This is a genomic window from Pedobacter planticolens, from assembly GCF_014172375.1.
GTDB classification, from domain to species: Bacteria; Bacteroidota; Bacteroidia; order Sphingobacteriales; family Sphingobacteriaceae; genus Pedobacter; species Pedobacter planticolens.
On record NZ_WNXD01000001.1, the window covers coordinates 1095758 to 1211100 of the forward strand.

The following is a 115343-nucleotide window of genomic DNA, read 5'->3' on the forward strand; positions in this document are numbered from 1 at the left end:
AGAATCTAAAATATCTCCAGTAATTGATGCTGTTGGTTTTGATGTCAAAGACGATGGTATCCAAGTTCATGTAAATACACATGATGATAGTAACAACAGCAAATATTTTCGTTGGGAATATAAAGACACTTGGCAATTTAATTCGGATTATTATTCTGTTTTGTCGTATAATGGGATAAAGGGTCCGGGTTTTCAAGATCGTTTGTATCCTGACGAAAACATAGCTACCTGTTGGACAACTAAATCATCAAATAATATATTATTAGGGTCAACCTTGAAATTGGAAAAGGATGTGATTAATAAGGCTCCATTAACTTTTATCGAATCGAGTTCAGAAAAAATATCAGTAAGGTATAGCATTTTGGTTAAACAGTATGTAATTACTAAAGAAGCATTTGAATTTTGGGAAAAACTAAAGAAAAACACAGAAAATTTAGGTTCTATCTTTGATACACAACCTTCTGAATTAAGAGGGAATGTATATAATGTTGCAGATAGGAATGAACCAGTCGTAGGATTTATTGGAGCAGGAGTAACTCAAACCAAACGCTTTTTTATTAATAAGAAAGAACTGCCAAACTGGGCACTCAAATACCCTTATAAATGTGCTGAACTTGATACCTTAAATAATTTCTTTGCAACTAAGGCAATGCAAACTGGGCTTAAAACTCCACTTGCATTTGTGCTTGTAGATGGCGTCACGTATATTTTATTGGTAGACAAAGAATGTGGAGACTGTACTATAAGAGGTGTAAATAGAAAACCAAGTTTTTGGTAAAATTAAATGAATAATATGTATAAGATTTACGTCAAATCACTTTTAATATTTCTTGTGTTGGCTTGTTCAACTCGTCTTAATGCGCAGGTATTACCCAAAGTACAACAGGCATTTACTACCTACAATGAAGATCGGTTTAAAGAAAAGATTTTTGTTCATACGGATAAGGATTCTTATTTGGCTGGAGAGCTGATTTGGTTTAAAGCCTATAGTTTAAATGCAAGCAATAATCAAACTGTAGCTTTTAGCAATGTGCTGTATGTAGATGTACTTGATCAGGCAAATAATTTTATACTGCAGGCAAAAATTGAGTTAAATAATGGTAGCGGAAATGGATCATTTTATATTCCAAAAACGGTAATAAGTGGGGCATATAAGTTGAGGGCTTATACTAATTGGCTGAAAAATTTTGGTACAGAAAGCTTCTTCGAAAAACAATTAAACTTTGTAAATCTTACAGAAAAATATGAAAATGTTAAGAATAAACCTGTAGCGTATGATATTCAATTTTTCCCTGAAGGAGGTGATTTAGTTGAAGGTCTTACAAGTAGAGTAGCCTTTAAGGTTACAGGGAAAGATGGAAAAGGTACAAATTTGAATGGCGTAATTGTTAATGAAAAAAATGATACTGTTGCTCGTTTCAGCACTTTAAAATTTGGAATGGGCAGCTTTACTTTTAAACCAATAATTAACCATAATTACAAAGTTGTAGCAACTTCTATTGAAAAAGAGATTTTAATAAAAGAATTGCCAAGAGCTAAGAAAAAAGGTTATAGCATGAATGTAAGTGTTGCTGACGATGATATAAGTGTAAAGGTAACTACCAATCTAGCAGTTAATGATGCTTATTTGTTTATTCATAATAATAAACAGGTAACACTAGCAGAAAAAATGGTAATCGGTAATGGAAAGGCAGAATTTAAGCTCAAGAAGAATAGTTTAAAAGACGGTGTTTCTAGTTTTACAATTTTTGATGGTAACGGTTTGCCCATTTGTGAGCGATTGTTCTTTAAAAAACCAACTCAAAAACTATTAATTGAAGCAGTAACTGATCAAAAAAGCTACACTTCTCGTAAAAATGTTAAAGTTAATTTATTAACTAAAAATGAAAAGGGCCAACTAGAAAGAGGTGATTTTTCGGTATCTGTTTACAAATTAGATTCGTTAAATAAAACTCCAAAGGCAGACATTGTTAATTACGTTTGGCTCGAATCTGAGTTAAAAGGTGACATAGAATCACCTGATTATTATTTTTCAACTGATAATGAGGGGGCTAATGAAGCACTAGATAATTTGATGCTTACACAAGGGTGGCGTCATTTTAAATGGGACGAAGTATTAACTCAACAAAAACCTTCATTTAAATTTTTACCAGAGCTAAATGGACATCTTATCAACGGCACAACAACATTAAATGGCAATTTAGTTAGTCAGAAAGTTATATACATGGGTATTCCCGGTAAAAATTATCAATTTTATGCAACAAAAAGTGATTCTACAGGTAATTTTCTTGTCAATACAAAAAAGTTGTTTGGAGCAAACGAACTAGTACTGCAGAATGGTAATGAACTTGATTCCAATGTTCAAATTAAAATTTTAAGCCCTTTTTTAGAACAGTTTTCAAAGAAGAAATATTCAACTGATGAAATTAATTCATCAATGATAAGGGCATTACAAGAAAATAGCCTTACAGTAGAGGTTCAAAATACTTTTATATCTAGTAAATTGAAACAGTACTTTAGCCCAAATGTAGATAGTGCCTTATTTTATGGTAGCGCTTATAAAACCTATAAATTAGATGATTATACACGTTTTCCAACAATGGATGAAGTTTTAAGGGAATATGTTGCAGAAGTTGGTGTTTTGAAGCGACAAAAAAGATCGCATATTAAAATGATTAGCGAATATGATTTTTTAAATGAAGATCCTTTAGTTTTATTAGATGGTGTACCATATGTGAATATGGATTTAGTGATGGCCTTTGATCCTCTTAAAATTGAAAAATTAGAAGTTGTTCGCAATAGATATTTCCTGGGAGGCATTCCTTTTGAAGGAATTCTTAATTTTACTACTGCTAAAGGAGATTTGGGTGGGCAAAGATTGGATCCACATTCAATAGTACTTGATTATGAAGGGATGGAGCTACAACGTGAATTTTATCAGCCTGTTTATGATACAAAACTACAAATGGAAAGCCGAATTCCTGATTTTAGGAGTGTTTTATATTGGTCGCCAGAAATTAAATTTGATGAAAAAAGTAAAGCACAGTTGAATTTTTATACATCAGATCAATTGGGGTCTTATATAGGGATAATTCAAGGTATTAGTAAAAATGGGGTGCCTGGTAGTAGATACTTTACTTTTGAAGTTACAAAATAATAAAGCAAATAAGAATAAATTAGTTTAGGGCATTTCTCTTTTTATTGAATGAATTAATTAATGAGAATTAAAGCTTTATATTCATTTACTTTGCAGGAAATCTTTATAGTTGAAAAGTGATCTTCTTTTAATTACACCTCCATTTACCCAACTGAATACTCCGTATCCGGCTACTGCGTATATAAAAGGTTTTCTGAATACTAAGAACATCTCTTCAACTCAAGCAGATTTAGGTATCGAAGTGATTTTGGAATTGTTTTCTAAAAAAGGGTTATCAGATTTGTTTTCTCAAGCTGAGCTAAATGAAGATGAATTATCTTTTAATATTCAACGTATCCTTGCTTTAAAGGAAGAATACTTAAAAACTATTGACGCTGTAATTGCTTTCTTACAAGGAAAAAACCCAACATTAGCTTTGCAGATTTGTCAGGAAGATTATTTGCCAGAAGCATCTCGTTTTGCGCAATTAGAAGAATTAGATTGGGCTTTTGGCGCCATGGGAACACAGGATAAAGCGAAACATTTAGCTACACTTTATTTAGAAGATATCTCTGATTTTATTGTAGAATGCGTAGATCCAAATTTTGGTTTTAGCAGATATGCAGAACGATTGGGGCGAAGTGCTAATTCATTTGATGAGTTGTATAGAGCTTTAAATCAAGAGCCTACCTACATAGATAAAATCCTGATCGATATTCTCAAAAACAGAATTGAAGAAGTTGAACCTAAATTATTTCTAATTTCTGTTCCATTTCCTGGAAATTTATATTCGGCTTTTCGTTGTGCGCAATATGTTAAAAAGCATTATACTGAAATTAAAATATCAATGGGAGGTGGTTTCCCAAATACAGAATTACGTTCATTATCTGATAAAAGAGTATTCGAGTTTTTCGATTACATTACCTTAGATGATGGAGAATTGCCAATCGAACTGTTGTGCAACGCAATTATAAAAGGTGGCGAATTCAATCTCTATAAAAGAACTTTTTTATTAGAAAATGATGAAGTTATTTATAGAAATGATGCTTTAAGAAGTGACTACAAACAAGCTGATGTTGGAACTCCAGATTATTCTGATTTACAGTTAGACAACTATATTTCTGTGATTGAAATTGTAAATCCAATGCATAGAATGTGGAGTGATGGACGTTGGAATAAACTCACAATGGCGCATGGTTGTTATTGGGGCAAATGTACATTTTGCGATATTTCTTTAGATTATATTAAAGTTTATGAACCTGTTGCAGCAAAACTGATTGTAGATAGAATTGAGGATTTGGCTCAGAAAACTGGTCAAAATGGTTTCCACTTTGTGGATGAAGCCGCACCGCCAGCTTTAATGCGTGAAGTAGCTTTGGAAATTTTACGCAGAAAGATTTCAGTTACATGGTGGACGAACATTCGTTTCGAGAAAAGCTTTACCCAGGATTTGTGTTTGTTGTTAAAAGCATCGGGTTGTATTGCTGTTTCTGGCGGCTTAGAAGTGGCATCTGATCGTTTATTAAAACTGATAGACAAAGGTGTAACAGTTGAGCAAGTGGCTAAAGTAACCAGAAATTTTACCGAAGCAGGAATTATGGTTCATGCTTATTTGATGTACGGTTATCCAACTCAAACTATTCAGGAAACGGTAGATAGTTTAGAAATGGTTCGTCAGTTATTTGAAGCTGGGGTTTTACAGTCGGGTTTTTGGCATCAATTTGCAATGACAGCCCATAGTCCAGTTGGTTTATATCCAGAGAAATTTGGTGTGGTAAAAGAAACTGAAGCAATTGGTACTTTCGCTAATAATGATATCAATTACACTGATAAAACTGGAATTGACCATAATAAATTTAGTTTCGGATTAAAGAAGTCACTTTTCAATTTTATGCATGGCATTTGTTTCGATTACAAGCTGCAAGATTGGTTCGATTTTAAAATCCCTAGAACTACAATTCCATCCAATTTTATTGATAGTGCCTTAAATAACGATGATAGTTTCAATATAAAACCTACAGCCAAAATAGTTTGGTTAGGAGGAAAGCCCAAAACTGAAACCTTTACTAAATCTAAAAAAGGAAGTTCATGGGAAATGATGACCCTGAATTTTCATAGTAAAAAGGAGAGTTTCAGTATTCAAACTAATCAAAAAGAAGGAGAGTGGTTAGTTTCTATTTTAGAAAGGATCTCTGTTTCAAATGAAAAAACGTACATTTTTCAAGATATAAAAACTGATTTCGAAAACACGATCGAACATTTTGAACTGTTTTGGTATTCAAAATCGATTAATAAATTAAGAGAATTTGGATTGTTGGTGCTTTAGTTAAACATTAAGAAATTAAGAAAATTAAGTTTTAGTATCCAAAAGTAATTTTGTCATTCAGAGCGTAGTGAAGAATCTCTTTTTAATTCATTAGAGATTCCTCGTTCCTCGGAATGACAAAAGCTATATTAATCGCAATTTGGTACTGTAAAAGTCCAAGTGTCAGATAATTTATAAGGAATTGTAAACGCAACACCTTTATCCAATTCAAACCACAATTTAGAACGAACTTTTTCTCTAGTTCCTGTTTCATTCATGGTTAAACTATCGTATAATCTTCCATTTACCATCACATATTTAACCTTTTCAGAATTTCTAATATCATCTAACGGATTTGAATCCATAACTACTAAATCGCCCAATTTCCCAACTTCTAAAGAACCGATTTCTTTATCCATACCCAAATAGCTTGCACCGTTTAGTGTAGCATTGCGAATAGCTTGTAATGGCGTTGCACCACCTTGCACAAACATCCATAATTCCCAATGTGCACCTAAACCTTGTATTTGCCCGTGAGCACCTAAATTGATTTTTGTACCACCATCTGCAATCTGTTTTACTGCTTTCGATACTTCAATGTGATTATAATCCCCATATTCTGAGGTAGTTCTTCTTCTAGAACGTGAATCAATAATCGCTCTTGGTGTAAAACTTAATAATCGCTCATTCTCCCAAACATTTGTTCTGTCGTACCAATAATTTTCACCCCACTGACCACCATAAGCAACAATTAAAGTAGGTGTATAAGCAACTGAGGTATTGTTCCAAAAGTTAACCACATCTTTATAAATTGGCGTTACAGGAATGCTATGTTCAATACCTGTATGTCCATCTGCAATCATATTCATATTTGTGAAAAATGTAGAACCGCCTTCTGGTACAACTTCCATTTTTAACTGTCTGGCGGCCTCTAATATTTGCTGACGCTGATCTCTGCGTGGCTGATTATACGACTTTACCGAAAACGCACCAACCGCTTTTAATCTCCTTAAATGAGATAAAGCGTCATCTAAACTATTAATCACTACTTTGAAATCACCATCGGCACCATATAAAATAGAACCAGTAGAATATACTCTTGGACCAATCATTCGTCCAGCTTTTAGCATTTCACTCTGACTAAAAACCATTTCTGTATTGCTACTTGGATCGTGAGATGTAGTTACGCCAAAAGCTAAATTAGCCAAGTACGACCAATCTTGTTGTGGGCTAATTCCATCTGGACTTGTGCGTAAATGCGCATGTACATCAATTATTCCTGGCATTATTGTTTTTCCAGTTACATCAACAACTTTTGCATTTGCTGGAATATTTACATCTTTTCCAACGGCAATAATTTTATTGTTCTCTAAAAGAATTGTTCCCTCTTCAATTACTTCATCACCTTTCATTGTAATAATTCGAGCACCTTTTAACGCTAAAAGACCTGTTGGTACATCTGTTTTAAGTTTTAAACCAATAGCAACACCAGCAGTATCTGGCTCTGGTAAAACTTGTGGTGCACCTTCAATAAAATTGAAAGTATTTTTAATTTCTCGGTTATAATATTGCTCTCCTAACGTCCAAAGTAGTTTTTTGCTGTCAGCACTCCAATGTAAAAACGTTCCAGCATCTTTTGTAACTCTTGCCAAAGGGATAGATTTGTTATTAGCTGATAAATCTAAAGCTACACCAGCCGTAACCATTGGGGTGATGTAAGCGTTGAATAATTCTGTAAACGCCATCCATTTTCCATCTGGACTTGGCACAAACTGAGTTGCATATTGAGAAGTGTAATGCGTTCTTTCATTGCCGCCGTTCAAATCCATACTTTTAAAAGCTTTTTTACCAGCTTCGTATCCTTGGAAATAAATTCGACTATCATCAGCATTAAAAATTGGTTTAATTCCGCTTTCGCTAATTAATGTTTTTGCTCCGCCATTTGCAGGCATAATGAAAATTCCAGTGTTTTTTCCATAGGTTAAGCCTAAAGTCTCATTTCCAACTCCTTTTCTGAAAACTATTTTATCACCTTTGTTTGAGTAAGATGGAGAATAATAATAACCTTTTTCGTCTGTTAATGAAATGGTTTTGCCAGTTTTAAGATCGGTTCTTTTTATCGCACCTTTAAATTCATCGCTCCATGTAGTATAAATTACAAATTTGCCATCGTTGCTAAATTCTGGTTCAAACTCAAAATCAATTCCATTAGTAACTCGCTCTGGCATCCCGTTAGGTAATTCTTTTTTGTATAAATAACCTGCAGCATTAAAGATTACTAATTTGCCATCGGGCGATGTAGTTAATTGTCTAATCATTTTAACCGTAAATTCAGGATTGAAAACCTCGTGTTCAAAATGTAAAGATTGTTGAACAGTTTGTGAGCTATTTACCTCGAAAGGAATATCGCTTACCAATAAATTATTTAAGTCAATTTGTTTGATTTTTCCTTTGGCATAAAATACGATACGTTTCGAGTCTGGTGTCCATGCAAAGTTTGGATAAACTCCAAAAACAGCCCAAGTTTCTTGTTGATCGTGAGATAAATCTTCATATAAAGGCCATTCTTCACTTGTTTTTAGATTTTGAATATATAAAGCCGATTTTAAACGTACTCTTTTTACATACGCCATAAATTTGCCATCAGGCGATATTTGCGGACGAGCAGAACCGCCTTGTTCAGCTATTAAATTGGTTAATTTTCCGGTCGTTAAATCTAATTGTCTAATCGCGTAAATTAGCCCATTCGGATCTTTGCTATATTCAAAATTCGGACCTGGAGAAACATCTTCACTAAAGTATAAGAATTTACCATCAGGCGATACATTTGGCTCTCCAGCATCTTGCTGATCATTTTTTCTTTTCGTTAATTGCACACCATCACCACCGTAAATGCTGTACATCCACATTTCACCTGCGCCTAAAGAACGTGAGCCTGTAAAGTGTTTTCTAGCCACTAAATATTCACTATTTGGCATCCAAGTTGCATTATTTAACAGACGAAAAGTTTCTTTGGTAATCTGTTTTTTATTGCCGCCTTCCATATCCATAATCCAAATATTATCGCCACCACTTTTATCGCTGGTGTACGAAATGTATTTCCCATTTGGACTAAAACGAGGTTGAACATCCCAAGCAATACCTCCACTTAATAACTTTGCAGGACCGCCAGTTATAGACATTTTATAAATATCACCCAATAAATCAAAAACAATTTCTTTTCCATCTGGACTAACATCTAAATTCATCCAAGTACCTTCATCGGTAGTAATGGTAAAGTTTTTAGTTTGTCCTTTGTATTTTTCTACATCCCACTTTTTGGCCTCTTTTTTCTCCTGCGCAGATGCAGAAATTAATAAGAATAAACAGCTAGCGAATAAGGAAATTTTTTTCATCTTAGTTAATTGTGATAATTTAAGTTGCGCAATTTAATAATATCAGTCCGTTTTTATTAGTTTTGAAAACATCTTTTTTATGACAGAAGCGGAGATTTTAAAGAAATATTGGGGTTTTGATAACTTTAGGCCTTTACAGGATGAAATTATCCAATCTGTTTTAAACGGAAATGATACATTAGCTTTATTGCCAACTGGCGGAGGGAAATCGCTATGTTTTCAAGTGCCAGCAATGGTTATGGATGGAATTTGCATTGTAGTTTCGCCATTAGTTGCCTTGATGAAAGATCAAGTCGAGAATTTAAAGGTAAAAGGAATTGAAGCTATTGCGATTTATGCTGGAATGGGCAAAAGAGAAATCGATATTCTTTTAGATAATTGTATTTACGGCAAAATTAAATTCCTTTATTTATCACCAGAAAGATTGCTATCCGAAATTGTTCGTGAACGAATTTCTTACATGAATGTGAATTTAATCGCAGTAGACGAAGCGCATTGTATTTCTCAATGGGGTTATGATTTTCGACCTCCTTATTTAAAACTAAAAGAACTTCGAGAAATTCATCCTGATAAGCCAATTTTAGCTTTAACTGCTACTGCAACAGCTTTCGTAAAGGAAGATATCTTGCAAAAACTAGAGTTAAAAAATCCTCAAATCTTTATAAAGAGTTTTGCTCGTACCAATTTAAGTTATGTTGTTTTCGATTTAGAAGACAAACATAAAAAACTGTTAGAAATTGCTAAAAACGTAAAAGGGTGCGGACTGGTTTATGTTCGAAATAGGAGAGAAACTGCTGAAGTTGCTCATTTTTTACAACGAAATGGAATTGCAGCAGATTTTTATCATGCAGGGATTGAAAAAGAATTGCGTTTCAAAAAACAAGAAGATTGGAAAAAGGATGTAATTAGAATTATGGTTGCCACCAATGCTTTTGGGATGGGAATTGATAAACCAAACGTTCGTTTTGTAATCCATTTAGATTTACCAGATAGTTTAGAAGCGTATTATCAGGAAGCTGGTAGGGCAGGGCGAGATGAAAAACGTGCTTTTGCGGTATTATTGGCTAATAAATCTGATCAATTGATATTAAATGCGAAATACGCAGATAGTTTTCCAACAGTTGAGGATATTAAAAAAACATATCATTATTTAGGCAGTTATTTTCAACTCGCTTTTGGTGCTGGCGAGGGTTTAAGTTTTGAATTTGATTTAGCCGATTTTTGTAAAAAGTTTAATCTTGGTGTAATTAAAACACTAGCATCGTTAAAGTTTTTAGAACACGATGGTTATCTCGCTTTATCGGAAAATGTATTTTTACAATCTCGACTAATGTTTATAGCTGGTCATGAAGATGTTTATCGCTTTCAAATCGAAAATTCTGGTTATGATGCATTAATTAAAACTATTCAGCGTAGTTACGGTGGTGCTTTTGATGGCTATGTAAAAATTAAAGAAGCAGATTTATCCAATAGATTGAAAATTTCTTTCAAGGAAGTTGTTGAACATTTAAATCGGTTACAGCAATTGGAGATTTTATCGTATTTACCACAAACCGATAAGCCACAATTACAATTTATATTGCCACGGGCAGATCAGTTACATCTAGATATTGATGTGAAATACATCAAATTACGACAACAAATACAAATCGATCAAGTTAAGGCAGTGTTAGCTTATGCATCAACACCGTTATGTAGGAGTAAACAATTGCTTCATTATTTTGGTGAAACCAATGCTGATAAATGTGGATTTTGCGATATCTGCCTTGCAGAAAGAAAAATAGAAGAACTAGCTCAATTAAAAGATAAAATAGATTTTGAGATTATTACCTTATTGCAAAGCGAACATTATAGTCTAGATGAATTGGTAACTAAACTAAATGCGGGTATGGAAAACGATAAAATCGAGAGAATTAGAGAGTTATTGGATGCCGGAAAAATAAAAACAGATGGGAAAAAGTATTATTTATAGCTAGTTAAATGAATTAGTTAATTTTTATTTACTTTTAGTTACGCTTAAAACTATGCAACAGAAAAACGATAAAAAAGTTATTCGCTCTTGGGCCTTTTTCGATTGGGCTAACTCTGCTTATAACTTGGTCATAACCTCAACAATATTTCCTGCTTATTATACAATTATCACTTCAGATAAGAATGATAACACCATAGATTATGTGACTTTTTTAGGAAGAAAGTTTGTTAATTCCGCATTATACAGCTATGCAATGGCTGTCGCTTTTTTAGTTATTGCATTAATATCTCCAATATTATCTTCAATTGCAGATACTAGAGGAAATAAAAAGATTTTCATGCAAATGTTCACTTATATAGGTTCTTTAGCTTGTTGTGGACTATTCTTTTTTAAAATTGAAACGTTAGAAATTAGCGTGATTTTATTTGTTTTAGCAGCTATTGGTTTTTGGGGAAGTTTAGTTTTTTATAATTCTTATTTGCCAGAAATCGCTACGGTAGATCAGCAAGATAAAGTAAGTGCAAAAGGTTTTACTTACGGATATATTGGAAGTATAATTCTGCAGTTAATTTGCTTTGTATTTGTTTTTAAACCCGATTGGTTTGGCATTACAGATAGTTCTATTCCAGCTAGATTATCGTTTTTTATGGTGGGTATTTGGTGGATGGTTTTTGCACAAATTCCATTCAAAAATCTTCCAAAAGGAAGCCCTAATTTTAAAAGTGAGAAACAAAATGTGATGACTAGCGGCTTTAAAGAACTAAAAAAAGTTTGGGGTCAGGTAAAACAAATGGCTTATTTAAAACGCTTTTTATATGCATTCTTTTTTTACTCGATGGGTGTACAAACTGTAATGTTAGTGGCTACCATTTTTGGTGAAAAAGAATTGCATCTCCCAACATCAAAATTAATTGCTACTATTTTATTATTGCAAATTGTTGCAATTCCTGGAGCAATGCTGATGTCGTATTTATCATCAAAAAAATACGGAAATGTAAATGTATTGATAGGAGTGGTGTTAATATGGATTGGCGCTTGCGTTGCAGCATATTTTATTCATACAGAATATCAATTTTATGCTTTAGCTGCTGTAATAGGTTTAATTATGGGTGGTATTCAATCCTTATCACGTTCTACTTATTCTAAATTTTTACCTCAAGAAAGTCCAGATCATACTTCCTTTTTTAGTTTTTACGATGTAACGGAGAAAGTCGCTTTAGTATTTGGGATGTTCAGTTTCGGTTATATTGAAGAATTAAGTGGCAGTATGCGAAATTCTGTTATCGCATTAGCCATCTTTTTTGTTTTAGGATTACTATTTTTGCTGTTCTTGAAAAAAGTACAACCTAAATCAGTTGCTGTTATTGAAAAATAGGAGCCTTATTTTTAATATTTCCCGATGAAGATAGAATTATTTGTTCCTTGTTTTGTAGATCAATTATACCCAGAAACTGCATTTAATACTATTAAAGTGTTAGAAAAAGCAGGCTGCGAAGTGAGTTACAATTCAAAACAAACGTGTTGCGGACAACCGGCTTATAACGCTGGTTATTGGGAACAAGCCAAAGAAATTGGTGGTAAATTTTTAAATGATTTTTCTGAAAGTAATTATATTGTAGCGCCATCTGCTTCATGTGTTGGTATGGTTAAAAATGGATTTAACGATTTGTTTACCAATACAATAGTGCATAATAAATGCCGAAGTATGCAAGCTAATATCTTCGAGTTATCTGATTTTTTAATCAATGTTTTAAAGAAAGATTATTTTGGAGCAGAGCTTGAGGGAAAAGCGGTATATCATGATTCATGTAGTGGTTTACGCGAATGTAAAATAAAAGAAGAACCTCGTCAGTTACTTTCTAAAGTTCATGGTTTAGAACTAGTAGAAATGAAAGATACAGATATGTGCTGTGGTTTTGGTGGTACTTTTGCAGTTAAATTCGATGCAATTTCATCTGCAATGGCAGAACAAAAAGTAAATAATGCATTAGAAATGGACGCAGAATATATCATTTCGACAGATTTATCGTGCTTAATGCATTTGGAAGGCTATATCAAAAAGAATAATATTCCATTAAAAACAATGCACATTGCAGATGTACTAGCGAATGGCTGGTTAGAAAGTACTGAGTATTAGTGTATAGTTGATAGTCTATGGTTGATAGTTTGGATTTATAATTAAGCAGCATGCCTAAACATTTAGGCTATCGTCTATGAACCATTAGCTAAATGTAAAAGAAACGCTATAAATCAATAAATTAACCTTTTTTAACACTTGAAGTCTAAAAACTACAATAAATTTGTAGTATCAAAACAATAAATATATCCATGAAAAAAATTCTTATTGCCTTTGTTGGTTTATTCACATTAACCTTAACGGCTCAGGCACAAAAAAAATCTGGAGCAATCCAGTTTGAAACTACAATAGATCCAGCTGCAATGGCTGCTGCAAATGGTATTAAACTATCTGATGAAATGATAGCTAGAATGCCTAAATCATCTAAATTAAACTTTGAATTATTGTACTCTGCAACTAATGCTAGCTACATGCCGGTTGAAGAAACTGAAGATAGTAATGGTGGAGGCGGCGGAGGCGGTATGGCCCGTATGATGATGCGTTTTGGTGGTGGTGGTGGTGCAAGAGAATATTTTTACTCTTTTGCTGATCAAAAATTGCTTGAAGTTTTCGATTTAAACGATACAACCTATGCAATGCCTAGTAAATTAACCGTTGCTTTACCTGCTCCTCCAGTTAATATGAATAGACAAGGTCAACAAGGAGCAGCTGCTACAACTGCAGCTCCAGCAGCAACTAGTGCGGTAGTTTTTTTACCAGGTCCTCCAACACTAGAAGTAGTTAAAAGTGATGAAACAAAAAAAATCCTTGGTTTCAACTGCAACAAAGTGATTGTAAAATCTATTCGTAAAGCGCAAGTTTTAGGTATGGATAAAGATGTTATTGATGAAACAGCAGTTTGGTATACCAATGATCTTGGTTTTAATTTTTCTCCAAATCCTAATTTATGGACTGAAGGAACTGTTTTAGCTATTGAAAATAAAGGAAGTAGTACTACTGCAAAGAGTATTGAATATAGAAATGTAAGTACAAAAGATGTAACTGCTCCGAAAAAAGCTTTACCAATTACAGCTGATGAATACAAAGCTAAAATGGAAGCGATGATGAAAAGATTTAGTGGCGGTAACAGAGGTGGTGCACCAGCTGGTAACGTTAGAAGTGTTATTATTAATTAATTTTCCTTCACTATAGTTTTAAGCCCTCGATTTTTATCGGGGGCTTTTTTATTTCCCGCTTTTAATGAGATACTTAAAATGTTTCCATCAATTTTTTTACAAGTAAAACTGATTATCTCATTAGTTTTTTTTGTGTGTAATTCTCAAATGGTTATTATTGGGCACACATATACAATGAAACACGAATGAATACTAATCAAAACAACGTCGATTTATTAAAAACAAAACAGCATTTCGAAATTTTAGATGGTTTAAGAGGAGTAGCAGCTATAATTGTTGTTATTTATCATTTTATGGAAATTGCTATTACCGATTACAATAAAAATTTCCTCTCTCACGGTTATTTAGCAGTCGATTTCTTTTTCTGTCTATCTGGCTTTGTAATTGCCTATGCGTACGATAATCGGATAGCGCAAATGAGCACTTGGCAATTTATTAAACTAAGACTTATTCGATTGCAACCTTTAGTAATTATTGGCTCTGTATTAGGCTTATTAACTTTTCTTTTTGATCCTTTTAGCAGTTTTTATACTGTATACGGATTTGGTAAAACTGCATTAATTTTCTTATGCTCTGTGTTCTTAATCCCATATCCTGCTATGGCAGAGCGATACACTAATCTTTTTAGCTTAAATGCACCCGCTTGGTCACTTTTTTGGGAATATATTGCAAATATTTTTTATGCTTTAGTACTTTTCAAAGCATCTAAAAAGATATTATTAGTGTTAACTTTTATAGGAGCAGCTATCCTTTGGTATGTAGCTATTCGTTCTACAAATGTAAGCGGCGGTTGGGGTGGACAAAACTTTTGGGATGGAGGAGCAAGAGTTCTTTTCTCTTTCGTAGCAGGTATGTTAGTGTATCGCTCCAACTGGATTATTAAAAATAAATTAGGTTTTTTAGGATTGAGTATACTTTTAATCATCGCCTTTATAACGCCGTATAGAGATCAATACAACTGGATTACTGAACCAATTATCGTTATATTTTATTTTCCATTATTGGTTTCTTTGGGTGCAGGATCAATTTTAAAATCATCACATACAAAAATCACAAAACTATCAGGAGAGATATCATATCCTTTGTATATGACACATTATCCATTTGTGTGGATATTTTTAACCTATGTTGCAGTCGTTAAACCCTCACTTTCGCTATTGACAATTGTAATTCCCGTTTCTGTGATATTATTAATCATTTTATCTTATTTGATTATGAAATTTATGGATATCCCAATTCGTGAATATTTGAAAAACAAGCTACGGAAAAGCTAGTTGAAAATTCAGAAATAAGCTTTTATACTTTGAAATCATCTGTAAAAATGGCATCTTTGCATTTCAAAAATCACTTTGTATGTGATTTTACTAAACAATTTTATTAACCTTTAAATCATAGTTGTAGATGATTAACATTACTTTACCTGATGGCTCTAGCCGTCAGTACGAAAAGGGCACAACTGCCCATCAAATTGCCTTATCTATTTCAGAAGGCTTAGCAAGAAACGTTTTAGCAGCAGAAGTTAATGGAGAAATCTGGGATTCTTCTCGTCCAATTGAATCTGATTCTACTGTTAAATTATTAACATGGAACGACACAGCTGGTAAAGCTACCTTTTGGCATTCATCAGCTCACTTAATGGCTGAAGCTTTGGAAGCTCTTTATCCAGGTACTAAATTTGGTATCGGTCCTGCTATTGAAACTGGTTTTTATTACGATGTAGATTTTGGCGATCGCGAATTTTCTTCGGATGATTTTAAAGCTATTGAAACCAAAATCTTAGAATTAGCTAAGCAAAAAGAGGTTTTTAGCAGAGAAAGTGTAAGCAAAGCTGATGCAATTAACTATTTCACTAAAAAAGGTGATGAGTATAAATTAGACCTTTTAGAAGGTTTAGAAGATGGAAAAATCACTTTCTATACTCAAGGTGCATTTACTGATTTATGTCGTGGACCACATATTCCAAACACTGGTTTTGTAAAAGCAGTAAAACTGATGAATGTGGCTGGCGCATATTGGCGTGGTGATGAAACCAAAAAACAATTAACTCGTATTTACGGTGTAACTTTTCCAAAAGCTAGCGAATTAACAGAGTATTTGCTAATGATCGAAGAGGCTAAAAAACGCGATCACCGTAAGCTTGGTAAAGAATTGGAACTGTTTATGTTCTCTGATAAAGTGGGAGCTGGCTTACCAATGTGGTTGCCAAAAGGAACTGCTTTACGTGAACGTTTGGTTCAATTTTTAACTAAAGCGCAAGTTAAATCTGGCTATGAGCAAGTAATTACACCCCATATTGGTCACAAAAATTTATATGTAACTTCTGGCCATTACGAAAAATACGGTAAAGATAGTTTTCAACCTATAAAAACACCACAAGAAGGAGAGGAGTTTTTCTTAAAACCGATGAACTGCCCTCACCATTGCGAAATGTACAAGTTCAAACCTCGTTCGTATAAAGATTTACCAGTTCGTTTTGCTGAATTTGGTACAGTTTATCGTTACGAGCAAAGTGGAGAATTGCATGGGTTAACTCGTGTACGTGGTTTTACTCAAGATGATGCACATTTATTCTGTCGCCCAGATCAAGTTAAAGAAGAATTTAAGAAAGTAATAGACCTTGTGTTATATGTTTTCAAATCATTAGGGTTTGATAATTACATTGCACAAATATCTTTACGTGATCCAGAAAATAAGGCTAAATATATTGGTTCTGATGAGAATTGGAGATTGGCCGAAACTGCGATTATTGAAGCTGCTGAAGAAATGGGTCTTCCAACAGTTGTTGAGCTTGGAGAAGCTGCTTTTTATGGTCCGAAACTAGATTTTATGGTGAAAGATGCATTGGGTAGAAAATGGCAATTAGGAACAATCCAAGTAGATTATAATTTACCAGAACGTTTCGAATTGGAATATACCGGTAGCGATAATTTAAAACATCGCCCTGTCATGATTCACCGTGCACCATTTGGTTCATTGGAGCGTTTTGTGGCGGTATTAATAGAGCATTGTGCTGGAAACTTCCCATTATGGCTTTCTCCGGAGCAATATATTATTCTTCCTATCTCAGAAAAGTATGAAGAATATGCAAAAAAAGTTTCAGATGAACTAAATAATTCCGATATTCGCGGGCTGATAGACTTTCGAGATGAGAAGATTGGAAGGAAAATCAGAGATGCTGAGGTTAAAAAATTGCCTTATATGCTCATAATCGGTGAAAAAGAAGCGGAGGAAGATAAAGTTTCTGTTCGCAAACACGGAGAAGGAGATTTAGGAAGTATGACTTTAGCAGAGTTTAGCGCATTAATTAGTAAAGAAATAACAGTTTAAATAAAATAACATTTGGCATTAGGAAGACCAGGATTTAATAGGGGACCACGTCCTCCTTTTAAGAAAAAAGAAGCAGAACATAATATTAATCAGTATATCAGAGCTCAAGAAGTTAGGTTAGCTGGCGATAATGTTGAGCCGGGGATTTACCCTTTGGCAAAAGCTTTGGCACTTGCTGATGAATTGGAGCTTGATTTAGTTGAGATTTCTCCAAACGCAGTGCCACCTGTTTGCCGTATTATCGATTATAGCAAATTTGTTTACGAACAAAAGAAAAAGCAAAAAGAGATAAAGGCAAATGCTAAACAAACTGTAATTAAAGAAATTCGTTTTGGACCTAACACGAACGATCACGATTTTCAATTTAAACTAAAACATGCGGTTAGCTTTTTAGAAAACGGCGAAAAAGTAAGAGCCTACGTACACTTTAAAGGTAGAGCAATTGTTTACAAAGAACAAGGCGAAATATTATTGTTAAAGTTTGCTCAAGCATTAGAAGATATAGGTAAAGTAGAATTACTACCTAAATTAGAAGGAAAACGCATGTTTTTAACATTAGCGCCTAAAGTAGCAAAGAAGTAATAAATTATATAAATTAAAACAGGGTTATGCCAAAAATGAAAACCAATTCCAGTGCTAAAAAGCGTTTTTCGCTTACTGGAACAGGGAAAATCTCAAGAAAGAACGCATACAAAAGTCACATTTTAACAAAAATGAGCACTAAACGTAAGCGTAATTTAGGCCAGACAAGTCTGGTAAGTAACGCTGATATGGGCAACGTTAAACGTATGCTTGCAATCGGTAAATAATTAATTTTTAACCAGATACTCGGTACCTAAGATTGCTAACGCAACACCGCTTATCAAAAACAACACATTATGCCACGTTCGGTAAACGCAGTAGCTGCTAGACGCAGAAGAAAAAAAGTCCTAAATATGGCCAAAGGCTATTGGGGATCAAGAAGCAAGGTATTTACCATTGCTAAAAACACGGTAGAAAAAGGTTTGCAATATGCTTACCGTGACCGTAAAGTTAAGAAAAGAGAATTCCGCGGATTGTGGATCCAACGTATTAACGCTGGAGCACGTGAGCACGGTGTATCTTACTCTCAATTAATTGGTAAATTGGCAGCTAAAAACATCGGTTTAAACCGTAAAGTATTAGCAGATTTAGCTATGAACCATAAAGATGCTTTCAAAGCAATCATTGATGCAGTAAAATAAGAAATACAGTTTCAAAGAAAAGGCGAGCTTAATGTTCGCCTTTTTTTATGGCCAATTTTTTGTCATTCAGAGTATCGCGAAGAATCTCATTATAAAAGTTTGAGTGACAATAAATAGTTTTAGAAAAGCAATTTCATCACATTAATTAAAGTAAGCCTGGCTTTCCGCTTATTTTTTTTTCGCTTCGACTTCGCTCAGGATGACAAAAAGGATGTCGCTTCAATCCAGTTTATAAAACGTAATTCTGTGCAAGAAACAAAAAGCTAGGGCAAACCGTTGCAAAATGAGTTTACGAAGCAATCTCCAAATAAACTTAAAGCGTTATATATTTTCCAGCTTCAATAACCATTTGCTTATTGATATTTTTTAACAAAGGAATTCTACCTAAACAAGAAATTTGTGTGTATTTTAAAATATAATCTTCAGTTTCTGAATTAGTTTCTCCATTAAAAATAATTCCTTTAATAATAATGTTATGCTGTTTTAAAGTATTAATAGTCAATAATGTATGATTTATGCTGCCCAAATAATTTTGTGAAACTACAATAACTTGAACATTCAAATGTTTAATTAAATCTAAAATTAACTCCGTATCATTTAGTGGTACTAGTAAACCTCCAGCGCCTTCAATTATAAGTGAATTATCAGTTTTTGGAAGATGAAATTGGTTTAATTCAATTTGTATTCCATCTAATCTTGCAGATAAATGTGGAGAAAGAGGGTTGTTTAAACGATACGTTTCTGGGTGAATTTTAGTTTTAGAATTGCTAATTAAGTTTTTTACAGTTAAACTATCACTTTGTGCTAAATCTCCAGATTGAATTGGTTTCCAATAATCTGCTTTTAATTTTTCAGTTAAAATTGCACTTATTAGTGTTTTTCCAATCCCAGTTCCAATTCCAGTTACAAAATATTTCTCAGCCATTATTGGAATGTTTTTAAATGGTTCACTAAATTGATAATTTCTTCGTCACTATTATACGTGTGTAAGCAAATACGCAAACGTTCTTTTCCTTCCGCTACAGTTGGACTTAAAATCGCTTTTACTTCAAAACCCTTATTTTGTAAACTAGCCGATGCTTTTCGAGCACTTTCATTACTATTAAATAAAACAGTTTGAATTGCACTTTGGCTCGGGATAATTGATAAATTCAGATCGTTAATTAACTGGTTATAAAGATTTATTTTTTTGGTGATTTGATTGGTTTCATCGCCTTTGGCTAATAATTGATACGCACAATTTACAGCCAAAATGTTATGTAGAGGCGCACCGGTGGTATAAATAAATGAACGAGCAAAATTAATTAAGTAATTGCGTAGGTTTTCACTTCCCAAAATTATGGCTCCATGTGTACCAATTGCTTTGCCGAAAGTTACAATACGAGCAAAAATATCATTTTCTAAGTTTAGCTCTACAACCAAACCTTTACCATGTTCTCCAAAAATACCAGTCGCATGTGCTTCATCTACAATTAGATGAGTATTATATAATTTACATAATTTGCTAATTTCTTGTAGCGGTGCTAAATCTCCATCCATAGAATATACGCTTTCTACCACAACATAAATTAGACCTTTTGCATTTTTCAGCTTCTGTTCAAGATCTACTAAATCATTATGTTTAAACTTAAATCGCTCTGCATTGCTAAGCCTAGCGCCATCAATTAAACTTGCATGTATCAATTCATCAGTTATAATTGTATCTCCACGCTGTGGGATGGAAGAAAGTAAACCAACATTCGCATCGTAACCAGAATTAAAAATCAACCCTGTTTCTGAATGATGAAAATTGGCAATAAACTGTTCTGTTTCTTCTGTATATGGATGATTTCCACTCAATAGACGCGAACCGCCAGAACCATTTTTTAAACCTTCAATTTCCTTACTTTGTTCTTCAATTAATGATTTTAATTCAAGTGAACGAGCGAATCCTAAATAATCATTGGAGCAGAAATCGAATGGGAGTGAAGCATTTGTTAATTTCCTCAACAATGCTTTTTCAATCCTGTCATTCAGCTTATTTTTAAGAAAATTTTCTGCTTGATTCATTCATCCAAAAATAAAGAAAGCCCCGAGATTATCGAGGCTTTCCAATTTTATATTTTTGTTTTTTAGCTAGCGCTTAAGGCTAAATAAGCCAAAGCAGCTAATGACGAACCTATTATTGGACCTAGAATTGGAATCCAAGCATAATCCCAACCGCTACTTCCTTTTCCTTTCATTGGGATAATAGCATGAATAATTCTTGGGCCTAAATCTCTGGCCGGATTAATTGCATAACCTGTGGTTCCACCTAAAGCTAAGCCAATAACCCAAACTAAAAAAGCAACTGGAACTGCGCCTAAAGATCCTAAGCCAATTGGAGTGAGTGCTTCTTTTGTTCCCATACTTGCGCCTGCTAAATAGAAAATAACGAATATTAATACAAATGTTCCAATAATTTCTGAAAACAAGTTGGATATATTATTTCGAATTGCAGGAGCTGTTGCAAATGGAGCAGCTTTTAAACCTTGATCTTCTGTTGCATCAAAATGGTCTTTATAAATTAACCAAACTAGTAGCGATCCCAACATGGCACCACCTATTTGTGCTGCAACATATCCTGGTACTAAAGCCCAATCGAATTTATGAGCAATTGCTAAACCTAAACTTACAATTGGGTTTAAGTGTGCACCGCTGATTGGTCCGGCGACTACAACACCAACAAATACAGCTAGTGCCCAAGCTGTGGTTATAACAATCCAGCCGCTGTTATTGCCCTTTGTTCCTTTTAATACAACATTTGCTACTACGCCATTGCCTAGTAAAATAAGCAAGGCTGTACCAATAAATTCTGCTAAATACGCATTCATATTTTTGTTTGTTTGGTTAAATTAATCTTCTGCATTAACTCTTGCCGCTTTTACAGCTCTATTCCAGCCTTTAATGCGTGTTGTATTATCTATATTATCACTTGCAACAAATGTTTTATTAATTTTCCATTGAGATCTAATTTGATCTACACTGTCCCAAAAACCAGTTGCCAAACCAGCTAAATAGGCAGCACCGATAGCGGTAACTTCTGTAACTTCTGGTCTAATTACTTTGCAGTTTAACAAATCTGCCTGAAATTGCATTAACAAATTGTTTGCAGTTGCGCCACCATCTACTCTTAATTCGGCTATGCCAACTCCCGCATCGGCTTCCATGGCTTTTAAAACATCCATAGTTTGGTAGGCAATACTTTCTAGAGCAGCTCTTGCAATATGCGATTTATTTGTTCCTCGTGTTAAACCAGTTATTGTTCCACGAGCATGTTGATCCCAATGTGGAGCGCCTAATCCAGCAAATGCTGGAACGATATAAACACCTTGTGTATCTTTTACTTTAGCCGCTAAGGTTTCTACATCAGCAGATTTAGAAATCATTCCCAACTCATCTCTCAACCATTGCACAACTGCACCACCTATAAAGATACTTCCTTCTAATGCATAAAAAACCTCATTGTTAATTTTCCAAGCGATGGTTGTTAATAAATTATTTGCTGAAATTTTTGGTGTTTTACCAATGTTCATTAGCATGAAACATCCAGTACCATATGTGTTTTTAACCATTCCAGGTTCAGTACACATTTGCCCAAATAAAGCCGATTGTTGATCGCCAGCTATACCTGCAATAGGTAATTTAGCGGCTAATATATTTCCTGCAGTTTCTCCGTATACTTCACTTGATGATTTAACTTCTGGCAGCATTGATGTTGGAATACCAAATAATTCCAATAATTCTTCATCCCATTTTAACGTATGGATATTGTACATCATGGTACGTGAAGCATTACTCACATCGGTAACATGAGTTGCACCATTGGTTAATTTCCAAATCAACCACGTATCAATTGTACCAAAAGCCAATTTTCCTGCATCAGCTTTTTCTTTTGCATCAGGTACATTTTCTAATATCCATTTGGCTTTGGTAGCTGAAAAATATGAATCAATAATTAACCCAGTTTTATCTTGAATTTTTTTAGCTAAACCTTGTTTTCTAATTTCATCGCAATAAGCGGAAGTACGTCTATCTTGCCAAACAATAGCATTATAAATAGGCTGTCCAGTTTCTCTATCCCAAACTACAGTGGTTTCTCTCTGATTAGTAATTCCGATTGAATTAATATCTTTTGCAGATAAACCAGCTTTTACAATCGCTTCTGCCGCAACAGATAATTGTGTAGACCATATTTCTAACGGATCGTGTTCTACCCAGCCAGGATGAGGATAGATTTGTGTGAATTCTTTTTGCGCAATAGCGACAATTTCACCGTCGTGATTAAAAATGATAGCTCTCGAACTAGTGGTTCCTTGATCGAGAGACAAGATATAATTGCTCATATTTTATTTTGGTTAGGGTTTTTTAGCTCGCTAGAGCCTCTTTTTCTCTAGGTTTTTCTGCGTGATAAATATATCCAGAAGCTAATTTATTAAATATTTCTATTTGATTTTCTTCCCACTCTTTATTTGCTCCTAATTCTGTTGCTAAAATTGATGCTACTCTAGCACTCATTTCAATTGCAGCTGTGGCATCAATAAAAAGAACTCTTAATCTTCTACTTAAAATATCTTCCACAGTTTCGGCCATTTCATTTCTAATAGACCAAACTACTTCGGCTTCTGTGTAAGGGAAATTCGGGTGTAGTTTTTTAGTTAATTCTGGATGCTGTTTACATAAATCCTCGATGTGTTTTCTATCCGAACCATAAATGTTCAAATATTGATCGTCATTTGTCAGTACAGACCCATGAATTTTCAAATTTTTAGTTACGCATTCTTTTGGTGCAAAGCCGCTATGTTTAATCGCTAAATCAATGGTTTCTTCTGCCATTCTTCGGTAAGTAGTCCATTTACCACCAGTAATGGTAATTAATCCTTTTGCAGAAACAATTAATTTATGATCGCGGCTGATTTCTTTTGTACTATTACTATTTGCATCAGTAGGGGCGGCAAGCGGTCTTAAACCAGAAAACACGCTTAAAATATCTTTTTCTGTTGGCTTATTTTTGAAATAAGAACTTGCAGTACTTAAAATAAAATCAGTTTCTTCTTTTAAAGCTCTAGGTTCTAAACTATGTTCGTCAAGAGGTGTATCGGTTGTGCCGACTAATAAATGCTCGTGCCAAGGAACTGCAAAAAGTACACGTCCATCTGCAGTTTTTGGAATCATTAATGCTGATTCACTCTTCAGAAATTCTTTTTTTAATACAATATGAACTCCCTGACTTGGGCGCACCATTTTTTTAGCATTCGGATTATTCATTTGCAAAATCTCATCAACAAAAACACCAGTTGCATTAATCACGACTTTAGCATTTAGTTTAAATTTTGCATTTGTTAATGTATCTTCAGTTTCAACTCCAACAACAACATCGCCTTGTTTAATCAATTTTACCACTTTCATGTAATTGATTAATGTAGCGCCTTGTTCAACTGCTGTTTGCGCAATATTGATAGCTAACCTTGCATCATCAAACTTGCCATCAAAATAACTAATAGCACCTTTAAGTCCTTTTTCTTTTATACCAGGCATTAAGTTTAACGTATCTTTTTTAGATAGATACTTCGATGCTCCAAAGCTAAATTTCCCAGCAAGCCAGTCGTAAAGTGTAAGTCCAGTTAAATATTTAATAACTGAAAACCAATCGTAACATGGAATAATGAATTTTTCTTTATGCACTAAATGAGCTGCATTTTGTGCTAATAATCCTCTTTCTCTTAGTGCATGTTTTACTAGTCCGATATCGCCTTGCGCTAAATATCTCACACCACCGTGCACCAATTTAGTACTTCTACTTGAAGTTCCTTTGGCAAAATCCGATTGTTCTACCAATAATGTTTTTAAGCCTCTACTTGCTGAATCGAGCGCTGTACCCAAACCAGTAGCGCCACCACCGATGATAATTACATCCCAATTTGAGTTATCTTCTATATTATAATTTTGTAGCCTTTTCATTAAAAAGAAATAAAACGAAACAATAAGCAATTATAAGTAATACTTATGGGAATAATATATAATGTGTGTTAAAAAATTATTATTTTTATATTTCTAAAACAAATTGACTGCTTATTTTTATTATTTTGCAGAAATTGATAATCTCATAATTATGATGAATTTAGCTGAAAGGCACCAGTTTATACTAAATCGTATTCAAAAGGACCAATATATTAATGTAGTAGAATTGTGCAAAGAGTTAAAAGTCTCGTCAGTAACAATAAGGAAAGATTTAAAGCTCTTAGAAGATAAAAACCTGCTTTTTAGAACGCACGGTGGTGCTACAGTTAATAATCCATATACAGTAGATCGACCTGTAAACGAAAAAGAGAAAATACAATCGGCCGAAAAAAATAAGATTGGAATTGCAGCAGTAGAACTTTTGAAAGAAAATGATTCTATTGTAATTGCATCAGGAACAACTTTACTTTATTTTGTTAAGAATATTCCTTCTGGTTTAAATTTAACAGTGGTTACGTCGGCCTTAAATATTGCGCTAGAATTAGTAAGCGAACCAGGCATAGAAGTTATACAATTAGGTGGCTTAATGCGTAAAAGTTCATCCTCTGTTATGGGTGCGTATGCAGAGCAGATTTTACAAGATTTCTATTTTAATACCTTGTTTTTAGGGGTTGATGGTATTGATTTAGATTATGGTTTAACTACCACTAATGCAATGGAAGCGCATTTAAACCGTAAAATGATTAATGTTTCTCAAAAAACTATTGTCTTAGCAGATTCTACAAAATTTGGAAAAAGAGGTTTTGGTAAAATTTGTGGATTAGAAGATATAGATCATATTATAACCGATAAAGGAATCTCTCAACAAATCGTAAATCATTTAGAAGGATTAGGGGTTACCGTTACCATTGTCTAGATTTTTTCGCATTCTCTTTTCTCTGTATTAGATAAATAGTATTTCACTTGAAATGCGTATCCGTTATTTTCGTTTTAGGCAAATTACCTAAATCCGATTGTGAAAATTCATAAATCAAATCTGCGTCTTGATATTTTATGTAAATGAAATGTTACAATGTGTTTTTTAGCGCATTGTGAAAACGTTGTTTGGTGCAGATATTTGAGGTTTTTTGAAAAGTTAACAGGTATTTAATATCGTATTCCTTGTAATTATTTCATACTTATTTGGCGTTTATATGCTCCTTAAAAGGGAATCTCCTTTACTAAATTAAAAAATAGTACCAGTTTCAATTTGTTTTTATATTTTTATATCGAAATGTTTAATAACATTAAATTAAACAAATCGTAATAAAATATAATCAGGTATTAACCATTAGTTAATATTAGATTAATGAAGACCACTTACTTTTGCGACTTCGGTAGCAAGATTAAATTGTTTGCATAAACTAACCGGATATATCAATAAATTATGAACAAAACATTTACTCAACATGTTGCTTTGCTTTGGCATCACTTGCGTAGTGAATCTAAAGACGCAGAAAAGCATTACACGAAACAAAGTAGTTTCAATTTAATTTACAGTGGTATATTTTGCTGTAAACTTATTTTGCTTAGCACGCTTATTTTGGCAATTTCTTCTGAAAAATCTTTTGCACAGCAAACTGCAGTACAAAATATTGCTGTAAAAGGTAAAGTTGTAGACGATGGTAATGGGCAGGCAATGCCTGGAATTACTATTATGGATAATGCTAGAAAAGTTCTTGGTGTTACAAATGAAAAGGGAGATTTTTCAGTTAGTATTCCAAAAGGTGCGAGTATAAGCTTTTCTATGATTGGTTATACTACAATTGTAAGAACTTTTAATGAAGGTCAAGGCAATTTGGTTATTCGTATTAAAGAATCTTCAAGCTTGCTGAATGAAGTGGTTGTTACCACGGCCTTAGGTATCAAACGTTCGGAAAGAGCTTTGGGTTATGCTACAACTACATTAGATAGTACGGCATTCACAAATGCTGTATCTAGTAACTGGACTGATGCATTATCTGGAAAAGTTGCCGGTTTGAACTTGGTTCGTAATAGTGGCCCTTCAGGATCTAATAAGATTATTCTGCGAGGTGAAAATAACTTAACAGGAGATAATGAAGCCTTAATTGTTATTGATGGTGTTGTAGCAAGCAGTAGTTCAAAACGTACTGGTGGAACAGGTGGTGGTGCTTATGGCACTTCAGGAGATATAATGCCTGCTGATTTTGGAAGCGCATTAAATGATTTAAACTCTGAGGATATTGAAAATGTAACAGTATTAAAGGGTCCAGCAGCATCCGCACTTTATGGACAAAGAGGAGCAAATGGCGCAATTATTATCACTACTAAATCGGCTAATAAAAATATCAGAAGACTTAACATAACGTTTACTTCAAATACTGCATTTGAGGAAATAGGACGAGGGCCAGATATACAACAAGAGTATGGTGCTGGAGTAGATGGGGCAAGTTATTACTCTTTTGGAGCAAATGCAGATGGTGCAACCACTAGGAGTACAAGTTCAACTTGGGGTCCGGCATTTGCAGGTGGGAGTAACTTCTTTCAATATGATCCAGCAACTCAAACAGGTTCAACAACACGTACGCCTTGGGTAGCTTATCCTAATCCACTTAATAGTTTTTTTAAGACTGGCGTGGAGACTAGCAATTCAGTGAGTTTAGATGGTACAGTAAAAAATGTTGGCTTACGTTTTTCTGCAAGCCATAGCAATAATGAATGGATTGTACCTAATACAAATTTAGAACGTACAACAGCCTCGTTATCTGCAAATACCAATCTGACCAAAAAATTAAATCTTGTGGTAAAAGCTACTTATAATAACAGAAATAGCGACAACTTACCTGCAACTGGTTACGGAAATCAATCATTAATGTATTGGTTTATGTTTGCACACCCAAATATTGATGTAAACTGGTATAAGAATTATTGGGTAGCTGGGCAAGAAGGACGTAAGTTTGTAGATATTACATCTTCTTTTCCTGAAGGTCCGTATGCAATTTCTGAACAATATTTAAATGGACAAAGACGAAATGGTGTTTTAGGAAGTATTCAGGCTAATTACAAATTTACCAAAGAATTGAGTTTGTTGGTACGTTCTTCAATCGATTATAATCATGATATTCGTGAAACTAGTCGTCCTTATGATGCTGCAGGTCTTAAGTTTACTCAAGGATCTTTCCGTGTACAAGATATCGATGCTTATGAAATTAATGCAGATTTTTTATTAAGATATGATAAGAATATCACAAATGATTTTAAACTTTCTGCATCAGCAGGAGGTAGTGAATTAAGAAATAGATACAATAAGTCAGAGCTTCGTGCTGATGGATTAACTATTCCAGGAACATATCGTTTGGATAACAATTTAAACCCGTTAATTTCAGTACCTGATACCGCTAGATATAATATTAATAGTCTTTATGGTACTGTATCATTATCTTATAGAAGTTATCTTTATTTGGATTTAACAGGACGTCAGGATTGGAACAGTACATTAGCATCACCACTTCGTACTGATAATGTTGGTTTCTTCTATCCATCTGCAAGTTTATCATTTATCGCTTCTGATTTTTGGAAACTGCCAAAGACAATCAGCTACTTTAAATTACGCGGATCAATAGCTCAAGTGGGTAGTGGTGGAACAACTCCTTATCGCACTGCTTATAATTATATTTTGGCAGCTAACGGAATATATCCAGGTTCTGCAATGACAAACCCAACTATACTTCCTAATTCAAACTTAAAGCCGCTTAAAACAACAACTATCGAAGTTGGAGCAGAGCTGAAGTTATTTAAAAATCGGTTGAATTTTGATATTGCAGCCTATATTGGAAATACAAAAAACCAAATTTTAAGTCGTTCAGTAGATCGTTCTACAGGATACTCAATAGCTATATTTAATGCCGGACGTGTGGATAATAAAGGTTTAGAAATGTCTGTAAATGCTACTCCTATACAAACTAAATCATTTAAATGGACAGTAAATGGAACTTTTACTGCTAATAGAAACACAATTAAAGAATTAGCAGATAGTTCGGTTGTACTACGCACAGGTCCATTAGGTGGTGCTCAGATTTTAGCAAATGTTGGCGGAAGCTTGGGCGATTTATATGGTTTTGCTTTAAGGCGTTCTCCAGATGGTCAAATCATTTTTGATTCACAAACAGGTCTGGCTAGTGCTGATCAGACTCAACTTAAATATTTGGGGAATACAATGCCCAAATTCAGGTTTAGTTTCGGATCAGGTGTTACGTACAAAAAAATTAGTTTAAATGTATTGTTTGATGCTCAGTTAGGTGCTGTTGGTCATTCCTTAACTTTCTCAAGAATGGCTTCTCTTGGTAAACTAAAAATTACTCTGCCAGGAAGATATAATGGAATCATTGGGGAAGGTGTAATCCAGAATATAGATGGAACTTACAGTCCAAATACTGCAGTAGCAACTGATATAGATGCATTTTATGATAAATTGTATGGGTCGGATCAAGCCGAAGGAAGTGTTTTTAGAACCGACTTTCTTAAATTTAGAGAAGCGAATTTAAATTATGCATTCTCACCAAAATTAGTTTCTAGATTAGGCTTGAGTAAACTGTCTGTAGGTGTTTATGGCCGTAATTTGTTCACTTGGTCGCCTTGGCCTGCATTCGATCCAGAGTTTGGAACTTTGGCAGGTGGTGATATCGTACAAGGATTTGAAACTGGACAATTACCATCAACCAGAACTTATGGGGTGCGTTTAGTAGTAGGTATTAATTAATATGAAAATGAAAAAGATTAAAAATATAACCAGTTATACACTTTTATTAGTGGTTGGGATTTCGTTTTTCTCTTGCAAGAAAGATTTCAATGAAATCAATACCGATCCAATAGGAGTAAGCTCTGTTACAGCAGATAAGTTATTAGCTCCTGCATTAACAAATATTTTAAGTGCTAATTTGATACGTAACAGAAGTATTAATAATGAGTTAATGCAAGTTACGGTTGATATAAGTGATGCAGAAGGTAAAGTTTTTAGATACGATGTAAGACGTGCACTTGCTGATGCTCCCTGGAATGCTTGGTATCTTGAATTAACTAATTTAAGAGACATCAATACTATTGCTAGTCAGGCTGGATCTGTAAACAAGTCATATCAAGGGATATCTCGTGTTGCTGAAGCTTGGGCTATGCAATTATTAACAGATACCTATGGTGATGTACCTTATACAGAAGCTGGTCAGGGTAAATTAGGCAACATAGAGCCTGTTTTCGACAAACAAAAGGATATTTATTTATCACTATTCAGCAAACTGGAAGAAGCTAATACGCTTTTAGCCGCAGGCGAAGCTATTGTACCAAATAGTGATCCTGTTTATGCAGGGGATATCGCTAAATGGCGCAGGTTTGGTAATTCATTATATTTGAGATTATTACTTCGTATTTCTAGAAAAACTGATGTAAGTGCACAAGTCATTGCGAAAATAAAAGAAATGATTGATACCAATCCAGCGAAATATCCAATCATGGAAAACAATACACATACAGCAAAAATTCTTTGGAATGGAACAAATAGCAGTACAACTGTATATTCATCGCCCTATATGATCAATGTTCGCGTTGCGGATTTTAGAGCGCCATCAATTACTGATTTTTTTCTAGGTACTTTATCTTCCTGGGCAGATCCTAGAATTAATCAGACATATGGTAAAAATAATGTGAATAGATGGGGTATCGCACCTGGCCCTGCTGGATATGTAGGCATACCAAGTGGTTATCCAATTGGTGGGGCTCCTATTAAACAGTCCTATTTCTATTCGGATGCACAAGTTGTTAATGGTATTACGCTACAAACAGACCCTTATACTGGCGTAATTATGAATGTGGCAGAGGTTGATTTTATCTTAGCAGAAGCTGCTGCAAGAGGCTGGATTAATGGTACAGGTGAAACTTATTACTATAAAGGCGTAGCAGATGCCATAAACTATTGGATTCCTAGTTTGTATGCAAATGGTAATGATGCAGCAGTAAGGAAATTTGCAACTGATGGTGATTTTGATTGGAGTGATTCGTTCCCTTTGGATAATCTAACAGCAGGGTCGCTAAGTAAATTACAGCTCATCCATTCGCAAAAATATTATGCTTTGTTCCTAGTAGATTTTGAGCAATGGTTTGAGTACAGAAGAACGGCTCACCCTTTTTTACCTAAAGGATCAGGATTGGCAAATGGCGGTAAAATGCCTGCTCGATTACAGTATCCAATACTTACTCAATCTACAAATCCGACAAATTATAAAAATGCAGTAGCTGCACAGGGACCAGATGATATTAACACATTAATTTGGTGGCAAAAACCTTAATAATTATTTGATTATGAAACAGACATTTAAATATTTTCTCGTACTGGCTGTAATTGCTAGTATTTACACTAGTTGTAAGCGAGATGACGACTATTTTGCCGCCAAAATAAGCGGATTCATTTCTAATTTTGACCTTAAAAGATTATATAAAGAAACTGACCTCTCACTTAATGCACAAGCACTCGGAGGAGCAACTATGATTAGAGGTATTGTTATCTCAGATTTTAGGTCTGGTAATTCTCCAACAGGATTGTTGGTATTACAAAATAGCCGAATATCTGGCACTGCCATTGATTCGCTGAGAGGAATGTCATTCAATATTGGAGCCGGTGCCTCAGATTTTGTTCCAGGCGATTCAGTACATATTAAAATAGATGGTGGTGTGTTAAAAAGGGTGAGTGGGATTTTGCAAATTACTGGCTTGTCTAGCTCAGCTGTTACTAAAGTTGCATCTGGTCGTCAAATTAAAATGCAATCTGTTAGTACTGGTGCAATTTTAACAAATCCAGATCGGTTTGAAAGTACATTGGTTACACTTACTAATGTAGTATTCGATCCAGAGCTTGCAGTAGGAACAACCTATTCTGGAGACAAAACTGTTAACGATGGTTTTGGAGTAGCTACCTTACATACTGAAACTGGTGCTTCCTTTGCAAATACAATCGCATTACCATCTGGGAATTTTAGTGGAATTCCGTTTGTTTCTGGGACGGGAGCCGCTAAAAAAATTCAATTCTGGATGCGTACTTTAAACGATTTTTTCTACGTAGAAATGCCTAAACTTTCTCCTGCAGTTATCGCAGGCTATATGGTAGATCCAAATGGTGGTGATGGAAATTATGAATACATCCAATTTTTAGCTTCGAAGGATATCGATTTTGCAGTTAACCCGATGTCTGTTTATACAACAAATAATGCTGGCGCTACTACTTTTCCAACTTTAGGATGGAATACAGGAGCTGCAAGAACATATAAAATTAATCTTACTTCAGGTACAGTTAAAAAAGGTCAGTTTTTCTATGTTGGCGGAACTGGTAAACGTATAAATGGATCTGCATCTACAAGTACTTCTACAGCAATTTGGATAGGAAGTAAAGATTATTCAACAACTGCAGGGGCAGATGGAGTTGGTACAGCTACTTCTAATTTATTAGCTAATAGTGGTAATGTAGCTGGTATCGCTATTTTTGATGGAGTAAATATCACGCCTAGCAGTGTGCCTTTAGATGTTATCTTCTTTGGTGGTGCAGGTGGGAATTTTTACTCTGCAGGTCCACCAGAAGTAGGTTACCGAATTACAATTACTGATTATTATGGTACAGTAAATCCAGCTACTCGTTTACGTCAAGATTTTTATGGTGCAGGAACTAATACTAGGCGTTTAGGTTTCCCATCTGCCGCTACAAGTTTCTCAAAACTTGGTGGTGTTTATAATTCATTAAAAGGAGGTTGGGTTACAGGGAGAATTTTAACAACTGTACCTTTAACCAATACTTCAGTGCTTACAGATATAGAGAGCGGAGCAACTTCACTTTCGAATTAAGAATTAGTATTAAAAAGGTCAGTTCTAATGTCTGACCTTTTTTAATACTATTAAGTCAAGAAATCATCGACAAAAAATATGAATAGAAGATCATTTATACAGAAATCAAGTTTATTAGCCACTACATTATTCGTTAGTTTAAAAGCACATTCTTTTTCTTTTCTTGATGTAGATAACAAAATTTCGGGACGTATAACCAGCAAAGGTAAAGGTGTTGCTAATGTTGTAGTTTCTGATGGATTTAATGTGGTTCAAACCGATTCACAAGGAAATTATACTATCGAAATAAATCCATTAGCCAAATTTGTTTGGTTAAGTACGCCATCCGGATACGAATTTAAAACAGAAAGCTATTTAGCTAAGCATTACGAAACATTAGCTGCAACTTCAAAGTTAAATTTCGAGTTAAAATCATTAGCACAAAGTGATGACAAACATAACTTCATCATTTGGGCAGACCCTCAGGTTAAAAATAAAAAAGATGTAGAGAAAATGATGACTACATCAGTTCCTGATACTAAAAGAGTAATCAAATTATTGGGTAAAGTTCCTGTTCATGGTATTTGTGTGGGTGATATCGTATGGGATAACCACGAATTATTTGTTGAATATAATAAAGCGGTAACCGAAATGGGTATTCCATTTTTCCAAGCTTTAGGAAACCATGATATGGATTATCGCATGGGCGGAGATGAAACATCAGACAAAACTTTTCAAGAACATTACGGACCAACTTATTATTCATTTAATAGAGGAAAAGCACATTATGTAGTTTTGGATGATGTGAGATATTTAGGTGTTGAACGTACCTATGATGGTTTTATCACCCAAGCACAATTAGATTGGTTAGCAAAAGATGTAAAATTTGTAGCTAAAAACACTCTGGTTATTATTTGTGCTCATATTCCAATCCATAATGCGGTTAAAAATAATGCAGATTTATATACAGTATTAGATGGTTTTACAAATGTTCATTTCATGTCTGGACATACGCATTACAACCGAAATACCATAAAAAATAACATTTACGAGCATAACCATGGTACTGTTTGCGGCGCTTGGTGGACCGGTCCAATTTGCGAGGATGGAACACCAAATGGGTACGGCGTTTACGAAGTAAATGGAACAGAATTAAAATGGTATTATCAGGGAACTGGATTAGATAGAAAAGAACAAGTTCATATTTATGTAGATGAATTAACTGGACAAAAACGTTTAATAGCAAACGTTTGGAACTGGGATCCGATGTGGAAAGTTGAATATTTTATAGATGGTAAAGCAATGGGGAATATGGAACAACAAAAAGGTTTCGATCCGTTATCTGTAACCTTGTTTAAAGGAGATAAATTACCAATGGGAAGAACTTTTGCCGAGCCTAAAATGACCGAGCATTTATTTATGGCACATTTTGAACCATCAGTTAAAAAAGTAAAAGTAGTAGCAACAGACCGTTTTGGAGAACAATTTATAGTAGAAGCATAATATGAATAAATCAACTATTTTTTTCAGTTTTTTGAGTGTAGCTTTAATAGCTGGATGTAGTCAATCAACCCGTCAACAAAAGAGTATGCAAAATGCAGATTTTCCTTCTTTTAGTGCAGAAGCTCATCGTGGTGGTAGGGGATTAATGCCCGAAAATACTATCATCGCCATGCAAAATGCAATGACTTTTGATGCGGTTACCACGTTAGAAATGGATACGCATATTACCAAAGATGGCAAAGTTGTCGTAACACACGATGATTATTTAAGTCCAGGTTTTATGCTTACTCCAGAGGGAAAAGAAATTCCTAAAACTGATGCGAAAAAGTATCCTATCTATCAAATGAACTACGATTTAATAAAGACTTTTGATATTGGAACTAAGATTAATACAGGTTTTCCTCAACAAAAAAAGATTAAAACTCACCTCTCTTTATTGGCAGATTTAATTGATGCAGTTCAAAATGATATCAAGCTAAAAAACAAAAAACAGATGTTCTACAACATCGAAACAAAATGCGATGTTAAAGGAGATAATGTTGTTAATCCAGAACCTGCAGTTTTTGTAAAGTTGTTGATGGATGTAATTGAAAAAAAGAAAATCACACCGTATGTGGTTATCCAATCATTTGATAAAAGAACAATCCAAATCATTCATAAAGAATATCCTGGCGTAAGAACATCTTTTTTAGTTGCTAATAAAAAAACTTACGAAGAAAACATGGCTGATTTAGGATTTAAGCCATTTATTTTAAGTCCAGTTAACACAATGGTAGATGATGATTTAATGAAAAAAGCACATGCTGATGGCGTTAAAGTTGTGCCATGGACAGTAAATACACTAGAAGAAATTAATCGTTTAAAAACTTTAAAAGTGGATGGTATCATTTCAGATTACCCAAATCTTTTTTAGAAACGCTTAAATTTTCTTTTTATACCCTTATCACTAACCTAACCAAATAGTATGAGTTTTAGACTTTTTCCTGCTCCTGCGGCGCATAAACCTTTGTTGTCTCCTGAGAAAATTAAATCAATATATAGTAAAGAACGAATTAAAGTTTTTATAGGCATTTTTTTAGGCTACGCAGCTTATTATTTTGTGCGAAAAAACTTCTCTTTTGCTATACCAGAACTTCAAAAACTAGGATTTAGTAAAGGCGAATTGGGTTTAGCGGCATCTGCACTTTCTATCGCCTATGGTTTTAGCAAATTTTTAATGGGAAACATATCCGATAGGAGTAATGCAAGGTATTTCTTATCAATAGGTTTAGTGCTATCGGCTTTTACCATGATTTTTATGGGATTAGTTCCTTTTGCTACTTCATCAATTGCCATTATGTTTGGTTTACTATTCATAAATGGATGGTTTCAAGGAATGGGTTGGCCACCTTGCGGTAGAGTTGTAGCGCACTGGTATTCGGTAAGAGAAAGGGGAACGGCAATGTCGGTTTGGAATTTAGCACATAATTTGGGTGGTTTTTTAGTTGGTCCATTAACGGTTCTTGGTTTTGAACTTTTTGCAGATTGGCATGGAAAACTGTATTTCCCAGGTATGGTGGCAATTTTATTTGCTTTAGTTGCTTTGTTATTGGTAAGAGATACGCCACAATCTGTAGGTTTACCACCAATTGAAGAATACAATAATGATTATCCAAAAAGTTACGATGCAAAAACACAAGAACAAGAGTTTTCGGCTAAAGAAATATTCTTAAAATATGTTTTTAATAACAGATTGCTTTGGTACATCGCTATTGCAAATGCTTTTGTGTATTTGGTTAGAAACGGGATTATTAACTGGGCACCAACTTTTTTACAAGAAGCAAAAAACTATACACAATCTGAAGCGGCTTGGGCATCAAGCGGTTATGAATTAGCTGCCATACCTGGTACTTTACTTTGTGGAATAATAAGTGATAAGGTTTTTAAAGGTAGAAGAGCACCAGTAACCATTATTTATATGGCAATGACTTTGATTGCGGTATTGGTGTATTGGAAAAGCCCTGAATCAAATCATTTGGTACAAAATACTTCTCTTTTGGCAATTGGCTTCTTTATTTACGGACCTGTAATGTTAATTGGTGTACAAGCAATTGATTTAGTGCCAAAAAAAGCGGCAGGAACAGCGGCTGGTTTAACAGGTTTATTCGGTTATTTTATTGGAGATTTATTGGCAAATGCGGCATTAGGTCGTTTAGTTGATAAACAAGGTTGGGATGCAAGTTTTATGGTAATTGCCATTTCTTGTCTTGTTGCCATTTTCTTCACTTCATTTACTTGGAATAGAGAAAAGAAAAATCTGGCTAATCTTACTCCATTATCTCATTAATTTTTATTTTAGCTCACATGAAATCAAATTTTAATAAGTTATTAGTTGCGCTGGGATTAATTTTCGTAATTTCTTTTAATCAAGCGAGCGCCCAAACTGTAAAATGGGATAGTACCTATCGACCAGGAAAATATGTAGAACAAGTTGCCAAATTTAAGGCTGATGCGAAATCTAAAAAAGATTATATCTTTTTAGGAAATAGCATCACTGCTGGCACAGATTGGGCAAAGCTTTTAAACTTGCCACAGGCGAAAAATAGAGGTATTTCTGGCGATGGTACTTTTGGAGTGTTAGAGCGTTTACAAGATGTAATTGATGGAAAACCTGCTAAAATATTTATTCTAATAGGAATAAATGATGTTTCTAGAAATATACCTGATAGTGTGATTTTAGGTAACTACAAAAAAATTGTAGAACGAATTAGAAAAGGTTCGAAAAAAACTCAGATTTATTTCAATACGTTGTTGCCTGTAAATGCATCTTTCGAGAAATTCAAAAACCATTATGGAAAGGATGACCATATTCTTTGGTTAAATAGCGAAATAAGGAAATTAGCTGCAAAAAAAGTAACCGTTATAGATTTGTACCCTCAGTTTTTAGATAAGGATAGTCATTTAAAGGCAGAACTTACTAAAGATGGTTTGCACCTTATTCCAGATGGATATAAAGTTTGGGCAGATTTTTTAAATGCTAGTGGTTATCTAAAATAGTGAATGAAAACAGTTGTATTTAATTTTTTATTTTTTCTCTGTTTTGCGTTAAATAGCAATGCACAAAGAACGGTTGCTAATTCTCCAGAAGTTGTAAAAAGTCTTATCAAAAGGATAATTCCTACACACGCCAGTTCTTTTGAGGTTAAATTTATTCCTCAAAAAGATAATAAAGATGCTTTTAGTATAGAAACTCATCAAAATAAAATACTATTGAGTGGTTCAAATGGTGTTTCTATTGCAAGTGCATTAAATTACTACCTTAAAAACTTTACAAATTGTGATATCAGTTGGAACGGATCCAATTTAAAATTACCTAAAGTCTTACCGTTTCCTAAACAAAAAATAACAAAACAAACGCCATATCAATACCGCTATAACTTAAATTATTGCACATTTAATTATAGCATGAGTTGGTGGAACTGGGAAAGATGGCAGTGGGAAATAGATTGGATGGCATTAAATGGTATTAATATGCCATTGGCGATTACTGGTCAAAATTCGATATGGAATAGAGTGTACAAAAGTTTAGGATTTACAGAGCAAGATTTAAGTACTTTCTTTAGTGGTCCAGCATATTTTAACTGGTTTTGGATGGGAAATTTAGATGGATGGGGCGGTCCACTTCCGCAATCTTTTATGCAATACCAGGAAAATTTACAGAAGAAAATTCTACAACGAGAACGAGAATTAGGAATGACGCCTATTTTGCCAGCCTTTACTGGGCATGTTCCTCCTTCATTTAAGGATAAATTTCCGACAGCAAAACTTAAAAAAACAAATTGGCAAGGTTTTAACGATGTGTATATTTTAGATCCTGATGATCCTATTTTCACTCAATTAGGCAAAAAATTTATTGAAGAAGAAATTAAAACCTTTGGAACAAATCATCTGTATTCTGCTGATACTTTTAACGAAAATACACCTCCAACAAACGATTCTCTTTACCTCAATAATGTGAGTAAAAAGGTATACGAATCAATGTCGGCAGTTGATAATAAAGCGGTTTGGATTATGCAAGGTTGGATGTTTTCTTATTCTGCGGCTTTTTGGCAACCTACTCAAATCAAAGCTTTATTAAATGCTGTTCCAAACGATAAAATGATTGTGCTCGATTTGTATAGTGAAAGTAAACCTGTTTGGAATAAAACAGATGCATATTACGGCAAACCTTGGATTTGGTGTATGCTCCATAATTTCGGTGGTAATGTGAGTATGTATGGACGAATGGATGAAGTTGCAAATAATCCATCTGCGGCGCTTCATGATAAAAACTCAGGAAAATTATCCGGTATTGGGCTTACACCAGAGGCGATAGAACAAAACCCAGTTATGTATGCTTTAATGCTCGAAAACGTTTGGCAAGATCACGCAGTTAATTTAGATACTTGGCTACCTAATTATATAAGCAGGCGTTATGGTGCTAAAAACGAAGATGCGAATGCTGCCTGGAACATTTTACGTAGAACAGTTTATAAAGGTGATATTAGATCTGGTGGGGCAGAATCGATTATAACGGGCAGACCTACTTTTGCCAAAACAAATAAATGGACGAATACTAAGAAATATTATAATCCAGCAGAGCTGATAAAAGCACTCGAATTATTTAATAAAGCTGCAGTAAAATTAAAAGAAAGCGATGGATTTAAATACGATTTTATTGATTTAACACGTCAGGTAATGGCAAATTATGCGGATACTTTACAAATTCAATTTGCAATTGCGTATAAGAATAAAAACAGCAATGAATTTAAACAACTAAGCACACGTTTTATAAATGTTATTGAAGATCTGGATTTACTTTTAGCGAGCAGAAAAGATTTTTTATTAGGTAAATGGATTAATGACGCTAGAAAACTAGGAAATACTCTAACAGAAAAAGATATTTACGAACAAAATGCCAGAAATCAAATCACATTATGGGGAGATAAAAATAGCCCATTACATGATTATGCCTGTAAACAATGGTCTGGCATGTTAAATGATTTTTATAAACCCCGTTGGCAACAATTTATAAATGATGTAAATGAGAGTTTTGAGACTAACAAAGCATTTAATCAAAAAGTTTTTGACGAAAAAATTTCAACTTGGGAATGGGAATGGGTAAAACAACGGAAATCTTTTACAGATAAGGCTGTTAATAATGAAATTGAGATAGCGACTAAACTATATAAAAAATATCTGCCTTTATTAAAGTCTATTTATAAAGAGTAAGAGCCTGTTTAAATTTTATTCAATTACATTAATCATCTAATTTGTCACGCTGAGCGTAATCGAGGCGCCTTTCTAAACTTTGAAAAATGGTCTTTTACTATGCTCAGACTGACATAATTCTTAAAAAAAAAGCCCTGACATTTGTTAGGGCTTTTTTTAGCTTTTAATTATTTGCAGGAGGTGCTGGTAGAGGTGGTGGAGTTTTATCACCACGACGCAGACCTTTTGGCCATTTTCTATCTTTCATTTTTCCCCTCATTTCATCACGAGAAGCAGCTAAATTTTTTTTCTGATCCGCAGTTAAAATAGCATCCATTTTTTCTTTGCTTGCTTTAAGAAAAGCTTTGCGCTCGTCCATTTTACCTTTCATAGCGTTTTCATCTTGTTTACGCCATTCATCGTTCTTTTTAACGCGATCTAATTCTACTTGGTAAACCTTTTGTTTCTGATCATCGGTTAAAGCCAATTTTTGCTGCATATTCTTGCTAGCCATTTCAGCTCTTTGCTCTGCAGTAAATTTAGCAGCTCTAGGCGCTTTTCTTACTCGAGTGCTGTCTTGTGCATGAGCAGCAGTAAATCCAATTACTACAATTGCTATGCTTAAAATTAATTTTCTCATAATGTGTTGCTTTTATTGGTGAGATGTAAAAAAGTGTAAACGGTTTAAAAGCAATACGTTAAAAAGTGTTAATTTTTATTTAATTGAGAAATTGATTTTTGCATTTGAGCCATCATACTCGATAAAGTTTCTATAGTTGGTTCTGGTGTTGGATCTGGTAAAGTGGTAGATATATATGCTTTTGCTCTCCAGATCTCTAGTATATCATCTGCATCAATAGAATATGGATCATATACTTTATTGTCTGAAATTAATTTCAATTCTTTATTTTCTTTAAAACGATTACCTGCTCTTTTATAAACTACGCCTTCATTTTTACTAATGATAACATACGTTTCTCCAGTTTTTACATCGCCCCAATTATCCATATACTCGCCAATAATTACACTTCCAGGTTGTATGGGCAACATAGAATCTCCCATAATTTCAAAAGCTCTAAATGTACCTTGTCGTAAAGCGGGTAGGGGAAGCTGAAATTTTGGTAAATCTTGAATGTATTGTGGATCGGAAAAACCATTCAAATATCCTGCACTAGCTTTTACAGGCACCAATTCTATATTCTCATTATCATTTTGATCAACAGAAATACTTAATACCCTTAAATTAGAGCCCTGACTTTTTGGTTTTGGTTTCCAACTATCATTTATGCTTTCGTTGATAAATTCATCAATCGTTAAATCAAAATATTCTGCTATTTTTTTTAGTAAGTCATATTTTGGTTCAGCTCTATCTTCTTCGTAGGCTCCAATTAATGAACGCTTAATTTCCATAGCATCAGCGAATTGCTGTTGTGTATGACCTTTTTTCTTTCTTAAGTACTTAAGGTTACCCGAAATGTTTGACATAAAAAATAATTTTAAAATAAATTTGTTTTTACTAAAATTGTTAGTATTATTGTGCTCATAAAGTTAGTAATATTTATTAAAAGTACAAACATTTATCTAATTAATTTAGTTTTTAATCTTTAAGCCGAGAAGTCATGAAAAAATTTGTTTACATCGTAACCGACAGAAATCGCACAAGTTTACACGTAGGAATGAGCGCAGACCTTATTAAAACACTTGATTTTTATAAGCAAATGCCAAACTTATTTTTTGATAGTGGACAGCAATTAACTCGCTTAGTTTATTTTGAAGAATTTAAAACTGAAGTTCAAGCGTTAAGCCGTTTTAAATTAGTTAGCCGTTTTACTAGGATGCAAAAAGAAAGAATTGTTCGTTCTTGTAATCCAGATTGGATTGATTTAACTATTGGTTTAGATTTTGAAAATATTCTTTCTCATCAGAAATTGAATACGCAAGTAGCTTTACCGTTGAGTATCTTATCATAAAAAAAGCGTCTCGATTTAATCGAGACGCTTTTTAAAACTATATTAATTGTTTGCTTACCAACCAGGAGCAAAGGTTAATCCAAATACACCAACTTTTACATCCGAACGTGTGAAAGGAATAGCATAATAAGGTTCAATTACAAAATAACCAAATACATTAACTCTTAAAGAAACTCCAGCACTTATAGCAGGTACACGTTCTGCAGGAGTTCCATCAGGTAATAAAACTCCATTTGGTTCGCCTTTAAACGAAACTTTAGAATCTTCTGTCCAAGCTAAACCTGCATCAAAAAATAGGTTCAAGTCTGTAAATAAAAACTTCGATGGAATTTGAGCTAACTTTTTAGGTCCAGTAAATGGTAATCTAACTTCGAAATTAAATACAGCTAGTTTACTGCCAGATAATTGATTGATATCAAAATTTCCAGTATTCGCTACTTTACTATTATAAAATGAATTTGCTTCGTATCCTCTTATTAGATAACCATATCCAGCATAAAGAGGATAAAGATTTTCTCCATCTCTACCTAAACGCATGTAATTATAGGCTCTTACTGCAAAAGTAACTGGTTTTACTCTGAAATATTTTCTTATATCTGCCGTAACAGCTGTGAAACTAAAATCTCCAAAATATTGTTCAACACCAACTCTATATCTAAAACCATCCAACGGAGCAGTAACTCCGAATATTGAATTATCTCCAATAAATGATGCATTTGTTTGGAAAATAGAAAATGGTTTCAATGGAATTCCTAATGTATTTGTTGCCTGAGCATTCGATACTTTTTCTTTGTCTGAACCTAAATAACCATAAGGATAGGAGCCAGATTGGTAATAATTATTAAATCTATCTAAGCGATAACTATAATAAGAGAAAGCGCCACCAGCTTCAAAACGGTGAACTTTATTAAAAGGATAAGAACCAAATACCTCAAGTTTATCTTCAAAGGTGCGTAAAACATTAGTACTTACCGTATCAACAGGGTTTGCGCCTGATGCAGGATTATAAACTCCAATACTTCTAAAGCCAGTAACATACGGAATATGAGAAAGGCCAACTCCCCAGTTAATTCTGTGTTCTTGATTTATATAGCCAACTAATCCTCCAAAATCATAAATTTCTCCATTTATAGAAAGGTTAGCAATAATTTGATTTCTACCCAATATATCACTAAACATACCAATAATACCACCTTGTACACCTGTTCCAAATCTGCTTGAAGATACACCTACGCCACTATTTGCCAAATAATCTAAACGAAATTTTGGTCTATATGGAACAACTTTCATCGAATCAGTAATTACTTTCTCAAAGCGATCAAAGTTGCCTAAATTAGAGTTTACAATATTTACCCCAACATTTTCCATTGGAGGTAATATTGCCGCATCAAAATTTACCTCTTGTGCGTTAACAGGTTTCGCTTTAAAATTACTTAATGGAGAATTATACAAAGTATAGCGCTGGTAACGATAATAACTATACACAATATCATCGTTTCTAGAAACCGTTATCGCAGGCGAGAACTCCGTAATACCACTTATGCCTGTAAAATAATCTGTTAATTGTTTTACCGTATTATCGCTTAAAGTGTATTCGTATAAGTTTCTAAAACCATCGCGATTTGATAAAAAGAAAATACGTTTGCTATCTCCAGAAAACTGTGCATTCAAGTTATTAGCTCCTGGAAAAACAGGAATATTTGTTAATGATTTAGTTGAAATATCATAAACTGTTAAATTGATAGGATTAACAGCATTGATATTTCCACTTGCAATTGCAGCTCTATCAGATGAGAAAACTATTTTTTTGCCATCTGGCGAGAAGTTTGGTGCATAATCAGAAAAATCATCATTTGTAAGCTGAGCAACTTCTTTAGTGTTCATATTATATGAGAAAATATCGCTCTGACCTTCTACCATTCCAGAAAAAGCAATTTCTTTTCCATCTGGCGACCAAGTTAAATTACCAAATTGTTCCACTTTGCCCATGTCGGTTTGAAATAGGGTAGTGCCATTCGTTACATCAATTACTAACATTTGATTTTTGCCCTTGCTAAAAATACTAAAGGCAAATTTCTTGCTATCTGGTGACCATGCTCCTGCAGATTCTATAAAATTATAATCATCAATATGTGAATTGGCAACCTGACTGCTTAATTTTCGAAGGATTTTCCCCGTCTTGGCGTCGGCCAGAAATAAATCTATACCGAACAAATCTTTCTCAGAAAGAAAAGCTAAATACTTGCCATCTGGACTTATAGCTGGCGCCACATTCATATTGCCAGCATTTTTGTTATCTATAATTTTAGTGCCTGATATTTTAATTTGAGAACTATCAGCTTTTAACAATGGTCTATAATGTTCTTCAATAGAGTTTTTCCATAAACCAGATAATGTTTTATCATCGTATCCAAACGTATATTTAATACCATTTTCATAGCCATATCTAGCTGTAGCCTTAAATAATGGAACAATAGTAGTATCACCATAAAGTGAGCCTACAAACGTCCAAAAAGCTTGACCATAACGATAAGGGAAGTATTTATTGGAATTTGTTAAATCTTTTAAGGATGGAATATCACGATTTAATAAGGCATCTCTCATCCACATGGAGGTAAAAGCATCCTTTTTCCCGACAGATAAATATTCCGCCATACCCTCTACCATCCATAAAGGAGTATTTCCAACGTTTTCTAAACTTATCGAGTCCTTTTCTAGTAAAAGATGGTATTGAAAAGCATGCACTAACTCGTGTCCTAAAACGTGCCTAGTTTGACTTTTTAAATCCATTACTGGCATTATCACCCTGTTTTTTAAAGCCTCAGTTACACCACCTGTACCTACACCAATTTCTCCATTTAATGCAGTTGTTTGCTGAAAATCTGGGTGATTATTATATAAAATAATAGGGTTTTTAGTTAAAAAAGTATCTCGAAAAACTTCCTGATGCATTTTATACCATGTTTCTGCATCTTGCGCAAAGTTTTTCAGTAATTTTTCATTCTTAATATAATAGTAAATATCAAAGTGAGGAGTTTGCAACACTTTAAAATCTTCATTTTTATATCTTACTTTATTTTGTCCAAAATATTGGGCTTGCACCGAAATGACGGACACCAAAATAAATAATAGAATCAACAAAGGCTTCCTTATAAAAGTAGAGTTTCTATTCATTGTTGTAAGTTTTTAAGAACAGTATGATGTATTAATTTACGAAAATTATGCTATTTAGTTTTGAATACAAATAACTAACCTCCGCCGGTTTTATTTTTTTCTTTTTCTTCTTGACGTTGTTTTCTACGTAATTCTCTTTCTTCTTTTTTAGTTAATGGAACAACAGGAGTAGCTGGAGCTTGTTTAGGTGCTGTTTCGCTACTTTTCTTTTCCTCCGTTTTCTGAACTTCAGTTTCTGGTTTGATAACTGGTATTTGTTCATCAGTGGTCGGAACACTCATGTCAAGTGAATCAACTTGAGTACTATCTACTTCAGTTGTATCAACTTGTTGACGAGGTGTTGGGCAATTAAATTCTATTGTAATGTCTACTTTAGCTTTTGGAAAAGGACCATAGGTATATCCACTATTTGGATCATGGTACACTTTTTCCATAAACTTAGCGAAAATAGGCAGCGCTGTATGAGAACCTTCGCCTTGGTCACCATTTTGAAAATGAGCCGTACGTTCATCACAACCAACCCAAACGCCAGTTACTAAATCTTTGGTAATACCCATATACCATGCATCTACATAATCTGATGATGTACCTGTTTTTCCACCAATTTGGTTATTCTTTTTAAATAAATCCCATTCCCATAATGCTTGCGAAGTTCCTCCAGGTTCTTCCATACCACCTCTAAACATATACAGCATTAACCATGCTATTTCTTCTGTTAATACACGTTTAGTTTTAGGTACAAATTCTTCAATTGTATTGTCATTTTGATCGGTAATTCGCTCTACTAAAATAGGATCAGTTTTTACACCTTCATTTAAAAAAGTTCCGTACGCTTTTACCATTTCATATACCGAAACATCATTTGGACCTAAACTTACCGAAGGAACTGAGGCTAAATGACTTTCTATACCACACTCATGTGCCCATTTCACCACATTATCCCATCCAACTTTTTCGGTTACTTGAGCCGTTATTGTATTTACTGATCTCGCCATAGCTAAGCGTAAAGACATATCTTGGTAGGTGTTTCCCCAATTGGCATTTTTTGGTTCCCAATATTCAGTTTTTCCTCCATTTTGATAAGGGATTTTAACAGGTTTGTCTGTAAATTTATCGCAAGGAGTCATGCCACTTTCTAAAGCAGCTAAATAAGCAAAAGGTTTAAAAGTAGAACCAGCTTGTCTTTTAGACTGATTAACATGATCATATTTAAAGAACTTATGATCGATACCGCCAACCCAAACTTTAATTTTTCCACTTTTAGGTTCCATAGTCATCATACCGGTATTTAAAATTTTACCGTAATAACGAATAGAATCCATAGTCGAAAACAACGTATCTCTATCGCCTTTGTACGAAAAGATTTTCATCTTTTTCTTTCTATTAAAATATGCATCAATAGAATCAGTATTGTTGTTGTATTTCTTCTTTAATAAAGCGTAAATAGGTAAATTCTTTTTTGCCCTATCGGGATAATCTACTTTTTTACGCTCCGAATCTTCCCATGGATCTTCATTACCCCAAACGTTATAAAATCTCCGCTGTAAAATCCTCATCTGATCTTTTACAGCTTCTTCAGCGTAACCTTGCAATTTAGAATCGATGGTAGTGTAAATCTTCAAGCCATCTTCATATAAATCAATGTTGTTGTCTTCGCACCATTTCTCCAGATATTTATCTACAGCCGCTCTTAAATAAGAATCGCCATCGCTGCCATCTCTCATTTTTCCTTCTTTTAATTGTAAGGGCAATTTGGAAAGTAGAGTTGCACTGTCTTTACTCAGATAATTGTTTTTAGTCATTCGATTAAATACAATATTTCGTCTTTCTATTGCTTTTTCAGGATATTTTAATGGGTTATATGCTGTTGTTGCATTTAAAACACCCACAAGAAGCGCTGATTCTTGAACATTTAACTCATTTGCTTCTTTATCAAAATAAATTCGAGCTGCCGTTTTTATCCCATACGTATTATTTCCAAACGAAACCGTATTTAAGTACATGGTGATAATATCGTTCTTACTATAATTAGACTCCAATTTCAAGGCTGTCATCCATTCTTTAAGTTTAGAAACCAATGTTCTAACCACAGGGATGTGTTGAACTAATCCTGATGATTTATTATAACGTGTACGGTACAAGTTTTTAGCTAATTGTTGCGTTATGGTACTTGCCCCACGTTTATCGCCTGTGGCTGTAGAAATACCACTCGATAAAAGTGAGCGGAAATCTATACCATTATGTTTATAAAAACGAACGTCTTCGGTAGCTACTAATGCGTTAATTACGCTAGGTGATATTTCGTTATAGTTAACAGGTGTACGGTTCTCTTTAAAATAGCGACCAATTAATTTTCCATCTGAAGTATATAATTCTGAACCAACTCGTTGCGCTGGTTTTTTAATGTCTTTATAGGAAGGAGAGTAGCCGAAAAGCCACAAGAAATTCAGCTGTAATGCGCAAAAGAAAATAATTATGAAAAATACAAAAAGTGAGATATAGCGAACGTATCTATTTTTTATTTCTTTAAACATGGGATAAAGATGGAAAAAACGTGAAATATTATCTGTTAAATTGTGTTAAAAGTGTAAGTACAAATTAACGTATTTAATTTGCTTAAATTTTAGTCTATATTTAAAAATAAATAAAGCTAACTAAACGATTATGGGTTTATAATTTAAATTACATTCAGCAAACTCATGATATTCAATTGTGTACAAAATGCTTTTTTAACTTTAAATTAAACAATAATTCTACGCTATGAAAACGAATACGAAAAAATATTTAGCTCAACCCGATGGTAAATTTTTGCTGAAAGATTTTAGTACAACTTATGATGGCCATTTAGATAAAGAAAATGGCAAATTAGAGCTCGAAAAAGTAAAGAAAGAATTGGATGAATATCAAGAAAAACTATATGCTTCTGGTTCGCATTCTATTCTAATTATTTTTCAGGCAATGGATGCTGCAGGGAAAGACAGCGCAATTGAACATGTAATGTCGGGTTTAAACCCACAAGGTTGTCAGGTTTTTAGCTTTAAAGCACCAAGTAGTGAAGAATATAAACACGATTTTTTATGGAGACATTATAAAGCGTTGCCAGAAAAAGGAAGGGTTGGTATTCATAATCGTTCGCATTATGAAAATGTGTTGGTTTGTAAGGTTCATCCAGAATATGTGCTGAGTGAAAACATTCCAGGTTATACTGATGTAAAGAAAATAGATCAAAAATTTTGGAAAAATAGATATGAAAACATCCGAAACTTCGAAAAACAACTAACGGATAATGGAACGGTGGTAATTAAATTCTTTTTGCATGTATCTAAAGAAGAGCAAAAACAACGCTTTTTAGATAGAATAAATGATCCTGCTAAGAACTGGAAATTTGCTGCAGGCGATTTAAAAGAAAGAGCTTTATGGAAAAATTATATGCAAGCCTATGAAGAAGCTATACAAGAAACCTCCACTAAAAATGCGCCTTGGCATGTAATACCTGCAGATAAAAAATGGTATGCCAGATTAGCTATTAGTCAAATTGTATCTGAAACTTTTGAGGAATTAAACTTGAAATATCCAACATTACCAAAAGTAGAATTGGCGCAGTTAGAAACACTGAAACAACAGTTGTTAAATGAAAAATAAGTATATTAAAAAGCTGTATTAAAGAGTTTTTTAGCCACAGATTAACAGATTTTAAGCGTTCAACATTCTGTATTAATCTGTTAATCTGTGGCCAAAATATTTAACCTATCAACTAATAAGACAAATCATTTCTAAAACTGATTTTTTCATAACAAATTAAAATATACCTTTGCCTCGCTTTTTGGTTTCCGATTTTATATCGGAATTAAAAGGGAATACAGTGTAATTCTGTAACTGTCCCGCAGCTGTAAGCTCTAAAAAAGTTTTTCAAATCTAAAGTCACTTTTCGCATCAAGCGGATGGGAAGACAGGAAAACCAGAGTAAGTCAGAAGACCTGCCTAAAAGTTTAATATTTCATAGCTTTCGGGGATTGAAGCTAGGAGTGGGACTTTTTAATACCTCATTTCTATTCTGATTCTGTTGCTGTGTGTGAAAAACTCACAACAAATGAACAAAAAAACTAAATTAATTGCTGCAAGTCTAGGACTTGTACAATTGGCCCTATTGGGGAACAAAGCGCTGGCTCAAGAAGCCCAAAACTTAAATGAAGTGGTGATTACCGCTACAAAAAACGGACAAAAACAATCACAAACTGGTAAAGTAGTAACTGTAATTACTAGCGAAGAATTAGCTCACAGCAGCGGAAGAAATTTAGCTGAATTGCTAAATCAACAAGCTGGAATTACTGTTGCAGGTGTAGGAAGTAACGCTGGGAAAGACAAAAGTCTATTTTTTAGAGGTGCTGGAAGTGCTTATGCTGTAATTTTAATTGATGGTATTTTAGTTACAGATCCATCTGGAAATGGCGGTGCTTTCGATTTACGCATGTTTGCTATTGATCAAATTGAGCGAATTGAGATTTTAAGAGGCGGACAATCTACTATTTATGGTTCTGATGCGGTAGCAGGAGTGGTGAACATTATCACTAAAAAATCTGGCAAAAAAGGAAATAATGTATATGGCGTAGCAAGCGCTGGAAGTTATAATTCTTACAAGGGCACCATCGGTTTAAGTAGTAAAGTAGACGCATTTACATACAATTTAAGCTATTCGCATTTTAAAACTGATGGTATTTCTGAAGCTGCCAATCCAGTAGGGAATACACAGGTTTTTGACAAAGATGGTTTAAAGCAAGATGCATTAAATGCTAATTTCTCAGTGCAATTAGATAAACGTTTAAGTGTAAATCCTTTTCTGCGTTATTTCTATGGCAAATTTGATTACGATGCTGATGCTTATACCGATGCAAAAAACACTTCTGTTTCAAAACATTTTAATGGTGGAGTAAATGCAATTTATCAATTAGATAAAGGAAAAATCACCTTAAATTATAGCCACGAAAACACTTCAAGAGATTATGTAAGTACGTATTCGGGTAAATACGAAGGAAGTATGAATTTAGTAGATGTATTTTATAATCAAAATTTAGGTGATAAATTAAATCTCCTTTTAGGTTTAGATAACAGAGCTACAACAGTTACTCATTTTAATTCAACTACTTCAAAAGAACCATCTGCAAATTTATTTAGTACATACGCATCATTGTTTTTACATGATTTAAGCGTATTTAACTTAGAAGTTGGTGGTCGTTACAATAAGCACAATAAATATGGAGAAAATTTCACCTATGCTGTAACACCGAGTATTAATATTACGAAAGAAGTAAAAGTTTTTGGAACAGTTTCATCTGCGTTTAGAGCACCTACTTTAGAAATGTTATTTGGTCAATATGGTGCTAATTTAAACTTGAAACCAGAAAAATCTACGAGCTATGAAGCTGGTGCACATTTTAATTTCTTAAATGAAAAAGTAAATCTTCGCGTTGTTGGTTTTAAACGTAATATGACTGATGCAATTATTTATGGTGCTAATGGGTATATCAATCAAGATAAACAGAATGATAAAGGTTTTGAGATTGAACCAGGCGTTAAATTAGGTATATTCTCAGTAAACGGTTATTATGCGTATGTAGAAGGGAAACAGATTTCTGGAACCAAAACTTCTGATGTATTATTACGCAGACCAAAAAATACATATGGTGCAAATGTAGGTGTACAAGCAACAACTGATTTATATTTAAGCGCTAACTACAAATTTACTGGCGAGCGCATAGATAGCGATTTCAGCTCTTATCCTTCGGTAAATAAAGTATTGGGTTCGTATAACTTGTTTAATTTTTATGCTGAATATGCTTTAGCTAAAAAACGTGTTAAAATCTTCGCAGATTTGAAAAACATAACTAATGAGAAATACACAGAAATTATTGGTTACAACACAATGGGCTTTAATATGAATGCTGGTGTAAACTTTAATTTTTAAGAGATTTCATTGATTTTAGCCGCAGATGCGCAGATTATTTTTATCAGAATGTTACGATAAAATCTGCGCATCTGTGGCTATTTTTATTTATTGCTATAATCCATTTTTAACTTATTCAAATCTGGTAAATGCTTTTTAGCTCGATTAAGCTCATACTCATAAATACTTCTTCCCAAATTTTTCATAAAAGGATAACAAACAGTTTCGTATTCGTATTTACCATCGTTATAAATTCCATCCTCATTACTTTGCACCACAGCAGTTAAAAAGTATTCGATATTGTTTTTAAAATTTACGAAGTAAGAATTGTCGATGATAAAACCATAACTATCTCCGTATTTATTAAAAATTCTAATATTTGGATCTAATACTGCATTTTTCTCCCTTCCATAATACAACATTTTGGCATAAGTTGGCCAAAACTCTTTCGTATCATATTTAGGATAATCGCTTTCCGTAGGGTATTTACTCATGTAGGTATAAATGAGTTTATAATCATCTGGCCTTAAATTAAATCGCTCATTAACAGGATAAGCTTCAGGCATAATTAATCGTTTCATTAAAGATTGTTGATCAGAAACTGTAAAAACATTTTTGTCGGCAAAACTATAAGGCTCATTTACCAATTTCTCATTGCTATCCATATAACCTTTTCCCACAATTAAATTGGTCAACTCTAACGGATAATCTTTAGCATCATATTGTTCAGGTTGATGATAAACTAATTTATCACCATCATAAAAGTCAATCGGATTGGTGTGTCTTGCAGATTCGCCGCCATCACCAATGGCTAAACGATTTAAAATTCTACTTTCAGTTAAGCCATATTTCTTCAGCTTTGCATTAATTTCACTTCTTCCTAAAAATTCAAATAGGCGATTAAAAGCATCATTATCGCTGGTTAACAAAACTTTTTTAATATAATGAGCTAATGATGGTTTTCCGTTTGCCGCACTTTCATCTTTCAATACCTTAGTTTGTCCTTTAAAATTACTATCGGTAATCATGGTTAAATTTGCAGTTAGCCCTTTGCTTTTTAATTCGTTTACTTTCTCTAACGCAAAAATAACTCCAGCCAATTTTACCGTACTGGCCGGATAGAAATATCGCTTTGCATTTAAATTATAGCTGAAAGTTTTAAAACTTGGCTTGTTGTTTTTATCTCTATTTATTTGTGTGTAAATAACTTGAACCTCATTATGATTAGGATGATTTAATATTCCAGAAAACAACTCTGGTTTACTTTTCATTAATTTTGTTAGAAATAAAGTATCTGTTTTTTGTGCCATCGCTTGGTAGCCAATTAGAAATAATAAACAAAGGAATAATTTGCGCATAACTAAAAATTTGATAGTTAAAGATAAGATTTTCTATTTTCTAACACTAGTTGACTTATAAATTCTATATTTTTTATTCAGGATTTAAAAAGCTAATTTTGTGTATCAATTATAAAGAAATGAAACCATCATGAGTTTACGCTCACAAAATGAAATGAATAACTCATGATAGCTTCATCACCATTAAAAAACAAATTATATCCTGATGAAAAATAGTTCTAGAACGCTTGTATTGTTATTGTTAATGCTGCTAATTGTTGGTTTAAGGGTTATTGCACCACTTTCACCAGATTTTAAATTAATAGCCAATTTCTCTGGAATAGGAGCTGTAGCTTTATTTGGCGGAGCTTATTTCAAAAATAAATTTAACGCTTTTGTATTACCATTATTAGTTTTATTATTGAGTGATATTGGCCTTGCTTTAACAATGGGTAAAGATTATGGCTTTTATCAAGGTTGGTACTATACTTACATTGCCTTTGCTTTAATTGTGTTAGTAGGTCACTTTATGATTAAAAAAGTAAACGTTCAACGCGTTTTAGCCGCTAGTTTAACTGGTGTTTTAATTCATTGGATAGTTTCCGATTTCGGCGTTTGGTACGGTTCTACATTTTACCCTCAAACATTTGCTGGTTTTTGGGCTTGCTTAGTTTTTGCAATTCCTTACGAACTTAATTTCTTATACGGAACTTTAGCGTATTCAGCAATAATGTTTGGTGCTTTTGAAAGCTTAAAAGTTAAATATCCAGCGTTAAGCTTGAAAAATAACACTGCTGTACATTCATAGAATATAAAAAATATATAAAAAACCCTTTTGTGCGATGTACAAAAGGGTTTTTTTGTTAAATTAGTATAATGAAGAAAAGATTGGTTGTTTTAACTGGTGCGGGCATTAGTGCCGAAAGCGGACTTAAAACCTTTAGAGATTCGGACGGTTTATGGGAAGGGTACAATATAACCGATGTAGCAACCCCAAGCGCTTGGCAAAGAAATCCAACTTTAGTGCAAGAGTTTTATAATGAACGCAGGAAACAAGTTTTAAAAGCAGAACCAAATCTGGCGCATTTAGAATTAGCAAAGCTGGAAGAAGATTTTGACGTACAAATTATTACTCAAAACATAGATGATCTGCATGAGCGTGCTGGCTCAACACAAATTACGCATTTACATGGCATCATCACTTTTGCTCAATCTGATAAAAATCCATCGTTACTTTACCCTATCAAAGGGGATGAAATAAAAATGGGCGAGTTGTGCGAATTAGGTTCGCAATTACGTCCTCATGTAGTGTGGTTTGGTGAAGCTGTACCAATGATAGAAACTGCCGCATTTATTTGTGAAGAAGCAGATATATTTATGTTGGTAGGTACATCGTTAGCTGTTTATCCTGCAGCTGGATTACTTGATTTTGTGCCAGCAAACGTTCCAAAATACATTATTGATCCTAAAATCCCTTTGGTAAATCAGTATGCTAATCTGATTAAAATCGAGAAATCAGCAACTGCTGGAGTAAAAGAAGTAGCGAAACTATTAAAAGCAAATGCCTAAACAAATTCCTGCAGTATTTAATTGGAGTGGTGGTAAAGACAGTACATTAGCTTTACACCATGTTCTACAACAAAAACAATATGATATCCGTTATCTGCTAACCACGGTTAATAGTTCTTTTAACCGCGTTTCGATGCATGGAGTTAGAGAAGCTTTATTAATAGATCAAGCAAATAGTTTAAAACTTCCTTTGTTTCAAGTGCGTTTACCCGAAATGCCTGATATGGAAACCTATGAAAAAACCATGTTCGAGCAGGTTTCTAAGTTAAAAGCTGAAGGAATTACATATTCTATTTTTGGAGATATCTTTTTAGAAGACCTTAAGGTTTATAGAGAAAACCAATTGACTAAAATAGGGATGGAGGCCATTTTTCCCTTATGGAAAAGAGATAGTTTAACTTTAGTAAAGGAATTTATCGATTTAGGTTACAAAACTATTGTAGTGTGTGCGCAAGATGATTTACAAGATTTTTGTGGAAGAGTAATTGATCATTCCTTTCTAAATGACTTGCCAAAACACATTGATCCATGTGGCGAGAACGGAGAATTTCACACCTTTGTTTTCGATGGACCAATCTTTAATCAACCCATAAATCTTGAAGTAGGAGAGCTAGTTTATAAAACTTTTCCTACTCCAAATGAAACCGATAAGCCATCTGGTTATTGGTATATTGATTTAATTTAAAAAGGATAATTCTATCCTTTGAATCTTAGTCGTCATTTCGACCTTGCGGAGAAATCTTTGAACTTTCTATTTTAAAGATCTCTCTGTTCCGCTGCGCTCCAGTCGAAAGGACGAGTGTAAAGAAAAGGCCCGAAAACCTAAAACTTTTAAGAAAAAGTAAATTTTAGATTTTTAGGCTAATTTACATCAAACCTCCCAATTATTTGGCTAAAATGATAATCGATATTATATTTTGTTTATGTGTTTATTTTGTTAAATATCAGTAAGTTATGATTATACAATTTAACTAATAGTTTCCTTAAGTATGGAACACATAGGCTAAATAGTACTATTTTTTCAGAATAATATTCTGTTTGTTAATTAAACAAACTATTTTACAGTTAGTTACGTGTTTTATATAAACTCTTACTGTTGTCTTTGATAAGCTGCTGAAAAATCTGTTCTCATGCTTTTGAAACGCTCTACAACTGTAGTCATAAATGCTTCATCAAGTATTTGAAAAATCTCATTCGCCCCTCCTCCGCTAAGGTCAAGCTCTGATAATTTATAGCTTTGCTCCAACTGACCTTGCTCAAATTTCACAATGTATTTTTGGTTCATGTTAAACAAAGTAATCTTACAATCGGGGTGTGGTAATTCGGCAATTATTCTCATGTTATTTTATTTATCTCATCAAAGCATGATGAATTTAGTATTATAAGTTTACACCCATTTCTTTCAATAAGAAATCTGCATGGTCTATTTTAGCAGCAACCCAAAGTACGTAACGAATATCTACACCAATAGATCGACTATAACTTTCATTCCAAGCATAGTCATTAATAGTTGCTTCGTAAGCACGATCAAAGTTTACCCCAATCAACTCTCCATAAGCATTCATAATTGGCGAACCAGAGTTGCCGCCGGTAGTATCCATGTTATATAAAAATGCTACAGGAACATCATTTAGCTCTTTTTTAGCGAATGGACCAAAGTCTTTTGCATCCCATAATGTTTTAATTTGAGATGGATATCCAAAATCAGGGTTACCAGTTGCGCCTTTTTCAATAATCCCTTTAATACTAGTATATGGCGCCATATAGCTTGCATCGGCAGGAGAGTAGCCACGAACATGACCGTAGGTAAGCCTTAAAGTGCTATTCGCATCAGGGATAAAATCTTTCTGCAAAAACTTCTCCTTTACATTTACATAATCGCCCATTAGTTTATTTAAAACACCATCTCTACGGTCTTTTTCAGGCTTTAATTCTGCTATTTGCTTGGTAATGTCTTTTTCAAACAGTAATAAACCATCGTTATAATCGCTAAGGGATTTACTAGATTTTAAGATGTTATTCAACACATAGTTCTTGTCTTTTAGTTTACTCAGCCCAAATGCATCATTAATGTAATCATCTATCATCGCATTGCTATTAGATCCTTTACTTGTTATTTTATCAACTGCATTAACTCTTTGGTTAGAGCTAAATGATGAAGCATCAGCCAGCATCTTCTTAAAAATTCTACGGTCTACATCAATGTCAAAAGCATCATAAACTGTATTTAAAGCTTGTTTTAGCTTGTCTATATTAGCATTAAAGTAAACTTCTTTTTGCGCTGCAGGCTGACTTTCTAACTCCGTTTTAAACGTATTTAGCTGCTTTGAAACATTTAATAAACTAGTTGAGGTGTAAATTTGAGTTAACCACATATCTCTGTAAGCATCACCATTTATTTGCTTATACAATAGATCAATATCAGTCATTAGATTGCCGTATTGCGCCTTTACATCAACATTGTTATTAATAAATTGCGCTAAAGCAGCATCTTCTTGTTTTTTTTGTGCTACCAAATCAATTCCTTTAATGCCTTTTAGTTTGCCTCTGTAGTTCTTCATTACATTAGCATTCTTTTTAATTCTTGTGGCTAACTTTAGTTCGGTTGTTTTATCTCTTTTACCTACGTTTTCCATTGTAGTGTTCTGGAAATCATATAATTCAGATGTATAAGGTAAAAGGTATTTCTGTTGATAATCTATAAACTCTGCAGGGCGATGACGGAAAGTCTTACCAGGATAACCCAAGATAAACACAAAATCCTCTTCATTAGTTCCATTCGGATTAACCTTTAAAAACTTCTTAGGCGTATATGGAACGTTGTTTTTAGAATATTTAGCTGGTTTACCATCTTTCGATACATAGGCTCTCATAAAAGAGAAATCACCTGTATGGCGTGGCCAAACCCAATTATCAGTCTCTCCACCGTATTCGCCAATCTTACGATTAGGTACATAAACCAATCTTACATCCTGAATGGTTTTATAACGAAACAACACATAGCTTTTACCAATAAACATTTCTGATACTTCGGCCTTAATAGTTGGATCTTTTTTCTCAGCTTCTAGTACAATGTTCTTCATTACATTGTTAATTAACTGTAATCTTGATGCTGGGTCTTGTACTTGAGCAACAGCGCCTAAAACTTTGTCGGACACATCTTCATAACTATCAGTAATACGGCAGGTTAATCCTTTTGCTTCAATCTCTTGTTCACGACTATTAGCCACAAATCCATTGTTTAAATAATCATGTTCTGGCGTACTTGCTAGTTGTACAGCACTAAATGCACAGTGGTGATTAGTAATAATCAATCCATCATTAGAAACAAAAGAACCTGTACAACCGCCAACATTTACTAGGGCATCTACTAAGCTTATCCCGTTAGGATTATAAACTTCGTTTTGATCTATTTTTAAACCCGCTTTCTTTAAATCTAGTTTGTGTATTTCACTTAACGGAAACATTCCTTCTTCTGGCGGACTGTAACCAAACTGAATTAATCCAGCTAATAATAGTAAAGTAATTGATAAGGTTTTCTTGTTCATCTTGTTGTGTTAATGCTTATAATCGCCAAATCTAAGTATTTTGTTTAAAGTAAAATCACAATGTGGAATAGTAATAGAAATGTTAATTCTTCACTATAAAACCAGATTATTTAATCATTTCGTAGCTTTGTTATTCAATAAAAACGTCATGGCAGAAGATCTAACAATAACTAAAACTGGTACTAAAGAAGAACAATACGTATCACTAATCCCTCAAATAGAAGCATTGCTTTATGGCGAAACAGACTTAATAGCTAATTTGGCTAATGTTTGTGCAGCCTTAAAAGAACAGTTTGGATGGTTTTGGGTTGGTTTCTATCTCCTAAAAAATGATGCCATGCCTGCCGGCAGGCAGGAATTAGTGTTAGGACCATTTCAAGGGCCAGTTGCTTGTACCAGAATTAAAAAGGGAAAGGGTGTTTGTGGTGCATCTTGGGAGAGGAATGAAACTATTATTGTACCTAATGTAGATGAATTTCCTGGTCATATTGCTTGTGCTTCTGCTTCAAAATCTGAAATTGTATTGCCTCTTTATATGGATAATAACATTATAGGTGTATTGGATGTAGATAGTGAGTATCTTGCTCACTTTGATGAAGTTGATAGTAAATACTTAAATCAAATACTTAGCTTGATACATGCCTAAATTACCGTATTCTTTTTACCAACAAGAAGATGTAGTTAGCCTTGCAGTTCAGCTTTTGGGTAAGCAACTATTTACATTAGTTGATAGTAAATTAACAGGCGGAACGATAGTAGAAACAGAAGCCTATAACGGTATTATCGATAAAGCTTCTCATGCATACAACAATCGTTTTACGCCAAGAACCGCAACTATGTATGAAGCTGGAGGGATTTCTTATGTATATCTCTGTTACGGTATTCATCACTTATTTAATGTAGTAACCAATACCAAAAACAATCCAAATGCAGTATTAATTCGTGGTATTGAGCCTATAGAAGGGCTTTCAACTATGTTGGAGCGTAGAAATATGCAGAAACTAGCCCCACGAATTACCGCCGGGCCTGGTGCATTAGCCAAAGCACTAGCCATTGATAAGAACTTAAATGCTAAAGATTTACTAGGTGATGAGATTTGGATTGAAGACAACGGCATTCACTTTAAAGAAGATCAAATAATAGCCTCGCCGCGTGTTGGAGTAGCTTATGCAGAAGATCATGCTTTATTACCTTGGCGTTTCTACATCAAAGGCAATAAATATGTAAGCAAACCTAATTCATAGTTTTTCAATTAGTCTCAACGTCATGCTGAATTTATTTCAGCATCTGTTTTACAGGAAAGACCCTGAAATAAATTCAGGGTGACGATCGCCTTAGCGTAGGATTTATTATAAAACCTTAACTCTTCTTCATTCCTTAATGTTAAAGTTTAATGTAAATTATACTACAGTTTACAAAACTTTTTTTTGCTAATATTGAAACATGAATTTCGAGAATAACTTAGCCTTCGCTCAAGCACTAGATCAGCAAGATATATTAAGAGAAATGCGCAATGAATATCTATTCCCTCAGCAAAACGGAAAACCTTTTATCTATTTGTGTGGCAACTCCTTAGGTTTACAACCTAAAGTGGCTCGTGAGGTTTTAGAGGTGCAGTTAAACAACTGGCAAAACCTAGCAGTAGAAGGATGGTTTGAGGGAAATTCACCTTGGATGTTCTATCATAAAGAACTCAAAAAGTTAATGGCACCCATAGTTGGTGCAAAGCCAGCAGAAGTTTGCCCAATGAATACCTTAACTGTCAACCTCCATTTATTGATGGTTAGTTTTTATCAGCCGAAGGCGAAACGATTTAAAATAATAATGGAAGCCGGCGCATTCCCATCCGATCAATATGCGATAGAGAGCCAAGTTCGTTTTCATGGGTTCGATCCTAAAGACGCCATCATCGAAGTAAAACCAAAAGAGGGAGAATACACGCTAAGAACAGAAGATATTGTTAAAGCGATAGATGATAATGCAGAAGAAATAGCTTTAGTACTCTTCGGCGGGATTAATTACTTTACAGGTCAGTGGTTTGATATGCCTGCCATTACCAAAGCCGGACATAAAGCGGGTGCAATAGTAGGCTTCGATTTAGCTCATGCAGCTGGCAATGTGCCGTTACAATTGCACAACTGGGGTGTCGACTTTGCTTGTTGGTGTTCTTATAAATATCAAAACGCTGGACCTGGTGGGATAAGCGGAATCTTTGTACACGAAAAGCATTTCAATACGCCCTTAAATCGCTTTGCGGGATGGTGGGGCTATAACGAAGCGCAACGCTTTAAGATGGAAAAAGGCTTTATACCCGAAGCTGGAGCCGATGGTTGGCAGGTAAGCTGCACACAGGTAATGCCTATGGCCTTGTATCATGCATCGTTGCAATTGTTCAAAAAAGCAGGCTTTATGGATGCGCTAAGAACTAAAAGTAAAACTTTAACAGCTTATTTGTTCTATGTTATAAATCAGTTAAATACAAAACTAGGAGAGGAGCAGTTTAAAATAATTACACCCCAAACAGAAGATGATAGAGGGGCGCAAGTTTCTATCATAGCCAAGGCAAACGGAAAGAAAATATTCGATGAATTAGTAGTTAACAATGTACTTGGCGATTGGCGTGAACCAAATGTAATACGCTTAAGTCCGGTGCCAATGTACAACAGCTTTGAAGATGTATATAGAACAGGAGAATTATTATTAACCATTAGCCAATCCATAGCATGATAAATTACAATCCAAAAGAGTGGATGAGCTTCATCTTCCATATTCATAAAGCAGATACCTTTAGAAAACTATGGCCTTTAATGCTAACTATTGCCGCTCTTTCTGGAGGGATAGCCTACCTAGAACTTAATTATTTAAAGCTAGCAGAAACCACTTATATTAAAAATGTAGGGATGATGCATAGCCTTTTAGGTTTTGTAATCTCTATGCTATTGGTATTTAGAACCAACACATCTTACGATAGATGGTGGGACGGAAGAAAACTCTTAGGTGCATTAACTAACGTGAGCAGAAATCTAGCTATCAAAATAAGGGCCTTAAACCTAGAAGCAGAAGAAATCGAATTCTTTAAGTATGCCATTCCTAAATACGCCTTTGCACTAAAAGAACATTTAAGAGAGAAGCAATACTTTGGTAAGGATAGCTTTTTAATAGAGATTGATGGTGGTAAACATATCCCTAATCAGGTAGCAACAAGTATGGTGAGTAGAATTTATGCTTTACAAGCAGTGGGTAAAATCTCTCAAGAACAACTCATTACGCTAAACACCGATGCAAGTCAATTTACAGATATTTGTGGCGGTTGCGAACGGATTAGAAACACACCAATACCGTATTCATACAGTGCTTTTATCAAAAAATTCATTTTCATTTACGTATTAACCTTACCAATAGGCTGGGTATTTAGTTTGGGCTATTTTGTAGTGCCAATTGTACCCTTTATTCTCTATGTATTAGCCAGTTTAGAGTTAATAGCTGAAGAAATAGAGAACCCATTTAACACAGATGCTAACGATTTGCCTGTAGATGAAATTTGCAATAACATTGAAAAGCATGTTAGAGAGATTTTAAGCTGAAATAGGGTGAAAAAATTAACACTAATACTGTTTCTAGCGTGTTACTTTATGATTTTAACATCTTGTAAAGTCAATAAAAGCATAGTTGGAGAATATGTTTCCAACGATTTTGGGAAATGGCATCTGAAGATAGAAGATGATTCTTTATTTAGTTTTACAGGAGATGATTATAAAGCTTTACTTACGGCTGAGAATTTCTTTTACACGAAAGGGGCTTGGACTAAAAATGCAGATACTTTATTATTGAACAGTAAACAAAATAATCATGAAACTTTAAAGAACAAAATTGAAACCTTTAAAACGGTCGAAAACAAATCGACATTTATGTTTTTTAATAGTTATGGAGATACTTTAACCTTTAATACTATTTATAAAAATCAAGAGCTATATATGACTCGAACTCATGGAAGCTATTCGAGTATTAAAGATGAAGTTAAGAAAGGGGATAATTTAAAATTCAATTTTTATGTTGGATACAATCCCTTCTCCATTGAAATTTTAGATAATGAGCCTAAAATATATAAAATCATAATGGCTAGAGAAGAACGAAGTGATTACTTTAAAAACTACTCATTCTTAATCAAGAAGGGGAAGCTAATAGATATTTCGAAAGATAGAAAATTCAAAGCAAACTAGATTTTCTAAAACAGAACTCTAAGCCTTAGTGATCAAATAAACCCATGTTAAAAATAGCCTATCACCCAATTTACGCACATCCCTTACCAGAAGGCCATCGCTTCCCGATGCTTAAATACGAGTTAATACCTGCACAATTACTACACGAGGGTACTATCCAACAAGAAAACTTATTTGCCCCAGAGCCAACGGCAGAAGAAAACATTCTAGCTACACACAACAAAGACTATTGGCTACAACTAAAAAATGGTACGCTACCAGCAAAAGAGCAACGCAGAATAGGTTTCCCTTTAAACGCACAATTAGTAGAACGAGAAATTAGAATAGCACAAGGAACCATAGATGGTGCACTATATGCTCAACAACATGGCGTAGCTTTTAATGTAGCAGGAGGTACACACCATGCAGGTAGCAATTGGGGCGAAGGCTTTTGTTTGTTAAACGATCAAGCTATTGCAGCAAACTATTTGTTAAATAATGATTTAAGTAAACGCATCTTAATAATAGATTTAGATGTACATCAGGGTAATGGAACCGCAGAAATCTTCCAAAAAGAAGACAAGGTATTCACATTTTCTATGCATGGCGACAAAAACTTTCCCTTTAGAAAAGAACGATCAGACTTAGATATTCCTTTGGAAGATGGTACAAATGATGAAACCTTTTTAACTAAACTACAAGAAGCTTTGGCTGCTGTATTTAAAAAGCATCAGCCAGATTTTGTATTCTATTTAGCCGGAGTAGATGTATTAGCAACAGATAACCTAGGCAAACTAGCCCTCACCAAAAACGGATGTAAGCAACGCGATGTATTGGTTTTTACAGCTTGCTTGCAACATCAAGTCCCAGTACAGGTAAGCATGGGAGGAGGCTATTCTCCAAACATAAAAACCATTGTAGATGCACATTGCAATACCTTTAGAGTGGCAAGAGATTTATATATTTAACTAATGAAAAATTATATTCTTATCCTATTTGTCCTTTTTACTTCTTGTACAAGAAATAGCTCAAGCAATAAAGAAGCTGCAAAAGATACATTAAAAACTAATCCAGTAATTATTAAGCAACCAGCATTTAATTTAGATTCTGTTAAGAGAAAGATTTTAACGGACAATTTAAAATCAACTAATTCTGATACTATTACCTACGAGTTTTCATTAGAAGGCGATTATAGTGCTGAAGGCAATGTTGGAAAAGCTTTTTACCTAAATAATAGCATTAAGAAATTAGAGATGATTTTTTATAGAGAAACAGGTAAATCTGTTTACACCTACGTTTTTAACGAGAATAAGGTTAAGGTTAAACAAAAGATATATGATTACAATGTTCCGCTTTTTGAAGTTAAGGATAGTAGTAATATAAAACTAGTTCAAACCATTAAGTATGAACAAGACTACAATGGGAAATTGATAGGAAAAGATGTGCCAGATGCAGACTTAGCTATTTATTTTGATCTTAAGGAAACAGTTCCGTTTACATTAAAGTAATCTTTCTATCTTCGCTACATGCTAGAAATTATCTATCAAGACGAACACTTAATAGCCATTAACAAACCTCATGGCCTATTGGTGCATCGTTCTAAAATAGCAAATGATGCTACAGAATTTGCCTTACAAATGCTACGCGATCAAATAGGTCAGCATGTAAACCCAGTACATCGTTTAGATAGAAAAACAAGCGGACTTTTACTCTTTGCCTTTTCTAAAGAAATAGAAATTGCCATGCAAAAACAGTTTCAAGAAGGATTAGTAGAAAAGAAATACCTAGCCATATTACGAGGGTATGCTCCAGATCAATTGGATATAGATTATCCCTTAAAAAAAGAAAACGGAACACTACAAGAAGCCTTTACCTCATTTATAACTTTGCAACGAGCAGAAATAGAAGTGCCCTTTGGTAAGCACCCAACCTCACGTTATTCATTAGTAGAAGCCAGCCCAACAACAGGGCGTATGCATCAGCTCCGCAAACACTTTGCTCACATTTTCCATCCTATTATTGGCGACAGAAAGCACGGTTGTAACAAACAAAATGGCTTCTTTGCTACCCAATTTCAAATGACGACCATGTTATTGCATGCATCAGAACTTAGCTTTACACACCCAGTAACCGCACAAAGAATTCAGTTAAAAGCAACACCCCATCAAGAATTTAACCGGATGATGGATGTACTAAAATTTACAAGCTAGCATAATAATTGCTACCCAAAACCTGTTATTACTACATCTATGATTACACATTCACGACTTACCCCCGTGCTGCTTCTCCTATTTTTAAGCAGCTGTTCTTCTATATACATGCCCAGCGTACCCAATACGCCCATGTTAACCACGCAAGGCGAAATAGCAGCAGGCGCACACGTATCCCTAAAAGGCAATTTCAATTTCAACTCGGCCTATGCCGTAAGCAATCATGTTGCCCTCTTAGCTAATGGAGCTTACATGAACAATGAGAGCACCAAAAAAGATGTTAAACATAAAATGATTGAGTTTGGTGGAGGCTATTTTAACACCTTTGGTCCTGATAATAACCGAATACTAGAAATATACGGAGGTATAGGAAGTGGTAAAAGCGACAGACTGTTTAGGCAATTTGACGATAACAAAAACCTAATTACTATAGATAATCATAAAGCAAACTACGATAAGAAGTTTATACAAGTAAACTATAGTTCTAAAAAGAGAGATAACCTACGCTTGTTTGGTGTAAACTTTGGACTAAACTTTGGTACTGCATTACGCATGAGCTTTGTTAAAACAAATGATTTCTTTATTAATAACGTACAACAACCCAATGAAGATAACATCTTTCTAGAACCAGTTTTCTTTACCAGAATGATTTTAAGCGATCAAGTACAACTGCAATACACCAGTGGCAGCAACTTTGGTTTAAAAAGTCGTAAGTTTTTAAATGCAGGTAACTCTGTATTTAGTGTTGGTGCAGTTGTAAATTTAGGTAGAGCGCCTAAAAAGCAATAATTAATAGCGTAGTTATATTATAGCTAGCTTTTAAATGCAGCCGTTGTCAGTTCGAGCTTAGCAGTTGCCTATTCTAGTCTGGCAGTTGACAGTTTGAGTGTAGTAGTTGTTAATTTAACCCAAACTCCTAAAAAACAATAAGAGATTATTGTAAATTTGATACATGAGGTGGTATCTATTAATCTTTTGCGTAGTTGTTTTTAAAACTGATATAAAGGCGCAAGTTTCTTTTAATGAGTATTTCAACTCCTTAAAAAAGGTAAACATTGATAGTGGCATTACCTTAACCTTCGATGAGCCTGCACAGTTAAATCCCAAAAACCCTACCAAACTCATTTTGTTTGCTTTGCCAAATGGCAACACAACGGCACAAACTTTCGGCAAGAAACTAGCCAATGGCGACGATTGGCATTTCGATATTCAGCATATTGGCGCACAAACTGCATTTATTCGTAATGCAGATAAGCTGACGAATTATATTGTAGTGTATATAGAGAACAACTTAAAGAGCTGGCCAGCCTGGCGAAGAAAGTTTGTAAGTGGAGATACACGGATAGGTGAATTGGTTGCTGATGTAGTAGAGCGTTATAAAAAGTACCAACCAAAGGTTACATTGAGTAGCCATAGTGGCGGTGGGAGTTTTATTTTTGGTTATATCAATTCGCAGCCACAACTACCAAAGTTTATAGATCGGATTGGTTTTTTAGATGCAACGTATGGTTACGAAACGGAAAAGCATCAAGCGAAGCTTACAAATTGGTTAAAAACGAAGAATAAATCATTACAGGTAATTGCATACAACGATAGTGTTGTGGTTTATAATGGTAAGCCGTTGGTGTCGCCAACTGGCGGAACATGGTATAGAAGCCAATTAATGGCTAGAGATTTACAAGCCGAATTTAACTTAAAGAAATACGATTTGTCTGATAGAATGAACTGGTTTAATCAAAATCATTTAATCGATTTCTCTTTGATTAAAAACCCAGAGGGCAAAATCTATCATACTGTATTGGTGGAAAAGAATGGTTTTATCCGCCTACTATTTAATGGTACAAAGTACCAAGATAAAGATTATCAGTTTTGGGGAGATAGGGCTTACCAAGCTTATGTTTTGCAGTAATCATGGAAAATGAGAGCAGAAATTCGGTTCGTAAAATTATCCATATCGATATGGATGCCTTTTATGCATCTGTAGAGCAGCGTGATTTTCCTGAATATAGAGGCAAACCTTTAGTGGTTGGTGGTTCACCAGAGGGAAGAGGCGGAGTAGTGGCAACTGCAAGCTATGAAGCCCGTAAATTTGGTATCCGCTCTGCAATGACGGCTAAAAAAGCCCAACAACTTTGCCCGTATGCTATTTTTGTGCGACCACGCTTTGCTGCCTACAAAGAGGTTTCGCAGAAAATAAGAGAGATATTTAGTCGGTATACCGATTTAATCGAACCTCTTTCACTGGATGAAGCCTATTTAGATGTCACTGAAGATAAATTAAACATCGGATCTGCCATTACGATTGCTGAGCAAATTAAACAGGCTATAAAAGATGAGTTGCATTTAACGGCATCTGCAGGAGTTTCTATTAATAAGTTTACGGCTAAAATTGCATCAGACATGAATAAACCTGATGGGTTAACGTTTATTGGTCCTTCTAAGTTAGAGCGGTTTATGGAGCAATTACCAGTAGAAAAGTTTTTTGGTGTTGGTAAGGTTACTGCCGAAAAGATGAAAAGACAAGGTTTACATACTGGTGCAGACTTAAAACAATTAACAGAACAGCGTTTAATACAACTCTTTGGTAAAACAGGTAAGTTCTTTTATAAAATAGTGAGGGGAATAGATAATAGAGAGGTACAACCACATCAAGAAACGAAGTCTATAAGTGCTGAAGATACGTTTTCTTATGATTTAGACAAAGGGGAGGAACTTACTGATTGGTTAGTACAAATTGCTACGTCTGCATTTAAAAGAATGCAATACTATGAGCTTTACGGGCGTACGTTGACGTTGAAAGTGAAGTTTGAGGATTTTAAAATTATTACCAGGAGTATGTCTTTTGCGAGCAAGATTACAACTTTAGAGCAGGTATTGGATACTGCACAAATGCTATTGAACAATCTAGATTTAGGTGATAAGAAGATTAGATTGTTGGGTGTTTCTTTTTCTAATTTTGGTGAGGTTAAAGCGAGAGGGAAAGAGGATAGTCATCAGCCAACGCTTTTTCCGAATGCAAATTTAGAGTAGGTTATTCTTTACGACCGTCATTGCGAGGCACGAAGCAATCTTACAACTATAGCTTCTTTTAATTCGCTTTAAGATTGCTTCGTGCCTCGCAATGACGAGCAAGAGTTAATAATTAACCTTAATTTAATTTTAACGAAACAAATGAGCTTTATTTTTACTTACTAGAAAAGGATTAACTGATTTTAGCGATGAAAACAAATACTGTAATAATAGCGATCGTAATTGTGGCAGTTTTGGCCTTTGTTTACTTTATTGTTAAGCGTAATAAAAAAGACCAAAAGGAATTAGAAGATGAGCTAAATCAGAAAGAAATTACGCCAGATAAACATGATGATGAACATGTTTAAGCAATGGTAAGCTTTAATTAATTATTGCTACCTAATTGTTCTTCTAAGGTCTCTAATAGCGCATCTATATCAAATGGTTTTGGCACCACTTCATCTGCACAAACTTCTTTAACACGTTCTATTTGAGGATGGGTTGATAATACAATTACTGGAATATGACTAGTTCCTTCTGCCTCTTTTATTTGGCGACAAAGCTCTGTTCCTTCAACTGTAGGCCTAACAATATCAAGTAAAATAGCATCTGGTTGAAATGATACAATATGCTCAAATATATTTCTTTCATTAGTGTAAAGGCTTAATTCATATCCTGCCTCATCTAATATTAATGAAATCAATTCTAAGATATCCTTATTGTTTTCTACAACTAAGACGCGTTTTTTCATGGGGACAAATATAACGTAATTTAATATGATTTAATTAGGAGAGGTTTCTATTAATAATCTTGTTCTATGCTGAAAACGGAAGAAAAGTAGGATAGAAGCGGTTAATAAACCGAAAGTTAAGCCGTACCAAATTCCTCTAACACCCATATCTAGGTAAAAACCTAAAAAGTAACCCAAAGGGATGCCAATAATCCAGTAGGATAAAAAGGTAATGAAAGTTGGCATATTAACATCGCCAACTCCACGTAAAACGCCTAAACCAACTACTTGTGTGCCATCAAATAATTGAAAAAAACCTGCGATAATTAAGAGTTGTGCTGCTATTTCAATCACTTTTAAATCGCTAGTATATAGATAAGGTAAAAGAGTGTTGGCTAATACGAAAAGAATTGCTGTACAACTCATAAAGGCTAGTACTACATGATAACTTGCTATTGCAGAGCGACGAAGATCTATGAAATTCTTTTGTCCTAAATAGTTGCCGGTTTTTATAGTAGCTGCCGATGCGATACCGCTAGCTACCATATATGTTAAAGCAGCCAGTGTAATTGCAATTTGATGTGCGGCTTGAGGTGCTGCGCCAATAGTACCAATGATAACGGCAGCACCACTAAAAGCACTAATTTCAAAAATATATTGCATGGCTACTGGCGCACCAATTTTAATAATTTGAACGCTTCTAATTTTATCAATGGCATACAGTTTAAAATGCTGCAAGTAAACTTTAAAGTTTTTAGACCTCATTACATAAATCCCCATTACCACCGCCATTAAAATACGATCAATTAATGTACTTAAACCTACGCCTTTAACACCCATTGCCTCAATACCAAACATTCCCCTAACAAAAATAATTCCTAGTATAATGTTTAAAATGTTTCCGAATATGGAAATCATCATGGCTTGCTTGGTAAATCCTAATCCTTCTGCAAATTGTTTAAAGGTTTGAAACACCATTAAAGGGATAATTGAAAAAGCAAGCAAACCTAAATAGGGTTTAGCATAAGCTACAACTTCGGGCGATTGTCCTAAATGACCAATGATGGATAAAGTTCCAAAATGTAATAAAAGATAAAGAATAATGCCTGATACTGCGTTTATTAATAAACTATTAGAAAGCAGTCGACCGCATTCACTGTAATTTTTACCACCATTTTGTTTAGCGATTAGAGGGGTTAAGCCATAAGATAAACCCAAACCTAACACCATAATGATTGTAAAAAGACTATTAACTAAAGATACAGCTGCTAATTGAACGGTACCAGCAAACTGACCAACAATTACACTGTCGGCAATGTGCACAGCCATGTGTCCAATTTGAGAAACTACAATTGGAGTGGCAAGAATAAGGTTTTCTTTGTAGTAGGGTTTGTATTTTGTATATAACGTTCGAAGCATGAGCGTACAAATGTGGCGTTTTTATTTCTATTTGTCATCCTGAGCTTGTCGAAGGATAAAAATAAACTCAATTATTTTACATCTGCTGCTGTAAAGTATTCTTCCTTTTCTGTAGTGTGCGGTAAAAGTACACCTGTAAGTATAAGGCTAACAATAATCTTTTGAGCCTTTTTATAAGCACTTCTAGTTAGCTTGCTAAACTCTTTTAAGGTAATGCGACCATGCTCTTCTAGATAATTTAATAGCTTCTTTTCGTGCTCTGAATAGGAGATGAGTTGTCCACTTTCGTGATTTTCTTCTTTTAAAACATCAACAATAATTTTGCTGGCTAGTACACTTTTGTCTTTCACTCTAAAGTACACCCACCACTTTTTGTTTTCATCTAATGCATAATGCGGTTTGGTATCACTTTTAGGAATATCAACTACTAAAACAACTTTATCATCTACATAAACTTCTTCAAACTTTGGTTCTATGGCAGGTTTGCAAAATAAATGTGCCGCTTTGGTAATCATGTATTTTTCTTCGTCTTCAGATTTTACACCTTTAATACTACCGTCATCGGCCACGCCAATTAATAATTTACCACCTCTATTATTGGAAAATGCAACTAATGTTTTAGCTATTTTTTCGGTATTACTTATGGTCTTTTTAAAATCTAAACTTACATTTTCGCCTTCCAGAATTAGTCTTTTGATGTTCATAGCTCAGCATAATAATTAAATAGCAACTCTCTGTTTTTCACCAGGAAATTTATTTCGCAAATAGACCTCATTTTGTACTGTAGCACATAACTCACCTTGTTTATTAAATAATTCCATTGGGTAAGACTTTACAAACTTTCCCGTATCGGTTAAAGATGCTTCGGCCTCGGCAATCATTTCATCGGTAATTATTAAGGTAAAGTACAAACTGGTTAAACCTGGTTTAAGGTATTGGATGGAGGCGCTTTTTAACCAAACACGCACTTTAAAACCTCTGCGTTGCATCAATTGATCAAATAAAATAGCATAAAATGGATCTGTTGCTGCGTAAATAGAGCCACCAAAGATGGAACCATTGTAGTTTCTGTTTAAAAAACTGTTGCTAATCTTAACATCAACACCTCTAAAATCGGGATGAAACTTTTTAACCCAAATGCGTTGAAATAATAAAGGAGGATAAAAACACATTGCCCATTTAAGGGTTCTTTCAGAAACTATCATGATGGTTAAATATCAGAAATACAATTGAGCTTTAAAAGTTTTATCAGAGAAGTTATTGTCATAAAAAAATGGTAAATTGGTACATGCATATTTACGATACACTCACCGCCGCAGTAGCCGATTTAGAGAAAAGAGGTTACGAATATGATTTTAACTTAGCTCAAGATTGCATTGAGTGTAAATCTTTAGATCTTCAATTAATGCCTGAGGAATTTGAAATTGAAGAGTTTTATCGCTTTGAAGGGATGACAGATCCTGGAGACAGTGCAGTTATTTATGCCATTTCATCGCCAGTTGGTAATTTAAAGGGTGTTTTAATTGATGCTTATGGCGCTTATGCTGAAAATATCTCCCCAGAGTTATTAGATAAATTGAAAATACATCACGATAGTTAATAGATTTTTTAAATCCTTTAGTCTTAGATTGTACGATTCGTCATTGCATAGGATGTAGCAACGTGATATTTTCCTATACTATTATTGGTTTTCCAACACCCAGTCTTGCCTCGGTTCGCCGCCACCGAGGGGCTCTTTCGTTTTTCGGTTGTTGTAGTTTTGTTTTTGTCCTCAAGAATGCTTCGCAGTATCTCTTGATAGAAAAGAAACAAAAGATCAAGAAAGAACGATGCTTCCGCCCCTAGGCCCACACGTGGCTCGCCGTTCTTTCTGGCCAACGCTCTTTGGCGCAGTAGCGAATATAATAAGCTTGTGGTATTTTGAATTAAGTTTGGAAAAAAGATTAAAGGAAAAGATTATGGGCATATTGGGGAATAAGCAATCGGGTACAGAAATAGGAAATATTCTTCATATCAATTTGTCATCCAGAGCGTAGCGAAGGATCTCATGTAAATTGATAAGTAAGCTAGGCAGAATACAATTCTTTATTGCAAGAGATGCAGAACTCAGCAAATTAATTTATTTAATATATTAAAAAACCATACCCCAATTTGTTTCGTAAGTAGGGTAATAACTTAAAAACAAAAAAATAAAATTTTATGAAAAAGCAATTCTTAAGCGTAGCAATGGGTGTAGCATTTTTAGCTATGACAGCTGCTTGTAATTCTACCAAAACAAGTTCTACAACTACAGATAGTACTAACATGGCAATGCCAGATACGACTATGACCACCGAAGCTGGTGTAGAAGTAGGTGGAGCAATGATGGTTCCTTCTAAAAACATTGTAGAAAATGCATTGGGCTCTAGCGATCACACTACATTGGTTGCAGCTGTTAAACAAGCTGGATTAGTAGAAACATTGAGTGGTACTGGTCCTTTTACTGTATTTGCACCAACTAATGAGGCATTTGCTAAAGTGCCTGCAGCTACTTTAAACGATTTAATGAAACCAGCTATGAAAGCTGATTTAACTAAAATTCTTACGTACCATGTAGTGCCTGGAGCGTTAAAATCATCAGATTTAAAAGATGGTATGGAATTAACCACTGTTCAAGGTCAGAAACTTAAAATAACTACCAAAGATGGTAAATGGATGGTGAATGGCGCTAACATTACCATTGCAGATGTAATTTCTAGCAATGGTGTAACCTACGTTATTGATGGTGTTTTAATGCCAAAATAAGACTCTGTTTAATTAATTAGTTTTTTTAGAGCCCATTTTACTTTGTAGAATGGGCTTTTTAATTCTATATAATTTTTTGTAGTTTAATCGCTTCAAACCATACTATATATGAACGCCTCAAATAAGCGAAACATTACCCTCATCGTTATCGTAGCCGCATTAGGTTACTTTGTTGATATTTATGATCTCATCCTTTTTTCGGTAGTTAGAGTTAAAAGTCTAAAAGATTTAGGTGTAGCCGATGATGATATGTTAAGGGTAGGTGCAAGTATAATAAACAGTCAGATGTTTGGAATGCTTATTGGTGGTATTCTCTGGGGTATTTTGGGAGATAAAAAAGGGCGATTAAGTGTGTTATTTGGCTCTATTATTTTGTATTCTATAGCCAATATTGCTAATGGATTTGTGAGCTCTGTAACTGCTTATACTATCATTCGTTTTATTGCTGGTGTAGGTTTGGCGGGCGAATTAGGTGCGGGAATTACCTTAGTTACCGAAAGTATGGGTAAGGAAAACAGGGGCTATGGAACCATGATTGTGGCAGGGGTTGGCTTGTTTGGTGCGGTAGCTGCTGCATTAATTGGCGGACATTACACTTGGCAAACTAGCTATTTTATTGGTGGTGGTATGGGTTTGGTGCTATTGTTTTTGCGTGTAGGTTTAGTAGAATCTGGGTTGTTTAAAGAAACAAAAGAAAAATCTGTTCAGCGAGGTAATATGTGGATGCTCTTTAACAATGCTGGTCGATTTAAAAAATATATATGTTGTATTTTAATAGGTTTACCACTTTGGTTTGTAGTAGGCGTGTTAATCACTTTCTCTCCAGAATTTGGTAAAGCATTAGGCGCTACAGGTATTTTAAATGCAGGCAAAGGCGTAATGTACTGCTATATAGGTATTGCCACAGGCGATGTAGTAGCTGGGTTTTTATGTCAAATGCTCCAATCACGTAAAAAAGTGATGATGATATTCTTGCTATTAACTGCAGTTGCAATTGTTGTTTTTTTAAATGCCAAAGGCTTAAGTCCCGAAACATTTATTTGGCTAAGCTTATTTTTAGGCTTCGCATCTGGTTATTGGGCCACATTTGTAACTATCGCTTCAGAGCAATTTGGTACGAACTTGAGATCTACAGTAACTACTACCGTTCCAAACTTTATTCGTGGTTCTGTAATTGCAGTTACACTATCTTTTCAGTTTCTAAAGGGGGAAGTTGGGATTTTACAAAGCGCAATGATTGTAGGTTTTACTTGTGTAATTATCGCTTTGGTAGCCTTAAGTCAATTAAAAGAAACATTTCATAAAGATTTAGATTATGTTGAGGTGTAATAGTTCATTGGTTCATTAGTTCATTGCCGTTGGCTTTAGCTAGCTTGTTCATTAGTTCATTGGTTCATTGCCGTTTACTATAGCTAGATTGTTCATTAGTTCATTGCCGTTTGCTTTAGCTGACGGAAATTAGTCCACAGTCATTTAGCGTCATGCCCAACTCGATTGGGTATCTTAATGCTGTTAAAAGGCAAATAACATCAAGATTAGCTGCGCTGAATACTTCGTGGTTTCTGCCTTCGCGGGAATGATGCAATGAGGGATAGTCCAGATTTAGATGAGATTGGTTCATTGCCCTTTGCTTTAGCTAATTTGTTCATTGGTTCATTAGTTCATTGCCGTTTGCTTTAGCTGACGGAAATTGGTTCATTGGTCATTAGTTCAATTGTCTCAAATCACATATCTCAATACGCAATTCTTATTCCTTGTGTCAAAAAAATGTACTATCTAAACTTTCAGTTAGCATTCGCTATTATAAGCCTTAACTTTGATATCTAATTTAAATGATGATGTTTAGGGACGAAGTAGCGGCAGCGTATCAGCATATACAAGATAGCATTTGTGAAGGTTTGGTTTTGACGGACGGAAAAGCAAAATTTGAAGAAGAAGTTTGGCAACGTGATGGTGGCGGAGGTGGTAGAACCCGTATTATGCAAAACGGAAATGTGATAGAGAAAGGTGGTGTAAATTTTTCTGCTGTACATGGTAAACTTCCCGAAGCTGTAAAAAAAGCTTTTAAAGTTGATAGCGATGACTTTTTTGCAACGGGTGTTTCTATCGTTATGCATCCAGAAAATCCATTTGTGCCTATTATACACATGAATATTAGGTATTTTGAAATGGATGAACAAACTCGTTGGTTTGGCGGAGGGATAGATCTTACGCCTCATTATGTTATTCCTACAGATGCTCGCTTTTTCCATCATCGTTTAAAACAAACCTGCGATAACTTCGACAACTCTTTTTATCCTAAATTTAAGGCAACTGCCGATGATTATTTTTTTATCAAACATCGTGAAGAAACAAGAGGAGTAGGCGGTATTTTTTATGATAGATTAAAACCAGAAAATACCAATTTAGATTTTAATCAAATACTAGATTTCTCATTAGCGGTTGGCAATACGTTTTTACCAGTTTATACCGAATTAATAGATCGTAACCGCGATAAATCATTTACAGAACAGCAAAAAGAATGGCAATATTTGCGTAGAAGTCGCTATGCAGAATTTAATTTAGTGTACGATGCTGGTACTAAATTCGGATTAGAAACCAATGGTCGCATAGAAAGTATTTTAATGAGCTTGCCACCAACTGCTAAATGGAATTATAATCCTCAAATTATAGCCAATAGCGAAGAAGAAAATACGCAGAACTTCCTTAAAAAAGGAATTGATTGGGTTTAATTTTGTCTTCCAAGAGTAACAAAAGATCTATTTTAATGGGTGAAAATGAGAATTTCTCTTTCAGAATATTAATTTAGTAATATGGAACTTTCACTAGATGCACTTTCTGCTGCAGAATTAAAATTATATTATTTAATTCCTGAACATTTAGGTTTTGGTGATTTAGAAAATGAACTTAATAATAATGGGACATTTGATGAATATAGGAACCTGCACAAAAGCTATTTTGAATTGTTTAACATAACATCAAGTAGCATTATTAAACTCGAAGCGCTTAAAAGGTTAATATTCTTAAATTGGTATTCTATTATTGAACCAAGTTGTTTTACGGGTATTGAGAACCTAGATAATGATATTATTTCTAACTCATTCTCAATTCTTAATGATTATTTAACAGAGAATAAGCTTGATAAAGAGTTTAAATGGATGTTAACTTTTTATGCTAGTTGGGACTATGCTATCTTAAATTTCTCTGAAAATAAATTTGTTAATTTAACAAATTTTGTAAAAGCAGTAGATACTTCTATATCTAGTTTCCCGAAAAATACACTTGAAAAAGGTTCCATGGATAACCGAGGGCAAATGGGGGTTTATTGGATAAGTATGGCGGTAGAAATTAAATAATTCTTTAAACTTTTAAAAATAAAGAGCCTTGGGCCGTAAAAATAAACTCCATAATAAAGAAGATTATACGTTTTTTAAGAGGTACATGTCACAGACGTGCACCAGCAAAGGGTAACGAAAGATCTATTTTAATGGGTGAAAATGAGAATTTCTCTTTCAGAATATTAATTTAGTAATTCTGGGCAATACCCGAGCGCCAATCAATTATTACCAATAGAATGGCTATTAATTCCAAGTATCGTCTAAAAAATAAATAACTACTTCAAATCTATTCTTGGCAATCTCTGTCACATCTAACCTTATTCTAATGTTTTGCCCTATTGGGCAAAATTCAGTGTAAGCTTCGTTATCGAAAATGCCAGCATATTGAGAATTAGTTTCACTTTTTATTTTTTCGACAATTGTTCGCATTTCTCTTTGGGCGGTAGTCTTATCTGTAAAACTGGAAATGCAATAGCTATAGACCTTAACATAGCCACTTTTTGCTACTGCGAGTGACCTAGGGCCTTTGGTAACCTGAGCATTTTTCAGTATAGCTTTTTCTGGAAAAAAAAACCAATCCTCAGGGCCACTTAAAGGATCCATCATACTCTTCGGGTAATTAGCCAACTTGGCAGATTCTGGATTGTTAGCGAAGAATCCGCTCGGTGTTAATCCTCTTTTAAAACCATATGTAGTCATAAGGGAATTGAAATACTGAATTGTATTTTCCTTTTCTTTTTTTGCAGTGAACGGATCTTTAAGGGTAAATTCTCCACTAATCATATTTACAAATACACTTGTGGTAAATCCGCCCAGTATATTAATGCGTTTAGTGATGGATTTGCTACCGAAGTTAAGTTGTAAATCATAACTGCCCTCACTTATATCACTTACTGTCCATTGATCCTTAGTTTTGGTAATATCCTTTAACCCTTCTACCTGTGGAATGGTAATTTTGATCTCGATAGGTACGGACTGAATAATGAGTTTTCCAGTGGGTATATCAACCTTCTTTTCACTCGAGGCAGCATTACCTTGTTCAGAGATAGTAACACCTTGGCGAGAAAAAGGCTTAACCTTATAGGCAAATACTTCGTTAGCCTTCACCGTGATGGTTTCTTGAAAGGGTATATAACCATCTTTCACAACCTTGATGATGTGGGCGCCAGGGCTTACATTATCTATAATATACCCTTGGTACTCTACAGTGGTTTTGCCCTTTAGCTCTCCATCCAAATAGACTGAAAGGTTAGGTTCTCCAGATACCTGGATATAACTTTTCTGTGAAAATGCTTTAGAAGCACCCAGTGTTAAAAATATAAATAAGAGAGCGTGTTTCATAATAAATTAATTGAGTAATTACATATAAATATAAAATAATTACAGCAAAAACAATTGGTTTTAATGCACAATTAACTGCTGCTAGAGCAGGTTAGGATATAGGTTAAAAAATATCCATTTCATTAGGTCTTGTTAAGGTCTTGTTCGAGTCATGTTCGAGAAAATGCCCCTTTTCTCGAACAAGTCCCGAAGGAGACCCAAAGAAGTCTCGAAGAAGACCTTCACAAAAGGCATTGTTTTGGGGTTTTAATCTTTAACTAGATTACAAGATATTCTAGGTAGATAGCCCAGCCTCTTCAAAAACCTTAATCATGCCATCTTCTCACTGCCCAAAGAGCGTAGGGTAGACAGGAACGGCGGGCCATGCGTAAGCCTTGAGCGTGGAAGCATCGTTCCTGACTTGATCTTTTGCATACTTTTCCATCAAGGGAAAAGTTTGATGCCACCGCGGCAAAGAGCGGACGCACACTAGCGTTAATAAATAACTAATATATTTAGCTAAAAATCTTGATAATTAATTTCATAATACTAATTATATTAGTATTATATTTGCTAATAAATTATGGAATTTAGCGATAAACATATCATTCACATGGATCAGGATGCTTTTTTTGTATCTGTAGAAATCCTTAAAAATAGCAAATTACTTGGTTTGCCTGTAATTATTGGAGGTTTATCAGACAGGGGAGTAGTGGCTTCTTGTAGTTACGAAGCTCGTGCATATGGTGTTCATTCGGCTATGCCTAGTCGTATGGCCCGTCAACTTTGTCCACATGCAATTTTTGTAAAGGGAAGTATGGATGATTATAGTAAATATTCCCATCAGGTTACCGAATTGCTCCAAGAAAAAGTACCTCTTTTAGAAAAAGCAAGTATAGATGAGCATTATATAGATATGACGGGCATGGATCGGTTTTTTGGTTGTATGAAATTTGCTCAAGAACTCCGTCATGCTGTATTAGATCAAATAGGCTTACCCATTTCTTTTGGTTTATCTGTTAATAAAACGGTTTCCAAAATGGCGACGAATGAATGTAAACCAAATGGTGAAAAACAAGTGGAAAAACTAGCAGTACAATCCTTTTTAAATCCACTTTCTATTAAAAAAATACCTGGTTTGGGTGATTCTACGTTTATAAAACTCAGCGAAATGGGCGTAAGGAAAATTCATACGTTAACTCAAATTCCACAAGATTTAATGTTTAAAATTCTAGGTCAAAACGGGCTTAGTTTATGGCAAAAAGCCAATGGAATAGATAATTCGCCAGTGGTGCCTTATCGCGAACAAAAATCTATAGGTAAACAAACCACTTTTGAGAGCGATAGCATGGATATAGCGGGTATGAAAATCATCCTCACCGATATGATTACCAAATTGGCTTTTGAACTTCGGCAGAAACAAAAATTAACGGCTTGTATTACAGTAACTATTCGCTATGCGAATTTTGAAACCATTACCCAGCAAGCTAAAATTCCGTATACATCGCTAGATTCTGTCTTAATTAGCAAAGCAAAAGAACTGTTTGATAAAGTTTACCAAAAACGAATGCTATTGCGATTGGTAGGTGTAAAATTATCGCATTTGGTGAGCGGTTATGAGCAAATTGCATTGTACGGTCCATCAGAAAAAATGTACAATCTCTATCAAAGTATGGATAAAATGCGTTCTCGTTACGGTGTAGATACCATCAAATTAGCAACGGTTTTACCGAATAAAGGAGAAACTAAAAAATTGTATAGACAGCAATAAGTTCATTGGCTCATTAGATCATTGGTTGTGATGTTTAATTATACTATATCAAAAATATTGGTTATCAATCGTTAACATCTTTCAAAATGTTTTTAAACGTCCATTCGCAATATAGCCTCCGTTACGGCACAATGGAGATAGAAACGCTGATAAAAGAGGCGAGGGCAAGAAATATCCACCAGATGGTGCTTACGGATATTAATAACTCTACTGGCTGCATGGAATTTATTCGACTGTGTAGAAAAGAAGGAACTGACCATGAAGATAAACACGGCACATTTTGGCCAGCTTATGATATTAAACCTATTATCGGAATAGAATTTCGACGAGATCATAAATTACTATATATCGGCATTGCCAAAAATAAAGAAGGGATGAAAGAGCTAAATGATTTTTTAACTCATCACAACCTTAATGAACTTCCTTTGCCAGATAAACCGTTTCAGTTTAATAATGCATTTGTGATTTATCCTTATAAAAACAATATGGCATTAGCTGAAAATGAATATTTAGGTGTTCGTGCTAACGAGCTGAATAAAATTGCAGGTAAATCGCTGGATACTGTTAAAGATAAGCTGGTAGTTTTTCATCCTGTAACAGTTAAAGATAAAGTAGAATATAGGTTACACAACTACTTAGTAGCTATAGGTTTAAATACGGTTTTAGGAAAATTAACAGAAGAAGATGTTTGCCAAAAAGATGAGGTTTTAATTCCTGAAGATGAGCTGAAAGAGAAATTTATTTCTTATGATTTTATAGTTTCTAATACGCAAAAACTGCTAGATAGTTGCTGTATGGACGAGTATGTTTTCGGTAAAAAGAATAAGAAAACGTTTACAACCGGTGCAGAAAATGATTTAAAACTATTAACCGAGCTTGCCATGAAAGGTTTAGCTTATCGTTATGGGTTGGATAATGATGTTGCTTTAAAACGTATTAAAAACGAACTTAAGGTTATTTCTGAATTAGATTTTTGCGCTTATTTTCTAATCACTTGGGATATTGTGAAATATGCGATGGAAGAAAGAGGCTTTTATCATGTAGGTAGGGGTTCTGGCGCCAACAGTATTGTGGCTTATTGTTTGAAAATAACTGATGTTGATCCGATTGCGTTAGATCTTTATTTCGAGCGATTTTTAAATCATAAACGGAGTTCTCCACCAGATTTTGATATTGATTTTAGTTGGGATGAGCGACCTGAAATACAGAAGTACATCTTCCAGAAATATCCTAATACTGCTTTATTGGGTACAATGAGTAGTTTTAAAGATAAAGCAATTATTAGAGAAATTGGAAAAGTAATGGGTTTGCCTAAAAATGAAATAGACGATTTTACAGATCCTACAAAAGAAAGGTTTAATACAAATAATCCCACTTTTAATAAAATATTGGCCATTCATACTTACATGAATAATATGCCAAATCAACGTTCCATTCACGCTGGTGGAATTTTGATTGGCGAAGAACCTTTAACTTATTATACTGCATTAGATTTACCACCTAAAGGTTTGCCAACCGTACAATGGGATATGTATGAGGCAGAAGCAATCGGGCTTGATAAATACGATATTTTAAGTCAACGAGGAATTGGGCACATTAGAGAAGCCGTTCAACTTGTTCATAAAAACAAGCAAATAGCAATAGATATCCATGATTTTAAATCGTTTAAAGATGATCCGAAACTAAATGCGCAATTGCGAGCTGGCACACCAATTGGTTGTTTTTATATCGAATCTCCAGCAATGCGTCAACTACTTAAAAAACTGCAATGTGAAGATTATCTCACTTTAGTGGCTGCAAGTTCTATTATTAGACCCGGAGTGGCCAGTTCTGGTATGATGAAAATGTATATTCAAAGTTACCATAACCCAAAGGGAGTAAAGTACTTATCAGAAGTAATGGAGCAACAACTCGGTGAAACTTTTGGTATTATGGTGTATCAAGAAGACGTAATTAAAGTTTGCTGTCATTATGCCGGTTTAGATTTTGCAGATGCAGATATTTTACGTCGAGGAATGAGTGGTAAATACCGTAAAAAAGTAGAATTTGAAAAGCTGGAACAACGTTTTTTCTCTTGCGCAAAAGCTTTAGGTCGAGATGAAGAAACAACAAAAGAAGTATGGCGACAAATTTCGAGCTTTGCAGGATTTAGTTTTTCCAAAGCACATTCGGCTAGTTTTGCAGTAGAAAGTTATCAAAGTTTATTCCTTAAAACCTATTATCCGAAGGAGTTTATGGTAGCTGTTTTAAATAATTATGGCGGTTTTTACCAGCGCTGGGTATATGTACATGCCCTGCAACGAACAGGAGCAGAGGTTCATTTGCCTTGTGTTAATCATAGTGATGATGTGGTTAATATTACTGGAAACAAAGCTTATTTGGGTTTTATTGGTGTACAGGGATTGGAAAATAGGTTGATTGCACTCATCCCGCAGGAGCGGAAACAAAATGGAAATTACATAGATCTGGAAGATTTAATAAAACGTACCAATTTGAGTTTAGAACAATCGCTAATTCTGATAAGGATCGGTGCTTTACGTTTTATGGGTAAGAGTAAAAAAGAGCTTTTATGGGAAGTTTATAACTATTTAGGCAATAAAACAAAACCTATGCCTGGAAAAGAACTATTTCATTTACCAAGCAAAGAATATGTGCTACCAAATTTAGATACACATTTAGTTGAAGATGCTTATCAGGAATTAGAATTATTGGGTTTTCCGATTAGTTTAAGCATGTTCGATTTATTAAAAACCGAGTATAGAGGAGATATTTTAGCAAAGGACTTAGAAAAACAGGAAGGTAAAATTGTAAAATTGTTAGGCAATTTTGTTTGCGATAAAACAGTTTATACTATTAAAAATACTAAAATGTGGTTTGGAACCTTTATCGATAATGAAGGTGATTTTTTCGACACTACACATTTTCCAAATAACAATCCAATTTATCCTTTTAAGGGCAAGGGTTGCTATCTTATTTTAGGTAAAGTAGTATTAGATTTCGGTGTGCCTAGCATTGAAGTGCTAAAATTTGCTAAACTGCCAATTGTAGATAATCCGGTGTTTATTACAAATAGTAAGCCTTTAAAAATCTAAATAAATTAAAGGCCACAGATTCACTGATTTAAAAAGAAGACCAATAATCTGCAAATCTGTGGCTAAAAATTAAATAGCTTTTTACTTGAAAATATACGCCAAAAAAACATTATCCCCATGCCTAAAACTTTTCAACATAAAGGTGCATATTGAGGGTTATTTTGTTAAATTCGCAAGGTTATAGTAAAACCTAATTTAAATTCGTTTTTAACGAACAACATTATTTATGGCAGAAGATTTAGAAAATCAAGAGAACGACAAAATCATTTCAATAAACATAGACGAGCAGATGAAATCTGCTTACATCGATTATTCGATGTCCGTTATTGTAAGTAGGGCTTTGCCTGATGTACGTGACGGGTTAAAACCAGTACACCGCCGTGTTTTATACGGTATGTTAGATTTAGGTTTAGGCGCAGGAAAACCTTATAAAAAATCTGCTCGTATTGTGGGAGAGGTGCTCGGTAAGTATCATCCACATGGCGATTCATCTGTTTACATGACGATGGTACGTATGGCTCAACCTTGGAGTTTGCGTTATTTAATGGTAGACGGACAAGGTAACTACGGTTCAATTGATGGCGATTCGCCTGCAGCAATGCGTTATACGGAGGCACGTTTCCAGAAAATGGCCGAAGATATGTTAGCTGATATCAATAAAGACACAGTTGACTTTCAATTAAACTTTGATGATTCGTTGCAAGAACCAACCGTTCTTCCCGCTAAAGTACCAAATCTGCTAATTAACGGTTCATCTGGTATTGCTGTTGGTATGGCTACAAACATGGCGCCGCACAATATTACGGAGGTTATTAATGCAACGATTGCTTATATTGATAATAACGAAATCACCATTCCTGAATTAATGAAATTTGTAAAAGGTCCTGATTTCCCGACAGGAGCTATTATTTATGGCTATACAGGAGTGCAAGATGCTTTTGAAACTGGTAGAGGGCGTATAGTAATGCGTGCTAAAGCAGAAATTGAAACCGTTAAAGACCGCGAAACAATCATTGTAACTGAAATACCTTACCAGGTAAATAAATCAATGATGATTGAGCGTACAGCTGAATTGGTTGGTGAGAAAAAACTAGAAGGTATTTCTAATATTAAAGACGAATCTAATAAAGATGGTATTCGTATTGTTTATGAAATTAAACGTGATGCAAATGCTAGTATCGTTTTAAATAATCTGTTTAAACAAACCGCATTACAAACTTCATTTAGTGTAAATAACATTGCTTTGGTTAATGGCCGTCCGCAAATGTTAAACCTAAAAGATCTAATTCGTCATTTCGTAAATCACAGACATGATGTTATTGTTCGTAGAACGAAATTCGAATTATCAGAAGCTGAAAAAAGAGCACACATTTTAGAAGGTTTATTAATTGCTTTAGATCATATTGAAGAAGTAATTAAATTAATTCGTGCATCAAATACTCCAGAAGAAGCAAGAGTTGGCTTAATGGAGAAATTCGGTTTAAGCGACATTCAAGCGAGAGCTATACTTGATATGACCTTACGTAGGTTAACTGGTTTAGAGCGTGATAAAATTAAAGATGAGTATGCAGAGCTGATGAAAACCATCGAGTATTTGAAATCTATTTTAGCCGATGAAGCTTTACGTATGCAAATTATAAAAGATGAATTAGCAGAAATGTTAGATAAATATGGCGATGAACGTAGAACAACAATTGTTCATTCGGCAGAAGATATGAGCATGGAAGATTTCATCGAAGACGAAGAAGTTGTAATTACTATCTCACACGAAGGCTATATTAAACGTACTCCAGCAACAGAATATCGTACACAAGGTAGAGGTGGAAAAGGTTCAAAAGGAAGTGATTCGAGAAATGAAGATTTTATTGAGCATTTATTAATCGCTACAAATCACAATTACATGTTATTCTTTACCGAAGCAGGTCGTTGTTTCTGGTTAAGAGTTTATGAAATTCCAGAGGGAAGTAGATTAAGTAAAGGAAGAGCATTACAAAACATCATCAACATACCAAAAGAAGAAAAAGTTAAAGCTTATATCAAGGTTAAAAATTTAAAAGACCAAGATTATTTAGAGAATAACTTTATCATTATGTGTACTAAAAAAGGTACCATTAAGAAAACTTCATTAGAGGCTTATTCTCGTCCGCGTGTTAACGGTATTAACGCCATTAATATTAATGAGGGTGATCAATTATTAGAAGCAAGTTTAACTACTGGAAGTAGCGAAATTGTAATGGCATTACGTTCTGGAAGAGCAATTCGCTTTAATGAAAGTAAAGTTAGACCAATGGGTAGAACTGCAACTGGCGTTAGAGGAGTAACTTTAGCACATGATAAAGATGAAGTTATTGGTATGATTGCTATTGAGGATTCATCTGCAACGGTATTGGTAGTATCAGAAAAAGGTTACGGTAAACGTACCGATATTGATGATTATCGCGTTACAAATAGAGGTGGTAAAGGTGTTAAAACAATTAACGTAACCGAAAAAACTGGCGCATTAGTTGCTATTAAAAACGTAACAGACGCTGATGATTTGATGATTATTAACAAATCTGGTATTGTAATTAGAATTGTTGTTAGCGAACTAAGAGTAATGGGAAGAGCAACGCAAGGTGTTCGTTTAATTACTTTAAAAGGTAATGATGAAATTGCATCGGTAGCTAAAATTGAACACGAAGATGAGGTTGAAGAAGTAGAAGAAGCAGAAATTGTTGATGGCGAAGAAGCTTCAACAGAAAAAGTTGAGCCTACAGACGAAGCTCCAAAAGAAGACAACAATACTGATACTGAAGAAACAACTGAAGAGAATTAATATAATTTCAAAAACTAAAAACATGAAAAAAGTACTTTTAAGTATATTATTTGTAGGTGTGGCTACACTTGCAAATGCTCAAAAGAGTGAAGTGGCCGAAGCGAAAAAGGCGTGGAATATATATGGATTAACAGCTGAAAAAAGCACATTTGATAAATCAATGTTAGCTTTAAATAATGGGTTAAAACATACAGATAATGCTATTGCTAATGAAAAATCTAAAATTATGCCAGATGCTTGGTCTTATAGAGCATTATTTGCATCTGCAATAGCTTACACAGATTCAGTAAATATTGATAATGCAATTGCTAAACAAAAACTTGCTGTGGATGCTATTGCTCAAGCAAAAAGTTTAGATACAAAGGGCGAGGAAAAAGATAACATTAGATCAGCTGAAGTTAATATTCGTAATGCCATAAATAGTAGAGCAATAAGAGCTTATAACAAAAAGGATTACAAAGCAGCATTAACACTTTTTAATGAAATAATTGCACTTAATCCAACAGATACTGCAATGTATATTAATGCAGGTGTTACAGCTAAATTAGTAGAAAACTATCCTGAGGCTATAAAAAACTTCAAAAAGGTAATTAGCTTTAATGTGCCAGAAACTAAGAATTTTTATTCTGAAACTATTTCTATGACTTTAGCAAATATGAAAGATACTGTAGCTGGTTTAGCCTTACTTAAAGAAGCTATTGCAAAATATCCTGATGATGATGGTTTTATTGGAACAGAAACAGATATTTATATTGCGAAAGGTGACATTGTTAAATCCCAAGATGCGTTAAAAAAATTAATTGCTAAAGATGCTTCAAAAGCAGTTTATCATTATTTAATGGGCGATACTTATTACAAACAAGCATTAGCTCTACAAGGAGATAGAAGTAAGTTAGATCCCAAAAAAACAAAGGAATTTGATGCAATAACTGCAAAAATGATTGTATTAATTGATCAATCTTTACCATTTTATAAGAAAGCAATAGAGATAGATCCTAAATTCGTGTCTGCATTAGAAACGTTAAAACAGATTTATGCTTTTAAAAATGACACTGCAAATTACAACGATATTAAGAAAAGATTAGAGGCTATACCTGCTAATTAAACAATATTGCAAAGAATGGATGAAGAGGGATGATTTATTTTATCCCTCTTTTTTTATTATTTTTGCTTATGAAATACCTTTCTATACTATGAAAAACAAATTTTTATTACTTTTTATCTGTATTGTTGCTTTTAAAGCGAATGCTCAAAAAACCCAAGTTCAGCTGGCACAAAATAGCGTGGGAAAACTACAGGCAAGCATTGCAAACAAAGAAGAAGTAAAAAAACAACTTACGATAATAGGTGAGGGGATTAAAGCCATTGAAGCTGCTCAAAATGATAAAAAAACAAAAAATTGGGCAGAAACATGGGCAATAAAAGCATATTTAAGCTCTTATATTTCGATAATTGATGATAACGAAACGAATGCAGATAAATATTATGGTTTAGCAAATGATGCATTAGATAAAGCAACTAAACTAGATAAATATCAAGACAATTCTGGGTTAATTAAAGCATCAACTTATAACATAAATATTAAAAAGCAAATTGAGGGAAATCATGCTTATCAACAAAATGATTTCATAACAGCTTTTAACTTGTTAAAACAAGTAAGTGATTTCTTGCCAAAGGATACAACCTTAGCTGTAAATGTGGCGTTATGTGCTCAAAATATTCAATCGTATGATGAAGCACTAAATTATTTTAAAAGAGCGAAGGAAAATGGAATTAAAAATCCTGTAGTTTTTCAAAGTATGGCGAGTATTTATTCATCTAAGTTTGAGAGCGAATTAGCTATTAAAACACTTGAGGAGGGTTTAAAACTTAATCCATATCATCCATTTTTAACAAATGATTATATTAATTTATTATTGGATAATGAAAGATATGATGCAGCTGTTAAAATAATCGAAGGCTCAATAGCAACTGAAAAACGCAGCAAATTGCTATTGTTTTTATTTGGTTATTTACAGCAATCTCAACTAAATAATAACAGTACTGCAGAACTAGCTTATAAAAAAGCATTAGATATTGATCAGAATTATTTCGATGCATTGTATCAATTAGGATTAGTATATGTAAATAATGCCAACAGTTCTCTAAAAGAAAAAAACACGCCAAAGTTTGCATCTTATATTAATCGTGCAGAATTTACATTACTTCGTGCTCACGAAATAAATTTAAATGATAGAAATACTATTCAACTCTTAATTGAAATCTATACAAGAAAGAATAGGTTAGATAAAGTTCAAGATTTAAAGAGAAAGCTTAATGAGTTTTAATAGGTATATGTGATAATTGGAGAGGTTTATAATTTATTACTTAACATAATTATAATTATATGACATATAAATAAACTCTAATTTAATTGAAACAACATTAAAACTATATGTTTCGAATACATAAACTTATTAAAATAAAATAATATTTTTACGGGAAGTTTAAATACTAATGAGTCAGAAAAAATCAGCTTTAGGTTTCATATTTATCACCATATTAATTGATTGCATTGGTTTCGGAATTATCATTCCAGTATTACCAAACTTAATTAAAGAACTTTCTGGCAAATCTTTAGCTACGGCATCTGAATATGGCGGTTTATTATTAGTTGCTTATTCTATAGCGCAATTCATTTTCTCTCCAATTGTTGGTGGTTTAAGTGATAAATTTGGCAGACGTCCAATTTTATTGATATCACTTTTAGGTTTAGGTATTGATTACATTTTCTTGTCATTTGCTCCAACTTTGGGATGGTTATTTGTAGGTCGAGTTATTGCAGGAATTACGGGTGCAAGTTTCACAACGGCAATGGCTTACATTGCAGATATTAGTACACCAGAAAAGAAAGCTCAAAACTTTGGAATGGTTGGTGTAGCATTTGGTATTGGTTTTATTATTGGCCCACTTATAGGCGGTTTATTTAGTCATATGGGATTGAGAGTTCCTTTTATGATTTCTGCTGGATTAGCACTTTTAAACTGGCTATACGGTTATTTTATCTTACCTGAATCGTTAAAACCAGAAAATCGTAGAGAATTCTCTTGGAAAAGAGCAAATCCAATTGGTTCGATGGTTAGTGTTGCCAAATATCCAGCAATTATAGGTTTGGTAGTAGCTTTATTGCTATTATTTATTGCAAGTCATTCTGTGCAATCAAATTGGGGATATTACGTAATCGAGAAATTCAATTGGAATTCATCTATGATTGGCTATTCATTAAGCATTGTTGGAGTTGCTGTAGCTGTAGTTCAAGGAGGTTTAATACGGATTATTATTCCAAAAATTGGTAATAAAAAGGCGATTATTTTGGGTTTAATCTTATATATAATTGGTTTTACGTGCTTTGCATTTGCACCAAATGGATTAATGATGATGATTTTTATACTTCCTTATTGTTTAGCAGGAATTGGAAATCCAGCAATGCAATCTATTATTTCGAATCAAGTTCCAGCTAATGCACAAGGCGAAATTCAAGGAATTGTAACGAGCATGCAAAGTGCTGGAGCTATTTTAGGTCCATTTTCTATGGCTTACATTTTTGCACACTTTATTGCAAAAGGCAATGGCATATATTTTCCTGGTGCACCATTTATTTTTAGTGTTTTTCTTACCTTAATTTCGTTAATTATTACAATTGCAACCTTAAGAAAACATCATTAAAGTAATTCTGTAGCTAAATTTGCCAATTCACTCCTCTCCCCTTTTTGCAATGTAATGTGCGCATAAAGCGGATGTTTTTTAGCATTTTCTATCAAATAAGATAATCCATTGCTTTCAGAATCGAGATAAGGTGTATCAATCTGATAAATATCTCCTGTAAAAACTATTTTAGTATGCTCTCCAGCACGAGATATTATCGTTTTAATTTCATGTGGAGTAAGATTTTGTGCCTCATCTACTATGAAAAATATTTTAGTAATCGTTCTACCACGAATAAAAGCTAAAGGCGCAATTTCAATCTTTTCTGTACGAATAAGTTCATCAATTTTAAATAACATCTTTTCATCAGCAGCAAATTGCTCCCTAATAAACTTTAAATTATCCCAAATTGGCGCCATATAAGGATCAATTTTTGATTTTACATCGCCTGGTAAAAAGCCAATATCTTTATTACTTAAAGGAACTATTGGCCTGGTAATATAAATTTGTCTGAAATTCTTACGCTGCTCTAAAGCACTTGCTAAGGCCAATAAGGTTTTACCTGTACCGGCATTTCCTTGTATCGTAACTAATTTAATATCTGGATTAAGTAAGGCATCAATTGCAAAAGACTGCTCCGCATTACGCGGATAAATATTAAATATTGGATCTTGTTCTACATTTCTCAGGCTTTTGGTAGTTGCATCATAAAAAGTAATGGCACTTTTCTTTTTGTTCTTTAAACTATAAAAATGATTTGAATCGGTATAAGGTAAGTTTAACAAAGAAGCATCTATAGTTCCATTCTTTTTTAACTCATCAATTGCTTCAGCAGAAAAATCTATTAGCTCTGTTTTACCTGTGTAGAGTTCGTCGGCGTTTTTAATTTTACCAGTTTCGTAGTCTTCAGCATATAAATCAAGAGATTTAGCTTTTAAACGAAGGCAAATATCTTTAGAAACTAATATGACTTTACTCTTTGGATTTTCTTCTTTTAAAACTAATGCAGCATTTAAAATCCGATTATCAAATTTACCTTCACCAAATAGTTTTTCAGCATTTATTTTTTTAGGGTTTTCATCTAAAATAATTTTAAACTTCCCTAAACTAGTTTTCTTTAAAGAGAACCATTTATTAATGAGATGGCTTTTTGAAGCCTGATCTATCAATCTAATAAAACTTCTAGCTTCGAAATTACGTGTATCATTACCACTTTTAAAGTTATCAAGTTCTTCTAAAACCAATACTGGAACAGCAACATCATGCTCTTGAAAGTTATTAACGGCATCGTGGTCGTACAAAATAACTGAAGTATCTAGTACAAATATTTTTTTTGTAACGTTTTTTTCCTGAAGTTCTTTCTTTGCCATGGTGCTTTAAAATTAGCGTTTAGCATTTAAAGATTATAGTTTATTTGAGAATAAAAAAACCTATAAAAAGCAAAACGGAGACCCTCTTCTTGCGATTTGGTTCTCCGTTTTAACCCTATGTTTAACCGTAATTAAAAATAAGGCATCAATTGAATATACTTAACCTTTATTCGTAGTTGTTGTCATTCTTGCGAACTTCAAAACTCGTTTATAAAATTATAACTTATATTGCTTTACTCCGTAAAATGCCGCAATTAGCTATAATGTCTGATGGTAGTAAAACAAACAAATTATCGGTTTTGCAACCGGTTAGTCCTTCAAAACCCATCTGTTCTTGCAAATGATCTGGTTTCTATTACTCAATTTTTTACATGCTATCCGTCTTGCGACTTCTTAATGTAAACCAACTTGCATTTTGCAACGCTTCGTCAGATTTGATTTAACTTGATGAAAATTCCCAAAAATTTCAGTCTTGCGACTTCGTTTTTGTTTTGGATTATTCTATCAGACTGTCAAAGTACTTCGTTATTGATATCATCTAAATTAGCGCTTGAAGCAACACATGTCAAGTAAAATCGATTTATTTTTTTAACAAGTTATACACTTAATAAAGTGAGTTGTTAACATCATCGCTATGGTAATAATCAGTATTGATGTTATAACAGATAACACTTAACGTTTGTTTGCATCTTGTTTATTAACAATTTCATATGCTCACCTTATTCACATTTAGCTTGTAATATCTAAATTTTCATATTCACAATTCTGCTTATTTATCAGCTTTGCTTAAAATAAATGCAATTTATATATCTACTTTTCGACGAATTTTAAACCTCAAATAATGTAAATTTGTAGCATGCTCCATCGGCCAATTAGAAACATACAAGATTTTTTGCTCAGCACTTATTTCGCAGATGGTTTACGTATTACAATTGGCGTACTTTGCCCCTCTTTAATTTTAGCACAATTTGGCATGCTACAATACGGCATGACTCTATCACTTGGTGCACTATGTATTAGTGTTGTAGATACTCCTGGACCAATTGTACATCGCAGAAATGCAATGCTAATTACCACCGTTTTACTTTTTGTAATATCTATTGTTATCGGTTTAACTAATAAAAACATTTACGTTACCGGAACATTGTTGGTGATTTGCAGCTTTATTTTCTCTATGTTTTTCTTGTATGGCAATAGAGCAGCTTCTATAGGCACATCTGTTTTGCTAATTATGGTGCTAAGTATAGATGATATTAGACCATGGAAAGAAGTAATTTTTTATGCAATACTTATTTTTGCAGGTAGCATTTGGTATACGTTATTAAGTTATTTTGTGTATCGGCTACGCCCATATCGACTAGTTCAGCAAACGTTAAGCGATTCGATACATCAGGTTAGTGAGTTTTTAAGAGCTAAAGCTAAGTTCTATCATGAGAACACCGATTACGAAAAGAATTATGCAGAGTTACTTCAACTACAAGTTCATGTACACGAAAAGCAAGATGAAGTACGCGATGTATTATTTAGAACTAGAGAAATTGTAAGAGAATCTACACCAGAGGGAAGATTTCTTTTACTCGTTTTTGTAGATATGGTTGATCTTTTTGAACAAGTAATGTCTACCTATTATAACTACAAACAATTACACGAACAATTTGATTCAGCTGGAATACTGCACCAATATGAAGGAGTAATTAATAAAATTGCTGAATCTCTTGATGAAATTGCTTTTGCGTTAAAAAGTGGTGGCACACCTACCCTTTCTGCTGAATTAGTTAAAGATGTAGCGGCGCTAAAGGAAGAGATTAATGTTTTAGAAACAAATGCCGATGAGCGATACAATACCTTAGGACTGATTGCACTTAAAAATATAGAGGTTAATATCGAAAACATTCTTGGTAGGGTTAAAACCATTACTGGTTATTTTAATAAAAAAGAAAAGAAGAATTTAAAGCATAGAGATATTGATGTAGAAAAGTTTGTAACCAAACAAAAGTTTGATGTTAAACTATTAGTAGATAATTTAACCTTCAACTCTTCTACTTTTAGGCACTCTTTACGTGTTGCCATTGTAATGCTAATTGGTTTTGTAGTTGCTAAGAGTTTTGATTTTGCCCATAGCTACTGGATTTTATTAACCATTTTAGTTATTTCTAAACCTGGTTTCAGCTTAACGAAAGAAAGAAATTACCAACGTATAATTGGTACGGTTGCAGGTGCTTTTATAGGGATGGGCGTTTTAATTTACGTTCATGATAAAAATACACTCTTTATAATTCTACTCGTTTGCATGATTGGTTGTTACAGTTTTCAGCGGAAAAACTATGTAGTTAGCGTACTCTTTATGACGCCTTATATTCTCATTCTATTTGATTTTTTAGGTATGGGAAGCCTTTCTTTGGCTAGAGAACGAATTTACGACACCTTAATAGGTTCGGGTATTGCTTTATTGGCTAGCTATTCTTTATTCCCTAATTGGGAACATGAAAAGCTAAAAGAAGCGATGATAGATACCATTAAAGCGAACAGAGATTATTTTAAAGAGGTAACCCTTTTATACTTTGAGCAGGGTACTAATTTCACCAATTATAAACTTGCCCGAAAAGAGGTATATGTAAACTCATCTAACTTAGCATCGCTATTTCACCGGATGTTTTCTGAACCCAAAAGCAAACAACTTTACATAAAAGAACTGCATCAGTTTACAGTATTTAATCATTTATTATCATCATACATTGCAACCTTACTGTTGTATAATAAAGAACATGATTTCGTGTACTTAAACTTTGAAGAGTTAAAACCAGTTTCAGATAATACCATTTACTTACTAAATCAGGCAACAGAAAACTTAACTTCTCCTAAAGAAGAAATTATTAACGTTCCGCTAATACGTCGTAAAAATGTGAATGAATTAGCAAGTGAGAACGAGAATATGATCATAGCCGAGCAGTTTGATCTGATACAAAAGGTAGCTTATGATATCTTTAAGTTAACTGAAAAACTTAAAATCTAGTTTTTAACCACATAAGACATTTAAGAATACCTTAAGTTTGGGAGTACTTCGACTACGCTCAGCTTGACAACGACATTTATCAAGTTTACTTTCTTCCTACTAGGAAATAATAAAAACAACTGCTTCACCATTTTGTTAATCTTAAAAGAATAACGAAAACATATGGAAAAGCTATATACAGCCTCTGTTACCGCAATTGGCGGAAGAGATGGTCATATTAAATCAAGTGATGGAACTTTAGATTTTGAACTGAGAAAGCCAAAAGAACTTGGCGGACAAGGTGGTGCAACTAACCCTGAGCAATTATTTGCTGCTGCATGGGGTGCCTGTTATTTAGGTGCTTTAGGTAGCGTAGCCGAACGTGATGGTGTTGACATTAGTGCCGCAAATGTAAATGTTCATGTATCTTTTAATAAAGATGGAAATGCTTTTGTGCTCTCTGCAGATTTAGATGTACACATACCTGGTATATCTCATGAAGATGCACAAGCTTTAGCAGATAAAGCGCATCGTACTTGCCCTTACTCTAAAGCTACTAGAGGGAACATAGAGGTAAGAGTTACGGCAGTTTAATTAGTCTATAGTTAATAGACCATAGCTATACATGCAAGCTATGGTTTATTAACAACTATCAGTTCTTATACTAAAACCTCTTTTTTAACCGTATTCTCAGGTCTACCGTTTTTAAACGCTTCTCTAGTTTTTAAACCAAGCAGTTCAAACATTGCCATATCATCTACAAAAGCTGGGTTTGGTGTAGTTAATAATTTATCACCAGCAAAAATAGAATTAGCGCCTGCCATAAAACAGAAAGCTTGCTCTAGCGTACTCATTTCATTTCTTCCAGCACTTAAACGCACTACAGATTTTGGCATAACAATTCTAGCAGTAGCTATCATCCGTACCATTTCCCAAATAGGAATACGCGGTTGGTTTTCTAAAGGAGTACCTTTTACTGGTACTAATGCATTAATAGGCACAGATTCTGGATGTTTTGGCATATTGGCTAATGTTTGCAACATCGAAACGCGATCTGCAACTGTTTCACCTAAACCTACAATACCCCCACTGCACACAGTTAATTTCGCCTTGCGTACATTTTTTATGGTATTTAAACGATCATCGTATGTACGTGTAGTAATAATGCGTTTATAATCTTCTTCTGATGTATCTAAATTATGGTTATACGCATATAAACCTGCATCAGCCAAACGTTGTGCTTGGTTTTCAGTCAGCATACCCAGCGTACAGCAAACCTCCATATCTAGTTCATTAACTGCTTTCACCATATCAATAACACGGTCAAAATCTCTGTTATCTCTAACCTCTCTCCAAGCCGCACCCATACACAAGCGAGATGCGCCACCAGCTTTAGCCGTTTTTGCAGCATCAACCACTTGGTCTACTTTCATTAAAGCCTGTACATCTACATCAGTATGGTAACGGGCAGCTTGTGGACAATAAGAGCAATCTTCGGCACATCCGCCAGTTTTAATAGAGATTAATGAGCTAATCTGAACCTCATTGTAATCTGCATTTTCACGATGAATACTTGCAGCCTCATACACCAAATCTAAAAATGGTTTATTATAAATAGCTGTAATTTCTTCGGTAGTCCAATCGTGTTTTAGTGTTTGCATAGTTATGTTGTACGTTATAAGTTCTACGTTTTAAGTTAATTATAAAAGTAATTTACTGGCTAAACCTAATATAAGTAAAAAGCCAAAAACATCGGTAAAGGTGGTAATAATTATAGATGATGCAATAGCAGGATCTATTCCAACTCGTTTTAAAACTAATGGAATACCTGCGCCTGTTATACCAGCGATAATTAAATTACCTGTCATGGCCATAAAAATAACCACACCCAACATTAAGTTAGAATCAAAGAAATAGGCGAAAATTAATACAATTAATCCAGTAACTGCACCATTAATTAAACCTACTGTAAATTCTTTTAAAACAGCTCTATAAGCTTGGTCATCAGTTAAATCATATAATGAGATACGCCTAACAGTTACTGCCAAAGCTTGTGTTGCCGCATTACCACCCATGCCCGCAATAATGGTCATATAAGCAGATAATACTTTGAGAGTACTTAGTGTATCTTCATATTGCCGTATAACTGCAGATGCTAAAAAGGCAGTACCCAAGTTAATAATTAACCAAGGCAAGCGAGACTTTACCGCATCAATCCAGTTACCACTCAGTTCCTCGTCTTCAGATACCCCAGATATTTTCAGGAAATCTTCTGTGTTCTCATCCTCCAACACATCAATCACATCATCAAAAGTAACGCGACCAAGTAAGTGCATATCATCATCTACAACAGGTATACTGGTTAGGTTGTATTGCGAAATCAGCTTTGCTACCTCCTCCTGATCGGTTTCTGCTTTCACATACACCACATCAGCATTTACCATTTCGGTTATTTTAGCATTGCCTTTTGCCTTAATAATATCCTTTAAAGAAACTATTCCTTTAAATATGTTATTGTCATCAACTACGTTTACAGTATAAAACTCTTCTATTTCTTCACTCTGACGTATAATTTCAGCAATTGCATCCTTTTTGGTAAGGTTCAGGTTAATTCGAATAACCTCGGTATTCATTAAACCACCTGCAGTCTTTTCGTCGTAACTTAATAGATTACGAATGCTCGATGCATCGTCCTCGCTCAGATCTTCTAAAATTTCCTTTTGCTCGTGTTCCTCTAACTGCGAAATAATATCCGTTGCATCATCATAATCCAGCTCCTCAACAATTTCGGTACGCTTATCTGGGTGCAATTGTAGCAGTAATTCTTCGGGGTGCGCCTCCTCATGCATCTCTGCAATTACATCCGAAGCAGTTTCTACATCTAGTAAATTAATAATACGATGTTGGTCGTCGCTGCTTATGCTTTCAAATAAAATAGCTATTTCCGACGCGTGATATTCTGCCAGTGTAGCTTTAAGCAGTTCATTATCACCACTTATTGCTTGCTTTAGCTTAGAAACGTCTGTTTTATCTAAATCAAATGATTGCATAGGATGCTAAGATAGAAATAATTTAGTTTTGAAATGGCATTTAAGGGGGTGTTCATATGTGTTTTTTAGGTTATTTTTTGGTGGTTTATTGGTGTTACCTCATTCGCACTAATGAGTGTTTTTGGTAATGCGTTTTTAAAGTGGTTGTATTTGCGAGGTAGAGCCTGCCCCGACTTTTCTGGAAAACAATTTTTTTTAGTTTATTAGTTGCAAATAAGTAAGTTTTGATTTATTAAAAACATTATAAGTGGTGTTTTAATGAAAATAATTTGTGTTTTAACATAATTTTATCGCCTATTACTGGGATAATTAGTTTTTTAATGAGGATGTAAAGCTTTTTAATGTGTGTTTGAGTAATTTTTGTAAAAAATGATGGCATTTTAGTGAGAGCGGAAGGCATATTGAGCAGAGCGGGTGACATATTAAAGAAAGCGGGTGACATATTAAAGAAAGCGGAAGGCATATTAAAGAAAGCGGAAGGCATATTAAAGAAAGCGGGTGACATATTAAAGAAAGCGGGTGACATATTAAAGAAAGCGGAAGGCATATTACAAGTTGCAGGTGGTGTATTAGAGCCTCACCCTCCGATGTATCGGAGCAAGCTCTAACCCCTCTCCAAAGGAGAGGGGATTTGCATGATGGCAGGTAGTATTGTAAAGGTTTATGGTGGTATTCTAAGCCTTAAGGGTGATACTAGATTTTAAGTAGTTTTCCATTTGTTAATTTTTTTTAAAAAAAACAGCAGTTGATTGTTGGTTTCAACTGCTGTTTTTGTACTATTAAGAATAAGATTTTATGCTTTATATTTTTAATTGTTTAAATGCTAGCCCGGAGATTTGTTTGTATTGTGGACTAGCACTACCAAATACAGATCTTACATAGTTTTTTACATCTAATGCAATGGCTACCATACCTGTTTCTTTATTGTACATGATTTCATTCCGGGCAACTCTGGAATTGTATAAAGGTGTAGCATGAGTAACTACGCTTGCATTTTTAGCTTTAAGATTGTTGTACAACGTAGTTAGTGTTACTATTTTTAATTCGGTTTCGTTTGGTATGTATTCTGGTATAGTTAAAAGTAGTTGTATTTGTTTTTCTAGGTTATCTAATCTATTATTATAACCTAATTGTGAGGCTGATACTTGGTTTACGATTGTTCCTTCGGCTAATAGGGTTTCTTTTTCTTCTTCGCTAAGTTTTACTGATGCCCTTGTACCTGTTATTTTACGGTGGTTGGTTTGTGCATTATCTAAAATTTGTTTTTGTATACCAGCTGCTTTTAACCAATTAAATATTTTAGTACTTAGCTTGGCTAATGGCATAAAAGCTATTTCGCGGAGGGCTACTGCTTTACTATATAGTGGTAATACACTATTGATATTGGTTATTGCATCTTTTGCATTTTTTAATTGATTATGCATATTACCTAAGGTAATTGCTGCTCTGGTTGGGTGGTAAGCTGCTCCGTAGCCTGTTACTGATGAGATTAGGATTTCGAAGTTCTCTGTGTTTTTGGCGTGGCCTGTTTCTGATGTTTTTGACATAGGTTTTGTTTTTTTTATAAGTTTAATTGATTGAGGTGAAGGTATGTAGTTGTAGTGGTTTATGTAATCGTCTTTTAGGGGGAGAAAGCCTCACCCCTCCGATGTATCGGAGCAGGCTCTAACCCCCTCTCCAAAAGAGAAGGGAAAGCAGGATGGAAATTAATGGCGAAGAAGGTATTAATTACTATGAATACTAAGGTTGTATTTAACTTTATTAGCTTCATTATTGATGTTTGCATCCTTTATTGTTGATAAAGGATTGAAAAAAGATGGATGAAATTATTTTGTATATTTATAAGAAACCTTAAACTCATGAAACGACTATCGTATTTACCTTTAATGGCATTGTTGGCTATTATAAGCTCTTGTAACAACTCTAAAACCGACGCATTATCGGCTATTAATCCTTTTTTAGCAGCAAGTAAATTGCCTTTTATGGCGCCGGAGTTTAATAAAATTAAGAATGCTGATTATAAGCCTGCTTTAGAAGAAGGCATGAAGCAGCAATTGGCAGAAATACAACACATTGCTGATGATACGCAAGCGCCATCTTTTGAAAATACGATAGTGGGTATGGAAAAAAGCGGGCAATTATTAAACCGTGTAAATGCAGTATTTGCATTAGTTACTGGAGCAAATACTAATCCTGAATTGCAAAAGGTTAAGGAAGAGATTGCCCCTAAATTAACGGCAAATAGTGATGCTATATACTTAAACGCTAAATTATTTAAGCGAGTAGAAACCTTATATGAGCAACGCGAGCAATTAAAGCTTGATGGGGAGTCGAATCGCTTATTAGCGTATTATTACCAAAAATTTGAATTGGCTGGAGCAAAATTATCGGAAGCAGATAAAGACAAACTGAAGGAATTAAACAAGGAAGAGGCTTCTTTAAGTGCAAAATTTAGTGCACAACTACAGGCTGCTGGTAAAGCATTAAGAAATACAACACAGCAACCCGAGTTGCAAAGTATGAGCGATCGAGCAGCTCGTGAAAAGCTTTTTGAAGCTTCTTACAACCGGGCAGAGAAAGGCGATGCGAATGATACGCGTAAAGTGATTTCGCGTTTGGCGCAAATACGTGCTATACAGGCGAAATTATTGGGGTACAAAAACTATGCTGCTTGGAAACTGCAGAATCAAATGGCTAAAACGCCAGAAGCTGTGGAAGAATTTTTTAAGCAATTAGTGCCTGCTGCTACTGCTAAAGCAAAAGGAGAAGCTGCTACTATTCAGGCTTTGATAGACCAGCAAAAGGGTGGTTTTAAATTGCAACCATGGGATTGGAATTATTATGCTGAGCAAGTGCGTAAAGCCAAATATAATTTAGATGAAAACGAAGTAAAACCGTATTTCGAATTAAATAAGGTGTTAGAAAATGGTGTTTTTTATGCTGCAAATCAACTTTATGGGATAAGCTTTAAGGAGCGTAAGGATTTACCTGTTTACCAAGAGGATGTTAGGGTTTTTGATGTATTAGATGCAGATGGTAGTCAGATTGGATTATTTTATTGTGATTATTTTAAACGTGATAATAAAGATGGTGGTGCTTGGATGGATAATATTGTACCGCAATCTAAATTATTTGGGTTTAAACCAGTAGTTTATAACGTTTGTAATTTTACTAAACCTGCTAAGGGACAACCAGCCTTAATTAGTTTTGATGATGTAACTACGATGTTTCATGAGTTTGGTCATGCTTTACATGGGCTTTTTGGCAATCAACAATATGCTAGCTTGTCGGGCGCAAGTGTAGCGAGAGATTATGTAGAGTTTCCATCGCAATTTAATGAGCATTGGGCATCTGACCCTAAAGTGTTAAAAAACTATGCTGTTCATTACCAAACGGGTGCTGTAATGCCTGAAACGTTGCTAGATAAGATTAAGAAAGCGAGTACTTTTAATCAGGGCTACGAGTTTACAGAGGCTTTGGCAGCTGCCGATTTAGATATGCAATGGCATACTTTGCTAGCTAATACGCCTTTGCTAGATGTGGATAAATTTGAGGCGGAAGCGTTGAAAAAAACTAAGTTAAACTTACCTGAAGTACCTCCGCGTTATCGTTCTAGCTATTTTTTACACATTTGGAGTAATGGTTATGCTGCTGGTTATTATGCATATACCTGGACATCGATGTTAGAAAATGATGCTTTTTCTTGGTTTCAAGAAAATGGTGGCTTAACTAGAGCGAATGGGCAACGTTTCCGTGATATGATTTTATCAAAAGGAAATACTGAAGATTACGATAAAATGTTTTTCGATTTTAGAGGACATAAGCCTGATATTAAACCGATGCTAAAGAAACGTGGATTGCTTTAAAAATATGCGGAATGTTATTGAAGAAGGAATTATTTTTTAGTGCTTGTTTTCTTCTTCACCCCCTAGCCCCCTCTACAAAAGAGAGGGGGAAGCATGATGGAAATTACTATTGTAAAGCTTGTAAAGTGGTTGCGATTAAGCAATTATTAGCGTTTGTTAAAAGAGTCACTCCACCTTTTCCCAAAGGGATGTCTTTGGCATAGAGAGCCCTACAAAGAGTGGAATTGTATGGTTGTTTTGCTTTTAGTCGAGAATAGTAGTAGTGGTTTTTGTTAGCTAAACCCGATAGAAGCGAATGCCATTTTTTATGGCAGCAGCAAATAGCGGGGCGGAACCTGAGTTAGGAGTTGCTGTACTTGCTTTTCTAATGATGGTAAAGTAGGGAGAAAGATCCTTCACTTCGGCTACCCTCAGTGCAAGCTCGCTCAGGATGAGCCTAACCCATATGAGCTAATTATTATGTTTAGAGGTCCTTCGACAAGCGAGGAGATAAGATGCTTAGAGATTCTTCGCTGCGCTCTGAATGACAAACCTTGCCCAATGAACTACTGAATTAATGACAATGGTAGACTTTTTCATCGCATTACGATTCCCGTTTTCACGGGAATGACGAACATGAGGATAACCTACTTAAACCAGCCTTTACGCCAAAAGTAAATAACTTGTGCAACTGCAATTAGGCCCATTACAAGCATGGTGTATTCGTAACCGTGTTCTTGATAGAGTTCGGGCATGTTTTGAGGTAGTATTTTGCCTGTAATAGGGTCTTCCCTACTAAAATTCATGCCGTAAATACCAGCTATAAAGGTTAGTGGAATAAATATAGAGGAGATAATGGTGAGTACTTTCATGATCTCGTTCATGCGGTTGCTGATGATGGAGAGATACATATCTATGTTGCTTGCCGAGATTTCTTTAAGCGATTCGACCATGTCTATTATTTGTATGCAATGATCGTAAGCATCGCGAAGGTACATTTTACTTTGGCTATCTACTAGCGGACTATCGGTGCGCAAAATGTCGTTCATTTTATCGCGTTCTGGCCAAGCTACACGCCTAAGGGTAATTAAATTACGTTTAATTAGTTGTGTATCGTACATTATAGTTTTGTCTGGTCTATCAAACAAACGATCTTCTATGGCATCTAATTGTTCGCTCCAGGCGCTTAAAACAGCGAAATAAGCATCTATAATCATATCCATTAAGGCGTACATTAAATAGCTGCTACCTCCTACTCTAATGTTTCCTTTGCCTATGCTTAATCTGTGGCGAACGGGTTCTAAACAGTCTTCGTACTTATCTTGAAAGGTAAATAATATGTTTTTGGTTAAGATAAATGATACTTGTTCGTTCTCTAAAGAGTTCTCTTCATCGAGGTATAACATTCTGCTGATGGCAAAATCGTATGCTCCGTATTCTTCGTACTTGGGGCGTTGGTAGGTACGGGTAATATCTTCGAGTATGAGCTTGTTAATGTTCCAATCTTCGCTTAATGTTTCGAACATGGCAGCAGAGCTGAAGCCTTTAATTTCTACCCAATAGTTTAAATTTTTATCGGCTGTGTGTTGTGCTAATCCTTTTAGGTTGGTTAACTCTTGTACTTTATAGGTATCGGCATTGTAGGTATGTAGACTTATTTTAGGGGGAAGCGAATTTTCATCTATAAAAACTATTCCGGGACTTGAGCCGGGCAATGGTAATGCGTAATGGTGCTTTTTGCTTTTATGTTTGCTGTTTCTTGCCATATACTAAAGGTATAATTTTGTTTGTGGACCTTGGTTAAACAACAGATCGACAATACTTAAGTTAGGAATAAATTCGTTTCTATCGCTAAACACTTGAAAATAGCTTTTGGTTTGGGGTATGGGTGCTGGCTTTTTAAGGCTAAATTGGTTTCTGAAATCTAACGCTAGTGGTATATCTTTTTCGTATTCTGGTGTAAAAGAAATAACTGGGCTTACTTTGAGTTGCTTAAATAACCATTCCATTAGTTCTAAATTGAAATCGAATAGGTAATCGAATTTCTTTTGATAGAAAGGTGCTAAACCATCTTCGTAAAACTCGAAATAGGCAGAGCTTCTATAACAGTTTTGTAGGCTTAACCAATGTAAACGCTGCCATTTTAAATCGTAACTAATTTTAACATCTTTTATAGGTGTGTGCACTTTAGAACCTTTAACAACTGGTATAGTTAAATCTAAAATGCCATCGGGCGATGCAATACTTGCTCTATTTCTGTGGGTTTGTTTAAGAAAATGCTCTTGTTTTTCTAACTGCACAGTATAATTTTGCTCTTTTAAAGCGGTGAAATAACTAATTGGTGGAAGATAAAAAAGTGGAAATGTTGCTAAACTTTGCATCTGATATTTTATGTTTGCATTCTATCTGCCCAAATTAATGATTATAAAAGTCTTTTCGCACATCGGTATATTCTTTTTATATATTTTATCGCTGTTGCCCCTACCTGTATTGCACTTTTTTGCTCGGCTACTCTATTATCCGTTATATTATTTAATAGGGTATCGTAAGGTTGTTGTGAGAGAGAATTTGCTTAAATCTTTTCCAGAAAAGGATATTAAAGAGATTATTTGCATAGAAAAAACCTTTTATAAATACCTAATGGATATAGTTTTTGAGATTATTAAACTGCCTACCATTACTAAAAAGGAATTGGGGCAACGTGTTACATTTAATAATATAAATATAATTGAAGCTTACTTTAGCAAAGGCGAAAGTGTGTTGGCTTGTACTGGTCATTATGGTAATTGGGAGCTGTGTATGCTTGCCTTAGGTGAAGCTGCCAGTGCAACGGAGTATGTAATTTATAAGCCTTTAAATAACGAGATTTTTGAATGTTGGTTTCATAAAGTAAGAACTCGCTTTGGGAATGTATTTGTAGCTATGCGCCAAACTTTACGTATGGTTGTTGCTACTAAAGATACACCTACTATGTTTTGCTTTGCTAGCGACCAAACGCCTGTTAAGCATGAAGTGCAATATGTTTTGCAGTTTTTAAATCAGCGAACTGCTGTTTTATTGGGATTAGAGAAAATAGCTTTACAAACAAATAGGCCTGTATTTTACTTTGATGTAAAACGAGTAAAACGTGGTTATTATGAGGTGGATATTTTGCCTTTATGTTTAAACCCTAAGGAAACGCAAGAGCATGAAATAACAGATTTACTGTTTGAGTTTTTGGCAAAAACAATTAAACAAGAGCCTGCCTTTTGGTTGTGGAGCCATAGGCGATGGAAGTATAGCTAAGATAATATGGAACCTAGTGTAGCGGTAGTAATTTTAAATTGGAATGGTAAGACTTGGCTGGAGCGCTTTTTGCCTAGCGTTGTGCAAACGGATTACCCTAATTTGCAAATCATAGTTGGTGATAATGCATCGACAGATGATTCGGTTGCTTTTGTAAAAAGTAATTACCCACAAGTAGTTGTGCTAGAAAACGATAAGAATTATGGTTTTGCTGGCGGATATAATCATATTCTTAAGCGGGTAAAAGCGGATTATTTTGTGTTATTAAACTCTGATGTTGAAGTTCCTGCTAATTGGATAAAACCTGTAATAGACTTAATGCAGAGCGATGCTACTATTGCTGTTGCACAACCTAAACTAAAATGGCAACTACAAAAAACAGAGTTTGAATATGCTGGTGCTGCTGGTGGCTTTGTAGATTTATATGCATACCCGTTTTGTAGGGGAAGAATTTTTGATACAGTAGAAACTGATAATGGTCAGTATAATACTACTGCGGATATATTTTGGGCAAGTGGCGCTGCATTTTTTATTAAAAGTAGTGCATGGCAACAGGTTGGTGGTTTAGATGCTGATTTGTTTGCGCACATGGAAGAGATTGATTTGTGTTGGCGTTTAAAGAACTTAGGTTATCGTGTTGTTTGTTGTACTGATGCTGAGGTTTACCATGTTGGTGGTGGTACGTTGAATGCTAATAACCCTTATAAAACTTACCTTAATTTTAGAAACAACTTATTAATTATGCAAAAGAATTTGCCTAAGGATGAAGCCTATTCTAGAATATTTATTAGAATGTGCCTTGACTTTTTAGCTTGGTTACAGTTTTTAGTGAAAGGAAAGTTTGCTTTTGCTTTCGCGATTAATAAAGCGCATTGGCATTTTTTAACGCAATTAGGTGCTACTGCACAGAAAAGAACTGCTGTTCAGGTTCCTTTACTGCAACATACGGGGGTTTATAGTGACAGTATTGTTTGGGCTTATTTTGTAAAGAAGATTGATAAGTTTAGTGCGTTGTTTATTAAACACTAAAGTAAGTTGCGGCTAGGTCTTTTCTTTCGTTTGTAGTGAGATCAATTAAATCGAACCGTTTAACTGATGAGAACGAGCCCATATCTTTATCGCTATTAATATGTATGGTACCCATTAATATGATGTATTTACAATTAAATTCAGTCATTTCTATTAACTCATTTATTCGTTTATCAATTGCTTCGTAAATAACTTCTGTTGCTTCTTTTATAGGTATAGTAGCATTAATGATTTGCTCTTTTTCCTTTAACAGAATTTGCTCAATGGTATTCATTTGGTAATCGATCTCTGTAATTTCATTCGGCTTAATTAAATTATTACTTAAACTGTTTAATGCACCTGTTGCTGCTCCACAACAATCAGAGTTATCGGTTATACCATTGCGATGAATTTCTCCAATCTTTCCGTTTTTAGCTACGCCAATGTGTGGGCCATAATACACAAAAACAGCACCTTTACTTGGTATATGACTTGAAACTGCTTTCATACCGGTTAAGCCCGTAAATGGAAAACCATCTAATCCTCCCATTTTAAAAGGGCCTAAAAACTCGCTTGCTCGTATTGGATATTGAATACTATTTACATCATCACTGCAAATGCTATCGGCCATCATTACTTGCGAAGGTTCTAAATCTAATACTTCTTCTACAAAATCAATTACTTTGTTAATACTGTCAATTGTGGTAATTGCATTGGGATAATACTGATGAATAATGGCTAATTTTTCTCTTTTCTTCATTGTGAAAATTGACAGCTGTGTTTATTATTTTAAGAAACTTTCTATTGCAAGGCGATATCCATCCAATCCAAAGCCTGTAAGTACGCCTTTACAGTTTTTCCCTGTTAAGGATACATGACGGTATTCTTCGCGAGCATAAATGTTAGAAATGTGCACTTCTACAACTGGAGTTTTAATGGCTGCAATTGCATCTGCTAATGCAACTGAAGTGTGGGTATAGCCACCAGCGTTAATGATAATACCATCATATGAAAAACCAACTTCGTGTAATTTGTTAATTAATTCTCCTTCTACATTGCTTTGATAATAGTCAATTTCTATAATGCTATACAATTCTCGCAGTTGCGAAATATAGCTATCAAATCCTTCAGAGCCATAAATTGAGGGTTCTCGCAGGCCTAATAGGTTTAAGTTTGGGCCATTTATAATTTGTATCTTCATTACGATGTAAGGTTAAAATGTTGTAACGTTGCAATGTTGTAAAAAAATCTCAGTAAATATAATGAATACCCAATCTTACCTAAAAGGATTTAAGGATTATTTGAAGTTAGAACGCTCGCTTTCTAAACATTCTATTGATGCTTATTTGAACGATGTAGATAAGTTGGTACAGTATTATTTGGCCATTGATAAAGATTTAATTCTTAGCAAGCTGCAATTAAGCGATTTAAGGGAGTTTATTAATTGGTTAAATGAAGTTGGAATGCAAGCTAATACGCAGGCAAGGGTAATATCGGGTATTAAAGCTTTTTTTACGTATTTGATGCAAGAGCAGATTATTTTGGAGGATCCGACTGCTTTGTTAGAATCGCCTAAGCTGATTAGAAAACTACCCGATACGTTAAATATTCATGAAATAGATCAGTTAATTGATGCCATTGATGCCTCTAAACCTGAGGGAATGCGTAATAAAGCAATTATTGAAATGCTGTATGGTTGTGGATTGCGTGTTACGGAATTAGTTGAACTGAAAATATCTAATATTTATGCTGAAACAGAGTTTATTAAAGTAATTGGAAAAGGTAATAAGGAACGTTTAGTACCAATAGGTTCTGTTGCTTTAAAGTTATTAGAAATTTATGTGAGCCAGATAAGAGTGCATTTAAGTATTAAGAAAGGACATGAAGATTATATCTTTTTAAATCGATCTGGTAGTCGTTTATCACGAATTTCTGTGTTCAATTTAATTAAAACGTTAGCCATTAAGGTTGGTATTCATAAAAGTATTAGTCCGCATACGTTGCGCCATTCTTTTGCTACACATTTAATAGAAGGTGGTGCCGATTTACGTGCTGTACAAGAAATGTTAGGTCATGCAAGTATTACAACTACAGAAATTTATACACACTTAGATAGAGATTATTTGAGGAGTGTGATTACGCAGTTTCATCCGAGGTCTTAGTTTTGCTAGAATAATAAGTAACAAGTAAGAAATAAACAGATGAGTGAATGGAGAATAAAACCAACTTTAGGATACCAATATCTGATTATGGAAGCCAATAGTAATGAAATAAAAAGATAAGGCTGTAGTTCTCTGATAGCGATGTTTTTAATTGGTTCGTACTTTAAAACAAAGAAATAAGTCAAAATAGCTAAACCAGACATTAACCACATCACTATTTGTAATTTCTTATCAATAGAATGAGGTTTAGTCGTTGATTCCATTATTGCGAATGTTTTGTTAAAGATATTAATTTTTCCTGCAACAAATCATTCTATCTTTCTCTTGCATATCTTTCTTTAATTCGATGTTTGTAAAGCCTTTCTCTTTTAATAAATCAATTGTTTGTTGACCTAAGTATTCGTTAATTTCGAAGAAAAGTAAACCGTTGTTTTGCAGATTTTTTAAGGCGAAATTAGCAATTGCTTCGTAAAAAACTAATGGTTTTTCATTGCTTACAAACAAAGCTCTATGCGGTTCGTGAGATAAAACGTTAGCATGCATTTCTGCCTTTTCATGTTCTGTAATATAGGGTGGATTGCTTACAATAATTGAGTATTTAGTAGTGCTCTCTTCATTTTGAGTTTGCAGCATATCTTGATGTATAAACTCTACATCAACATTGTTTAATTCTGCATTCTGTTTGGCTATTTCCAAACTATCAGCTGCAATATCTAATGCGTAAACATTTGTGTTGGATAAGTTTTTCTTTAATGCAATAGCAATGCAACCGCTTCCTGTACCTACATCTAATATAGTTGTGGGTTGTGGGTTGTGGGTTGTGGAATTATGACCTATAACTTGCAACTCGTAACCTGCAACACTAGTTAAAACCCACTCTACTAGCTCTTCAGTTTCTGGTCTTGGAATTAAAACAGATTCATTTACTTTAAATGTTAAACCATAAAAATGTGCTTCTCCTAGTATGTATTGAATAGGCTTCCCGGTTTGGAGTTCTTTTAAAATGGTTTCGAATTTTGATATATCATTAACAGAAATTTCTTGTTCTTTTTTTAAAAGATAATCAGCTCTGCTTAAGCCTAACAAATGATGAAGTGTTAGTTGAAATAGTGCCAGGGCCTCATCTTCTGGATAAAGTGAATTTAAATCTGTGCTAAACTTTGTTGCTAATTCCTTTAATTTCATTTGCGGTAAAAATAGCTATAATCATGACAATAATTTACTTTTGCACTAATGAGCGATGAACTTTACATACAACGTTGTTTGGAATTGGCCGCAAAAGGAATGGGCAATGTAAGCCCGAATCCAATGGTTGGTTGCGTAGTAGTTTATGAAGGCAAAATTATTGGAGAAGGTTATCATCAGAAATTTGGTGAAGCACATGCTGAAGTTAATGCGATAAATGATGTGTTTACCAATTTTGGAGATGAAGCTCCTTCCCTACTTAAAAATGCTATTGCTTACGTTAATTTAGAACCCTGTGCACATTTTGGTAAAACGCCACCTTGTGCAGATTTGCTGGTTAAACATCAATTAAAGAAAGTTGTAATTGGTAATACTGATCCTTTTTCGGGTGTAAATGGTAAAGGGATTGAGAAATTAAAAGCCGCAGGAATAGTTGTAGTTACAGGTGTTTTGGTAGATGAATGCAGTTATTTAAATCGTAGGTTTTTTACCAGAATTGAACAACAAAGACCTTTCATTATCTTAAAGTGGGCGCAAACAGCGAATGGTTATTTTGCACCAAAAGATGCTACGCAAAAATGGATTTCTGGCTCGGAAGCTAAACAATTAACGCATCAATGGCGAAGTGAGGAAGATGCAATAGTAGTTGGTAAACAAACGGCATTGATTGATAATCCGCAATTGACAGCTAGAAATGTAGAAGGAAAAAACCCTATTCGAATTGTAATTGATAGCAATTTAGCAATTCCTGAAACTCATCATGTTTACAACGATGAAGCTAAAACCATCGTTTTTAATGAAATAAAGACTGATGTAATTAATAATATCCACTTTGTGCAAATGGAAGATATGCAGTTTTATCTAGCGCAAAAAATAGCTTTTCAGTTGTATTTAATGGATATTCAGTCGGTAATAATAGAAGGCGGTGCTCAAATTCTAAGTCAGTTTATAACAGCTAATTTATGGGATGAAGCTAGAATTTTCACCTCTAAAACTGAATGGAACGACGGAATTAAAGCTCCTTCGATAAAAGGAAACATATTAGAGACTTTGCAAATTGGCGCAGACGAATTAACGATTTACTCACCTTACTCACAAAAATGATTTATTTAGTTTTAAGTATTACTTGCAGTGTTATAGTTGGCGTTTTGCTTAAACTGGCCAAACGTTACCAAATTAATGTAATGCAAGCCGTTACCTGGAATTATTTATTCGCTATTGGGTTAAGTGCTTTCTTTTTCAAACCTGATTTTAGCACCCTCAATTTTACTGTTGCGCTATCTCCTATTTACCTGGTGATTGGCATATTATTACCTGCAATTTTTCTAATTCAGGGTTATGCTGTCCAACAAACAGGTTTAGCCAGAACAGATATTGCTCAACGTTTATCGCTATTTATATCACTTTGTGCTGCGTATTTTCTATTTAATGAAAGCTTTGATCGCTTAAAATACGTAGGATTGATATTTGGTTTTATAGCGATTGTTTTTACTATTTATCGTAAATTTGGAAGCCCATCTTCAAAGCATACTTGGCTATATTTATTGTTAGTTTTTGTTGGTTTTGGTGCAATTGATGTATTCTTTAAGTTCGTTAGTCAAATCACAGTTATTCCTTATACTACTTCATTATTTCTAATTTTCTGCATTGCTTTTATCCTTTCTCTCGGCTATATTTTATATCTAGCCATTACTAAAAGGACAAAAATTCAACTCATCAACTTTGTTTGCGGTTGCGTACTAGGTTTTTTTAATTTTGGAAATATCTTATTCTATTTAAAAGCACACAGAGCGATGTCAGATCAACCATCAACTGTGTTTGCAGCAATGAATATTGGCGTAATTATAGCCGGAAGTTTAATTGGTATCGTTTTATTTAAAGAAAGATTAAGCAAGCTGAATTATACCGGTTTAATACTCGCATTAGTAGCCATTGTTTTAATTACTTTATCGAAATTACATGCTGTTCGATGATACGTATAAAACTATAAAAACTACTTCTGAAGGTATTTTTAGAGATAAAGGCAGTAAGTTTATTGGTTATGCTTATCCAATTAGTAGCGAAGCTGAAGTTAAAAACATCATTGCAAAACTTAGAGCAGAGCATGGTAAAGCGAGACATTTTTGCTGGGCTTTGCGTTTATCGCCAGATCGAAGTATTTTTAAACTGAATGATGATGGTGAACCTTCTGGAACTGCTGGTAGACCAATTTTAAATACGCTACTTTCTGCAGATGTTACGAATATTCTGGTCGTAGTTGTTCGTTATTTTGGCGGAACTTTATTAGGTGTTCCAGGTTTAATTAACGCGTATAAAATAGCTACTGTTGAAGCACTTGCGGTAAATGAAGTCATTGTAAAGACCGTAAACGATATATATGAAATTGGATTTGATTATTTGGAGATGAACCAAATTATGCGAATTATAAAAGATGAACAATTAGCTATTCTTAATCAAGAATTTGATACGAAATGTGTGGTTAAGTTTGAAGTTAGAAAATCAAATTTGAATGCAGTTTTAGGTAAATTAGAAAAGGTTGACGGTATTGAAATTAAATATTTGGGTACTATTTAACTAATGAACTACTGAGACCAATGAACTAAATTTATTAAGTTTGTTTATACCAAATAATCCTTTATTATGTCAAAATTATCAGAAGCTGATCTAATTATCAATCCAGATGGTAGTATTTACCACTTAAACTTACTTCCAGAAGATATTGCAGATACAGTTATTACAGTGGGCGATTTGGATCGAGTTTCTGAAATTAGTAAACATTTCGATTCCATAGAAATTAAAAAAGGGAAAAGAGAGTTTATAACCCACACTGGTTATCTAGGGAAAAAACGTATTACTGTACTTTCTACAGGTATTGGTACAGATAATATTGATATTGTTTTTAACGAGTTAGATGCTTTAGTAAATATAGATTTCGCTACGCGAGAAGTTAAAAAAGAACTAAAATCATTAGATATTATCCGAATTGGCACTTCTGGGGCTGTGCAAACTGATATCCCAATGGGAACAATTTTAGCTTCTTCTTTTGGTTTAGGTTTTGATGCATTGATGAATTATTACATGCATCAGATTTCTGGTGATGAACACAGTTTATTAGATAGTATTAAATCTCATTTTTCGCATATTAAAGGTATTCATCCCTATTTAACAGCTGCAGATCAAGGATTGTTGCAAACAATTGGTAAAGGAATGGAACAAGGAATTACGGCTACTGCTCCTGGTTTTTACGCTCCACAAGGTCGACAAGTACGAGCGAAAAATGCTGTTCCAGATTTTATTAGTCAATTAAATAGTTTTAAAGAGGGCAAAAACAGAATCACCAATTTAGAAATGGAAACAGCAGGTATTTACGCTTTAGCAAAAACATTAGGACATAAAGCGCTGTCTGTGAATGCTATATTAGCTAGTCGTGTAAAGTTTGAGTTTAGCAGTACACCAGAGAAAATTGTAGAGAAAGCAATTAAAATGGTTTTAGAACGCTTGTAAATTTTATTTAACTGTAGGAATATTTTCAACTACTAATTCATGTCCGGCCATATCTAAATAAGTTACGGTCATGGCGTTTAAATCAGTAATCCATTTTTCAACTCCAGCATCAGCAGCTTGTCTACAAAAAGTTTGATAATCAGTTTCACCTTGTTGATGGATTTTTAAAGCCTCTTTTAAATCTGTTGCTGATGAATTTTCTTCTATTAATAAGCTTTCATAAGCTGGCGGACTTTCTACCGTATAATCATCATCGCCAAAATAAATTGCCATTCCATTTATAACGTACACATCATACCTAGTTACACCCATTGCTTTAATGTCTGCAATAAATTGCGGAAAATCAGCTCCTGTTTTAGTCTTTTGATGAGCAGCTTGTATTTTCTCAAGTGTAAACATGATGACTTATTATTTAGTTAAAACCTTATAAATAGTAGTCTGTGTATAAACTTCTTCTGGCCTTAAAATAGTACTCGGAAAATGAGGAATATTAAGTCCGTTTGGATGATGCTGTGTTTCTACACAAAAAGCATCGTATTCGTTATAATCCTGACCACCCTTACCATTTTTAACGTTTAAATATTTAGCAGTATATAAATGTGCAACTGGCTCTGTTGTATATACTAACAACGATAAACCGCTATTTGTTTCAGTAGTTTTACTGGCTAATGTTAACGAACCGTATTCTTTATCTAAAACATAGGTTTGATCATATCCTTCTTTTTCATCCCAATTTTCGCCAATAATTTTTCCTTTTCTAAAATCATGGTGCGTGCCTTCAACAGGAATTAATTTGCCAGTAACTACGTAATTATCATCTTGCTCCAAATAATTAGAAGCATTCATTTGGTGTATGTGTTTGGTTATTTTTCCGCCAGTTGACGATAAATTAAAATAACTATGATGTGTTAAATTAATTGGCGTAGCTTCATCAGTATCAGCTTGAAAAGTTAAAATAAGCTCGTCATTATTAGTGAATTCGAACGTGAGTTGTACGGCTAAATCACCTGGAAAACCTTCTTCACCATCTAAGCTAAAATATTGAAAAGTTACACTAGCATGAGGCTCTTCTCCAATGCTAATGATATCCCACATTTTTTTATCAAAACCTATCTTTCCGCCATGTAAACAATCATTTCCATTGGTTTTAGCTAATTGATAATGAACATCATCTATACTAAATTCTCCATTTTTTATACGATTAGCATAACGGCCAATTATAGCTCCAAAATATGGGTAGTTTTCTAAGTACGCAGGGCTAATATAATCTTCAAATTTATCGAAGCCTAAAACAATATCTTGTTGTTCGCCTTTGGCATTTTTTACTATAAATTGGTTAATAATAGTACCATAATTGAAGATTTTTACCGAACTCCCTTTATCGTTAGTTAATTCTACTGCAATTACTTCTTTTTTATCAATAAAATTGCCTGTATTTATCTGCTTTACTTTCATAAATTGTATCTTAGACCGTCAGCTAAAATACAAATAAACTTATAACCTCGCGAAGAATAATACCTTTTATGAACAATCAATTATCTGAAACTTTTTTTGAGAAATACAAGCAATATCCAACGGCTACATATTTTGCTCCAGGCCGTGTTAATTTAATAGGAGAACACATAGATTATAATGGCGGTTTAGTGATGCCATGCGCAATTACAGCTGGTACATGGCTGCTTTTAGCACCAAATAGTGATAACGTAATTAGATTTAGTAGCGTTAATTTTAAGGAAGAAGAAACATTTCCAATTCAAAAAAAATATAGTAAAACTGGTAAAGAATGGTACAATTATCCATTAGGAGTTTTTCATGAGTTACAACAACAAGGTTGGGATGCCAGCGGTTTAGATTTACTATATTTTGGTAATATTCCAATTGGTTCTGGTCTTTCATCATCTGCTTCAATTGAAGTGCTTACTGCTTATGCCTTAAACGATTACTATAATTTAGGAAACGATAAATTAGAGTTAGTAAAGCTTTCTAAAAAAGTAGAAAATGAATTTATTGGCGTAAATTCTGGCATTATGGATCAGTTTTCTATTGCTTTTGGCGAAGCAGATAAAGCATTGGTTTTAAATTGCGATACCTTAAAATATAAAGTGGTTGATTGTGATCTTGGTGATCATGTTTTGGCGATTATTAATACAAATAAAGTTCGTGAACTATCAGAATCAAAATATAATGAGCGTGTTGCAGAATGTGAAACGGCTTTAAAAGCACTTCAACAGGAAATAAAAATTAACAATTTATGTGAGCTAACAGCTGATAAATTCGCATTGCATAGTCATTTAATTGCTGATGAAACTGTTTTAAAAAGGGCAACGCATGTAATTAAAGAAAATGATAGAGTTCATTTTGCTGCAAAAGCTTTAAATGCTGGCGAATTAGAAGAATTTGGTCGATTAATGTATGCTTCACATCAATCTTTAAAAGATTTATACGAAGTAACGGGTAAGGAATTAGATGCTGTGGTAGATTTCTGCAAGGATTATGAGCATGTGAGTGGTGCAAGAATGACTGGTGCTGGGTTTGGTGGTTGTGCCATCGCCTTGCTTAAAAAAGGATACGAAGAAGATTTTGCAAAGCAATTAACAGATTATTATGTGGAGCAAATTGGTTATCCAGCAGCTATTTATATTCATCAAATTGGCGATGGTGTGAAGAAAATATAGAAAACAGCAGCAGATTCACAGATTTTTATCCTTTAAATTCAACGAATCTGGGGCAACAAAATAAAGAATAATGCGAAAATTAAAACTCGATGAGTTAAATCGTGTCGATATAAAAGAATTTAAAGAGCAGGATAAGTTGCCTGTTGTGGTAATATTGGATAATGTGAGAAGTATGCACAATGTTGGTTCTGTTTTTAGAACTGCTGATGGATTTTCGATAGAAAAAGTGATTTTATGTGGAATAACTGCTCAACCTCCACATCGTGAAATAGAAAAAACTGCTTTAGGTGCTACGCAATCCGTTGATTGGATTCACTTTGAAGATACCTTAGTTGCGGTTGATACCTTACGTCAAAAAGGGTATGAAATTATAGCGATTGAACAGGCTGAAAAGAGTACGATGCTCAATGTTTTTAAACCTGATCTTACTAAAAAATATGCGTTAATTTTTGGGAATGAAGTAAATGGTGTGAGCGATGAGGTAATGCAGAAAATAGATAATTGTATTGAAATACCACAATTTGGTACTAAACATTCTTTTAATATTGTGATTTCTGCTGGTATTGTGCTTTGGGATTTCTTTGCGAAATTGCGATTGTAGAATGGAAAATCCGCTATTTAAAAAACTATATATTAAAACTGGGAATGTGCTTTGCATCCAAAATGCTCCCGAAAATGTTTTAAGTATTTTAGGTGATATCCCAGAAGGAATAAAGTTAACTAAGGATTTAGGTAAGCCTTTTGATGAATTGTTATTATTTGTAAAGGATAGCACTGAACTGACACAGGAGTTGAAAGAAATTACCGTTAAACTTCAACCAACTACTTTATTTTGGATTTTATACCCTAAAAAATCATCAAATATTACATCAGACTTAAACATGATGGCTCCATGGGATGAGTTAAAAACACATCAATTAACTCCTTGCGCTTCTGCAGCTATAAATGATACTTGGACGGCTCTAAGAATAAAACCATTGGAATTGGTTAAAAGTTCGGGTATTTGCAACGATGATATTCAGAAAAATGAGTATGGTAATTTCGTTGATGTAGTGAATAAAATAATCACTTTACCAGAGGATTTGAAAAGTGAATTAGAAAAAAGTGCAAAGGCTTTGAATTTTTTTGAGCAACTCTCCTATTCAAATCGCAAAGAATATATACTTTGGATATTAACCGCCAAACAAGAAAAGACTAGAACAGACAGAATTTCTAAAACTATTGAAAAATTAATAGCTGGAAAGAAAAACCCTAGTGAGAAATAGGCTTTTTGTCATGCAGAGCAACGCGAAGCATCTCAATTGATTAATCTTATAGAGATCCTTCACTGCGTTCTGGATGACAAGTCCAAAAACTACCCTTCTAAAACCTTATCTGGTGTAATTGGTAAACTTCTAATTCTTTTACCCGTTGCATTAAAAACAGCATTAGCAACAGCCCCAGCAAAACCAATTAGAGCAATTTCCCCCATTCCTTTCGCTCCCATTGGATTAACAATTGGATCTGGTTTATCAATAAAAATTACATCAATATCTGGTACATCTGCGTTTACAGGAACGTGATAATCTGCGAAATTGTTGTTTACATATCTGCCATAACGATTATCTAAAATCGCTTCTTCAGTTAAAGCCATTCCGATACCACCAACTGCACCACCAACCATTTGACTACGAGCAGTTTTTGGGCTTACAATTTTTCCTGCATCGCCAACAGAAACAATCTTGCTTACTTTAACTACGCCAGTTAATTGATGCACTTTTACTTGCACAAAGTGGATGGAAAACGAATACATCGAATAATTTTTCGCTTCTGGATTATTTTGTGAAGACTGAATTGTTTTTTCAATTATTGGTAGATTGTTTTTCTTCAATACATCTACAAAATTTGATGTTGCATCCATATTTGAATTCGCAGCCAACTCTGCAATAGTCGCTTTTAAAGCTACACAAACATCGTTAACAGCACTTCCAACTGTAGAAAGTGTAGCCGAACCTCCTTGACTTGGTGCTGGTGGTAAAGAAGAATCTCCTAATTCAAAGACTATCTTTTCAACCGGAATATTCATCAATTTACTAGCAATTAAAGTCATTCCCGTTCCAGTACCAGGACCAATATCACTAGTTGCACTTTGTAAAATCAGAGTTCCATCAGCTTTTAAAATCCCTTTTACACTTGCTCTACCTCTACCTGCATTAAAAACACCAATACTTACTCCGTAACCAATGTTCCAAGAGCCTTCAATAGTACTTCCAGGTTTATTTTTACGATTATTCCATCCAATTTTAGCAGCACCTAATTTGTATGCTTCTTTAATGTATTTACTAGAGAATGGTCGGTTTTGAGCAGGATCTTTCTCAGGATCATTCTTTGCTCTAAAATCCAATGGATCCATATCCAACGCATGCGCCATTTCATCAATTGCACTTTCCAAAGCAAAAGCTCCAGTAGCTTCACCTGGTCCACGCATCCAAATAGGTACACCCATATCTAATGGGATAACATAATAATTCGTATTTACATTTTCAGAATCATACATGAATTTGCTCATGTTCACTACACCTTCGGTAAAATTCTCGTACGTAGCAGTTTGACCAAATGCAGTATGTGTAATTCCAGTTATCTTTCCATCTTTTGTAGCGCCTAAACCAATTTTTTGATAAGCAGCTGGGCGATTTCCCACCATGGTAAACATTTGATCACGTGTAATGACCAACTTAACAGGTTTTTTCAGCTGTTTAGAGGCCATAATTGCAGCAATTTCCAATGGCCAAGTTCTTAAAGCCATTCCAAAACCACCCCCCACAAATTGAGAATTGACCTGAATGTTTTCTGCTGGAATTTTAAAAACGTTAGCTATGGTATTTTGAGTTGATTTTACACCTTGTGTTTTTGCATAAACAGTAACCTTGTCATTTGCTTGCCAATCTGCAATAATTCCATGCAATTCCATCGGATTATGTGTTTCAACTGGCATCGTATAAATCTGTTCAACTTTTACTTCTGCTGTTTTATAGGCATCGGCTATGCCACGTACATATGGTGGTTGACCTTGCAGTTTTTTCACTGCTGCATCTTTAATACTAGCTTCAAAATTGGTATTGAAAGCAGCTTTTTCATAACTCACTTTAACTAATGATGCTGCGAAAGTTGCCCTTTCAAAAGTATCTGCTACTACA

Annotated in this window: 94 protein-coding genes and 1 riboswitch (2 of these 95 running past the window's edge); of the genes, 63 read left to right on the top strand and 31 right to left on the bottom strand. The window is 34.3% G+C overall.

The annotated features are described in order from the left end of the window. From GM921_RS04575 to GM921_RS04585, 3 genes are all read left to right on the top strand, one after another. Nucleotides 1-778: the 3' portion of a DUF4249 domain-containing protein gene (locus GM921_RS04575; protein WP_182921426.1), read on the top strand. 365 nt of this gene lie to the left of the window's left edge; 778 of the gene's 1143 nt are visible here — the last part of the coding sequence; its start codon lies off the left edge, out of view; its stop codon occupies nt 776-778. A 15-nt stretch (nt 779-793) separates the two neighbouring features. Then, complete coding sequence (locus GM921_RS04580) at nt 794-3157, top strand: hypothetical protein (protein WP_182921427.1); 2364 nt, start codon at nt 794-796, stop codon at nt 3155-3157. Between the two features lie 109 nt (nt 3158-3266). Continuing rightward, nucleotides 3267-5462, top strand: a complete 2196-nt coding sequence (locus tag GM921_RS04585) for a B12-binding domain-containing radical SAM protein (protein ID WP_182921428.1) — start codon at nt 3267-3269, stop codon at nt 5460-5462. A gap of 128 nt (nt 5463-5590) precedes the next feature. On the opposite strand, the gene GM921_RS04590 is transcribed toward GM921_RS04585, so the two are convergent. Beyond that, nucleotides 5591-8836, bottom strand: coding sequence for an amidohydrolase family protein (locus GM921_RS04590; protein WP_182921429.1), 3246 nt, complete (start codon nt 8834-8836; stop codon nt 5591-5593). Nucleotides 8837-8915: 79 nt separating this feature from the next. Between GM921_RS04590 and GM921_RS04595 the strand changes: the two genes are divergently transcribed. From GM921_RS04595 to rplT, 9 genes are all read left to right on the top strand, one after another. Beyond that, nucleotides 8916-10808: a RecQ family ATP-dependent DNA helicase gene (locus tag GM921_RS04595; protein WP_182921430.1), complete on the top strand. Its 1893-nt coding sequence runs from the start codon at nt 8916-8918 to the stop codon at nt 10806-10808. A gap of 52 nt (nt 10809-10860) precedes the next feature. Continuing rightward, a complete protein-coding gene (locus GM921_RS04600; protein WP_182921431.1) occupies nt 10861-12183 on the top strand; it encodes an MFS transporter in 1323 nt (440 codons plus the stop codon). A gap of 24 nt (nt 12184-12207) precedes the next feature. Continuing rightward, nucleotides 12208-12945: a (Fe-S)-binding protein gene (locus GM921_RS04605; RefSeq protein WP_182921432.1), complete on the top strand. Its 738-nt coding sequence runs from the start codon at nt 12208-12210 to the stop codon at nt 12943-12945. Between the two features lie 191 nt (nt 12946-13136). After that, a complete protein-coding gene (locus GM921_RS04610; RefSeq protein ID WP_182921433.1) occupies nt 13137-14060 on the top strand; it encodes a hypothetical protein in 924 nt (307 codons plus the stop codon). A 185-nt stretch (nt 14061-14245) separates the two neighbouring features. Continuing rightward, complete coding sequence (locus GM921_RS04615) at nt 14246-15334, top strand: acyltransferase family protein (protein WP_182921434.1); 1089 nt, start codon at nt 14246-14248, stop codon at nt 15332-15334. Nucleotides 15335-15461: 127 nt separating this feature from the next. Then, nucleotides 15462-17387, top strand: a complete 1926-nt coding sequence (thrS, locus tag GM921_RS04620) for a threonine--tRNA ligase (protein WP_182921435.1) — start codon at nt 15462-15464, stop codon at nt 17385-17387. Between the two features lie 12 nt (nt 17388-17399). Then, on the top strand, nt 17400-17969 hold the full coding sequence (gene infC / locus GM921_RS04625) for a translation initiation factor IF-3 (protein ID WP_055131820.1): 570 nt from the start codon (nt 17400-17402) through the stop codon (nt 17967-17969). Between the two features lie 26 nt (nt 17970-17995). Beyond that, on the top strand, nt 17996-18196 hold the full coding sequence (gene rpmI, locus GM921_RS04630) for a 50S ribosomal protein L35 (RefSeq protein ID WP_173269083.1): 201 nt from the start codon (nt 17996-17998) through the stop codon (nt 18194-18196). Nucleotides 18197-18265: 69 nt separating this feature from the next. After that, nucleotides 18266-18610 (top strand): 50S ribosomal protein L20, encoded by a 345-nt coding sequence (gene rplT, locus GM921_RS04635; RefSeq protein WP_055131818.1) that lies wholly within the window; start codon nt 18266-18268, stop codon nt 18608-18610. A 313-nt stretch (nt 18611-18923) separates the two neighbouring features. On the opposite strand, the gene bioD is transcribed toward rplT, so the two are convergent. The 5 genes from bioD to GM921_RS04660 all read right to left on the bottom strand — a co-directional run bounded on the left by bioD (nt 18924) and on the right by GM921_RS04660 (nt 24589). Beyond that, on the bottom strand, nt 18924-19535 hold the full coding sequence (bioD, locus tag GM921_RS04640) for a dethiobiotin synthase (RefSeq protein WP_182921436.1): 612 nt from the start codon (nt 19533-19535) through the stop codon (nt 18924-18926). After that, a complete protein-coding gene (locus GM921_RS04645; protein WP_182921437.1) occupies nt 19535-20659 on the bottom strand; it encodes an aminotransferase class I/II-fold pyridoxal phosphate-dependent enzyme in 1125 nt (374 codons plus the stop codon). The genes bioD and GM921_RS04645 overlap by 1 nt, the downstream gene beginning before the upstream one ends. A 62-nt stretch (nt 20660-20721) precedes the next feature. Continuing rightward, complete coding sequence (locus GM921_RS04650; RefSeq protein ID WP_182921438.1) at nt 20722-21462, bottom strand: MIP/aquaporin family protein; 741 nt, start codon at nt 21460-21462, stop codon at nt 20722-20724. Nucleotides 21463-21483: 21 nt separating this feature from the next. Then, nucleotides 21484-22974: a glycerol kinase GlpK gene (gene glpK, locus GM921_RS04655; protein ID WP_182921439.1), complete on the bottom strand. Its 1491-nt coding sequence runs from the start codon at nt 22972-22974 to the stop codon at nt 21484-21486. 22 nt (nt 22975-22996) lie between these two features. Further along, complete coding sequence (locus GM921_RS04660; RefSeq protein ID WP_182921440.1) at nt 22997-24589, bottom strand: glycerol-3-phosphate dehydrogenase/oxidase; 1593 nt, start codon at nt 24587-24589, stop codon at nt 22997-22999. Between the two features lie 151 nt (nt 24590-24740). Here GM921_RS04660 and GM921_RS04665 point away from each other — a divergent pair, with 151 nt between their 5' ends. From GM921_RS04665 to GM921_RS04705, 9 genes are all read left to right on the top strand, one after another. Beyond that, nucleotides 24741-25505 (top strand): DeoR/GlpR family DNA-binding transcription regulator, encoded by a 765-nt coding sequence (locus GM921_RS04665; RefSeq protein ID WP_202985629.1) that lies wholly within the window; start codon nt 24741-24743, stop codon nt 25503-25505. Between the two features lie 510 nt (nt 25506-26015). Next, on the top strand, nt 26016-29348 hold the full coding sequence (locus GM921_RS04670; RefSeq protein WP_182921441.1) for a SusC/RagA family TonB-linked outer membrane protein: 3333 nt from the start codon (nt 26016-26018) through the stop codon (nt 29346-29348). A 7-nt stretch (nt 29349-29355) separates the two neighbouring features. Then, on the top strand, nt 29356-30927 hold the full coding sequence (locus GM921_RS04675; RefSeq protein WP_182921442.1) for a SusD/RagB family nutrient-binding outer membrane lipoprotein: 1572 nt from the start codon (nt 29356-29358) through the stop codon (nt 30925-30927). A 13-nt stretch (nt 30928-30940) separates the two neighbouring features. Next, nucleotides 30941-32470: a DUF5689 domain-containing protein gene (locus GM921_RS04680; RefSeq protein ID WP_182921443.1), complete on the top strand. Its 1530-nt coding sequence runs from the start codon at nt 30941-30943 to the stop codon at nt 32468-32470. 78 nt (nt 32471-32548) lie between these two features. Beyond that, entirely contained in the window at nt 32549-33952 is a 1404-nt protein-coding gene (locus GM921_RS04685; RefSeq protein WP_182921444.1) for a calcineurin-like phosphoesterase C-terminal domain-containing protein, read from the top strand. Nucleotide 33953: 1 nt separating this feature from the next. Further along, on the top strand, nt 33954-34865 hold the full coding sequence (locus tag GM921_RS04690) for a glycerophosphodiester phosphodiesterase family protein (protein ID WP_182921445.1): 912 nt from the start codon (nt 33954-33956) through the stop codon (nt 34863-34865). A 51-nt stretch (nt 34866-34916) separates the two neighbouring features. Continuing rightward, nucleotides 34917-36278, top strand: coding sequence for a glycerol-3-phosphate transporter (gene glpT / locus GM921_RS04695; RefSeq protein WP_182921446.1), 1362 nt, complete (start codon nt 34917-34919; stop codon nt 36276-36278). Between the two features lie 17 nt (nt 36279-36295). Beyond that, the gene (locus GM921_RS04700; protein WP_182921447.1) at nt 36296-36988 is read left to right on the top strand and encodes a GDSL-type esterase/lipase family protein; all 693 of its coding nucleotides are present in this window, start codon (nt 36296-36298) and stop codon (nt 36986-36988) included. Nucleotides 36989-36991: 3 nt separating this feature from the next. Continuing rightward, nucleotides 36992-39202: an alpha-N-acetylglucosaminidase gene (locus tag GM921_RS04705; RefSeq protein WP_182921448.1), complete on the top strand. Its 2211-nt coding sequence runs from the start codon at nt 36992-36994 to the stop codon at nt 39200-39202. A 163-nt stretch (nt 39203-39365) separates the two neighbouring features. On the opposite strand, the gene GM921_RS04710 is transcribed toward GM921_RS04705, so the two are convergent. After that, nucleotides 39366-39821 (bottom strand): hypothetical protein, encoded by a 456-nt coding sequence (locus GM921_RS04710; RefSeq protein ID WP_182921449.1) that lies wholly within the window; start codon nt 39819-39821, stop codon nt 39366-39368. Nucleotides 39822-39889: 68 nt separating this feature from the next. Next, a complete protein-coding gene (locus tag GM921_RS04715) occupies nt 39890-40666 on the bottom strand; it encodes an XRE family transcriptional regulator (RefSeq protein ID WP_182921450.1) in 777 nt (258 codons plus the stop codon). Between the two features lie 134 nt (nt 40667-40800). Between GM921_RS04715 and GM921_RS04720 the strand changes: the two genes are divergently transcribed. Beyond that, complete coding sequence (locus tag GM921_RS04720) at nt 40801-41151, top strand: GIY-YIG nuclease family protein (protein WP_173269060.1); 351 nt, start codon at nt 40801-40803, stop codon at nt 41149-41151. 54 nt (nt 41152-41205) lie between these two features. Here the strand turns inward: GM921_RS04720 and GM921_RS04725 are convergent, their stop codons facing one another. Both GM921_RS04725 and GM921_RS04730 read right to left on the bottom strand, forming a co-directional pair. Further along, nucleotides 41206-44325 (bottom strand): basic secretory protein-like protein, encoded by a 3120-nt coding sequence (locus tag GM921_RS04725; RefSeq protein ID WP_182921451.1) that lies wholly within the window; start codon nt 44323-44325, stop codon nt 41206-41208. Between the two features lie 74 nt (nt 44326-44399). Beyond that, complete coding sequence (locus GM921_RS04730) at nt 44400-46859, bottom strand: transglycosylase domain-containing protein (protein WP_182921452.1); 2460 nt, start codon at nt 46857-46859, stop codon at nt 44400-44402. Nucleotides 46860-47085: 226 nt separating this feature from the next. On the opposite strand from GM921_RS04730, the gene GM921_RS04735 reads away from it, so the two are divergent. Then, on the top strand, nt 47086-47967 hold the full coding sequence (locus GM921_RS04735) for a polyphosphate kinase 2 family protein (protein ID WP_182921453.1): 882 nt from the start codon (nt 47086-47088) through the stop codon (nt 47965-47967). A gap of 165 nt (nt 47968-48132) precedes the next feature. Beyond that, a riboswitch (cobalamin riboswitch) is annotated at nt 48133-48324 on the top strand. 91 nt (nt 48325-48415) lie between these two features. Next, a complete protein-coding gene (locus GM921_RS04740) occupies nt 48416-50287 on the top strand; it encodes a TonB-dependent receptor plug domain-containing protein (protein ID WP_182921454.1) in 1872 nt (623 codons plus the stop codon). 83 nt (nt 50288-50370) lie between these two features. Here the strand turns inward: GM921_RS04740 and GM921_RS04745 are convergent, their stop codons facing one another. After that, complete coding sequence (locus tag GM921_RS04745) at nt 50371-51624, bottom strand: serine hydrolase (RefSeq protein WP_182921455.1); 1254 nt, start codon at nt 51622-51624, stop codon at nt 50371-50373. A gap of 205 nt (nt 51625-51829) precedes the next feature. Here GM921_RS04745 and GM921_RS04750 point away from each other — a divergent pair, with 205 nt between their 5' ends. The 3 genes from GM921_RS04750 to GM921_RS04760 all read left to right on the top strand — a co-directional run bounded on the left by GM921_RS04750 (nt 51830) and on the right by GM921_RS04760 (nt 53857). Then, the gene (locus tag GM921_RS04750) at nt 51830-52411 is read left to right on the top strand and encodes a DUF6580 family putative transport protein (protein ID WP_182921456.1); all 582 of its coding nucleotides are present in this window, start codon (nt 51830-51832) and stop codon (nt 52409-52411) included. A 68-nt stretch (nt 52412-52479) separates the two neighbouring features. Continuing rightward, a complete protein-coding gene (locus GM921_RS04755) occupies nt 52480-53172 on the top strand; it encodes an SIR2 family NAD-dependent protein deacylase (RefSeq protein ID WP_182921457.1) in 693 nt (230 codons plus the stop codon). Then, nucleotides 53165-53857 carry a Dph6-related ATP pyrophosphatase gene (locus GM921_RS04760; protein WP_182921458.1) on the top strand — a complete coding sequence of 231 codons (693 nt, stop codon included), beginning with the start codon at nt 53165-53167 and terminating at the stop codon, nt 53855-53857. Before GM921_RS04755 ends, GM921_RS04760 begins: the two co-directional genes overlap by 8 nt. 405 nt (nt 53858-54262) lie before the next feature. On the opposite strand, the gene GM921_RS04765 is transcribed toward GM921_RS04760, so the two are convergent. Together GM921_RS04765 and GM921_RS04770 are read right to left on the bottom strand one after the other, a co-directional pair. Continuing rightward, nucleotides 54263-54511: a hypothetical protein gene (locus tag GM921_RS04765; protein WP_182921459.1), complete on the bottom strand. Its 249-nt coding sequence runs from the start codon at nt 54509-54511 to the stop codon at nt 54263-54265. A gap of 40 nt (nt 54512-54551) precedes the next feature. Further along, nucleotides 54552-56720, bottom strand: coding sequence for a S46 family peptidase (locus GM921_RS04770; protein ID WP_182921460.1), 2169 nt, complete (start codon nt 56718-56720; stop codon nt 54552-54554). A 148-nt stretch (nt 56721-56868) separates the two neighbouring features. On the opposite strand from GM921_RS04770, the gene GM921_RS04775 reads away from it, so the two are divergent. The 12 genes from GM921_RS04775 (at nt 56869) to GM921_RS04830 (ending at nt 66506) form a co-directional block, all read left to right on the top strand. Beyond that, on the top strand, nt 56869-57366 hold the full coding sequence (locus GM921_RS04775; protein WP_182921461.1) for a GAF domain-containing protein: 498 nt from the start codon (nt 56869-56871) through the stop codon (nt 57364-57366). Further along, nucleotides 57359-57964: a DNA-3-methyladenine glycosylase gene (locus GM921_RS04780; RefSeq protein ID WP_182921462.1), complete on the top strand. Its 606-nt coding sequence runs from the start codon at nt 57359-57361 to the stop codon at nt 57962-57964. Before GM921_RS04775 ends, GM921_RS04780 begins: the two co-directional genes overlap by 8 nt. A 199-nt stretch (nt 57965-58163) precedes the next feature. Then, nucleotides 58164-59447: a kynureninase gene (gene kynU / locus GM921_RS04785; protein ID WP_182921463.1), complete on the top strand. Its 1284-nt coding sequence runs from the start codon at nt 58164-58166 to the stop codon at nt 59445-59447. After that, entirely contained in the window at nt 59444-60304 is an 861-nt protein-coding gene (locus GM921_RS04790) for a bestrophin family protein (RefSeq protein WP_182921464.1), read from the top strand. Before kynU ends, GM921_RS04790 begins: the two co-directional genes overlap by 4 nt. Nucleotides 60305-60352: 48 nt before the next feature. Further along, entirely contained in the window at nt 60353-60940 is a 588-nt protein-coding gene (locus GM921_RS04795) for a hypothetical protein (RefSeq protein ID WP_182921465.1), read from the top strand. 44 nt (nt 60941-60984) lie between these two features. After that, nucleotides 60985-61887: a histone deacetylase family protein gene (locus GM921_RS04800; RefSeq protein WP_182921466.1), complete on the top strand. Its 903-nt coding sequence runs from the start codon at nt 60985-60987 to the stop codon at nt 61885-61887. Between the two features lie 3 nt (nt 61888-61890). Next, entirely contained in the window at nt 61891-62427 is a 537-nt protein-coding gene (locus GM921_RS04805; protein WP_182921467.1) for a hypothetical protein, read from the top strand. Nucleotides 62428-62445: 18 nt separating this feature from the next. Continuing rightward, on the top strand, nt 62446-63129 hold the full coding sequence (locus GM921_RS04810) for a pseudouridine synthase (RefSeq protein WP_182921468.1): 684 nt from the start codon (nt 62446-62448) through the stop codon (nt 63127-63129). A 132-nt stretch (nt 63130-63261) separates the two neighbouring features. Then, nucleotides 63262-63918, top strand: coding sequence for a hypothetical protein (locus tag GM921_RS04815; protein ID WP_235969775.1), 657 nt, complete (start codon nt 63262-63264; stop codon nt 63916-63918). Nucleotides 63919-64081: 163 nt separating this feature from the next. Then, complete coding sequence (locus GM921_RS04820) at nt 64082-65038, top strand: hypothetical protein (protein ID WP_182921470.1); 957 nt, start codon at nt 64082-64084, stop codon at nt 65036-65038. Nucleotides 65039-65040: 2 nt separating this feature from the next. Next, on the top strand, nt 65041-66159 hold the full coding sequence (gene dinB, locus GM921_RS04825; RefSeq protein ID WP_182921471.1) for a DNA polymerase IV: 1119 nt from the start codon (nt 65041-65043) through the stop codon (nt 66157-66159). Nucleotides 66160-66347: 188 nt separating this feature from the next. Then, nucleotides 66348-66506, top strand: a complete 159-nt coding sequence (locus GM921_RS04830) for a hypothetical protein (protein WP_182921472.1) — start codon at nt 66348-66350, stop codon at nt 66504-66506. A 17-nt stretch (nt 66507-66523) separates the two neighbouring features. On the opposite strand, the gene GM921_RS04835 is transcribed toward GM921_RS04830, so the two are convergent. The 4 genes from GM921_RS04835 to GM921_RS04850 form a co-directional block, all read right to left on the bottom strand. Then, entirely contained in the window at nt 66524-66889 is a 366-nt protein-coding gene (locus tag GM921_RS04835) for a response regulator (RefSeq protein ID WP_182921473.1), read from the bottom strand. Nucleotides 66890-66919: 30 nt separating this feature from the next. Next, nucleotides 66920-68287 carry an MATE family efflux transporter gene (locus GM921_RS04840; RefSeq protein ID WP_182921474.1) on the bottom strand — a complete coding sequence of 456 codons (1368 nt, stop codon included), beginning with the start codon at nt 68285-68287 and terminating at the stop codon, nt 66920-66922. 71 nt (nt 68288-68358) lie between these two features. Beyond that, a complete protein-coding gene (locus GM921_RS04845; protein ID WP_182921475.1) occupies nt 68359-68991 on the bottom strand; it encodes an AlbA family DNA-binding domain-containing protein in 633 nt (210 codons plus the stop codon). 15 nt (nt 68992-69006) lie between these two features. Beyond that, on the bottom strand, nt 69007-69492 hold the full coding sequence (locus tag GM921_RS04850; RefSeq protein ID WP_182921476.1) for a DUF4442 domain-containing protein: 486 nt from the start codon (nt 69490-69492) through the stop codon (nt 69007-69009). A gap of 68 nt (nt 69493-69560) precedes the next feature. On the opposite strand from GM921_RS04850, the gene GM921_RS04855 reads away from it, so the two are divergent. The 5 genes from GM921_RS04855 to GM921_RS04875 all read left to right on the top strand — a co-directional run bounded on the left by GM921_RS04855 (nt 69561) and on the right by GM921_RS04875 (nt 74427). Further along, complete coding sequence (locus GM921_RS04855; RefSeq protein WP_235969776.1) at nt 69561-69887, top strand: phosphoribosylpyrophosphate synthetase; 327 nt, start codon at nt 69561-69563, stop codon at nt 69885-69887. Nucleotides 69888-70486: 599 nt separating this feature from the next. Beyond that, entirely contained in the window at nt 70487-71071 is a 585-nt protein-coding gene (locus GM921_RS04860) for a fasciclin domain-containing protein (protein WP_182921477.1), read from the top strand. A 108-nt stretch (nt 71072-71179) separates the two neighbouring features. Then, nucleotides 71180-72400, top strand: coding sequence for an MFS transporter (locus GM921_RS04865; protein ID WP_182921478.1), 1221 nt, complete (start codon nt 71180-71182; stop codon nt 72398-72400). 506 nt (nt 72401-72906) lie between these two features. Further along, a complete protein-coding gene (gene hemF, locus GM921_RS04870; RefSeq protein ID WP_182922237.1) occupies nt 72907-73803 on the top strand; it encodes an oxygen-dependent coproporphyrinogen oxidase in 897 nt (298 codons plus the stop codon). Between the two features lie 81 nt (nt 73804-73884). Then, on the top strand, nt 73885-74427 hold the full coding sequence (locus tag GM921_RS04875; RefSeq protein ID WP_182921479.1) for a hypothetical protein: 543 nt from the start codon (nt 73885-73887) through the stop codon (nt 74425-74427). A 225-nt stretch (nt 74428-74652) separates the two neighbouring features. Here GM921_RS04875 and GM921_RS04880 read toward each other — a convergent pair whose 3' ends face one another. Then, entirely contained in the window at nt 74653-75750 is a 1098-nt protein-coding gene (locus GM921_RS04880) for a PEGA domain-containing protein (protein WP_182921480.1), read from the bottom strand. 562 nt (nt 75751-76312) lie between these two features. Here GM921_RS04880 and dinB (GM921_RS04885) point away from each other — a divergent pair. The 6 genes from dinB (GM921_RS04885) (at nt 76313) to GM921_RS04910 (ending at nt 87112) form a co-directional block, all read left to right on the top strand. Continuing rightward, entirely contained in the window at nt 76313-77500 is a 1188-nt protein-coding gene (gene dinB / locus GM921_RS04885) for a DNA polymerase IV (protein ID WP_182921481.1), read from the top strand. Between the two features lie 86 nt (nt 77501-77586). Further along, nucleotides 77587-80592 (top strand): DNA polymerase III subunit alpha, encoded by a 3006-nt coding sequence (gene dnaE, locus GM921_RS04890; protein WP_182921482.1) that lies wholly within the window; start codon nt 77587-77589, stop codon nt 80590-80592. 226 nt (nt 80593-80818) lie between these two features. After that, the gene (gyrA, locus tag GM921_RS04895; protein ID WP_182921483.1) at nt 80819-83407 is read left to right on the top strand and encodes a DNA gyrase subunit A; all 2589 of its coding nucleotides are present in this window, start codon (nt 80819-80821) and stop codon (nt 83405-83407) included. Between the two features lie 22 nt (nt 83408-83429). Further along, entirely contained in the window at nt 83430-84512 is a 1083-nt protein-coding gene (locus GM921_RS04900; RefSeq protein WP_182921484.1) for a tetratricopeptide repeat protein, read from the top strand. A gap of 88 nt (nt 84513-84600) precedes the next feature. Beyond that, nucleotides 84601-85734 (top strand): tetratricopeptide repeat protein, encoded by a 1134-nt coding sequence (locus GM921_RS04905; protein ID WP_182921485.1) that lies wholly within the window; start codon nt 84601-84603, stop codon nt 85732-85734. A gap of 169 nt (nt 85735-85903) precedes the next feature. Next, nucleotides 85904-87112 (top strand): TCR/Tet family MFS transporter, encoded by a 1209-nt coding sequence (locus GM921_RS04910; RefSeq protein WP_182921486.1) that lies wholly within the window; start codon nt 85904-85906, stop codon nt 87110-87112. On the opposite strand, the gene GM921_RS04915 is transcribed toward GM921_RS04910, so the two are convergent. Beyond that, nucleotides 87109-88461: a PhoH family protein gene (locus tag GM921_RS04915; protein ID WP_182921487.1), complete on the bottom strand. Its 1353-nt coding sequence runs from the start codon at nt 88459-88461 to the stop codon at nt 87109-87111. The two genes, GM921_RS04910 and GM921_RS04915, sit on opposite strands and share 4 nt — an antisense overlap. An 856-nt stretch (nt 88462-89317) precedes the next feature. On the opposite strand from GM921_RS04915, the gene GM921_RS04920 reads away from it, so the two are divergent. Further along, a complete protein-coding gene (locus GM921_RS04920; protein ID WP_182921488.1) occupies nt 89318-91474 on the top strand; it encodes an FUSC family protein in 2157 nt (718 codons plus the stop codon). 162 nt (nt 91475-91636) lie between these two features. Next, on the top strand, nt 91637-92047 hold the full coding sequence (locus GM921_RS04925; protein ID WP_182921489.1) for an organic hydroperoxide resistance protein: 411 nt from the start codon (nt 91637-91639) through the stop codon (nt 92045-92047). A gap of 65 nt (nt 92048-92112) precedes the next feature. On the opposite strand, the gene bioB is transcribed toward GM921_RS04925, so the two are convergent. The 3 genes from bioB to GM921_RS04940 all read right to left on the bottom strand — a co-directional run bounded on the left by bioB (nt 92113) and on the right by GM921_RS04940 (nt 96050). Further along, nucleotides 92113-93114, bottom strand: coding sequence for a biotin synthase BioB (bioB, locus tag GM921_RS04930; RefSeq protein WP_182921490.1), 1002 nt, complete (start codon nt 93112-93114; stop codon nt 92113-92115). Nucleotides 93115-93153: 39 nt separating this feature from the next. Beyond that, nucleotides 93154-94503 carry a magnesium transporter gene (gene mgtE, locus GM921_RS04935; RefSeq protein WP_182921491.1) on the bottom strand — a complete coding sequence of 450 codons (1350 nt, stop codon included), beginning with the start codon at nt 94501-94503 and terminating at the stop codon, nt 93154-93156. Between the two features lie 800 nt (nt 94504-95303). Then, nucleotides 95304-96050: a hypothetical protein gene (locus tag GM921_RS04940; RefSeq protein ID WP_182921492.1), complete on the bottom strand. Its 747-nt coding sequence runs from the start codon at nt 96048-96050 to the stop codon at nt 95304-95306. A 312-nt stretch (nt 96051-96362) separates the two neighbouring features. Here GM921_RS04940 and GM921_RS04945 point away from each other — a divergent pair, with 312 nt between their 5' ends. Further along, nucleotides 96363-98369, top strand: coding sequence for a M3 family metallopeptidase (locus GM921_RS04945; RefSeq protein ID WP_182921493.1), 2007 nt, complete (start codon nt 96363-96365; stop codon nt 98367-98369). Between the two features lie 626 nt (nt 98370-98995). Here the strand turns inward: GM921_RS04945 and corA are convergent. Then, entirely contained in the window at nt 98996-100114 is a 1119-nt protein-coding gene (gene corA, locus GM921_RS04950; protein ID WP_182921494.1) for a magnesium/cobalt transporter CorA, read from the bottom strand. A 3-nt stretch (nt 100115-100117) separates the two neighbouring features. Beyond that, entirely contained in the window at nt 100118-100729 is a 612-nt protein-coding gene (locus GM921_RS04955; protein WP_182921495.1) for a WbqC family protein, read from the bottom strand. 37 nt (nt 100730-100766) lie between these two features. Between GM921_RS04955 and GM921_RS04960 the strand changes: the two genes are divergently transcribed. Both GM921_RS04960 and GM921_RS04965 read left to right on the top strand, forming a co-directional pair. Next, on the top strand, nt 100767-101633 hold the full coding sequence (locus tag GM921_RS04960) for a lysophospholipid acyltransferase family protein (protein ID WP_182921496.1): 867 nt from the start codon (nt 100767-100769) through the stop codon (nt 101631-101633). A gap of 6 nt (nt 101634-101639) precedes the next feature. Then, on the top strand, nt 101640-102662 hold the full coding sequence (locus GM921_RS04965) for a glycosyltransferase family 2 protein (protein ID WP_182921497.1): 1023 nt from the start codon (nt 101640-101642) through the stop codon (nt 102660-102662). Here the strand turns inward: GM921_RS04965 and GM921_RS04970 are convergent. Next, nucleotides 102652-103401 (bottom strand): hypothetical protein, encoded by a 750-nt coding sequence (locus tag GM921_RS04970; RefSeq protein WP_182921498.1) that lies wholly within the window; start codon nt 103399-103401, stop codon nt 102652-102654. The genes GM921_RS04965 and GM921_RS04970 overlap by 11 nt on opposite strands. 24 nt (nt 103402-103425) lie before the next feature. Then, nucleotides 103426-103842, bottom strand: coding sequence for a type II 3-dehydroquinate dehydratase (aroQ, locus tag GM921_RS04975; protein WP_182921499.1), 417 nt, complete (start codon nt 103840-103842; stop codon nt 103426-103428). A gap of 61 nt (nt 103843-103903) precedes the next feature. On the opposite strand from aroQ, the gene xerD reads away from it, so the two are divergent. Further along, entirely contained in the window at nt 103904-104803 is a 900-nt protein-coding gene (gene xerD, locus GM921_RS04980) for a site-specific tyrosine recombinase XerD (protein ID WP_182921500.1), read from the top strand. A 5-nt stretch (nt 104804-104808) separates the two neighbouring features. Here the strand turns inward: xerD and GM921_RS04985 are convergent, their stop codons facing one another. Both GM921_RS04985 and prmC read right to left on the bottom strand, forming a co-directional pair. Beyond that, nucleotides 104809-105066, bottom strand: coding sequence for a hypothetical protein (locus GM921_RS04985; protein ID WP_182921501.1), 258 nt, complete (start codon nt 105064-105066; stop codon nt 104809-104811). Nucleotides 105067-105091: 25 nt separating this feature from the next. After that, nucleotides 105092-105988, bottom strand: coding sequence for a peptide chain release factor N(5)-glutamine methyltransferase (gene prmC / locus GM921_RS04990; protein WP_182921502.1), 897 nt, complete (start codon nt 105986-105988; stop codon nt 105092-105094). Nucleotides 105989-106036: 48 nt separating this feature from the next. Here prmC and ribD point away from each other — a divergent pair, with 48 nt between their 5' ends. The 4 genes from ribD (at nt 106037) to GM921_RS05010 (ending at nt 109492) form a co-directional block, all read left to right on the top strand. After that, nucleotides 106037-107092 (top strand): bifunctional diaminohydroxyphosphoribosylaminopyrimidine deaminase/5-amino-6-(5-phosphoribosylamino)uracil reductase RibD, encoded by a 1056-nt coding sequence (gene ribD, locus GM921_RS04995; protein ID WP_182921503.1) that lies wholly within the window; start codon nt 106037-106039, stop codon nt 107090-107092. After that, a complete protein-coding gene (locus GM921_RS05000) occupies nt 107089-107961 on the top strand; it encodes a DMT family transporter (protein WP_182921504.1) in 873 nt (290 codons plus the stop codon). Before ribD ends, GM921_RS05000 begins: the two co-directional genes overlap by 4 nt. Then, nucleotides 107948-108562 carry an IMPACT family protein gene (locus GM921_RS05005; RefSeq protein WP_182921505.1) on the top strand — a complete coding sequence of 205 codons (615 nt, stop codon included), beginning with the start codon at nt 107948-107950 and terminating at the stop codon, nt 108560-108562. The genes GM921_RS05000 and GM921_RS05005 overlap by 14 nt, the downstream gene beginning before the upstream one ends. Before the next feature lie 66 nt (nt 108563-108628). Beyond that, entirely contained in the window at nt 108629-109492 is an 864-nt protein-coding gene (locus tag GM921_RS05010) for a nucleoside phosphorylase (protein WP_182921506.1), read from the top strand. Nucleotides 109493-109495: 3 nt separating this feature from the next. Here GM921_RS05010 and GM921_RS05015 read toward each other — a convergent pair whose 3' ends face one another. Together GM921_RS05015 and GM921_RS05020 are read right to left on the bottom strand one after the other, a co-directional pair. After that, nucleotides 109496-109891 carry a DUF1398 domain-containing protein gene (locus tag GM921_RS05015; RefSeq protein ID WP_182921507.1) on the bottom strand — a complete coding sequence of 132 codons (396 nt, stop codon included), beginning with the start codon at nt 109889-109891 and terminating at the stop codon, nt 109496-109498. Nucleotides 109892-109900: 9 nt separating this feature from the next. Continuing rightward, nucleotides 109901-110947, bottom strand: coding sequence for an aldose epimerase family protein (locus tag GM921_RS05020; protein WP_182921508.1), 1047 nt, complete (start codon nt 110945-110947; stop codon nt 109901-109903). Nucleotides 110948-111015: 68 nt separating this feature from the next. Here GM921_RS05020 and GM921_RS05025 point away from each other — a divergent pair, with 68 nt between their 5' ends. The 3 genes from GM921_RS05025 (at nt 111016) to GM921_RS05035 (ending at nt 113432) form a co-directional block, all read left to right on the top strand. Further along, nucleotides 111016-112167 (top strand): galactokinase, encoded by a 1152-nt coding sequence (locus tag GM921_RS05025; protein WP_182921509.1) that lies wholly within the window; start codon nt 111016-111018, stop codon nt 112165-112167. A 70-nt stretch (nt 112168-112237) separates the two neighbouring features. Further along, nucleotides 112238-112768 (top strand): RNA methyltransferase, encoded by a 531-nt coding sequence (locus tag GM921_RS05030; RefSeq protein WP_182921510.1) that lies wholly within the window; start codon nt 112238-112240, stop codon nt 112766-112768. Nucleotide 112769: 1 nt separating this feature from the next. Next, complete coding sequence (locus GM921_RS05035; RefSeq protein WP_182921511.1) at nt 112770-113432, top strand: YdeI/OmpD-associated family protein; 663 nt, start codon at nt 112770-112772, stop codon at nt 113430-113432. Between the two features lie 89 nt (nt 113433-113521). On the opposite strand, the gene GM921_RS05040 is transcribed toward GM921_RS05035, so the two are convergent. After that, nucleotides 113522-115343, bottom strand: the 3' portion of a protein-coding gene (locus GM921_RS05040; protein WP_182921512.1) for a xanthine dehydrogenase family protein molybdopterin-binding subunit. The gene runs 302 nt beyond the window's last position; the window shows 1822 of its 2124 coding nt (coding positions 303-2124); the start codon falls outside the window, past its right edge — the gene reads right to left on this strand; its stop codon occupies nt 113522-113524.

What these genes read in the sequence shown, in the direction of transcription:
- GM921_RS04710 (WP_182921449.1), bottom strand. Translation starts at nt 39,821, where the DNA reads ATGAGAAAATTAATTTTAAGCATAGCAATTGTAGTAATTGGATTTACT.
- GM921_RS04845 (WP_182921475.1), bottom strand. Translation starts at nt 68,991, where the DNA reads ATGAACATCAAAAGACTAATTCTGGAAGGCGAAAATGTAAGTTTAGAT.
- GM921_RS04735 (WP_182921453.1), top strand. Translation starts at nt 47,086, where the DNA reads ATGAAAACGAATACGAAAAAATATTTAGCTCAACCCGATGGTAAATTT.
- bioD (WP_182921436.1), bottom strand. Translation starts at nt 19,535, where the DNA reads ATGGCTGAGAAATATTTTGTAACTGGAATTGGAACTGGGATTGGAAAA.
- GM921_RS04880 (WP_182921480.1), bottom strand. Translation starts at nt 75,750, where the DNA reads ATGAAACACGCTCTCTTATTTATATTTTTAACACTGGGTGCTTCTAAA.
- dinB (WP_182921471.1), top strand. Translation starts at nt 65,041, where the DNA reads ATGGAAAATGAGAGCAGAAATTCGGTTCGTAAAATTATCCATATCGAT.
- GM921_RS04790 (WP_182921464.1), top strand. Translation starts at nt 59,444, where the DNA reads ATGATAAATTACAATCCAAAAGAGTGGATGAGCTTCATCTTCCATATT.
- GM921_RS04765 (WP_182921459.1), bottom strand. Translation starts at nt 54,511, where the DNA reads ATGAGAATAATTGCCGAATTACCACACCCCGATTGTAAGATTACTTTG.
- glpK (WP_182921439.1), bottom strand. Translation starts at nt 22,974, where the DNA reads ATGAGCAATTATATCTTGTCTCTCGATCAAGGAACCACTAGTTCGAGA.
- GM921_RS04645 (WP_182921437.1), bottom strand. Translation starts at nt 20,659, where the DNA reads ATGAATCAAGCAGAAAATTTTCTTAAAAATAAGCTGAATGACAGGATT.
- gyrA (WP_182921483.1), top strand. Translation starts at nt 80,819, where the DNA reads ATGGCAGAAGATTTAGAAAATCAAGAGAACGACAAAATCATTTCAATA.
- mgtE (WP_182921491.1), bottom strand. Translation starts at nt 94,503, where the DNA reads ATGCAATCATTTGATTTAGATAAAACAGACGTTTCTAAGCTAAAGCAA.
- GM921_RS04920 (WP_182921488.1), top strand. Translation starts at nt 89,318, where the DNA reads ATGCTCCATCGGCCAATTAGAAACATACAAGATTTTTTGCTCAGCACT.
- rplT (WP_055131818.1), top strand. Translation starts at nt 18,266, where the DNA reads ATGCCACGTTCGGTAAACGCAGTAGCTGCTAGACGCAGAAGAAAAAAA.
- thrS (WP_182921435.1), top strand. Translation starts at nt 15,462, where the DNA reads ATGATTAACATTACTTTACCTGATGGCTCTAGCCGTCAGTACGAAAAG.
- GM921_RS04850 (WP_182921476.1), bottom strand. Translation starts at nt 69,492, where the DNA reads ATGATAGTTTCTGAAAGAACCCTTAAATGGGCAATGTGTTTTTATCCT.
- GM921_RS04985 (WP_182921501.1), bottom strand. Translation starts at nt 105,066, where the DNA reads ATGGAATCAACGACTAAACCTCATTCTATTGATAAGAAATTACAAATA.
- GM921_RS04580 (WP_182921427.1), top strand. Translation starts at nt 794, where the DNA reads ATGTATAAGATTTACGTCAAATCACTTTTAATATTTCTTGTGTTGGCT.
- GM921_RS04685 (WP_182921444.1), top strand. Translation starts at nt 32,549, where the DNA reads ATGAATAGAAGATCATTTATACAGAAATCAAGTTTATTAGCCACTACA.
- GM921_RS04595 (WP_182921430.1), top strand. Translation starts at nt 8,916, where the DNA reads ATGACAGAAGCGGAGATTTTAAAGAAATATTGGGGTTTTGATAACTTT.
- GM921_RS04660 (WP_182921440.1), bottom strand. Translation starts at nt 24,589, where the DNA reads ATGAAAAGGCTACAAAATTATAATATAGAAGATAACTCAAATTGGGAT.
- GM921_RS04965 (WP_182921497.1), top strand. Translation starts at nt 101,640, where the DNA reads ATGGAACCTAGTGTAGCGGTAGTAATTTTAAATTGGAATGGTAAGACT.
- GM921_RS04705 (WP_182921448.1), top strand. Translation starts at nt 36,992, where the DNA reads ATGAAAACAGTTGTATTTAATTTTTTATTTTTTCTCTGTTTTGCGTTA.
- GM921_RS04730 (WP_182921452.1), bottom strand. Translation starts at nt 46,859, where the DNA reads ATGTTTAAAGAAATAAAAAATAGATACGTTCGCTATATCTCACTTTTT.
- GM921_RS04960 (WP_182921496.1), top strand. Translation starts at nt 100,767, where the DNA reads ATGATTATAAAAGTCTTTTCGCACATCGGTATATTCTTTTTATATATT.
- GM921_RS04955 (WP_182921495.1), bottom strand. Translation starts at nt 100,729, where the DNA reads ATGCAAAGTTTAGCAACATTTCCACTTTTTTATCTTCCACCAATTAGT.
- GM921_RS04830 (WP_182921472.1), top strand. Translation starts at nt 66,348, where the DNA reads ATGAAAACAAATACTGTAATAATAGCGATCGTAATTGTGGCAGTTTTG.
- GM921_RS04760 (WP_182921458.1), top strand. Translation starts at nt 53,165, where the DNA reads ATGCCTAAACAAATTCCTGCAGTATTTAATTGGAGTGGTGGTAAAGAC.
- GM921_RS04915 (WP_182921487.1), bottom strand. Translation starts at nt 88,461, where the DNA reads ATGGCAAAGAAAGAACTTCAGGAAAAAAACGTTACAAAAAAAATATTT.
- GM921_RS05020 (WP_182921508.1), bottom strand. Translation starts at nt 110,947, where the DNA reads ATGAAAGTAAAGCAGATAAATACAGGCAATTTTATTGATAAAAAAGAA.
- corA (WP_182921494.1), bottom strand. Translation starts at nt 100,114, where the DNA reads ATGGCAAGAAACAGCAAACATAAAAGCAAAAAGCACCATTACGCATTA.
- GM921_RS04610 (WP_182921433.1), top strand. Translation starts at nt 13,137, where the DNA reads ATGAAAAAAATTCTTATTGCCTTTGTTGGTTTATTCACATTAACCTTA.
- GM921_RS04775 (WP_182921461.1), top strand. Translation starts at nt 56,869, where the DNA reads ATGGCAGAAGATCTAACAATAACTAAAACTGGTACTAAAGAAGAACAA.
- GM921_RS05035 (WP_182921511.1), top strand. Translation starts at nt 112,770, where the DNA reads ATGGAAAATCCGCTATTTAAAAAACTATATATTAAAACTGGGAATGTG.
- GM921_RS04665 (WP_202985629.1), top strand. Translation starts at nt 24,741, where the DNA reads ATGATGAATTTAGCTGAAAGGCACCAGTTTATACTAAATCGTATTCAA.
- GM921_RS04875 (WP_182921479.1), top strand. Translation starts at nt 73,885, where the DNA reads ATGGAACTTTCACTAGATGCACTTTCTGCTGCAGAATTAAAATTATAT.
- GM921_RS04615 (WP_182921434.1), top strand. Translation starts at nt 14,246, where the DNA reads ATGAATACTAATCAAAACAACGTCGATTTATTAAAAACAAAACAGCAT.
- GM921_RS04780 (WP_182921462.1), top strand. Translation starts at nt 57,359, where the DNA reads ATGCCTAAATTACCGTATTCTTTTTACCAACAAGAAGATGTAGTTAGC.
- GM921_RS05015 (WP_182921507.1), bottom strand. Translation starts at nt 109,891, where the DNA reads ATGTTTACACTTGAGAAAATACAAGCTGCTCATCAAAAGACTAAAACA.
- GM921_RS04755 (WP_182921457.1), top strand. Translation starts at nt 52,480, where the DNA reads ATGAAGAAAAGATTGGTTGTTTTAACTGGTGCGGGCATTAGTGCCGAA.
- hemF (WP_182922237.1), top strand. Translation starts at nt 72,907, where the DNA reads ATGATGTTTAGGGACGAAGTAGCGGCAGCGTATCAGCATATACAAGAT.
- GM921_RS04680 (WP_182921443.1), top strand. Translation starts at nt 30,941, where the DNA reads ATGAAACAGACATTTAAATATTTTCTCGTACTGGCTGTAATTGCTAGT.
- GM921_RS05010 (WP_182921506.1), top strand. Translation starts at nt 108,629, where the DNA reads ATGTCAAAATTATCAGAAGCTGATCTAATTATCAATCCAGATGGTAGT.
- GM921_RS04940 (WP_182921492.1), bottom strand. Translation starts at nt 96,050, where the DNA reads ATGTCAAAAACATCAGAAACAGGCCACGCCAAAAACACAGAGAACTTC.
- GM921_RS04605 (WP_182921432.1), top strand. Translation starts at nt 12,208, where the DNA reads ATGAAGATAGAATTATTTGTTCCTTGTTTTGTAGATCAATTATACCCA.
- bioB (WP_182921490.1), bottom strand. Translation starts at nt 93,114, where the DNA reads ATGCAAACACTAAAACACGATTGGACTACCGAAGAAATTACAGCTATT.
- ribD (WP_182921503.1), top strand. Translation starts at nt 106,037, where the DNA reads ATGAGCGATGAACTTTACATACAACGTTGTTTGGAATTGGCCGCAAAA.
- dinB (WP_182921481.1), top strand. Translation starts at nt 76,313, where the DNA reads ATGGAATTTAGCGATAAACATATCATTCACATGGATCAGGATGCTTTT.
- GM921_RS04905 (WP_182921485.1), top strand. Translation starts at nt 84,601, where the DNA reads ATGAAAAACAAATTTTTATTACTTTTTATCTGTATTGTTGCTTTTAAA.
- GM921_RS05025 (WP_182921509.1), top strand. Translation starts at nt 111,016, where the DNA reads ATGAACAATCAATTATCTGAAACTTTTTTTGAGAAATACAAGCAATAT.
- GM921_RS04925 (WP_182921489.1), top strand. Translation starts at nt 91,637, where the DNA reads ATGGAAAAGCTATATACAGCCTCTGTTACCGCAATTGGCGGAAGAGAT.
- GM921_RS04855 (WP_235969776.1), top strand. Translation starts at nt 69,561, where the DNA reads ATGGTAAATTGGTACATGCATATTTACGATACACTCACCGCCGCAGTA.
- dnaE (WP_182921482.1), top strand. Translation starts at nt 77,587, where the DNA reads ATGTTTTTAAACGTCCATTCGCAATATAGCCTCCGTTACGGCACAATG.
- GM921_RS04650 (WP_182921438.1), bottom strand. Translation starts at nt 21,462, where the DNA reads ATGAATGCGTATTTAGCAGAATTTATTGGTACAGCCTTGCTTATTTTA.
- GM921_RS04815 (WP_235969775.1), top strand. Translation starts at nt 63,262, where the DNA reads ATGTTAACCACGCAAGGCGAAATAGCAGCAGGCGCACACGTATCCCTA.
- GM921_RS04690 (WP_182921445.1), top strand. Translation starts at nt 33,954, where the DNA reads ATGAATAAATCAACTATTTTTTTCAGTTTTTTGAGTGTAGCTTTAATA.
- GM921_RS04600 (WP_182921431.1), top strand. Translation starts at nt 10,861, where the DNA reads ATGCAACAGAAAAACGATAAAAAAGTTATTCGCTCTTGGGCCTTTTTC.
- GM921_RS04670 (WP_182921441.1), top strand. Translation starts at nt 26,016, where the DNA reads ATGAACAAAACATTTACTCAACATGTTGCTTTGCTTTGGCATCACTTG.
- GM921_RS04910 (WP_182921486.1), top strand. Translation starts at nt 85,904, where the DNA reads ATGAGTCAGAAAAAATCAGCTTTAGGTTTCATATTTATCACCATATTA.
- GM921_RS04740 (WP_182921454.1), top strand. Translation starts at nt 48,416, where the DNA reads ATGAACAAAAAAACTAAATTAATTGCTGCAAGTCTAGGACTTGTACAA.
- aroQ (WP_182921499.1), bottom strand. Translation starts at nt 103,842, where the DNA reads ATGAAGATACAAATTATAAATGGCCCAAACTTAAACCTATTAGGCCTG.
- GM921_RS04715 (WP_182921450.1), bottom strand. Translation starts at nt 40,666, where the DNA reads ATGTCAAACATTTCGGGTAACCTTAAGTACTTAAGAAAGAAAAAAGGT.
- rpmI (WP_173269083.1), top strand. Translation starts at nt 17,996, where the DNA reads ATGCCAAAAATGAAAACCAATTCCAGTGCTAAAAAGCGTTTTTCGCTT.
- GM921_RS04720 (WP_173269060.1), top strand. Translation starts at nt 40,801, where the DNA reads ATGAAAAAATTTGTTTACATCGTAACCGACAGAAATCGCACAAGTTTA.
- GM921_RS04900 (WP_182921484.1), top strand. Translation starts at nt 83,430, where the DNA reads ATGAAAAAAGTACTTTTAAGTATATTATTTGTAGGTGTGGCTACACTT.
- GM921_RS04805 (WP_182921467.1), top strand. Translation starts at nt 61,891, where the DNA reads ATGAAAAATTATATTCTTATCCTATTTGTCCTTTTTACTTCTTGTACA.
- GM921_RS04590 (WP_182921429.1), bottom strand. Translation starts at nt 8,836, where the DNA reads ATGAAAAAAATTTCCTTATTCGCTAGCTGTTTATTCTTATTAATTTCT.
- GM921_RS04675 (WP_182921442.1), top strand. Translation starts at nt 29,356, where the DNA reads ATGAAAAAGATTAAAAATATAACCAGTTATACACTTTTATTAGTGGTT.
- GM921_RS04795 (WP_182921465.1), top strand. Translation starts at nt 60,353, where the DNA reads ATGATTTTAACATCTTGTAAAGTCAATAAAAGCATAGTTGGAGAATAT.
- GM921_RS04820 (WP_182921470.1), top strand. Translation starts at nt 64,082, where the DNA reads ATGAGGTGGTATCTATTAATCTTTTGCGTAGTTGTTTTTAAAACTGAT.
- kynU (WP_182921463.1), top strand. Translation starts at nt 58,164, where the DNA reads ATGAATTTCGAGAATAACTTAGCCTTCGCTCAAGCACTAGATCAGCAA.
- GM921_RS04945 (WP_182921493.1), top strand. Translation starts at nt 96,363, where the DNA reads ATGAAACGACTATCGTATTTACCTTTAATGGCATTGTTGGCTATTATA.
- GM921_RS04800 (WP_182921466.1), top strand. Translation starts at nt 60,985, where the DNA reads ATGTTAAAAATAGCCTATCACCCAATTTACGCACATCCCTTACCAGAA.
- GM921_RS05030 (WP_182921510.1), top strand. Translation starts at nt 112,238, where the DNA reads ATGCGAAAATTAAAACTCGATGAGTTAAATCGTGTCGATATAAAAGAA.
- GM921_RS04840 (WP_182921474.1), bottom strand. Translation starts at nt 68,287, where the DNA reads ATGCTTCGAACGTTATATACAAAATACAAACCCTACTACAAAGAAAAC.
- GM921_RS04725 (WP_182921451.1), bottom strand. Translation starts at nt 44,325, where the DNA reads ATGAATAGAAACTCTACTTTTATAAGGAAGCCTTTGTTGATTCTATTA.
- glpT (WP_182921446.1), top strand. Translation starts at nt 34,917, where the DNA reads ATGAGTTTTAGACTTTTTCCTGCTCCTGCGGCGCATAAACCTTTGTTG.
- GM921_RS04835 (WP_182921473.1), bottom strand. Translation starts at nt 66,889, where the DNA reads ATGAAAAAACGCGTCTTAGTTGTAGAAAACAATAAGGATATCTTAGAA.
- GM921_RS05005 (WP_182921505.1), top strand. Translation starts at nt 107,948, where the DNA reads ATGCTGTTCGATGATACGTATAAAACTATAAAAACTACTTCTGAAGGT.
- GM921_RS04745 (WP_182921455.1), bottom strand. Translation starts at nt 51,624, where the DNA reads ATGCGCAAATTATTCCTTTGTTTATTATTTCTAATTGGCTACCAAGCG.
- GM921_RS05000 (WP_182921504.1), top strand. Translation starts at nt 107,089, where the DNA reads ATGATTTATTTAGTTTTAAGTATTACTTGCAGTGTTATAGTTGGCGTT.
- xerD (WP_182921500.1), top strand. Translation starts at nt 103,904, where the DNA reads ATGAATACCCAATCTTACCTAAAAGGATTTAAGGATTATTTGAAGTTA.
- GM921_RS04865 (WP_182921478.1), top strand. Translation starts at nt 71,180, where the DNA reads ATGAACGCCTCAAATAAGCGAAACATTACCCTCATCGTTATCGTAGCC.
- GM921_RS04750 (WP_182921456.1), top strand. Translation starts at nt 51,830, where the DNA reads ATGAAAAATAGTTCTAGAACGCTTGTATTGTTATTGTTAATGCTGCTA.
- GM921_RS04770 (WP_182921460.1), bottom strand. Translation starts at nt 56,720, where the DNA reads ATGAACAAGAAAACCTTATCAATTACTTTACTATTATTAGCTGGATTA.
- prmC (WP_182921502.1), bottom strand. Translation starts at nt 105,988, where the DNA reads ATGAAATTAAAGGAATTAGCAACAAAGTTTAGCACAGATTTAAATTCA.
- GM921_RS04700 (WP_182921447.1), top strand. Translation starts at nt 36,296, where the DNA reads ATGAAATCAAATTTTAATAAGTTATTAGTTGCGCTGGGATTAATTTTC.
- GM921_RS04810 (WP_182921468.1), top strand. Translation starts at nt 62,446, where the DNA reads ATGCTAGAAATTATCTATCAAGACGAACACTTAATAGCCATTAACAAA.
- GM921_RS04860 (WP_182921477.1), top strand. Translation starts at nt 70,487, where the DNA reads ATGAAAAAGCAATTCTTAAGCGTAGCAATGGGTGTAGCATTTTTAGCT.
- GM921_RS04970 (WP_182921498.1), bottom strand. Translation starts at nt 103,401, where the DNA reads ATGAAGAAAAGAGAAAAATTAGCCATTATTCATCAGTATTATCCCAAT.